Origin of the sequence: Actibacterium mucosum KCTC 23349, assembly GCF_000647975.1 — a bacterium.
GTDB lineage: Bacteria > Pseudomonadota > Alphaproteobacteria > Rhodobacterales > Rhodobacteraceae > Actibacterium > Actibacterium mucosum.
The window spans coordinates 450388-563794 of record NZ_JFKE01000001.1 but is presented as its reverse complement, the minus strand read 5'-3'; the positions used below and the strand labels follow the sequence as shown (position 1 = coordinate 563794).

Annotated in this window: 112 protein-coding genes and 1 tRNA gene (2 of these 113 running past the window's edge); 51 read left to right on the top strand and 62 right to left on the bottom strand. The window is 60.7% G+C overall.

Going from position 1 to position 113407, the window contains the following annotated elements:
• The 3 genes from ACMU_RS02735 to ACMU_RS02725 all read right to left on the bottom strand — a co-directional run.
• A protein-coding gene (locus ACMU_RS02735; RefSeq protein ID WP_035255787.1) for a site-specific DNA-methyltransferase crosses the window boundary here: on the bottom strand, window positions 1-17 show its beginning. 1090 nt of this gene lie to the left of the window's left edge; 17 of the gene's 1107 nt are visible here — the first part of the coding sequence; its start codon is at window positions 15-17; its stop codon lies beyond the left edge, outside the window.
• Window positions 18-104: 87 nt separating this feature from the next.
• Window positions 105-743 (bottom strand): ribonuclease HII, encoded by a 639-nt coding sequence (locus tag ACMU_RS02730; protein ID WP_035255785.1) that lies wholly within the window; start codon window positions 741-743, stop codon window positions 105-107.
• Window positions 744-874: 131 nt separating this feature from the next.
• Window positions 875-1357 carry a hypothetical protein gene (locus ACMU_RS02725; protein WP_035255783.1) on the bottom strand — a complete coding sequence of 161 codons (483 nt, stop codon included), beginning with the start codon at window positions 1355-1357 and terminating at the stop codon, window positions 875-877.
• 149 nt (window positions 1358-1506) lie between these two features.
• On the opposite strand from ACMU_RS02725, the gene ACMU_RS02720 reads away from it, so the two are divergent.
• The gene (locus ACMU_RS02720; RefSeq protein WP_035255781.1) at window positions 1507-1803 is read left to right on the top strand and encodes a hypothetical protein; all 297 of its coding nucleotides are present in this window, start codon (window positions 1507-1509) and stop codon (window positions 1801-1803) included.
• Complete coding sequence (locus ACMU_RS02715; RefSeq protein ID WP_152544481.1) at window positions 1775-2473, top strand: winged helix-turn-helix domain-containing protein; 699 nt, start codon at window positions 1775-1777, stop codon at window positions 2471-2473. Before ACMU_RS02720 ends, ACMU_RS02715 begins: the two co-directional genes overlap by 29 nt.
• Window positions 2474-2482: 9 nt before the next feature.
• Here the strand turns inward: ACMU_RS02715 and ACMU_RS02710 are convergent, their stop codons facing one another.
• The 5 genes from ACMU_RS02710 to ACMU_RS02690 form a co-directional block, all read right to left on the bottom strand.
• Window positions 2483-3082 carry a nucleoside deaminase gene (locus ACMU_RS02710; protein WP_035255779.1) on the bottom strand — a complete coding sequence of 200 codons (600 nt, stop codon included), beginning with the start codon at window positions 3080-3082 and terminating at the stop codon, window positions 2483-2485.
• 133 nt (window positions 3083-3215) lie between these two features.
• Window positions 3216-3292: transfer RNA gene (locus ACMU_RS02705), tRNA-Pro, on the bottom strand.
• A gap of 47 nt (window positions 3293-3339) precedes the next feature.
• Entirely contained in the window at window positions 3340-4296 is a 957-nt protein-coding gene (locus ACMU_RS02700) for a DMT family transporter (RefSeq protein WP_035256114.1), read from the bottom strand.
• A 72-nt stretch (window positions 4297-4368) separates the two neighbouring features.
• Complete coding sequence (leuB, locus tag ACMU_RS02695; protein WP_035255778.1) at window positions 4369-5472, bottom strand: 3-isopropylmalate dehydrogenase; 1104 nt, start codon at window positions 5470-5472, stop codon at window positions 4369-4371.
• Window positions 5473-5529: 57 nt separating this feature from the next.
• Window positions 5530-6426 (bottom strand): LysR family transcriptional regulator, encoded by an 897-nt coding sequence (locus ACMU_RS02690; protein WP_035255776.1) that lies wholly within the window; start codon window positions 6424-6426, stop codon window positions 5530-5532.
• Between the two features lie 96 nt (window positions 6427-6522).
• On the opposite strand from ACMU_RS02690, the gene ACMU_RS02685 reads away from it, so the two are divergent.
• Entirely contained in the window at window positions 6523-7407 is an 885-nt protein-coding gene (locus tag ACMU_RS02685; RefSeq protein ID WP_035256112.1) for a Rossmann-fold NAD(P)-binding domain-containing protein, read from the top strand.
• Here ACMU_RS02685 and ACMU_RS02680 read toward each other — a convergent pair.
• The 6 genes from ACMU_RS02680 to ACMU_RS19615 form a co-directional block, all read right to left on the bottom strand.
• Window positions 7363-8412, bottom strand: a complete 1050-nt coding sequence (locus tag ACMU_RS02680) for an endonuclease/exonuclease/phosphatase family protein (protein ID WP_169737927.1) — start codon at window positions 8410-8412, stop codon at window positions 7363-7365. The two genes, ACMU_RS02685 and ACMU_RS02680, sit on opposite strands and share 45 nt — an antisense overlap.
• Window positions 8413-8420: 8 nt before the next feature.
• Window positions 8421-9254, bottom strand: a complete 834-nt coding sequence (locus ACMU_RS02675) for a hypothetical protein (protein WP_035255774.1) — start codon at window positions 9252-9254, stop codon at window positions 8421-8423.
• 255 nt (window positions 9255-9509) lie between these two features.
• Window positions 9510-10115 carry a 3-isopropylmalate dehydratase small subunit gene (gene leuD / locus ACMU_RS02670; RefSeq protein WP_035255772.1) on the bottom strand — a complete coding sequence of 202 codons (606 nt, stop codon included), beginning with the start codon at window positions 10113-10115 and terminating at the stop codon, window positions 9510-9512.
• On the bottom strand, window positions 10115-10948 hold the full coding sequence (locus ACMU_RS02665; RefSeq protein ID WP_035255769.1) for a glycosyltransferase family 32 protein: 834 nt from the start codon (window positions 10946-10948) through the stop codon (window positions 10115-10117). The genes leuD and ACMU_RS02665 overlap by 1 nt, the downstream gene beginning before the upstream one ends.
• An 11-nt stretch (window positions 10949-10959) precedes the next feature.
• Window positions 10960-12366 (bottom strand): 3-isopropylmalate dehydratase large subunit, encoded by a 1407-nt coding sequence (leuC, locus tag ACMU_RS02660; RefSeq protein ID WP_035255766.1) that lies wholly within the window; start codon window positions 12364-12366, stop codon window positions 10960-10962.
• 54 nt (window positions 12367-12420) lie between these two features.
• Window positions 12421-12522: an isopropylmalate isomerase gene (locus ACMU_RS19615; protein WP_201769863.1), complete on the bottom strand. Its 102-nt coding sequence runs from the start codon at window positions 12520-12522 to the stop codon at window positions 12421-12423.
• A gap of 75 nt (window positions 12523-12597) precedes the next feature.
• On the opposite strand from ACMU_RS19615, the gene ACMU_RS02655 reads away from it, so the two are divergent.
• The gene (locus ACMU_RS02655; protein ID WP_035255755.1) at window positions 12598-13992 is read left to right on the top strand and encodes a mechanosensitive ion channel family protein; all 1395 of its coding nucleotides are present in this window, start codon (window positions 12598-12600) and stop codon (window positions 13990-13992) included.
• Here the strand turns inward: ACMU_RS02655 and ACMU_RS02650 are convergent.
• Both ACMU_RS02650 and ACMU_RS18580 read right to left on the bottom strand, forming a co-directional pair.
• Window positions 13959-14162, bottom strand: coding sequence for a helix-turn-helix domain-containing protein (locus ACMU_RS02650; RefSeq protein ID WP_035255754.1), 204 nt, complete (start codon window positions 14160-14162; stop codon window positions 13959-13961). The genes ACMU_RS02655 and ACMU_RS02650 overlap by 34 nt on opposite strands.
• On the bottom strand, window positions 14162-14692 hold the full coding sequence (locus ACMU_RS18580) for a DUF2975 domain-containing protein (protein ID WP_051587828.1): 531 nt from the start codon (window positions 14690-14692) through the stop codon (window positions 14162-14164). Before ACMU_RS18580 ends, ACMU_RS02650 begins: the two co-directional genes overlap by 1 nt.
• 111 nt (window positions 14693-14803) lie before the next feature.
• Here ACMU_RS18580 and ACMU_RS02640 point away from each other — a divergent pair, with 111 nt between their 5' ends.
• The 8 genes from ACMU_RS02640 to ACMU_RS02600 all read left to right on the top strand — a co-directional run bounded on the left by ACMU_RS02640 (window position 14804) and on the right by ACMU_RS02600 (window position 24326).
• A complete protein-coding gene (locus ACMU_RS02640; protein WP_152544480.1) occupies window positions 14804-15286 on the top strand; it encodes a hypothetical protein in 483 nt (160 codons plus the stop codon).
• Between the two features lie 143 nt (window positions 15287-15429).
• Window positions 15430-15792: a ribosome silencing factor gene (gene rsfS, locus ACMU_RS02635; protein WP_035255751.1), complete on the top strand. Its 363-nt coding sequence runs from the start codon at window positions 15430-15432 to the stop codon at window positions 15790-15792.
• A complete protein-coding gene (gene rlmH / locus ACMU_RS02630; protein WP_035255749.1) occupies window positions 15793-16263 on the top strand; it encodes a 23S rRNA (pseudouridine(1915)-N(3))-methyltransferase RlmH in 471 nt (156 codons plus the stop codon).
• A 161-nt stretch (window positions 16264-16424) separates the two neighbouring features.
• Complete coding sequence (gpmI, locus tag ACMU_RS02625; protein ID WP_035255748.1) at window positions 16425-17945, top strand: 2,3-bisphosphoglycerate-independent phosphoglycerate mutase; 1521 nt, start codon at window positions 16425-16427, stop codon at window positions 17943-17945.
• Window positions 17942-19078: a murein hydrolase activator EnvC family protein gene (locus ACMU_RS02620; RefSeq protein WP_035255746.1), complete on the top strand. Its 1137-nt coding sequence runs from the start codon at window positions 17942-17944 to the stop codon at window positions 19076-19078. Before gpmI ends, ACMU_RS02620 begins: the two co-directional genes overlap by 4 nt.
• Before the next feature lie 6 nt (window positions 19079-19084).
• On the top strand, window positions 19085-20419 hold the full coding sequence (locus ACMU_RS02615) for a S41 family peptidase (RefSeq protein WP_035255744.1): 1335 nt from the start codon (window positions 19085-19087) through the stop codon (window positions 20417-20419).
• Window positions 20416-20877, top strand: coding sequence for an RNA pyrophosphohydrolase (locus ACMU_RS02610; RefSeq protein WP_035255742.1), 462 nt, complete (start codon window positions 20416-20418; stop codon window positions 20875-20877). Before ACMU_RS02615 ends, ACMU_RS02610 begins: the two co-directional genes overlap by 4 nt.
• A 521-nt stretch (window positions 20878-21398) precedes the next feature.
• On the top strand, window positions 21399-24326 hold the full coding sequence (locus ACMU_RS02600) for an error-prone DNA polymerase (protein WP_051587826.1): 2928 nt from the start codon (window positions 21399-21401) through the stop codon (window positions 24324-24326).
• 139 nt (window positions 24327-24465) lie between these two features.
• Here the strand turns inward: ACMU_RS02600 and ACMU_RS02595 are convergent, their stop codons facing one another.
• From ACMU_RS02595 to dapE, 4 genes are all read right to left on the bottom strand, one after another.
• Window positions 24466-26343: an AAA family ATPase gene (locus ACMU_RS02595; protein WP_035255736.1), complete on the bottom strand. Its 1878-nt coding sequence runs from the start codon at window positions 26341-26343 to the stop codon at window positions 24466-24468.
• 262 nt (window positions 26344-26605) lie between these two features.
• On the bottom strand, window positions 26606-27883 hold the full coding sequence (locus ACMU_RS02590) for a lytic murein transglycosylase (protein ID WP_081805358.1): 1278 nt from the start codon (window positions 27881-27883) through the stop codon (window positions 26606-26608).
• A gap of 86 nt (window positions 27884-27969) precedes the next feature.
• Entirely contained in the window at window positions 27970-30225 is a 2256-nt protein-coding gene (gene rnr, locus ACMU_RS02585; RefSeq protein ID WP_035255733.1) for a ribonuclease R, read from the bottom strand.
• 31 nt (window positions 30226-30256) lie between these two features.
• Window positions 30257-31396 carry a succinyl-diaminopimelate desuccinylase gene (gene dapE / locus ACMU_RS02580; protein ID WP_035255731.1) on the bottom strand — a complete coding sequence of 380 codons (1140 nt, stop codon included), beginning with the start codon at window positions 31394-31396 and terminating at the stop codon, window positions 30257-30259.
• A 278-nt stretch (window positions 31397-31674) separates the two neighbouring features.
• On the opposite strand from dapE, the gene ACMU_RS02575 reads away from it, so the two are divergent.
• The 3 genes from ACMU_RS02575 to ACMU_RS02565 all read left to right on the top strand — a co-directional run bounded on the left by ACMU_RS02575 (window position 31675) and on the right by ACMU_RS02565 (window position 35461).
• Window positions 31675-33246: a choice-of-anchor L domain-containing protein gene (locus tag ACMU_RS02575; RefSeq protein WP_035255728.1), complete on the top strand. Its 1572-nt coding sequence runs from the start codon at window positions 31675-31677 to the stop codon at window positions 33244-33246.
• 79 nt (window positions 33247-33325) lie between these two features.
• A complete protein-coding gene (locus tag ACMU_RS18575; RefSeq protein WP_236626174.1) occupies window positions 33326-34357 on the top strand; it encodes a Hint domain-containing protein in 1032 nt (343 codons plus the stop codon).
• A gap of 9 nt (window positions 34358-34366) precedes the next feature.
• Window positions 34367-35461: a transporter substrate-binding domain-containing protein gene (locus ACMU_RS02565; protein ID WP_407636984.1), complete on the top strand. Its 1095-nt coding sequence runs from the start codon at window positions 34367-34369 to the stop codon at window positions 35459-35461.
• Window positions 35462-35476: 15 nt separating this feature from the next.
• Here the strand turns inward: ACMU_RS02565 and ACMU_RS02560 are convergent, their stop codons facing one another.
• Window positions 35477-35809 (bottom strand): hypothetical protein, encoded by a 333-nt coding sequence (locus ACMU_RS02560; protein WP_035255727.1) that lies wholly within the window; start codon window positions 35807-35809, stop codon window positions 35477-35479.
• A 265-nt stretch (window positions 35810-36074) separates the two neighbouring features.
• Between ACMU_RS02560 and ACMU_RS02555 the strand changes: the two genes are divergently transcribed.
• Window positions 36075-37664, top strand: coding sequence for a choice-of-anchor L domain-containing protein (locus ACMU_RS02555; protein ID WP_035255725.1), 1590 nt, complete (start codon window positions 36075-36077; stop codon window positions 37662-37664).
• A gap of 41 nt (window positions 37665-37705) precedes the next feature.
• Here ACMU_RS02555 and dapD read toward each other — a convergent pair whose 3' ends face one another.
• On the bottom strand, window positions 37706-38533 hold the full coding sequence (gene dapD / locus ACMU_RS02550) for a 2,3,4,5-tetrahydropyridine-2,6-dicarboxylate N-succinyltransferase (RefSeq protein ID WP_035255723.1): 828 nt from the start codon (window positions 38531-38533) through the stop codon (window positions 37706-37708).
• Window positions 38534-38622: 89 nt separating this feature from the next.
• Here dapD and ACMU_RS02545 point away from each other — a divergent pair, with 89 nt between their 5' ends.
• On the top strand, window positions 38623-39435 hold the full coding sequence (locus tag ACMU_RS02545; protein WP_035255722.1) for an LOG family protein: 813 nt from the start codon (window positions 38623-38625) through the stop codon (window positions 39433-39435).
• Here the strand turns inward: ACMU_RS02545 and ACMU_RS02540 are convergent.
• From ACMU_RS02540 to ACMU_RS02530, 3 genes are all read right to left on the bottom strand, one after another.
• Complete coding sequence (locus ACMU_RS02540) at window positions 39413-39850, bottom strand: hypothetical protein (protein WP_035255721.1); 438 nt, start codon at window positions 39848-39850, stop codon at window positions 39413-39415. The two genes, ACMU_RS02545 and ACMU_RS02540, sit on opposite strands and share 23 nt — an antisense overlap.
• 35 nt (window positions 39851-39885) lie before the next feature.
• Window positions 39886-41067: a 23S rRNA (adenine(2503)-C(2))-methyltransferase RlmN gene (gene rlmN, locus ACMU_RS02535; RefSeq protein ID WP_035255719.1), complete on the bottom strand. Its 1182-nt coding sequence runs from the start codon at window positions 41065-41067 to the stop codon at window positions 39886-39888.
• A gap of 70 nt (window positions 41068-41137) precedes the next feature.
• Window positions 41138-41668: an invasion associated locus B family protein gene (locus ACMU_RS02530; RefSeq protein ID WP_035255718.1), complete on the bottom strand. Its 531-nt coding sequence runs from the start codon at window positions 41666-41668 to the stop codon at window positions 41138-41140.
• A gap of 171 nt (window positions 41669-41839) precedes the next feature.
• Here ACMU_RS02530 and ACMU_RS02525 point away from each other — a divergent pair, with 171 nt between their 5' ends.
• Window positions 41840-42835: an asparaginase gene (locus ACMU_RS02525; RefSeq protein WP_035255716.1), complete on the top strand. Its 996-nt coding sequence runs from the start codon at window positions 41840-41842 to the stop codon at window positions 42833-42835.
• Here the strand turns inward: ACMU_RS02525 and ACMU_RS02520 are convergent.
• Genes ACMU_RS02520 through serB form a run of 4 tightly spaced genes read right to left on the bottom strand, consistent with a single transcriptional unit; the run spans window position 42832 to window position 44850 of the window.
• Window positions 42832-43149, bottom strand: coding sequence for a YciI family protein (locus tag ACMU_RS02520; protein WP_035255715.1), 318 nt, complete (start codon window positions 43147-43149; stop codon window positions 42832-42834). The two genes, ACMU_RS02525 and ACMU_RS02520, sit on opposite strands and share 4 nt — an antisense overlap.
• 24 nt (window positions 43150-43173) lie before the next feature.
• Window positions 43174-43608 (bottom strand): SRPBCC family protein, encoded by a 435-nt coding sequence (locus tag ACMU_RS02515; RefSeq protein ID WP_035255713.1) that lies wholly within the window; start codon window positions 43606-43608, stop codon window positions 43174-43176.
• Entirely contained in the window at window positions 43608-43931 is a 324-nt protein-coding gene (locus ACMU_RS02510; protein WP_035255710.1) for an ArsR/SmtB family transcription factor, read from the bottom strand. The genes ACMU_RS02515 and ACMU_RS02510 overlap by 1 nt, the downstream gene beginning before the upstream one ends.
• 43 nt (window positions 43932-43974) lie before the next feature.
• The gene (serB, locus tag ACMU_RS02505; protein WP_035255708.1) at window positions 43975-44850 is read right to left on the bottom strand and encodes a phosphoserine phosphatase SerB; all 876 of its coding nucleotides are present in this window, start codon (window positions 44848-44850) and stop codon (window positions 43975-43977) included.
• A gap of 205 nt (window positions 44851-45055) precedes the next feature.
• Between serB and ACMU_RS02500 the strand changes: the two genes are divergently transcribed.
• From ACMU_RS02500 to ACMU_RS02485, 4 genes are all read left to right on the top strand, one after another.
• Window positions 45056-46201 carry a phosphoserine transaminase gene (locus tag ACMU_RS02500; protein ID WP_035255707.1) on the top strand — a complete coding sequence of 382 codons (1146 nt, stop codon included), beginning with the start codon at window positions 45056-45058 and terminating at the stop codon, window positions 46199-46201.
• Between the two features lie 106 nt (window positions 46202-46307).
• Window positions 46308-47900, top strand: coding sequence for a phosphoglycerate dehydrogenase (serA, locus tag ACMU_RS02495; protein ID WP_035255705.1), 1593 nt, complete (start codon window positions 46308-46310; stop codon window positions 47898-47900).
• Between the two features lie 81 nt (window positions 47901-47981).
• Window positions 47982-48719, top strand: coding sequence for a metallophosphoesterase (locus tag ACMU_RS02490; RefSeq protein WP_035255703.1), 738 nt, complete (start codon window positions 47982-47984; stop codon window positions 48717-48719).
• 80 nt (window positions 48720-48799) lie between these two features.
• On the top strand, window positions 48800-49975 hold the full coding sequence (locus ACMU_RS02485) for an acetyl-CoA C-acyltransferase family protein (protein ID WP_035255702.1): 1176 nt from the start codon (window positions 48800-48802) through the stop codon (window positions 49973-49975).
• Here the strand turns inward: ACMU_RS02485 and pbpC are convergent.
• Both pbpC and ACMU_RS02475 read right to left on the bottom strand, forming a co-directional pair.
• Window positions 49972-51999 carry a penicillin-binding protein 1C gene (pbpC, locus tag ACMU_RS02480; protein ID WP_051587822.1) on the bottom strand — a complete coding sequence of 676 codons (2028 nt, stop codon included), beginning with the start codon at window positions 51997-51999 and terminating at the stop codon, window positions 49972-49974. The genes ACMU_RS02485 and pbpC overlap by 4 nt on opposite strands.
• The gene (locus tag ACMU_RS02475; RefSeq protein WP_035255700.1) at window positions 51996-57440 is read right to left on the bottom strand and encodes an alpha-2-macroglobulin family protein; all 5445 of its coding nucleotides are present in this window, start codon (window positions 57438-57440) and stop codon (window positions 51996-51998) included. Before ACMU_RS02475 ends, pbpC begins: the two co-directional genes overlap by 4 nt.
• Before the next feature lie 131 nt (window positions 57441-57571).
• On the opposite strand from ACMU_RS02475, the gene ACMU_RS02470 reads away from it, so the two are divergent.
• Entirely contained in the window at window positions 57572-60097 is a 2526-nt protein-coding gene (locus tag ACMU_RS02470) for a PAS-domain containing protein (protein WP_035255697.1), read from the top strand.
• Here ACMU_RS02470 and recQ read toward each other — a convergent pair.
• Both recQ and ACMU_RS02460 read right to left on the bottom strand, forming a co-directional pair.
• Window positions 60094-62142: a DNA helicase RecQ gene (gene recQ / locus ACMU_RS02465; protein ID WP_035255696.1), complete on the bottom strand. Its 2049-nt coding sequence runs from the start codon at window positions 62140-62142 to the stop codon at window positions 60094-60096. The two genes, ACMU_RS02470 and recQ, sit on opposite strands and share 4 nt — an antisense overlap.
• Before the next feature lie 72 nt (window positions 62143-62214).
• Window positions 62215-62502: a YggT family protein gene (locus ACMU_RS02460; protein WP_035255695.1), complete on the bottom strand. Its 288-nt coding sequence runs from the start codon at window positions 62500-62502 to the stop codon at window positions 62215-62217.
• Window positions 62503-62654: 152 nt separating this feature from the next.
• Between ACMU_RS02460 and ACMU_RS02455 the strand changes: the two genes are divergently transcribed.
• The 5 genes from ACMU_RS02455 (at window position 62655) to arfB (ending at window position 66933) form a co-directional block, all read left to right on the top strand.
• Window positions 62655-63182, top strand: a complete 528-nt coding sequence (locus tag ACMU_RS02455; RefSeq protein WP_035255694.1) for an acyl-CoA thioesterase — start codon at window positions 62655-62657, stop codon at window positions 63180-63182.
• Window positions 63183-63238: 56 nt separating this feature from the next.
• Window positions 63239-64624 carry an MFS transporter gene (locus ACMU_RS02450; RefSeq protein ID WP_035255693.1) on the top strand — a complete coding sequence of 462 codons (1386 nt, stop codon included), beginning with the start codon at window positions 63239-63241 and terminating at the stop codon, window positions 64622-64624.
• Complete coding sequence (mepA, locus tag ACMU_RS02445; protein WP_035255692.1) at window positions 64603-65508, top strand: penicillin-insensitive murein endopeptidase; 906 nt, start codon at window positions 64603-64605, stop codon at window positions 65506-65508. Before ACMU_RS02450 ends, mepA begins: the two co-directional genes overlap by 22 nt.
• Before the next feature lie 90 nt (window positions 65509-65598).
• The gene (locus tag ACMU_RS02440; RefSeq protein WP_035255691.1) at window positions 65599-66222 is read left to right on the top strand and encodes a queuosine precursor transporter; all 624 of its coding nucleotides are present in this window, start codon (window positions 65599-65601) and stop codon (window positions 66220-66222) included.
• A 291-nt stretch (window positions 66223-66513) separates the two neighbouring features.
• A complete protein-coding gene (gene arfB, locus ACMU_RS02435; RefSeq protein WP_035255689.1) occupies window positions 66514-66933 on the top strand; it encodes an alternative ribosome rescue aminoacyl-tRNA hydrolase ArfB in 420 nt (139 codons plus the stop codon).
• Here the strand turns inward: arfB and ACMU_RS02430 are convergent, their stop codons facing one another.
• Window positions 66934-68316, bottom strand: a complete 1383-nt coding sequence (locus ACMU_RS02430; protein WP_035255688.1) for a phosphomannomutase — start codon at window positions 68314-68316, stop codon at window positions 66934-66936. It abuts the gene before it with no gap.
• 85 nt (window positions 68317-68401) lie between these two features.
• On the bottom strand, window positions 68402-69694 hold the full coding sequence (gene pncB, locus ACMU_RS02425; protein WP_035255687.1) for a nicotinate phosphoribosyltransferase: 1293 nt from the start codon (window positions 69692-69694) through the stop codon (window positions 68402-68404).
• Between the two features lie 317 nt (window positions 69695-70011).
• Here pncB and ACMU_RS02420 point away from each other — a divergent pair, with 317 nt between their 5' ends.
• Window positions 70012-71460, top strand: coding sequence for a mannose-1-phosphate guanylyltransferase/mannose-6-phosphate isomerase (locus ACMU_RS02420; protein WP_035255686.1), 1449 nt, complete (start codon window positions 70012-70014; stop codon window positions 71458-71460).
• Window positions 71461-71463: 3 nt separating this feature from the next.
• Here the strand turns inward: ACMU_RS02420 and pncA are convergent, their stop codons facing one another.
• Complete coding sequence (gene pncA, locus ACMU_RS02415) at window positions 71464-72057, bottom strand: bifunctional nicotinamidase/pyrazinamidase (RefSeq protein WP_035255685.1); 594 nt, start codon at window positions 72055-72057, stop codon at window positions 71464-71466.
• 130 nt (window positions 72058-72187) lie between these two features.
• Here pncA and ACMU_RS02410 point away from each other — a divergent pair, with 130 nt between their 5' ends.
• The 3 genes from ACMU_RS02410 (at window position 72188) to ACMU_RS02400 (ending at window position 74445) form a co-directional block, all read left to right on the top strand.
• Complete coding sequence (locus ACMU_RS02410) at window positions 72188-73066, top strand: aminoglycoside phosphotransferase family protein (RefSeq protein WP_051587820.1); 879 nt, start codon at window positions 72188-72190, stop codon at window positions 73064-73066.
• A 51-nt stretch (window positions 73067-73117) separates the two neighbouring features.
• A complete protein-coding gene (gene trhO, locus ACMU_RS02405) occupies window positions 73118-74035 on the top strand; it encodes an oxygen-dependent tRNA uridine(34) hydroxylase TrhO (RefSeq protein WP_035255684.1) in 918 nt (305 codons plus the stop codon).
• Between the two features lie 194 nt (window positions 74036-74229).
• Window positions 74230-74445 (top strand): DUF1127 domain-containing protein, encoded by a 216-nt coding sequence (locus ACMU_RS02400; protein WP_035256090.1) that lies wholly within the window; start codon window positions 74230-74232, stop codon window positions 74443-74445.
• Window positions 74446-74621: 176 nt separating this feature from the next.
• Here ACMU_RS02400 and rfbA read toward each other — a convergent pair whose 3' ends face one another.
• The 6 genes from rfbA to ACMU_RS02365 all read right to left on the bottom strand — a co-directional run bounded on the left by rfbA (window position 74622) and on the right by ACMU_RS02365 (window position 81334).
• On the bottom strand, window positions 74622-75494 hold the full coding sequence (rfbA, locus tag ACMU_RS02395) for a glucose-1-phosphate thymidylyltransferase RfbA (RefSeq protein ID WP_035255683.1): 873 nt from the start codon (window positions 75492-75494) through the stop codon (window positions 74622-74624).
• Window positions 75491-76339: a dTDP-4-dehydrorhamnose reductase gene (gene rfbD, locus ACMU_RS02390; protein ID WP_035255682.1), complete on the bottom strand. Its 849-nt coding sequence runs from the start codon at window positions 76337-76339 to the stop codon at window positions 75491-75493. Before rfbD ends, rfbA begins: the two co-directional genes overlap by 4 nt.
• Window positions 76336-77385, bottom strand: coding sequence for a dTDP-glucose 4,6-dehydratase (gene rfbB / locus ACMU_RS02385; RefSeq protein WP_035255680.1), 1050 nt, complete (start codon window positions 77383-77385; stop codon window positions 76336-76338). Before rfbB ends, rfbD begins: the two co-directional genes overlap by 4 nt.
• A gap of 2 nt (window positions 77386-77387) precedes the next feature.
• Window positions 77388-77945 (bottom strand): dTDP-4-dehydrorhamnose 3,5-epimerase, encoded by a 558-nt coding sequence (gene rfbC, locus ACMU_RS02380; RefSeq protein WP_035255679.1) that lies wholly within the window; start codon window positions 77943-77945, stop codon window positions 77388-77390.
• A gap of 295 nt (window positions 77946-78240) precedes the next feature.
• Window positions 78241-80658 carry a DNA topoisomerase (ATP-hydrolyzing) subunit B gene (gyrB, locus tag ACMU_RS02370; protein ID WP_035255676.1) on the bottom strand — a complete coding sequence of 806 codons (2418 nt, stop codon included), beginning with the start codon at window positions 80656-80658 and terminating at the stop codon, window positions 78241-78243.
• Between the two features lie 85 nt (window positions 80659-80743).
• Complete coding sequence (locus ACMU_RS02365) at window positions 80744-81334, bottom strand: NAD(P)H-dependent oxidoreductase (protein ID WP_035255675.1); 591 nt, start codon at window positions 81332-81334, stop codon at window positions 80744-80746.
• Window positions 81335-81440: 106 nt separating this feature from the next.
• Here ACMU_RS02365 and ACMU_RS02360 point away from each other — a divergent pair, with 106 nt between their 5' ends.
• Entirely contained in the window at window positions 81441-82028 is a 588-nt protein-coding gene (locus ACMU_RS02360) for a TetR/AcrR family transcriptional regulator (RefSeq protein ID WP_035255674.1), read from the top strand.
• On the opposite strand, the gene ACMU_RS02355 is transcribed toward ACMU_RS02360, so the two are convergent.
• From ACMU_RS02355 to mutM, 9 genes are all read right to left on the bottom strand, one after another.
• Window positions 82021-82641 (bottom strand): LysE family translocator, encoded by a 621-nt coding sequence (locus ACMU_RS02355; RefSeq protein ID WP_035255673.1) that lies wholly within the window; start codon window positions 82639-82641, stop codon window positions 82021-82023. The genes ACMU_RS02360 and ACMU_RS02355 overlap by 8 nt on opposite strands.
• Window positions 82638-83447: a nucleotidyltransferase domain-containing protein gene (locus ACMU_RS02350; protein ID WP_152544479.1), complete on the bottom strand. Its 810-nt coding sequence runs from the start codon at window positions 83445-83447 to the stop codon at window positions 82638-82640. The genes ACMU_RS02355 and ACMU_RS02350 overlap by 4 nt, the downstream gene beginning before the upstream one ends.
• Window positions 83444-83863: a VOC family protein gene (locus ACMU_RS02345; RefSeq protein WP_035255671.1), complete on the bottom strand. Its 420-nt coding sequence runs from the start codon at window positions 83861-83863 to the stop codon at window positions 83444-83446. The genes ACMU_RS02350 and ACMU_RS02345 overlap by 4 nt, the downstream gene beginning before the upstream one ends.
• Window positions 83860-84975, bottom strand: a complete 1116-nt coding sequence (recF, locus tag ACMU_RS02340) for a DNA replication/repair protein RecF (protein WP_035255670.1) — start codon at window positions 84973-84975, stop codon at window positions 83860-83862. Before recF ends, ACMU_RS02345 begins: the two co-directional genes overlap by 4 nt.
• Before the next feature lie 48 nt (window positions 84976-85023).
• Window positions 85024-86142, bottom strand: a complete 1119-nt coding sequence (dnaN, locus tag ACMU_RS02335; RefSeq protein ID WP_035255669.1) for a DNA polymerase III subunit beta — start codon at window positions 86140-86142, stop codon at window positions 85024-85026.
• A 120-nt stretch (window positions 86143-86262) separates the two neighbouring features.
• A complete protein-coding gene (dnaA, locus tag ACMU_RS02330) occupies window positions 86263-87627 on the bottom strand; it encodes a chromosomal replication initiator protein DnaA (RefSeq protein ID WP_035255667.1) in 1365 nt (454 codons plus the stop codon).
• A 508-nt stretch (window positions 87628-88135) separates the two neighbouring features.
• A complete protein-coding gene (gene rpsT / locus ACMU_RS02325; RefSeq protein WP_035255665.1) occupies window positions 88136-88402 on the bottom strand; it encodes a 30S ribosomal protein S20 in 267 nt (88 codons plus the stop codon).
• Between the two features lie 148 nt (window positions 88403-88550).
• Window positions 88551-89327 (bottom strand): enoyl-CoA hydratase, encoded by a 777-nt coding sequence (locus ACMU_RS02320; RefSeq protein WP_035255664.1) that lies wholly within the window; start codon window positions 89325-89327, stop codon window positions 88551-88553.
• Window positions 89328-89392: 65 nt separating this feature from the next.
• Window positions 89393-90244: a bifunctional DNA-formamidopyrimidine glycosylase/DNA-(apurinic or apyrimidinic site) lyase gene (gene mutM / locus ACMU_RS02315; protein ID WP_035255663.1), complete on the bottom strand. Its 852-nt coding sequence runs from the start codon at window positions 90242-90244 to the stop codon at window positions 89393-89395.
• Between the two features lie 87 nt (window positions 90245-90331).
• On the opposite strand from mutM, the gene ubiE reads away from it, so the two are divergent.
• Both ubiE and ubiB read left to right on the top strand, forming a co-directional pair.
• Entirely contained in the window at window positions 90332-91084 is a 753-nt protein-coding gene (ubiE, locus tag ACMU_RS02310; RefSeq protein WP_035255662.1) for a bifunctional demethylmenaquinone methyltransferase/2-methoxy-6-polyprenyl-1,4-benzoquinol methylase UbiE, read from the top strand.
• Window position 91085: 1 nt separating this feature from the next.
• Window positions 91086-92606, top strand: coding sequence for a 2-polyprenylphenol 6-hydroxylase (ubiB, locus tag ACMU_RS02305; protein WP_035255661.1), 1521 nt, complete (start codon window positions 91086-91088; stop codon window positions 92604-92606).
• Here ubiB and ACMU_RS02300 read toward each other — a convergent pair.
• Entirely contained in the window at window positions 92603-93265 is a 663-nt protein-coding gene (locus ACMU_RS02300; protein WP_035255660.1) for a flagellar hook capping FlgD N-terminal domain-containing protein, read from the bottom strand. The genes ubiB and ACMU_RS02300 overlap by 4 nt on opposite strands.
• Before the next feature lie 15 nt (window positions 93266-93280).
• Window positions 93281-93844, bottom strand: a complete 564-nt coding sequence (gene fliK, locus ACMU_RS19400) for a flagellar hook-length control protein FliK (protein ID WP_161635611.1) — start codon at window positions 93842-93844, stop codon at window positions 93281-93283.
• A 1327-nt stretch (window positions 93845-95171) separates the two neighbouring features.
• Here fliK and ACMU_RS02290 point away from each other — a divergent pair.
• From ACMU_RS02290 to ACMU_RS02265, 6 genes are all read left to right on the top strand, one after another.
• A complete protein-coding gene (locus ACMU_RS02290; RefSeq protein WP_035256085.1) occupies window positions 95172-95450 on the top strand; it encodes a rod-binding protein in 279 nt (92 codons plus the stop codon).
• Window positions 95443-95778, top strand: a complete 336-nt coding sequence (locus tag ACMU_RS02285; RefSeq protein ID WP_035255658.1) for a hypothetical protein — start codon at window positions 95443-95445, stop codon at window positions 95776-95778. The genes ACMU_RS02290 and ACMU_RS02285 overlap by 8 nt, the downstream gene beginning before the upstream one ends.
• A gap of 197 nt (window positions 95779-95975) precedes the next feature.
• Window positions 95976-97457: a flagellin gene (locus tag ACMU_RS02280; RefSeq protein WP_035255654.1), complete on the top strand. Its 1482-nt coding sequence runs from the start codon at window positions 95976-95978 to the stop codon at window positions 97455-97457.
• Between the two features lie 92 nt (window positions 97458-97549).
• Entirely contained in the window at window positions 97550-97912 is a 363-nt protein-coding gene (gene flaF / locus ACMU_RS02275; RefSeq protein ID WP_081805355.1) for a flagellar biosynthesis regulator FlaF, read from the top strand.
• Complete coding sequence (flbT, locus tag ACMU_RS02270; protein WP_035255651.1) at window positions 97909-98310, top strand: flagellar biosynthesis repressor FlbT; 402 nt, start codon at window positions 97909-97911, stop codon at window positions 98308-98310. Before flaF ends, flbT begins: the two co-directional genes overlap by 4 nt.
• A complete protein-coding gene (locus ACMU_RS02265) occupies window positions 98310-99107 on the top strand; it encodes a DUF1217 domain-containing protein (protein WP_236626173.1) in 798 nt (265 codons plus the stop codon). Before flbT ends, ACMU_RS02265 begins: the two co-directional genes overlap by 1 nt.
• Here ACMU_RS02265 and ACMU_RS02260 read toward each other — a convergent pair.
• Entirely contained in the window at window positions 99104-100438 is a 1335-nt protein-coding gene (locus tag ACMU_RS02260; protein WP_051587816.1) for a FliI/YscN family ATPase, read from the bottom strand. The genes ACMU_RS02265 and ACMU_RS02260 overlap by 4 nt on opposite strands.
• An 81-nt stretch (window positions 100439-100519) precedes the next feature.
• Here ACMU_RS02260 and ACMU_RS02255 point away from each other — a divergent pair, with 81 nt between their 5' ends.
• Genes ACMU_RS02255 through ACMU_RS02215 form a run of 9 tightly spaced genes read left to right on the top strand, consistent with a single transcriptional unit; the run spans window position 100520 to window position 105040 of the window.
• Window positions 100520-100906 carry a FlgB family protein gene (locus tag ACMU_RS02255; RefSeq protein WP_035255649.1) on the top strand — a complete coding sequence of 129 codons (387 nt, stop codon included), beginning with the start codon at window positions 100520-100522 and terminating at the stop codon, window positions 100904-100906.
• Between the two features lie 11 nt (window positions 100907-100917).
• Complete coding sequence (gene flgC, locus ACMU_RS02250; protein ID WP_035255648.1) at window positions 100918-101310, top strand: flagellar basal body rod protein FlgC; 393 nt, start codon at window positions 100918-100920, stop codon at window positions 101308-101310.
• 13 nt (window positions 101311-101323) lie between these two features.
• Window positions 101324-101617 carry a flagellar hook-basal body complex protein FliE gene (fliE, locus tag ACMU_RS02245; protein WP_035255647.1) on the top strand — a complete coding sequence of 98 codons (294 nt, stop codon included), beginning with the start codon at window positions 101324-101326 and terminating at the stop codon, window positions 101615-101617.
• A gap of 3 nt (window positions 101618-101620) precedes the next feature.
• Window positions 101621-101887: a flagellar biosynthetic protein FliQ gene (locus ACMU_RS02240; RefSeq protein WP_035255645.1), complete on the top strand. Its 267-nt coding sequence runs from the start codon at window positions 101621-101623 to the stop codon at window positions 101885-101887.
• Window positions 101888-101890: 3 nt separating this feature from the next.
• The gene (locus tag ACMU_RS02235) at window positions 101891-102604 is read left to right on the top strand and encodes a flagellar hook-basal body complex protein (protein ID WP_035255644.1); all 714 of its coding nucleotides are present in this window, start codon (window positions 101891-101893) and stop codon (window positions 102602-102604) included.
• A gap of 18 nt (window positions 102605-102622) precedes the next feature.
• Window positions 102623-103408 (top strand): flagellar basal-body rod protein FlgG, encoded by a 786-nt coding sequence (gene flgG / locus ACMU_RS02230; RefSeq protein ID WP_035255643.1) that lies wholly within the window; start codon window positions 102623-102625, stop codon window positions 103406-103408.
• Window positions 103408-103830, top strand: coding sequence for a flagellar basal body P-ring formation chaperone FlgA (flgA, locus tag ACMU_RS02225; protein ID WP_035255641.1), 423 nt, complete (start codon window positions 103408-103410; stop codon window positions 103828-103830). The genes flgG and flgA overlap by 1 nt, the downstream gene beginning before the upstream one ends.
• Window positions 103831-103838: 8 nt before the next feature.
• The gene (gene flgH, locus ACMU_RS02220) at window positions 103839-104555 is read left to right on the top strand and encodes a flagellar basal body L-ring protein FlgH (RefSeq protein WP_035255640.1); all 717 of its coding nucleotides are present in this window, start codon (window positions 103839-103841) and stop codon (window positions 104553-104555) included.
• Window positions 104556-104563: 8 nt separating this feature from the next.
• Window positions 104564-105040, top strand: a complete 477-nt coding sequence (locus tag ACMU_RS02215; protein ID WP_035255639.1) for a flagellar basal body-associated FliL family protein — start codon at window positions 104564-104566, stop codon at window positions 105038-105040.
• On the opposite strand, the gene ACMU_RS02210 is transcribed toward ACMU_RS02215, so the two are convergent.
• The 5 genes from ACMU_RS02210 to ACMU_RS02190 are packed head-to-tail and all read right to left on the bottom strand — an operon-like array spanning window position 105029 to window position 109818.
• On the bottom strand, window positions 105029-105376 hold the full coding sequence (locus ACMU_RS02210) for a hypothetical protein (protein WP_035255638.1): 348 nt from the start codon (window positions 105374-105376) through the stop codon (window positions 105029-105031). The two genes, ACMU_RS02215 and ACMU_RS02210, sit on opposite strands and share 12 nt — an antisense overlap.
• Window positions 105373-106455 carry an EscU/YscU/HrcU family type III secretion system export apparatus switch protein gene (locus ACMU_RS02205; protein ID WP_035255637.1) on the bottom strand — a complete coding sequence of 361 codons (1083 nt, stop codon included), beginning with the start codon at window positions 106453-106455 and terminating at the stop codon, window positions 105373-105375. Before ACMU_RS02205 ends, ACMU_RS02210 begins: the two co-directional genes overlap by 4 nt.
• On the bottom strand, window positions 106452-107231 hold the full coding sequence (locus tag ACMU_RS02200; RefSeq protein ID WP_035255635.1) for a flagellar biosynthetic protein FliR: 780 nt from the start codon (window positions 107229-107231) through the stop codon (window positions 106452-106454). Before ACMU_RS02200 ends, ACMU_RS02205 begins: the two co-directional genes overlap by 4 nt.
• The gene (flhA, locus tag ACMU_RS02195; RefSeq protein WP_035255633.1) at window positions 107228-109318 is read right to left on the bottom strand and encodes a flagellar biosynthesis protein FlhA; all 2091 of its coding nucleotides are present in this window, start codon (window positions 109316-109318) and stop codon (window positions 107228-107230) included. Before flhA ends, ACMU_RS02200 begins: the two co-directional genes overlap by 4 nt.
• Window positions 109318-109818, bottom strand: a complete 501-nt coding sequence (locus ACMU_RS02190) for a lysozyme family protein (protein WP_236626172.1) — start codon at window positions 109816-109818, stop codon at window positions 109318-109320. Before ACMU_RS02190 ends, flhA begins: the two co-directional genes overlap by 1 nt.
• 70 nt (window positions 109819-109888) lie before the next feature.
• Between ACMU_RS02190 and ACMU_RS19670 the strand changes: the two genes are divergently transcribed.
• Window positions 109889-110089: a hypothetical protein gene (locus ACMU_RS19670; RefSeq protein ID WP_236626171.1), complete on the top strand. Its 201-nt coding sequence runs from the start codon at window positions 109889-109891 to the stop codon at window positions 110087-110089.
• Window positions 110090-110117: 28 nt separating this feature from the next.
• Here ACMU_RS19670 and ACMU_RS02185 read toward each other — a convergent pair whose 3' ends face one another.
• The 3 genes in view from ACMU_RS02185 to ACMU_RS02175 are tightly spaced (at most 60 nt apart) and all read right to left on the bottom strand, a layout consistent with a single transcriptional unit that may run on beyond the window.
• Window positions 110118-112349: a hypothetical protein gene (locus tag ACMU_RS02185; RefSeq protein ID WP_152544478.1), complete on the bottom strand. Its 2232-nt coding sequence runs from the start codon at window positions 112347-112349 to the stop codon at window positions 110118-110120.
• Complete coding sequence (motA, locus tag ACMU_RS02180) at window positions 112346-113212, bottom strand: flagellar motor stator protein MotA (protein WP_035255631.1); 867 nt, start codon at window positions 113210-113212, stop codon at window positions 112346-112348. The genes ACMU_RS02185 and motA overlap by 4 nt, the downstream gene beginning before the upstream one ends.
• A gap of 60 nt (window positions 113213-113272) precedes the next feature.
• Window positions 113273-113407 carry the end of a MotE family protein gene (locus ACMU_RS02175; RefSeq protein ID WP_035255629.1) on the bottom strand. The gene runs 474 nt beyond the window's last position, so 135 of the gene's 609 nt are visible here — the last part of the coding sequence; the start codon falls outside the window, past its right edge; its stop codon occupies window positions 113273-113275.

The window sequence follows — 113407 nt, the reverse complement described above, 5'->3', positions numbered from 1 at the left end:
TTGGTTTTGGTCGTCATATCTGCCTCTGTCCCGCGCCTTTTTGGCGTCGTGTGTTGTGGACAAAGATGATTCAAACGCGATTCGGCGTCAAATTCTTTTTTGAATCAGTCACTTACAGATTTGTCTTGATACAAGATATTGTGGACAGGTTTGAAGCTGCGTCTATGGTGTGGGGTCACACCAAGATTTATCAGCGCCGCGCGATGCGCCTTGGTGGGGTATCCGGCGTTTTGGTCCCAGCCATAGCCGGGGTATTGTTGCGCCAAATCCACCATGACCCGGTCGCGCTGGGTTTTCGCGATGATCGAGGCCGCGGCGATCGACAGGCTGCGCGCATCGCCCTTCACCACGCATTCGCCGGGGCATGGCAGGCCCTGCGGCATGGCGTTGCCATCGATCAGCACGTGGTCCACCGGCAGGTTCAGCGCCGCAACCGCACGGACCATGGCCACCAGACTGGCATTGCGGATGTTCAGCGCGTCAATTTCATCCACACCCACATGCACGCAGGCGACATTGGCATCGCGCATCAGCGCGTCGAAAAGGGCAAACCGCCGTTTCTCGCTGAGCTTTTTCGAATCGTTGAGCCCTGCTGGGATGTTACCGGGATCCAGCCATACCGCCGCGGCGGTGACGGGTCCGGCCAGGGGGCCACGCCCCGCCTCATCCACGCCGACAACGCAGCGGGCGCCTTGCGCCATTGCCTGGGTTTCAAACTCGAAATTGGGTTTTTCATGGGCCATGCCCCTCATTGCGCCGGGCACAGCCGGCGAGCAAGTGGAAAAAGATGGGCGGAGGGCGGCCCCTCCGCCCCAGTGGGCGCGGATCATCGGGAAAGGATGGCTGAACGTGACCCGCGCCTGCTCGAAAACGCTTAGGGCTTGCCACCAATCAGGAAACCGCGCGAGGTCAGGCAGCTGGCCGAATAGGCGGCGCGCGATTTCCCCTTTTTGGTGGTGTAGTAGGTTTCGCAGGACCGGGGCAGCAGCCCCCGATAGTTCACGTTGCTAAGACACTTGTCCGGAAGAACCATGTCATCCGGTTGTCCCTTGCCCAGACCGGTCGGCGCACGCAGGCAGGACAGCGGCAAGATGCCGTGGCCATACCGCACCAGTTGATACCGCCGGGCGTGATGCGATGTGAAGGTATGCGTGTGTGTAGCCACCACGGGCTCTGGCGTTGGCTCGGGCTTTTTCTTGTCTTTCTTTGAGGCTTGCGAAATGCCGTAAATCGCCAATGCACCCAACAACACTGCCGCAGCGGTGTCCGAGTTTTTGTCAGCCAACACCGGTCGCGCCCCAACGGGGGACAGAGCCAGTGTGGCGGCGATCAAAGTGGCACAGGTGGTTTTGAACATTGGCAAGCTCCTTGCACGGATAAATTGGTGATGCCCCAACCTGTGCCGGACACGTTCAGGCAAACAATATCGCCGCAATGCCATCCAATAACGCGCAGCAAATTGCGGTTGTTATTGAATTACGCACCTGCATTTCCCATTCTGTTCCCATGAAACGTGCAATCCTCTTTTCCGTGGCCATGGTCGCGGCTTTGTCAGCAGCAAACGCCGCACACGCGGCGTGCTATGCCGACTATAAGGCCAAACAGAACAGCCCGTTGCGCCTGCATTACGGGGTGATCGAGCTGCCCGATACCGCGTGCAACCAACGCGCCGCCGCGCGGGCCGAGATCGAACAACGCATTGCCAGCGACGGCTGGCAGTTGCTGAACGTCATGTCGATGTTCGGCGAAGATGGACTTGGGGAAAGGAAAGACAGTGCCGGGGCCTATTTCCTTCGTTACTGACAAACGGCTGAACACGGTTGTTCCCATCGGCATTGCCGCCATCGTCGCGATCCTTCTGATCACGGCGGTTTTGCTGTTCATCAACCTGCCCGACGCCAACGCGTTTAACGCACGGGTAGAGCGGATATTCGTTGAAAACGACGACCTACGCGCGGGGGCCGAGATCAAGCTGTTAGAGATTCTGGCCGAATCCGGTACGGCGTTTTCTGGCGTTCTGGCCAGTTACCGGGTGGTGATCTTTGTGCTGCTGGTTTTTGCCACCGCGTTGCTGATCGCCGCGCTGGTCTTTCTGGTCACCATCATCGCGCTGAACCGCCGCATGTCCGAGATCGAGCGGGCCGGGATTCAGGTCGCCTCGTTGTTGATCAGCCGGGACGAGAATACTGTTGTCTTGAACAATATGGAGTTCAAGTTGACACCTGCGGCCATCGAAACCCTGTCGGTTCTGGCCGAGGCGCGGATGGACGAGGATATCCTCAGCGGCTCGGAAATAGAGGCCGTCATCTCGGGCCGTAATGCTGCCGATTGCGACGAAGCCGCCGGCGCCACGCGGATCAAACGCCTGCGCGACGCGCTGGGCAACCAGATGATGAGCGAGCTGTTGATCAAGAACATCGCCCGCAAAGGATACATGCTGTCGATCGACAAGGATGTCATTCGGATGCTCTAGCCTGCCCGGTCAGGCCAGCGGGATATCGGCGGCACCTTTGCTGTCCTGATAGGTGCCCGACAGGCTTTCATAGGTCGCCTCGATCTCGGCGATCTGCGCCATCAGCTTTGCGCGGACATCAGGCGCGGCGTTCTGGGCTTCGCCACGAATGGACCAGCTTTGCCAATAGGCGTTCTGGGTCCGATAGCCACCCGGTTGCACATCGAACACCTCGCGCAGGATGTTCAGATCGTGCGGAATGGCAAAGCTGTCGCGGCTGTCTTGGTGGCTGAAAAGATAGAAGAAGTTGTCAAAACCCGCCCAGGTGATGGCTGACAGGCATAACGAGCAGGGTTCGTGCGTCGACAAAAAGATCAGATCGGACGTGGCCGGGCGGTCGGCGGCGGGCATTTCATAAAACGTCTTCAGGCACTGCATCTCGCCATGCCAAAGCGGGTTCGCGGTTTCGTTGTTGGTTTCGGCCAGAACCAGCGACAGATCCGATTTGCGCAACAGGGCCGCGCCAAATACCTTGTTGCCGGTTTGCACGCCTTCGCGCGTCAGCGGCACGATGTCGTTGGCGATCACGTCCAGCAACCGGCCCAACAAAACAGCATCAACCCCAATCATTCAGACCCTTTCCAAAAGGTTTTTGTCTGCGCACAAGCCTATGCCGATGACGCAGAACCTGCCAAGCGCCTTTTCCGGCGCTGCAATAATGGTGGGGTATTTGGTTACGAGTCGCCCTTATCTGGCGATAATTTGGTCGGAGTGAGAGGATTCGAACCTCCGACCCCTGCCTCCCGAAGACAGTGCTCTACCAGGCTGAGCTACACTCCGACCGTGCGGGGCGTCGTACGCCTTTCGGACTGCCTTGGCAAGAGGGATCAAGTGCCCTGATCGTCAGATTTTTTCCGTCGCAGCATGGAAGATACCCGGAAGGCGCCGGGGGAAAATAGGCGCGAGCGACTGCGCAGGACCGGTGTGTTTTCGGACCGTCCACCAATGGATTCGCGCACAAGGATGTAAAGGCCGCTGGCGATGATCACCCCCGCCCCGATTATCGTCGTCTTGTCCAGCGTCTCGCCGAAGAATGCATAGCCGAATATCGTGGCCCAGATGATTTGCGAATATTGCATCGGCGCGACAATCGTGGCCTCACCCATGCTGTAGGCGACCACAAGGCCCAGCGCGCCCATAAAGCCCAAAACAGCGATCATGCCAGTACCCGCAAGGTCGCGCAGCGGCATCGGCTCATAAACGAAGGCCAGCGCGATACCCATCACCACAAACGTGGCCGCGAAGGGGAACAGAAGCATAACAACGCGACGTTCCTCTCGTCCGATTTTGCGCGAGATGATCGATTGCAGGCTGGCCGCCAGAACCGTCGTCAAGGCCGCCAAATGGCCCAGCTGCATCGGTTCGGCACCCGGACGAATAACGATCAGGACGCCTGCAAGGCCAACCACAACCGCTGCGGCGCGGTGGATCCCCACCTTCTCTCCCAGCATCGGGATGGACAAGACAGTGATAAGCAGCGGCGTCGCGAAAATGATGGCATAGACTTGCGCCAACGGAAGCGTGGCAAAGGCATAAAACGCGCCAACGGCACCAAAGGGCATGGTGATCGACCGAATGGCAATCCACCCCGGATGCACGGGCCGCAGGTTGCCCGGTGTAGGGTCGCGCACCAGCATCATCGTGGTCAGCGGGAACGAGAACAGGCTGACAAAGAACAGCGTCTGAATAGGGGAGTAGCTGCCGCCAAGAAATTTCACCACCACGTCATGGGTGGAAAACAAGGCAAAGGCCAACAGCGCAATCGCGGCAGCTTTCAGGTTCATGGTGATCGTCCTCTCGGTGGCGATGGCGTACATGGCGCCATCGCAACATCTTTAGGACGACTTCAACGCCTGTTACAGGCTGGCGTCAAGCGCCGCGATCACCGCGTCGCCCATTTCAGCAGTCGATACCGGGGTGCCGCCATCGGCCTGCATCAGGTCGGCGGTGCGCACGCCATCGGCCAGCACCTGTTCAACCGCGGCCTCCAGACGATCCGCCTCGACCCCTTGATCAAACGAATACCGCAGCGCCATGGCAAAGCTCAGGATACAAGCCGACGGGTTGGCCTTGCCCTGCCCCGAGATGTCGGGGGCCGAGCCGTGCACCGGTTCGTACATCGCCTTGGGCCGGCCATTGGCCATCGGCGCGCCCAGCGACGCCGAGGGCAGCATGCCCAGCGACCCGGTCAGCATCGCGGCACAATCCGACAGGATGTCGCCAAACAGGTTGTCGGTATAGATCACGTCGAACTGCTTGGGCGCGCGCACCAGCTGCATGGCGCCATTGTCGGCATACATATGGCTCAGCTCGACCTCGGGGTAATCCTTGGCAACTTCGGTCACCACGTCACGCCACAGGATGCCCGATTCCATCACGTTGGCCTTTTCCATCGAGCACAGCTTTTTGTTGCGCCGCATGGCCAGTTCGAAGGCCGCGCGGGCGCCGCGTTCGATCTCGGATTCGGTATAGCGCTGGGTGTTGATGCCAACGCGCTCGTTGCCTTCCTCGAAAATGCCGCGGGGTTCGCCGAAATACACGCCGGCCGTCAGCTCGCGCACGATCATGATGTCCAGACCCGCCACCACATCGGTTTTCAGCGACGAGAAATCGGCCAGCGCGTCAAAGCATTGCGCGGGGCGCAGATTGGCGAACAGGTCCATTTCTTTGCGCAGGCGCAGCAGACCGCGTTCGGGCTTTACGCTGAAATCCAGGTTGTCATATGCCGGGCCACCCACGGCGCCCAGCAGCACCGCGTCAACTTCTTGCGCCTTGTCCATCGTGGCATCCGCCAAAGGCACCCCGTGCACGTCATAGGCCGCACCACCCACCAGATCTTCGGACACGTCGAACTGCAAGCCGCGCTTGGCGCCGAACCAATCGATGATCTTGCGCACTTCGGCCATCACTTCGGGGCCAATACCGTCGCCGGGCAGGATCAGGATAGAAGGGTTCGACATGAGCGTGTTCCTTGCGAAATTTGCGTTGCCTTCGCCTATCGCCAAGGCCCGGCAGGGTCAAGGCAGATGCGCCGCCATACCCTCGGCCAGCATGTCCCAGACGCGCCGGATACGCGGTGTCTGGCGCATGCTTTCATGGGCGGTCAGCCACACCGGCAGCACCGGCAGGTCCATTTCGGACAACACCTGCCGGACGGCGGGATCGTGCAATCCGATACGCAACTGGCCAAAGCCAATACCGCACCCGGCCCGGACCAGTTCCCAGTACACGGTATTCTGGTCGCAGCGGATGGCGAAGGCGTGCTTGTCCAGCGTCAGGCCAAACTGTGCGAAACCGTGGATGATATCCTCGTCCCGATCATAGCCGATCAGACGGTGTTTCAACATATCCTCGGGCGTTTGCGGCGCCGGATGCCGGGCCAGATAGCTTTCCGCGGCAAAGACACCCAGCTTGGCGTCGCCCAGGTGCTTGGTGACCACATCCAGTTGCGTGGGCCGGTACATGCGCAGGGCGATATCGGCCTCGCGGAACAAAAGGTTTTCGGACGTGTCCGAGGGCACAAGTTCCAGCTCGATCTCAGGGTGGCGATCCATGATCTGGGCCATAACAGGCGGCAGGATGTGATGGGCGACAAAGACACTGGCGGTCAGCCGCACCACACCGCGCAGTTCCTCGGACCGGCCGGCCGCCGTCAGGGCAATCTGGCCAGCGGCCTGTCGCATAGCCTGCGCGGCGGGCATCAGGGCCGCGCCCACATCCGTCAGGATAAGACCCTTGGGTTGACGGTGAAAAAGCTCCACCCCCAATGCGTCCTCTAACGCCTTGACCTGCCGGCCCAGCGTCGGCTGGCTGGCCCCCAGCAAGCGCGCAGCCGCCGACAGCGACCCGGTTTCGGCCACGGCAAGGAAAGACTGCACCAGCGCCCAGTCCATATTCATCAATGGGTTTGCCATACATTTATGAATAGCACAGCAACGGATTCAGGCAATTCCGAAACTCTGTTGAAGAGGTCATGTTAAGCTCAACGCAGCATGGAATGGAGCCAGAAGATGACACCAACTGTTCTTATCCTTGGCGGTAACGGCCGGTTTGGCCGCAATGCCACCGAAGCCTTCGAAACCGCCGGCTGGATCGTGCGCCAATTTGATCGCGCCACCGACAATCTGTGGGACGCCGCCTGGGGCGCACAGGTTATCGTGAATGCATGGAACGCGCCCTATGCCGACTGGGCCACCGTGCTGCCACTGCAAACCCGGCAGGTGATCGAAGTGGCCGAGGCCACAGGTGCCACGGTGATTGTTCCCGGCAATGTCTATGTCTTTGGCACCGAAGCGCCCGAGGCATTTGGCCCTCAAACACCCCACGCCGCGACCAATCCACTGGGCCGGTTGCGGGTTGAGATGGAGGCCGCGTATCGCAACTCTAATGTCCGCACGATCATCCTGCGCGGCGGCGATTTTCTGGATACCCAAGCCTCTGGTAACTGGTTTGACATGATCATGGCCAAGCCTTTGGCCAAGGGCAAACTCACCTATCCCGGCCCGACCGACCGCCCGCATGCCTGGGCCTATTTGCCCGACATGGCGCGTGCTGCTGTAAAACTGGCCGAAATGCGCGACGATCTGAACCGGTTCGAAGATGTGCCTTTTCCCGGCTATACGCTGACGGGTGAAGAGCTGACCAAGGCCGTTGCACAGGTGATGGGAACACCAATCAAGGCTAGCCCGATGTCCTGGACCCCACTCCAGATCGCCCGGCCCTTCTGGAAGATGGCCAAGCACTTGGTCGAGATGCGATACCTCTGGTCCAAACCGCACCATTTGGACGCCACGCGGTTCGACGCCTTGCTGCCAGATTTCAGGCACACGCCGCTGGAACACGCACTGGCTTCAGCGCTTCAGTTCCAGATCAACCCAGACAAGGCGGTGGCGTGAGGCCGCGGCCACCAGATCGGCGCCGTACTGATCCGCGGCGGGCCAAAAAACACCGCTGTTCAAAACCCGAAAACCGGTCGAGGGTAATATATAACTGACACGCAGATTGCCCGGGCCATCCTCGGGCCAATCTGCGGTATCCAATGCGGGGTCGCCGGTGTGATCAGGGTTGGCAGCAGCCACGCCCCCATCACTGCGCGGCACAGTATGTTGCAGGCGCGGGTGCTCCAGCAAAACACGCAACGTATCTCGCAGGCCGTCCCCGTCCGCCGGATCAAGGTTCGCGTCTCCCAGAACCACAACAGGGCCGGCAGGCGGCGAGACCGCCAGTTCACCGTTCAGATAGTGCGCCCAAAACCGCATTTCGTCCGCGTTGCGCCTGCCATTGCGATCCTCGGGGCCGTCAAAGACCGGGGGTGTCGCGTGCCAGGTCAGCAGGTTCAGTGGGCCGTCGGGGGCTTGAATGGTCACATCCCAATGCGCAACCGAAGACAGGCGCTGAACATCGAAAATCTCGGCGTTCGGGAAAAGTGCGCCGTCTAGACGGGGCAAATCGGCGTCGGGCAAGTCTTGCCACAGCATCGACGTGAAATCGCGCGCGCCCAAGATCGGAAATCGCGACATGACCGCCATGCCGCCTTCGCCGGTGAACCGCCCGAAACCCTGTGCGTCACGCCACGCGGTGTTCCGCCCGTCGCCGTCATGGTCAAGTCCCGTCCGTAGCCCTGAGTTGGGTTGTGATGCATATAGATGCGGCATCAGATGGCCTTGTTCTGCGACCCGTCGGCCCAGAGCCGCCAGGGCCGCATTCTGCGCGTCCCAGTCGATGCCCTGCAGCACAATGATATCGGGCGCGTTTAACGCAATGACCTCGACCACGGCTGTGACCTGCTCATCCTTTCCCGCAAGGATATCACCCAGAAGCTGACCGGGGCCACGACGCGACAATTCGGTGTTGTAGGTAGCGATGCGTATCGGTTCGGCCCACAAGGGCACTGCGAACACTACCGCGATCAGACCGGCTGCAAACCCTCTTCCCCGGGATCGGCGCGGCGGCGCTGCTCTTCGATTAACGTCGCAATCCGCTGGATTGCCACGCCGCGCATGAACAGGTTGGCTGGTAACAGGGCCCATGCGGTGATTGTCCATATCAGTGTCTGCGGCTGCTCAACCGATAGTGGCGCGAAATATGTCGAGGTCAACTTGAGAATGGCCGGAAACAGGAACGGCAGGACAAAGCCCACGGCGATGTTAAACTGCGCGATCCGTGTAAGACGCGTTACAACGCCACCGCCAGCTGTTGGATCAAAGGTTGGCAGGTTCACCCAAACATTGAACGAGCCATTCCCCAGCGGCCAACGTGTGAACCGAATAATCAAGGCCAGGGTCAACAAAGAAACAAGCGACATGAAATAGGCCAGACCGGCCGCCATGCGCACTTTGTCCACCTGCTCGACAGAGGCCGCGTCCGGCAAAGCCAACACCATCAATCGAACAGGACTGTAGGGAAAGTCCAGCACTTGCCCGACCAACCCGCCAAGTGCCTGAACCAATCCAATGGCCAGACCGCTTTCCTGCATGCCTCGGCACAACACCGATAACATCAAAATAGTCAGGAACATTGCGGCAAACCGAATGCGGTTGAACGGCGGGGCGTCGCGGAACTCGATCAACCCCGGATAGGTCGCGACATATTCAAAAAGGGTGAGCGCACCGGCAAAGATGGCAACAAACGCGACGATCTGCGACGCGTCCGAGGACACGTTCGGCAGAAACACCGACGGCGTTACGATCATCATCACCACGAGGAATGCTCGGGCGACGGCACCTGTTAGTTGAGCGATCACTGCTCATTTTCCCCAAACTGGTCGGTTCCGGTACGATGCCGGTCCCTTTTCCCAACTTGTTCCCGCGGATTTAGGCGGGCTGCCTCATTCTTGCCCAAATTTTGCCTACTTTCACTTTGTCCCGCAAGACTTTGTTAAGCTTAACGGAATCAATGTGGCAAATTCTGGGTAAAACTGTCGCTGGATTGCATCAATTGCAAAGCGCAAAAAGGCCGCCCCTGTGGGACGGCCCAATATCTTGTGGATCGGCGATGGTTAGACCCAAGGACGTGCTTGTGCCGCTGTTTCCTCAAACGCATCAATCGACGTGGATTTTTCCATGGTGAGGCCAATATCGTCCAGTCCGTTCAGCAGGCAATGCTTGCGAAAAGCGTCAACTTCAAAAGAAATCTCACCGCCATCGGGGCCGGTGATGGTCTGATTTTCGAGGTCGACCGTCACGGTTGCATTCGCGCCGCGATTGGCATCGTCCATCAGTTTGTCGACGTCTTCTTGCGGCAAAACGATGGGCAAGATGCCATTCTTAAAACAATTGTTATAAAAAATGTCGGCGAAACTGGTCGAAATTACACATTTGATGCCGAAATCTTTGATCGCCCAGGGCGCATGTTCGCGGCTTGAGCCGCACCCGAAGTTGTCGCCGGCCACAAGGATTTCGGCGTTGCGATAGGCCGGTTTGTTCAGCACGAAATCCTCGATCTCGTTGCCTTCGCGGTCATAGCGCATCTCGTCGAACAGGTTCACACCCAGACCTGAACGCTTGATCGTCTTCAGAAAGACCTTGGGAATGATCATGTCTGTGTCGATATTGACCAGCGGCATCGGCGCCGCGATCCCGGTGAGTTTGGTGAATTTGTCCATTATCGGTTTCCTCGGTTTTGCTGCTTCAGGCCGCTCAGGTCGAACCCGATCTTTCGGGCGGTGCGGGCTATGAAGCTGTTGTCTTCGGGTCTGTGGTTCTTGTGATAGGGGCGCACCAGCGAGGCATAGAGATGCACCGCTAGCGTGTCGTCGGTCAGCCAGGTGTCGTCGCCGCAATAGCCGCTGAAAAACACGTCAGTCATGACGCCCCGGATGGGATAGAACACATCCGGTTCCACCGCGTGGTGCAGCTCGCCGGACTTGCGCAACGTGTATTGCAGCGCGCGCGGGCCCAGCGAGGGGCGGTTCACCTGAATGGATTTCAGCAACCGCCGGCCGGGCGGGACGGCGGCGACCTCGGCCTGCTGGGGTTTGCCCAGCCATGGCGGAACCCATTCGGGATCGGCGAACCAGTCGAGCAGTTGGTTCAGGGTCTTGCTGTCCTGGGGCAGGCGCAGCACGGCCCCGTTGACGGAACCCGGCGGCTCGAACCCGACATGGTAGTCGGCCACCGGCAACGGGCGCACAGCCACCATGTCGGTGTCGATCCAGATCATATCGGTCTGTTTGAGCAGATGCAGCCGGAAGATATCCGACAACATCGCCGGAGTGCCATCGGCCAACCCGTTTTCCGCAGGGTCCCACACCTCGGCCGCCGGGATCGTCTCGACCCCTTCGGGCACAGCCGGTGCTTCGGGCCCGGTGTAGAACACCACGACCCGATGGCCATGCCACACGAAACTGGCCAGCGACAATTCATGCAGCCAGTTCAGCGATCCGCCAATCCAGAGAGAGGCGACCGCTGGCAACAAGGTATCAGGGCCCGACGACACAGCGCGCGCCGTTACATCAGCTCGCGCACATCGGTCAGCTTGCCGGTGATCGCGGCAGCTGCGGCCATGGCGGGCGACACAAGGTGGGTGCGGCCCTTATAGCCTTGGCGCCCCTCGAAATTGCGGTTCGAGGTTGAGGCACAGCGTTCGCCCTCGGACAGCTGATCGGGGTTCATGGCCAGGCACATCGAACAACCCGCAAGGCGCCATTCGAACCCGGCCTCTTTGAACACATCGGCAAGGCCTTCTTCCTCGGCCTGCAACCGCACCAAGCCCGAGCCGGGCACAACCATGGCACGCATGCCGTCCTTGATCTTTTTGCCTTTCACGATCTCGGCGGCGGCGCGCAGGTCTTCGATGCGGCCATTGGTGCACGAGCCGATAAAGACGGTGTCGATCGCGATATCCGACAGTTTCTGGCCCGGGGTCAGGCCCATATAGTCGATCGACCGGCGCGCGGCCTCGACCTTGCCGCCTTCGAAATCTTCGGGCGCGGGCACGGTGGCGGTAATCGGCAGCACGTCTTCGGGGCTGGTGCCCCAGGTTACAACCGGCTCGATCTCTTCACCTTTCAGGGTGATGACCTGATCGAAATGCGCGCCTTCGTCGGTGTAAAGGGTCTTCCACCAGTTCAGCGCGGCCTCCCATTGGGCACCTTTCGGCGCGTGGGGGCGGCCGTTCACGTATTCGAACGTCTTCTCATCCGGCGCGATCAGACCGGCGCGGGCGCCGCCTTCGATGGCCATGTTGCAGACGGTCATGCGGCCTTCCATCGACAGATCGCGGATGGCTTCGCCACAATATTCGATCACATAGCCGGTGCCGCCCGCCGTGCCGGTGGCGCCGATCACGGCAAGGGTGATGTCCTTGGCGGTGACACCGGGGCGCAGCTTGCCGGTGATCTCGACCTTCATGTTCTTGGATTTTTTCTGGATCAGCGTCTGGGTGGCCAGCACGTGTTCCACTTCCGAGGTGCCGATGCCGTGGGCCAGCGCGCCGAACGCGCCGTGGGTCGCCGTGTGGCTGTCGCCGCAGACCACGGTCATACCCGGCAGGGTCCAGCCCTGTTCGGGGCCAACGATGTGCACGATGCCCTGACGGATGTCGGTCACCGGGTAATAGTGGATGCCGAACTCTTTCGCGTTCTTGTCCAGAGCGGCCACCTGGATGGCGCTGTCTTCGGTCATGTTGGCAGGGTCTTCGCGGCCCGGCGTGGTGGGCACGTTGTGGTCCGGCACGGCGATAGTTTTTTCCGGCGCGCGCACCGGGCGACCGGCCATGCGCAGCCCTTCGAAGGCCTGCGGGCTGGTCACTTCGTGCACCAGATGGCGGTCGATATAAAGAAGGCAGGTGCCATCGTCGGCTTCATGCGCGACATGGGCATCCCAGATTTTGTCATAGAGTGTCTTGGGGGACATGAGGGACCTCTCCCGTAAAGTAAGCATCAATCAAAGGGGAACGGTGGCGCACCTTTATAGGCGGGCCAGCACCGTGTGGGTTGCCCCGTAAAACCGTTCGCGCAGGCGGGCACGGTCACCGATATCAAAGATGCGGGTCATGGGCGGGGGATACACGGCTTGGCCGAGTCTATCAAGGGTGGGGCTTGTCTGGGGCTTGCCCGTTGCCCCGCCCCCGCGCAGTATGGCGAAATGGAGCAGGACACCCAGATCGAAGAGGCCACGACCCAGGCCCCCGGCGACAACGCCCCGGCGGAAACCGCCGCCGAAGCCGCGCAAGAGGCGCTGGAACTGGGGCAGATCATCCTGACGCGTTTGGGTCGCTATGCCGATTCCGCGTTTTCCGAGATCGGCCTCTATCAGATTGCCGGTGCCATCGGCCTGTTCCTGATCGCGCATCTGCTTGCCGCAGCACTGCGCCGACCCTTCCACGAATGGCTGCGCCGCCGCGCGGGCTGGCCGAAATGGCGCATCCGTGTCGGGCTGGTGATCCATCGCCGGTTGCGGATGATCTTTTTCGTGGCCGTGATGTGGATCGCGCTGAGCATCCTGCGTGAGGTCACGTGGCCCAGCCGCAGTTACCTGTTCGGCATCCTCACCAACCTGGCCACTGCGTGGCTGGTGGTGATCCTGGCGACGCGGCTGATCCACTCGCCCCTGCTGCGCTGGGTCGTGCGTTATGGCGCGTGGGTCTATGTGACCCTGTCGATCCTTGGCATTGTCGGCGAGGCCGCCAGCCTGCTGGACACCGCCGCGTTGGAGTTTGGCGGCACGCGCATCTCGCTGCTTCTGATCGTGCAGGCGGTTGTGGCCCTGGGGGCGCTGTTTTATGCCGCGCGGTTCCTGTCGTCGACCACGGCAAGCCGGGTGCAAAAGGTTGACGACATGTCGCCATCCATGCAGGTGCTGGTGGTGAAATTTGTCCAGGTGCTGCTGTACGGCGCGGCGTTTTTCATTGGCCTGAAAACCGTCGGTGTCGACCTGACCGGCCTTGCGGTGCTGTCGGGCGCCATCGGCGTGGGACTGGGCTTTGGCCTGCAAAAGGTGGTGTCGAACCTGGTGTCGGGCATCATCATTCTGCTGGACAAGTCGATCAAACCCGGTGACGTGATCAGCCTGGGCGAGACCTTCGGCTGGATCAACGCGTTGGGCGCCCGCTACGTTTCGGTTGTCACGCGGGACGGTCGCGAATACCTGATCCCGAACGAGGATCTGATCACCAACCAGGTGGTCAACTGGTCGCACACCAACGACTTCGTCCGCCTCGATATCCATTTCGGCACCGCCTATGACGACGACCCGCACAAGGTGCGGGCCGTGGCGATCGAGGCCGCCAAATCCGTCGACCGTGTCCTGACCAGCCGCCCGCCGGTCTGCCACGTTGTGGGCTTTGGCGACAGTTCGGTTGATTACATCCTGCGGTTCTGGATCAACGACCCCACCGGCGGGCTGACCAATATTCGCGGCGCGGTTTATCTGGCGCTGTGGGATGCGTTCCAGGAACACGGTTTCTCGATCCCCTTCCCGCAGCGCGAGGTGCGGGTGCTGAGCGATCAGGCCTCGGCCTCCAGTATATCACCTGGCTGACAATCCAGAACCTCGCAGATCCGGGCCAGCGTTTCGAACCGGATGCCTTTGACCTTGCCGCTTTTGAGCAACGAGATGTTCTGTTCCGTGATGCCAACCTGCGCCGCCAATTCGCGCGACTTCATCTTGCGCCGCGCCAGCATCACGTCCAGCCGCACCACGATCTGCATCAGACGAACCCCCGGTTTTCGGCGGCAATATCCACTGCCTGCCGCATTACGACGCCCACGGTATAGATCAAGCCCGCCGCCAAAAGCAGGCCCAATTGCCCCATATCCAGCGACACGGTCAGCGACCGCGCGCCGGGCAACGCATCGATGCTGAGCACGAGGCTGGTATAGATCGGCGACAGGATCGCCAGCCCGGCCTTGGCCAGCAGGGCAAAGGCGATCAGCCGCAGCGTGTCCGCGGCCTCGACCGACAGCGGCTCGCCCTTGGCATAAATACCAAACAGGCGCGCGGTGTACCAAAGCGCTGCAATGGTGGCGGCGGCACCAATCAGGGCAAAGGCCGCCAACAGGGCGGTGGCCAGCACCCCGGTCTCGTCCCTGTGTTCCAACGCGACAAAGCCCAGCGCGGATTTCGTCACCAAGGCAAAAACCACCAGCAGTGCAAACAGGGCAAATCCCCCGACCGAGACCAGCGATAATACGCGAAACACGGCCGACAATTGCCGGGTGCGGGAAGGAAGTTGTGTCATATCTTGCCTCACTAACACGAAAAACTTATCGTTAAACAATAAGTGATTCGCGAGGTACATTCAATGCGCGCCTATTTGTTTTCTTCCGCCCTGCTGGCTGGATGCAGTTATGTGAACCCCCTGACTGTTGCCCAACTGGCCCAGGTTTCGCCGCTGGAGGCGGATCCCGCAGGCTTTGCCGCGCAGGCCGACCTGCCCGAAGGCCTGCATATCCGCGACGGCGGCGCGGTCTTGCAAATCACCGCGACCAACGGGGCAACGGGCGAAGATTTGCAAGGCGCGTTTACCCTCAGGCAACAGGGGCAAATCCATGTGCTGTCGGATATGGATGCGACCGCGTTGCGCGCCCTGCAGGCCACGATCCGCGCATGGAAGACCGCCAATCCGGACGATGTTCACGGGTCGCTGACCATCACCATAGAAGGCTGTACGTCCGGCAGGCTACCCGCGCCCGAGGACACCATCAATGTCGCGCTGCGCGTTGCGCCCGACGCCCCCTTGCGCCCGGTGCTGCGAAACCTGCCGGTTTCCGAACTGCTTGCCGAAACACCGGGCAATACATTTCCGCCATGCAACACCCCCGCACCGGGTTGAAACGGTGTCATTGAGATTTCATCTTTGCAATGATAGCCTGAAGGCATCCCGGCGCCGGGGATTATCGGCGCGTTTGATCGGAGGACCATGTTCTGTCCTTACATGCAGATGCAGTGCATGACACGCTTGGTGCGGATGTGCCGATGACCGGCCCCGCACATAAAAACGCCAGCGAAGAAACGCTCGCGCTCATCCTGAAATCTCTGGACGACGACAAGGCCGAAGACATCGTGTCGATCGACCTGCGCGGAAAATCCGCCATGGCCGACCACATGGTGGTGTGCTCGGGCCGTTCGTCGCGTCAGGTTTCGGCCATTTCCGAGAAACTCGGTGACCGGCTCAAATCCGACCTCGGCATTCTGTGCCGGACCGAGGGTCGCGATACCGGCGATTGGGTGTTGATTGACGCGGGCGATGTGATCGTCCACGTGTTCCGCCCCGAAGTGCGCGAATTCTATCAGCTTGAAAAGATGTGGCTGCCCGCCGGCAGCACAACATCGGGCTAAATGCGCGTCAAAATCTGTGCAGTGGGCCGGATGCGTTCCGGTCCGGAAAAGCTGCTGTTTGACGACTACGCCGATCGGTTCAGCAAAACCGGTCGCGCGTTGTCGCTGGGTCCCCTGACCGTCACCGAAGTGGAAGACAAAAAGAACCGCGGTCAGCAAGCCGAAGCGGACCTGCTGCGCAACGCCATTCCGAAAGGCGCGCTGATCTGCGCCATGGATGAACGTGGTAAAACCCGAACCTCACCGCAATTTGCCCAAGACCTCGCCCGCTGGCGCGACAACGGCACCGCCGATCTTGCATTGGTCATCGGCGGCGCCGACGGCCTGACACCCGGCTTCCGGGCCGAGGCCAACACGGCGCTGTCCTTTGGCACCATGGTCTGGCCGCATATGCTGGCCCGGGTGATGCTGGCCGAGCAACTGTATCGCGCCGCCTCGATCCTGGCCGGTGCCCCCTATCACCGGGAATAACGCCGGCCCCACACGCCAATCCCCGAGCGCGAAGCCGAAGGCGCCAAGCGAGACCAGAGGCATGCGCCGCAAGGCGCGCATTTGGGCAGCGACACGGTTGTCCTCGGCGCGCCCCACCCCTAGAAGTGTGGCAACCATTTATTCAGCTGGGTTCTCCTCTCATGACCACGCCTAAACCTGTTATTCTCTGCATTCTCGACGGCTGGGGCATTGGCCCGACACCAGAACACAACGCCCCCGCCCTTGCCGACACACCAAATTTCGACCGCATCCGCGCCACCTGCCCCAACGCCACGTTGACCACCTTTGGCCCCGATGCCGGCCTGCCCTCGGGCCAGATGGGCAATTCAGAGGTTGGCCATACCAATATCGGCGCCGGCCGCGTGGTGGCGATGGATCTGGGCCAGATCGACCTGTCGATCGAGGATGGCTCCTTCGCCACCCTGCCCGCCCTGACGGATTTCATTGACGCGCTCAAAACCTCGGGCGGCACCGCGCAGATCATGGGCCTGACCTCACCCGGTGGCGTGCACAGCCACCAATCCCACATCGCCGAGGCCGCGTGTGTCATCGCCGCCGCCGGCGTGCCGGTACAGATCCACGCGGTCACCGATGGCCGCGACGTCCCCCCCCGATCCGCCGCGCCTCAGCTGGCTGAACTGGAAGCCGCCTTGCCCCAAGGCGCCCATATCGGCAGCCTCGTCGGCCGCTACTATGCGCTGGACCGCGACAATCGCTGGGAACGCGTGCAGCAGGCCTATGACCTTGTCACCACAGGCAAAGGCCACACCGCCACCGACGCCGCCGACGCCATCGCCAAAGGCTATGCCCGCGACCAAAGCGACGAGTTTATCGAGGCCACGCGCCTGAACGCCTACACCGCCCCGCAAGATGGCGACGGGTTGCTGTTCATCAACTTCCGCGCCGACCGCGCCCGCGAAATCCTGACCGCGCTTGCCGATCCCGACTTCGCCGAATTCGCCACCGATGCCCGCCCCGGCTGGGCCAGCGTCACCGGCATGGTCGAATATTCCGACCGCCACAACGCTTATATGAAAACGATCTTTCCCAAGCGCGCCATCGTCAACACGCTGGGCGAATGGGTGGCCAAACAGGGCAAAACGCAGTTCCGCCTGGCCGAGACCGAGAAATACCCGCATGTCACCTTCTTTCTGAACGGCGGCAAGGAAACACCTGAACCGGGCGAGGATCGGTTCATGCCGAAATCGCCCAAGGTCGCCACATACGATCTGCAACCCGAGATGAGCGCACCCGAAGTGTCGGCAAAACTGGTCGAGGCCATCGAGGCGCAATACGATCTGATCGTCGTGAACTTCGCCAACCCCGACATGGTGGGCCATACCGGCGATCTGGAGGCCGCCAAAGCCGCCTGCGCCGCCGTGGATCAGGGCCTGGGCGCCGCGCTGGAGGCGTTGGACAAGGTGGGTGGCGCGATGATCGTGACCGCCGATCACGGCAATTGCGAGATGATGTGGGACCCGGAAACCAACGGCCCGCACACCGCGCATACGCTGAACCCCGTGCCGGTGATCCTGGTCAACGGCCCCGAAGGCGCCACCCTGCGCGAAGGGCGGCTGGCCGATCTGGCCCCCAGCGTTTTGGAACTGATGGGTCTGCCGCAGCCTGACGAGATGACGGGGAAAAGCCTGATCACCACATGACCAGAATTGCCGCTCTTTTCGCCGTTGCCCTGACGTGTCTGCCTTGCGTGCTTGCCGCGCAAACAGACCCCGTTCAGACCGCGCGGCGGGCGGCGGTGATGCTGGACCAGGCGGGGCTGGCGCTGCAAGACGCAAGCGGTGCGCGTGACCGCGTGGCCGCCCTGACACAGACGGTGCGCGCTTATGAAGAGGGTCTGACCGCCCTGCGCGAAGGGCTGCGCCGGGTGATCATCCGCGAACAGGTTCTGCGCGCCGAGCTGGATGCCAGACGCGAAGAAATCTCAGAGTTGCTGGCCGTTTTGGCAACTTTGCAACGGGACCCCGAAACGCTGCTGTTGCTGCATCCCTCGGGGCCTTTGGGCACTGCACAGTCGGGCATGTTGCTGCGCGAGGTCACGCCCGCGCTGCAATCTCGGGTGAACGACCTGCGTGCGCAACTGGACGAGGTCACGCTGTTGCGCGCCTTGCAAGAGAGCGCCGAATCGCAACTGGCGGATGGGTTGGACGGAATTCAAACCGCGCGAACCGCCTTGTCGCAGGCCGTGAGTGACCGCACCGATCTGCCGCAAAGACTGTCGGCGGACCCGGCCAGGCTGGACGCGTTATTGCAAAGTTCGGAAACCTTGGAAGGGTTTGCCACCGGGCTGCTGAGCCTTGATGACGCTGCCCCGTTGCCCCCGGTTTCGCAGTTCAAAGCCGCACGCGGCAACCTGCCGTTGCCGGCCCAGGGAACGGTCTTGCGCCGCTTTGGCGAGGCGGACGCAGCTGGCATCAAACGGCAGGGTCTGGTTCTGGCCACCGCCCCCTTGGCGCTGGTCACAACCCCATCGGCGGCGACCATTCGCTATCGCGGACCATTGCTGGACTACGGGAATGTGATGATCCTTGAGCCCGCCGGTGACGTATTGATTGTATTGGGCGGTCTGGCGCAGGTTTATGGTGAAACCGGGCAGGTTCTGCCCGCCGGGGCGCCGGTCGGCCTGATGGGCGGACAAGACCCCGCCGCCAGCGCGTTTTTGCGCGCCGGTGAAAAAGGCAGTGGCAACGGGCGGACGGAAACGCTTTATATAGAACTCAGGCAAAACGGTCAGCCCGAAGACCCGGCCCCGTGGTTCGCAGCGACAAAGGAATAGGTGTCGATGAAAAAATTCATGATGGCGGCGTTAGGCGGCACTTTGGCCGGTGCGGTATTCACAACCCAGTTTGCAGGGCCGATCCTGGCACAGCAGGTGGATCAACAGGGCTCGGTCTATGAACAGCTGGACCTGTTCGGTGACATCTTCGAACGCATCCGTGCGCAATATGTCGAAGAGGTCGACAGCGCCGACCTGATCGAGGCCGCGATCAACGGCATGCTGACCTCGCTGGACCCGCATTCCAGCTATCTGCCGCCTAAGGATTTCAGCGACATGCGCGTGCAGACCCGTGGCGAGTTCGGCGGGCTGGGCATCGAGGTCACGCAGGAAGAGGGCTTTGTCAAAGTTGTCTCGCCCATCGATGGCACCCCGGCTGAAGAGGCGGGCATCGAGGCCGGCGATTTTGTCACCCACGTGGATGGCGAAAGCGTTCTGGGCCTGACGCTGGATCAGGCGGTGGAACTGATGCGCGGCCCGGTGGGCAGCGATATCATCATCACCGTGGTGCGCGAAGGCATCGACGAGCCCTTCGACGTGACGATCACCCGCGACACGATCAAGCTGACGGCCGTGCGGTCGCGCCTTGTTGGCAATACCATTGTCCTGCGCGTAACCACGTTCAACGACCAGACTTATCCCAACCTGGAAGACAAGTTTAACAAGGCCGTCGAAGAGCTAGGCGGGCTGGAAAACGTCAACGGCGTGGTTTTGGACCTGCGCAACAACCCCGGCGGGCTGCTGACACAGGCGGTGCGGGTCTCGGACGCGTTCCTTGAGGCGGGCGAGATCGTTTCCACGCGCGGCCGCAACCCTGTCGACAGTGACCGGTTCAACGCCAACCCGGGCGACCTGACCGAGGGCAAGCCGGTGGTGGTGCTGATCAATGGCGGGTCGGCCTCGGCCTCCGAGATTGTGGCCGGTGCGCTGCAGGATCACCGCCGCGCCATCGTGGTGGGCACCAAGAGCTTCGGCAAAGGCTCGGTTCAGACGGTAATGCCGCTGGCGGGTAACGGTGCGATGCGTCTGACCACGGCGCGCTATTACACCCCGTCGGGCCGGTCGATCCAGGCGCTGGGCGTGTCGCCCGACATCGTTGTGGCGCAGCCCCCGCGCCGCCCGGATGCCGAGGAAGGCGACGAGGCAAACCCGCGCTTCCGCTCCGAGGCCGATCTGCGCGGCAGCCTGTCCAATGACAGCCTGACCGAGGACGAGCGCAAGCAAGCCGAAGAGGAACAGGCCAAGGCCGAAGAATCCGCCCAGCTGCGCGATGAGGATTACCAACTGGCCTATGCGGTCGATATCCTCAAAGGTCTGTCGGCGCTGGGCCCGTCGGAATGACCAACCTGCCCTATCGCCCCTGCGTGGGCGTGATGCTGGTGAATGCCGACGGACATGTGTTCGTCGGCCAACGGCGCGACAGCGACATTGCGGCATGGCAAATGCCCCAGGGCGGCATCGACGAGGGCGAGGAACCGCAGGCCGCCGCGCTGCGCGAGCTGTGGGAAGAAACCGGCGTCACGGCCGATCTGGTCGAGGTGGAGCGTGGCACAGGCAATTGGGTCTATTACGACCTGCCGCCCGAACTGGTCGGCAAGGTCTGGAAGGGCAAGTATCGCGGGCAAAAACAGCTGTGGTACCGGATGCGCTTTCTGGGCACCGATGATCAGATCAACATCGCCACCGAGCACCCCGAGTTTTCCGAATGGGCCTGGCTGGCGCCTGATCAACTGGTGGCCAATATCGTGCCATTTAAGCGCGATGTGTATGCGCAGGTGGTGGGTGAACTGGCGGGCTGAATTTTTTGTCTGGTGATCCGCATACACGCCTAAATGCGATTGCACGACGTGAACGGGTGGTGTCGCTTTTTTGGATCATAGTGTTCGTTGTCTGCGCCGGTGTTGCGTCAGCTGGGTTTGGTTTTCTTGCCTATAGGCCGTCGGCCTCGGAGGGTTTTCATTGGGTCGAGGTTGCCACAACCCACGCGCAAGCCTCCGATACATTCGGTGTCAGACTTTATGTCTGGTTTCACGCTGACGACGGTCAGTTGCTTGTTGCCAGCACGAAGAACGGGGCCCTTATGGCGCATGTTCAGGAAAATGCCTGTGTTGAGCTTCGGCGATACGTCAGGTCCGGGAAATTGATGGGACGCCTTGCTTTTCCTGCGCAGTGCAATCAGTAGATTGGTGGTGTTTGCTCGGCCTGGAACTGCAGTTCCCAACCGGGGGTCAGCCCCCAAAATCCCCGGGATATTAGTGCGAAATGAATGGCTGCATGGGGACTCCACATAAGAACAAAAGGTGAATATATTGGGAGCGCCATGTTCGCCGAATTGTCGATCACCTCGAATTTCACCTTCCTGGCCGGCGGGTCCCACCCCGAGGAGTATATCCGCCGGGCGGCGATCCTTGGGATCGGCGCAATTGCCGTGGCCGATGAGAACTCGGTCGCCGGCATCGTGCGCGCCCATACCGAAGCGCGCGAGCTGGCGCGGATCGTGGCGCTGCGCCGTGCGGCGGATGCCGACCCGATCGGCCCGCCCCGCCCCGATCACCTGCCCGCGCCGCCATCGGTGGATATCTACTGCGTGCCGCGGCTGATCCCGGCGGCGCGGATCGTGCTGCAGGACGGGTTCACCGCCACCGCGATCCCGCGCGACCGCAAAGGGTGGGGGAACCTCTGCCGCCTGATCTCGGCCGGGCGGCTCAGGGCGGACAAGGGCGCCTGCCACCTGCGCTTTGGCGACCTGCTGGAATGGGGCGACCGGCTGCACCTGCTCCTGACCCCGCCGCAACACACACCAACGGCCCAGCGCGGCGCGTATGATTGGGGGCAGCGGGCGGAACAGCTGACGCGCCGCTTCCCCGGCCATGTGGCCCTGCTGATGGCCCCGCAATATGACGGACACGACAGCCCACGCTTTGACGGCTGGGCGGCGTTGGCGCAGCGGCTGGGCATCCCCACCGTGGCCACCGCCGCACCCGTCATGCATCACGGATCGCGCCGCCGCCTGACCGACGTTCTGAACGCCATCCGCCTTGGCGTGAAGGTCGGCGCGCTGGGGCGCGAGGCACAGGCCAATGGCGAGCGCCGCCTGCGGTCGCAGACCCAGATGCGCCGCATTTTCGCCGGCCACGAGGGCGCCGTGGACCGCGCCGGGGATATCGCCGCCGCCTGCAGTTTTTCGCTGGATGAGTTGCGCTATGAATACCCGCTGGAACTCAGCCCCGGCGAAACCCCGCATGAACGGCTGGAACGCCTCACCCGCGACGGTCTGAAATGGCGTTACCCCGCGGGCGCCCCCGACAAGGTGCGCGCGCTGGTCAAGCACGAGCTGACGCTGATCGCCAAGCTGGGCTATGCCCCCTACTTTCTGACCGTGCATGACGTGGTGCAGTTTGCCCGCAGCCGGAACATCCTGTGCCAGGGCCGCGGATCGGCGGCCAATTCGGTGGTCTGCTATTGCCTGGGCGTTACCTCGGTCAGCCCCGAGGTCGGCACCATGGTCTTTGAACGCTTCGTCTCCGAGGCGCGCGACGAGCCCCCCGATATCGACGTGGATTTCGAACACGAACGCCGCGAAGAGGTGATCCAGCACATCTATGAACGCTATGGCCGCCATCGCGCCGGCCTCTGCGCCACCGTCGTGCATTACCGCGGCAAACGCGCCATCCGCGAGGTGGGCCGCGCCATGGGCCTGTCCGAGGATACGCTGGGCGCGATGTCATCGCAGATCTGGGGCTGGGGCTCGATGCAGGGGCAAGAGGACAAGCGCCTGCGCGAGATCGGGCTGGACCCCACCGACCCGCGCCTGCGCCAGACCCTGCAGCTGGTGGAGCAGATACAGGGTTTCCCCCGCCACCTCTCGCAACACGTGGGCGGCTTCGTGATGACCGAGGGGCGGCTGGACGAGCTGGTGCCGGTGGAAAACGCCACGATGGAGGATCGCACCGTCATCTGCTGGGACAAGGACGATATCGACAGCCTCGGCATCCTGAAGGTCGACGTGCTGGCGCTGGGTATGCTGACCTGCATCCGCAAGGCCTTTGACCTGATCACGCAGCACCACCAGACCAGCTTTACCCTGGCCACGCTGCCCCCCGAAGACCCTGACGTGTACGACATGCTGTGCGAGGCCGACAGTATCGGCGTCTTTCAGGTGGAAAGCCGGGCGCAGATGAACTTCCTCCCGCGCATGCGGCCGCGCAATTTCTACGATCTGGTGATCGAGGTAGCGATCATCCGCCCCGGCCCCATTCAGGGCGACATGGTGCACCCCTATATCCGGCGACGAAATGGCGAAGAGGAGGTCAGCTTCCCCTCCGACGCGCTGGGCGAGGTGCTGGGCCGCACCCTGGGCGTGCCGCTCTTTCAGGAACAGGCCATGCAGATCGCCATCATCGGCGCCGGTTTCACCCCCGACGAGGCCGACCGGCTGCGCCGCGCGCTGGCCACGTTCAAGAAACTGGGCACCGTCAGCGCGTTTTACGACCGGTTCATCCGCGGCATGCGCGCCAATGGCTATGATCAGGATTTCGCCGAACGCTGTTTCAGCCAGATCGAGGGGTTCGGCAGCTATGGCTTTCCCGAAAGCCACGCCGCCAGCTTTGCACTGCTGGTCTATGCCAGCGCCTGGATCAAGAAACACCACCCCGGCATCTTCGCCTGCGCGCTGCTGAATTCGCAGCCCATGGGGTTCTATGCCCCCGCCCAGATTGTGCGCGATGCCCGCGAACACGGGGTCGAGGTGCGCCCGGTCTGCATCAATGCCAGCTTCTGGGACAACGTGATGGAGCCTGACGGCAATGGCGGGCTGGCGCTGCGGCTGGGGTTCCGGCAGATCAAGGCGATGTCGGAAGAGGAGGCCACCTGGATCACCGCCGCCCGGTCAAACGGCTATCGCGCGGTGGATGACATCTGGCGCCGCGCCGGTGTGCCGCCCAAATTGTTGGCCAAACTGGCCGAGGCCGATGTCTTCGCCGCGCTGAAACTAACCCGCCGCGAGGCCCTGTGGCAGGCCCGCGCCATCACCGCGCCCAGCGAGATGCCGCTGTTCGCCGGCGATCTGGACGGCGAGGCGAGCAACGAGCCCACCGTAACCCTGCGCCCGATGTCCGAGGGTGAAGAGGTGGTTGAGGATTACGTGGCCATGCGCCTGACCCTGCGGTCCCACCCGATGGCCCTGCTGCGCCCGCGCCTGACCCCTTCATTTCCGCAGCAAATGCCCCAACCAAAGCCGGTTGAATAACCACCACTGCAAAAAAAAACCGCACCCGATTTTCGCACCAAGTATGTGCATTGAAAGGCTGGGGCTAGGGCATTGTCACATAAGTTATGAGTAATGCAACACAACACCTACCCGCTCGAGAATCGTAATTTTACAGTGGTTATCCAAATTTTTCGAATATTGACGTCCAAATTCCAAGCAACGTCTCATCCACATGCCTGTCCGAGTTCGATAGAAGTTTAGATTTCACGCCAAGTGCAAGTTGTACCTTCCAGTCTTCCTCTAAATCAAAGCCTTCGTCTTTGGCCCACGCTTTGATCTGCGGAACAATTGGTTTCCCTTCTTCATAGACATCTTCAAAGTCTCGATCTGCACGACGTTCAAGTCGGTCTAATACTTGAATCACAAGTTTTGCGGGGATGAGATCTTCGATCTCGCTATCTTTTAGATCTCCAGTGAAGACGTCAGTTGTCAAAACAGAGTCTTTCGCGCCCTGATATAGACCGTCTCTGAGTGACTTCGCAGCCTGCCTTCCTGCATTGTCGCCATCCAACAAGACAAATGGAAGCTTGTCATCTCTCCCCAGAAGTATTGCAGCGATAATTTTGGCGGTTTTCGCTCCGCCAGAAGGTGGAAAAACCAGCTCTGCAATCGGATTGATCTTACCTTTGGCGATTAAGATACTCTTTATGGCGGTTAAGTAGTGCTGATCAGAAGGCCCTTCGACAATGACTGGCATGCAACCAAGTAGTAAGCTTTCGGCAACGGTAAGGTTCAGCGCCGAATGCACAGCATATGTAGCTCCCGCACCCTGGTCAGAGCCTTTTCCCTTGCTTACGGCCAAGTTGCTCGATGCCACCGTGCCGCCATTTCCATCGACATATACCTTGCGAACTCGGTCAAGCCGGTCGGCGTCAATCATGAATGGAGAGTGCGTCGTGAAGATGATTTGATGTGTCATCGATAGGTTGTCGAAGAATGCCGACAGGTCGCGTTGAGCAAGCGGATGCAGAGAGTGGCCCGGTTCGTCTAGCAGCACGATGGCGTTGTCATGGGTATATTCACTTTCGTAGGTGAACACGAGGAAGAAACTCAGAAACCATTGAAGTCCTGTCGAACGGCTCTCTAATTCGATCTCTTCGGGCCGCCGATCATCGGCCACCCAGATACGAAAGTAGTTACCGTCCGCATGGAGACGGAAGCGGTAGTCGCCCTGTTTCCACCAGTCCTTGAAGGTCTTAGTGAGTTTGGTTGAGGCAGACTGTAGCAGCGCGGCTCTGGTGCGAAGCTGTTCATCATCAATCTGCATCTGCTCGTCAGTTTTTGGATCGGTGCTGACGCGCTGCCCTTGCTGATTGATCCGCTCGATCACGCCAGTCGCCCGGGCCAGTTCCAAAACTTCTTCGGGGCTGAGGTTCACTAGCTTGAAGAGAACCCGAAGCGTTCGCGCTTTTGCGGCCTCCTTTCCGCTAAGATCGCCACGCTTGAGGTTATCGACCACGTGGGGGAGAAAGATTTGCGCGTCGAGGTTACCGTAGTTTGAATAGTAGACGAACTTCGGCAGCAGCTCTTCAAGCTTGTCCGATAGGCACGAGGCATGTTCCGGTTCGCTCTCTTCATCTTCAGCATGCGCTTCGGTCGCTTCATGTGCATCGTAGAGGTCGAAATCTGGATCGTCTGGAAACTTCCAACCGTAGCGCCCGTCAAAATCCCGCACTACCTCTACCGTTTCGGTCTTCTTCCTGTCAGCACCATGCTTCGCAGCCAAGTTGCGTTCCGCATCGTTCAACTCAAAGATACAGGTGATGAAGTCATGATCTTCGGGCTTTGTCCGCATCTCGGCGTAGCGCGAGCGGGGCATGTCATCGAGCAGGTTGATTTCGCCGCTACCAGAGGGATTGAGCTTCCATAGCGGCAGCAGAAGGTTCGTCTTTCCTGCCTCATTCTCACCGATCAGGGCTGTCACATCCGACGCGTCGATCCAGCCGCTATCGGTGACCGAGCGAAACCCTGTTACGCGATATTTCTTAAGCTTCACCTCAGCACCTCAATCCGTTGTGTTTTGAACATGCTAACAGTTAGTTAGCCTACTTGCATTCGTAAAAGTTGCGCTATCCACAAGCGTGCAATCTGGGCTGATAAGCCCTTTTATGTATTTCCCTGAGTTGCATGTAAAGTCTGTGTCGGTGCTTAAACGGTTGTTGCCACCGTCGGGTTGAGCGGCAGCTCCCCCCACAAATCGCATCGGCGCCTGCGAAACATCGCCCTCCAGGCGCCGGTCTGCCCACAAACAGCTCTGTTCAGGATCTGGTTTTCAACAGTTTCAGCAACTCTTGCGAGGCATAGCCATCCGGCGTCACGCCGCGGCTTTGCTGATAGGCGCGGATGGCGTTGATGGTGTTGGGGCCGATGATCCCGTCGATCTTGTCATCCAGGAAACCGGCGCGTTTCAGGCGGCGTTGCATTTCCTTTTTCTGCTTGAACGACAATGGCTTATAGCCGCGCGGCCAGGTGGCCTTGATCTCGGGGCCGCCGCGCAGGCGGTCGGCAAGGTGGCCCACGCCGATGACATAGGCATCGGCCTTGTTGTAACGCTCGATCACCGCGAAATTGTCGAAGATCATGAAGGCCGCGCCGTTGGCACCGGCGGGCAGCAAGATCGAGGCACGGCCGTAATTCGGCACAACCCGGCCATTGATGTCCTTGATCCCCAACGCGCCCCATTCGGCTGGCGACTTCAGGATTTTGCGGTTGGCCTGGCTGAAGGTGAACCCGCGCGGCAGCACCACCTCAACCCCCCAGGGCTGGCCCTTGTTCCAGCCCGATCGCGCCAGGTAGGCAGCGGTCGAGCCCAGCGCGTCGGCCGGGTTCGACCCCCAGATATCGCGCTTGCCATCGCCGGTGAAATCCACCGCGAAGGCGTGATAGCTGGACGGGATGAACTGCGTGTGGCCCATGGCGCCGGCCCATGAACCCTTCATCTTGGCCGCAGTCACGTCGCCCGATTGCAGGATTTTCAGCGCGTCGATCAGCTGTGCCTCGAAAAACGCGCCGCGGCGGCCGTCAAAGGCCAGCGTGGCCAGCGCCTCGATTGTGGGGATGTCGCCCTTGAACTCGCCATAGGCGCTTTCCAGCCCCCAGATGGCGGCGACGATATGCCGGTCGACCCCGTATTTCGCCTCGACCGCTTTCAGAACGCGCGCGTGTTTCTTCAGCGCCGCCTGGCCGTTTTTCACCCGCGTGGGTGAGGCCGCGCTGTCGAGATAGTCCCAAATCTGTTTGGTGAATTCGCTTTGGTTGCGGTCCTTGGCGATCACGTCGGTGTTGTAGCGCACGTTGCGAAAGGCGCGGTCAAATACCTTGGCCTGAATGCCGCGGGCCAGCGCGCGGTCGCGGAACCCTTCGATCCAGCGTTCAAAGGCAAGGTTCGAGGTCGAGACTTGTACCAAAACGGCCCCTCCTGGCCTGTCGGGGCGTTCGGGTGGAATGGGCGAGCTGCGCAGCTCGGCCGAAACCGGGGCGTTGAAAACCGGAACGAGGATACCGGCAAGGATCATTTGCCTTGCGAAACGAAACATGAAACGGGCCCTGTGACTGCTTTTGTTTTTTGCAATTCTACTCCGGATCGGGCTTTGGTGAAAGCGGGCGGATGCGTTTCGGCGGTTCAACGCCGTTTGCGCGTGACCTTGCGTTTCACTTTGTCAGTCTTTGCTTTGCTGCGCGCAACCTTGCGGCGGACCGGGCGTTTGCTGCCGCGCGGGGTGCCTTTGGGCAGGGATTTCCCCTCAAGCTCGATCATCTCCAGCAGCAGCCCGCCGGTCACCGGCACAGCCTCGGCCAGCCGCACGGTGGCGCGCTGGCCCATGCGAATCTCCAGCCCGCTATCGGCCCCCATCAGGGTTTGCGCCTCGCGGTCGTGGTGGAAATACTCGTTGCCCAGCTCGCGCATCGGCACCAGCCCATCCGCCCCGCTGTCATCCAGTTTCACGAAGACCCCGAACCGGGCAATGCCCGAGATGCGGCCGGTGAACTCGTTGCCCACCCGTTCGGACAGATAGCTGGCCAAATAGCGGTCGGTTGTGTCGCGCTCGGCCGACATCGAGCGGCGTTCGGTGTCCGAGATATGCTGTGCCGTCGCCTCAAGCTGTTCGATATCCTCGGGCGACAGGCCATCCTTGCCCCAGCCATGCGCCGAGATCAGCGCGCGGTGCACGATCAGGTCGGCATAGCGGCGGATGGGCGAGGTGAAATGCGCATAGCTGCGCAAGGCCAGGCCGAAATGCCCGAAATTTTCGGGAAAGTAATAGGCCTGCGTCATAGACCGCAGGGTGGTCAGATTGATCAGTTCCGAAAACTCGGTGCCCATTGCGGCGTCCAGCAACCGGTTCAGATGCTGCGTTTGCAGCACCTGCCCCTTGGCCAGCGTGAACCCCGAGGCCTGTGCCACGTCGCGCAGCGCGTCCAGCTTGTCCGCCGCCGGTTCCTCGTGCACGCGGAACAAAAGCGGGCGGCGTTTGGAAATCAATGTCTCGGCCGCTGCGACATTGGCCAGGATCATGAATTCTTCGATCAGCTTATGCGCATCGAACCGGTCGCGGAAATTGACCGAGGCGACCTTGCCTTCGTCGGTCAGCTCGATCCGCCGTTCGGGCAGGTCCAGATCCAGTGGCTGGCGGTCGGCGCGTGCCTTTTTGGCGGCGTCATAGGCGGCGTAGAGCGGGTGCAGGACGTCGGCCAACAGGGGCTCGGTGCGGTCGTTGGGCTGGCCATCAATGGCCGCCTGCACCTCTTCGTAATTCAGCGACGCGGCCGAGCGCATCAGACCCCGCACAAAGCGGTGGCTAATCTTTTCGCCGGCGGCGTTCAGCACCATGCGCACCGCCATGCAGGGGCGCGGCACGCCCTCGTGCAGTGAGCACAGATCGCCCGACAGACGGTCCGGCAGCATTGGCACCACACGGTCGGGGAAATAGGTGGAATTGCCGCGCTTGCGCGCCTCGGTATCCAGCGCCGAGCCAGGGGTGACGTAGTGGGCCACATCGGCGATGGCGACCCAGACCACGTGGCCCCCGTCGTTCTTGGGGTCGTCATCGGGATGCGCGTAAACGGCGTCGTCATGGTCGCGCGCATCGGCCGGGTCGATGGTGATCAGCGGCATCTCGCGCAGGTCTTCGCGGCCCGACAGCCCGGCGGGTTTGGCGCGGTCCGCCTCGGCGATCACCGCATCGGAGAACGCGTCGGGAATGCCGTGCTGATGGATCGCGATCAGCGACACGGCACGCGGCGCGCCGGGGTCACCCAGCCGCGTGACAATGCGCGCGCGCGGCAGGCCCATGCGGCCACGGGGGCCGGATTGCTCGGCCTCGATCAACTCGCCATCCTTGGCGCCGCCGGTGGCCCCGTCGGGTACCAGCCACTCCTTGTCTTGCCCCTTGTCGATGGGCACGATTCGTCCACCTTCGGCGCTTTTGCGGAACACGCCCAGAATGCGCTGCGGGTTAGTGCCGATGCGGCGGATCAGGCGCGCCTCGTAATTGTACGAGGCATCTTTTACCTCGGTCAGTTTGCCAAGGATGCGGTCACCCGCACCCAGCGCCGGATCAGAACTGCGCAGAACCATCAGAACCACCGGTTCCGCCCCTTCGCCATGCCATTCCAGCGGCCGGGCGAACAGGTCACCATCAAGCGTGGGTTCCTGCACTTGCAACACCGAAACCGGCGGCAGCTTGTCGGGGTCGCGATAGGTTTTGCGCCGCTTTTCCAGATGCCCCTCGGCCTCAAGCTCTTTCAACAATCGCTTCAGCTCGATCCGGTCGGCGCCCTTGATCCCGAACGCTTTGGAGATATCGCGCTTGGATGTCAGCTTGGGGTTATCGGTGATCCATTGCAGGATTTCGGCTTTGGTGGGGATACGGCTCATACGCCTCGGGTAACACGCCCGCGCGGGCGCGTCATTCGAAATAGCGCGTCAGGATCCTTGTATAGATCGCTTTGAGCTGCGTGATCTGCTCGACCGGTACGCGTTCATCCACCTGATGCATGGTTTTGCCAACCAGGCCGAACTCGACCACCGGGCAATGATTTTTGACGAACCGCGCATCCGACGTACCGCCCGAAGTGGACAATTCGGGGCGGCGGCCGGTTTCCGCCTGCACAGAGTCGGCCACCAGATCCGACAGCGGGCCAGGCGGGGTCAGAAAGCTTTCGCCCGACACGGTGACCCGCATGTCAACCGTTACGCCGGTTTCCCGGGCGATCTGATCCGCCTGGGCTTGCAGCCATTCGGTCAAGCTGGTCGAGCTGTGGGCGTCGTTGAACCGGATGTTCACCGTGGCGCGCGTTTCGGCGGGGATTACGTTGTTGGCCGGGTTGCCCGTGTCGATGGTGGTCACCGCCAGGGTCGAGGCATCAAAATGGTCGGTTCCTTCGTCCAGCGTGTGACTGGCCAGCCGGTCCATCAACCGCGCCATAGCTGGCAGCGGGTTCAACGCGCGATGTGGATAGGCCGAATGCCCCTGCACCCCGCGCAGGGTGAAATAGGCCGTCATGGAGCCTCGGCGACCGATCTTCATCATCTCGCCCATCTCGTTCGGGCAGGTGGGTTCACCCACCAGGCAGGCGCTCATCGCCTCGCCCTGATCGGCCATCCAGTCCAAAAGCGCCGTGGTGCCATGCAGCGCGTCACCCTCCTCGTCGCCGGTGATGGCCAGGATGATGGCCCCGTCGGGCGGGGTTTCGGTGACAAACCTGATCGCCGCCGCGGCAAAGGCGGCCACGCCGGTTTTCATATCCGTCGCGCCGCGCCCCCACAGGACGCCGTCGGCGATCTCGCCGCTGAACGGCGCGCGGGTCCAGGTGGCGGCGTCACCCACCGGCACCACGTCGGTATGGCCGTTGAACCCGAAACTGCGCGCGTGCCCCTTGGCGCCCCAACGGGCAAAGAGGTTCGCAATCCCGCCGCGATCCACACGATGGCATTCAAAACCTGCGCCCCCCAGAACGCTGGCCAACAGCTGCAGCGCGCCACCCTCTTCGGGGGTGACAGAGGGGCAGCGGATCAAATCAGCGCTCAGCGAAACGGGGTCGGTCATGTCGGGCTCCTGCAATTGGGCAAGCGATACAGGGGCGAAACAGGGCGTGCAATGTTGCAAGCGCACAACTTTTCCGCAGTCCCACAAAAGAAATTGGTTAAGTTCTTGTTCCCAATTTGTTGAATTTATGGCAAGTTTTAACAAAATAAACCCGCGAGGCAGGGGTTTCGGGCAGAACAAAACAAACGCCCGATTGAGCAGATTACGACAAAACGCGCTGGTGTTACCCGCCGCGCTTGTCTGCTGTCCCATGTCCGCGCCCGAGGCAGGAGCATGGGATGACCGAAATCCCAATAGACAATAGCGCGACGGCAACGGAAATGGCCGAGGCCATTTTCGGCGAAGGTGTCGAAGTCATCGATGCAACTTATACCGGCGACAACCGGTCGTCGGGCATCTACAGCGACGGCGACAACATTTCGGATACGGTTACCCCCGGTGACACCGGTGTGATCTTGTCAACGGGTCGCACGTCGGCCTTTACCAACAACTCGTCCACAAACACCAACCAAAGCGGATCGACCACCACCGGATCGCGCGGGCCAAACAATGATGCCGATTTCAATGCGCTGGCCGGGACCAGCACGTTTGACGCGTCGTTCCTGGAAATCGATTTCCGGCCTGATGGCGATGTGATGTCGCTGCAATTTGTCTTTTCGTCCGAGGAATACCCCGAGTTTGTGGGGTCCATCTACAACGACGTTGTGGGCGTGTGGCTGGATGGGCAACCGGTCGATCTGGCGGTGGGCACCGGCAACACGAACGTTGGAAACGTGAACCCCACGAACAACGAGAACCTGTTCGTCGACAACTCCAATGACCAGCACAACACCGAGATGGACGGGTTCACCGTCACGCTGACGCTGAAAATGGACGTGGTGCCCGGCGATGTGCACACGCTGAAGATCGGCATCGCCGATGTGGGCGACAACCGGTACGACTCGAACCTGCTGATTGCAGGCGACTCGGCGCAGACGGCGATGATTGCCGAAGACGACACGATTACAATCGCACCCGACGGCACAAGAACGTTCAACGTTTTGGACAATGACAATGGCCCGACCGGCAGTACGTTGTTCATCACGCATGTGAATGGTGCCGAGGTCTCGGCGGGTGACACCATTATCCTGTCCACCGGTCAGGAAATCCAGGTCAACGGCGATGGTACCTTCACGATCCTTGCCGATGCAGACGAAGAGACGGTCAATTTCTCGTACACGATCGGGGATGGAACCGGGCTGAGCGACTCGGCGTTCGTGACGATCGAACAGGTGCCCTGCTTTGCCGCGGGTACGGGGATTAAAACCGACCGCGGGCGCATCCCCGTTGAACAGCTGCTGCCCGGGGACATGGTGATGACCGCAGATGACGGGTTTCAGCCCGTGCGCTGGGTCGGCCGACGGCAGGTTCAGGCCATTGGCAAAATGGCACCGATCGAGATCGCGGAGAACACCTTTGGCCGCCATGACACGCTGCGTGTTTCCCCCCTGCACCGGATACTTGTGCGCGACAGCCTGACCGAGCTTTTGTTTGGCGAACGTGAGGTTCTGGTTGCCGCGCGTGACCTTGTAAACGGGCGATCCGTGCGTGTGCTGGAAGGGGGAACGGTCGAGTATGTGCATATCCTCTTTGACCGCCACCAGATCGTGTATTCCGAGGGGCTTGCGACCGAAAGCTTCTTGCCCGGGCCGCAGACGTCATCCAGTTTCGAGGCGGAAATCATCGAAGAAATCTGTGCAATTTTCCCGGAACTGAATCCATTGACAGGCGAAGGTTATTCGCAGTCCGCGCGCAGAACGCTGAAGAAATACGAAGCCGAAGTGTTGAACAAAGGGGTGTTTGCAGCCTAGCGGCGGCAAACGGGTATCGACGGGTATGGGTTGGATTAGTGTTACGCCAATGACAGGCGCCGCCCCCGTGGGCAGTGCAATGCCCGTTGCCGGAACCAACATTCCGCTGGCGACCGAGCACCTTGTTGGCAGCCTGCTGTTAGAGGCCGACTTTGGCCGCGCGCGGCCGACGGAACACACCCTTTTAACGCTTCAGATGTCCGACCCGATGCGCAGCCACATGTCGTTTCACCTTAGCGTGGACGGTGCGCTGACATTTGCGCGCCGCATCGGCTCGGACCATCGGCAAGTGACCATGAAAACCGGGACGTCCGGTCTCGAAGGGCCTGTACGGATCACCTGTCATTGGGACGTTCCCGCCAACAGGGGCCTGCTGACGATGGAAGCCATCAGCGATGGCGTGATGGTGCAAAAGCCATTTGCCTCGCCGCTGCCGATCCTGGCTGGCGAGGCGCGGGCGCTTTCCCGGGCCGAAGGTGGTGTAACCGTCAGTTCAGCCATCCGATCCATCAGTTTGTCTGATTGCCGCGAGCCCGTCGGTCTGGCGCCATGTCTTGGGCCGAATGCGCCGGTTTTGACACCCGGTGGCTATCGCCCGGTGCAGGAGCTGCGCGCAGGTGACAAAATCACAAACTATGCCGGCGAAACGCAGCGTATTGCCTGGATTGGTTCTGTCGATGCGCCGGCGGGCGGGCAATTCCAACCGGTTCGGCTGAACACCCCCTATTTTGGTCTGATCACCGATATCCTGGTGGGTCCAGAGGCGCGCGTCATGGTGTCCGGGCCAGAGGTCGAGTACCTGTTCGGCGATGAATCTGTCCTGGTTGAAGCGCGCGCCTTGCTGCAAACGGGCTTTGCCAAACGGGAACGTGCCGGCCTGACCATGCGCTATTACCAGATCCTTCTGGAAGATCACGACATTCTGGACGTGGCGGGCGCGCCGGTCGAAAGCCTGTTCATCGGGAACCTTGCCGCGATGCCCGATGTGCTGGCCACGACCATCCTCGAAGACCAACCTGCGGCGCTTCTGCCGAAACACAAACGTCTCGCTTTTCGAGCCCTCCGCGACTACGAAGCGTTTACACTACGCGCAGCGCTTTTGAGCCGTTAAGGTGGGGACATGACGAACCAACTGACGACTGCTTTTCGCCGCCTGATGGGCATCTTCGCCGTCGCGATTGCGGTGCTGTTTGCGAACGCTATTGCAGCACTTGCGCAATCCGTGACCGTTGCAACGGTCGACCGCCCGCCCTTTTCTTTCGAACAGGAAGGCCAACGCACGGGCTTCAGTATTGAGCTGTGGCAAGCCGTGGCGAGGGATCTCGGACTGACTGTCACATTCGAGAACAAAGGCGGGTTCGCGTCCATGTTGGGTTCTGTTGAAGCCAACGAGGTTGATGCGGCAGCTGCAAATATCTCGATCACCGCGACGCGCGAAGAGGTGCTGGATTTCAGCCACACAATCTTTGAAAGCGGCCTTCAGATCATGGTGCCCAAAGACAGCCTGTCGGACACAAGTGGCCTGTTGCTGTCGGCCCTGTTGTCGCGCGACCTGCTGATTTCGATCGGCATCGCCTTCCTTCTGCTGTTTGGCGGCGGGATGCTGATGTGGGTATTTGAACGCAACAAACAGCCCTATTTCGACCGTGGCGCAAGCGAGGCAATGTTCCCGTCATTCTGGTGGGCGTTAAACTTGGTGGTGAACGGTGGCTTCGAAGAACGCGTGCCGCGCAGTTTCTTCGGCCGGATCTTTGCCGTGATCCTTGTATTGTCCAGCCTGTTCATCGTGTCGGTGTTCGTGGCCAAGATCACCGCGGTTATCACCGTTGACGCGATTCAGGGGTCGGTGAACTCGGTCAACGACCTGCATGGCAAACGCGTCGCAACGATCGAAAGCTCTACCACCGCGCGGTTCCTTGATGACCGCAATATCGAATACGCATCCTATCCGTCGCTGGATACGCTGATCGAAGCGTTTGAAAGCGACACTTTGGACGCTGTTGTCTTTGATGCGCCGATCCTGGCGTATTACGTCAATACACGTGGCAACGAAGGCGCCGCCTTGGCGGGGGCAACATTCCGGCGCGAATCCTATGGCTTTGCACTGCCGGCAGGCAGCCCGCTTTTGGAAAGCATCAACCAGTCGTTGCTGCGCCAACGTGAGAACGGCACTTACGAACGGCTTTATCGCAAGTATTTCGGCGCGATAGACTAGGGGCGCTCGGGTGACTTATTCGTCGTCGTAGAACGGCGTCATCTGCGCGACGATCACGGCGTTTTCTCGCTTGGCCCGGTCCATGAGCTCGGCCTCGTCCGGCTCAATCTCTTGTCCTTCGGCTTTGCGATCTTCGGCAGAGCCATAGCCGGTCACGTCCAGCGGAGCCAATCCGGCTTGCTTCAGGATCGCAACGGTTTCGCGTACGGCTTCGGCCTCGTCCACTCCGGCGGCATAGCACACCAGCGCAGCGCTGGTTGCGCCTTCAGGCAGCCCGTCATCCTCTTTCCGGCCCACTTGCACCACAAGCGTATAAACCTGCGAGGTTTTCTTTTTCTTCTCAGTCATGCGGCGCGCATATCGGGCGCTTGGCAAAGGGTCAAGCGCCCTGTGTGTAATTCATCTCGTCACATGGCTTGCTGGTATCCCCGGCATTTGCCATGGCACCGAAAGCGATCAAAACACTCAACGTCACGATCCGAAACATGGGACTCTCCATCTGTTGTTTCGGGTGATACGCATCAGACCCCAATTTCCGTCAAATTTTTCCTGTTAACGACGTGGTTGTGACTGGCTGTTACTACCGACTCCAAGGCTGCTTTGGGGGTTTACGATGGTTTCCGCGTCAGAATTGTCGATCAACACGAATGTGACAGCCTCTGACCTTGCCGACGCCATTTTCGGCGACGGGATCGAGATCAAAGAGGCCACATATACAGGCGACGACCGGTCATCGGGCATTTTTTCAGATGGCCTGTCCACGTCCGAGGGTGTTGTGCCGTCTGACAGTGGCGTCATTCTGTCGACGGGCAAGGCGACGGATTTTACCAACTCCAGTGGCCAATCGAACCAATCCGCCAGTACATCAACCAACACGTCCGGGCAAAACAACCTGGCCGACCTGAACGCCATCGCGGGCGCACGCACCTATGACGCCTCGGTTTTCGAGGCGAAATTCGTACCCGACGGCAACATTCTGACGATGCAATTCGTGTTCTCGTCCGAGGAATACCCCGAATATGTCGGCAGCGGTTTCAATGATGCGGTGGGCATCTGGGTCAATGGACAGCAGGCAGAACTGACGGCTGGCGACAGCGAAGTGTCGATCAACGCCATCAGCCCAACGACCAATTCTGATTGGTACATCGATAACACGCAAGATCAGTTCAATACCGAGATGGACGGGTTCACAGTGACCCTTTCGGTCAAAGCGCCGGTGAAACACGGCGAAGAGAATACAATTCGCATCGCCATCGCCGATGGGGGCGACAGCAGTTACGACTCGAACCTGCTGATTGCCGGGGATTCGGTCCAGACGGTGGTCATTGCCAACAATGACGAGTTGAATCTTGGCATCGAAGAGTCCGGCACACTTGATGTTCTCGCGAACGACATTCTTCCCGAAGGCGGCACACTGACCATTACGCATATCAACGGTCAGGAAGTCACGGTTGGCGAAACCATAACCCTATCTTCGGGCGTTGAGTTGACCCTGACCGAAGACGGCACAATCGCGGTTGTTGGTGATGACGAGGGAAGCACGTCAGAGTTCACCTACACGGTGTCGGATGGGTTGGGAAACTCCGATATCGGGTATGGAACCATCAACACTGTCCCTTGCTTTCTGGCAGGAACAGTAATCGACACGGCACTGGGTCCGAAAATGGTCGAGAAACTGTCGGTGGGTGATCTGGTTCGTACGCGTGACAACGCGTTTCAGGCGGTGCGTTGGGTGGGCCTGACGATGGTTCGCGGCTTTGGCCGGTTTGCCCCTGTTCACATCGACCAAGGCACGTTCGGCAATCACGGCAGGCTTACGGTTTCACCCCAGCACCGACTGCTTCTAAGCGGTGTAAGCCCGCGGTTGATGTTCTCGGCCGACGAGGTGCTGGTTCCGGCTTGTCATCTGGTCAATGGCCGAACCATACGCCAGCTTGAGACCGAGCGTGTGTGGTACGTGCACCTGCTGTTCGATCAGCACGAGGTCGTGCAAAGCAATGGATTGTGGAGCGAAAGCTATTTGCCGGGGCCACAAAGCCTGCCGGGATTCGACGCCGACGCCCAAGCCGAGATCGGGGCGTTGTTTCCGAATATTGATGCCGCGGGCAAAGGTTATGGCCCCGCCGCCCGGCGCTGTCTTCGGCGGTTCGAAACGCGCGCCATGCTTGGCGCCGGCGCGCGCTTGGGTGCCCTTACGGCTTAGGCTGAGAGCCGAAGGCACAGCGCCCACGGCCCAAAGTTGCATCAGTCGCGCAGCAATTCGTTGATGCCAGTTTTGGAACGGGTCTGTTCGTCCACACGTTTCACGATCACGGCGCAATACAGGTGCACGCCATTTTTCGACGGCATCGACCCGGCAACCACCACCGAATAGGGCGGCACTTCGCCATACATGACCTCGCCGGTTTCTCGGTCAACGATCTTGGTCGATTTACCGATGAACACGCCCATACCCAGAACCGAGCCTTCGCGCACGATGCAGCCTTCGACAACCTCGGACCGGGCACCGATAAAGCAGTTATCCTCGATGATGGTCGGACCCGCCTGCATCGGCTCCAACACGCCGCCAATGCCCACGCCGCCCGACAGGTGCACATTCTTGCCGATCTGGGCGCAGCTGCCAACGGTGGCCCAGGTATCAACCATGGTGCCCTCGTCCACATAGGCGCCAAGGTTCACAAAGGAGGGCATCAAAACAACACCCGGCGCGATGAAGGCCGACTTGCGGACCACCGCGTTGGGCACGGCGCGAAAGCCTGCGGCGCGCCACTGGTTGTCCCCCCAGTCTTTGAACTTGCTGTCGACCTTGTCCCACCAGCCGCTGCCTTGCGGGCCGCCGGATTGCTCTTCCATATCCTTGATGCGGAAGCCCAGCAAAACGGCCTTTTTGGCCCATTGGTTCACGTGCCAATCGCCGCTCTCCAGCTTCTCGGCCACACGCAGGGCGCCACTGTCCAGCGCGGCCAGCGTATCTTCGATGGCCTCGCGGGTTTCGCCGGTGGTGGCGGGGGTAATGGTGTCGCGCGCCTCCCAGGCGGCTTCGATTGCGGTTTCCAGCTGGGCGTTCGACATGTGTCCTCCGACAGGTGTGACTGGCGTTCAAGTTGCCAGAGCCTATAAACGGGTGGGCGTACAGGTGCAATGCAAGGGAGGCGCAGCCAATGAAAGACGACATCACTCGGGTATTTCCCGATGCCCGGCAGGATATCGACACATGCCGCAAAACCCCGCAAACCCCACAGACCGAGGCACCGGCCTATCGGCTGGCCTTCGCCGATGACGAATTTCTGTGCCGCGACGAGTTGCGACCCGTGCGGTTGCAGTTGGAACTGCTGAAACCTGAAATGGGTATGACGGAGGCGGGCGTGGACAGCACGGTGGTGCTGTTCGGCGGTGCCCGCATTCCCGAACCGGCCAAGAAGGACAGCGCGCGGACCGAAACGCTGGCTGGTCTGTCCAAATACTATGCCGAGGCGCAGGAATTTGCGCGGCTCATGACGTTGAAAAGCATGGAGACCGGCGGGCGTGAGAACGTGATTGTCACCGGCGGCGGGCCAGGCGTGATGGAGGCCGGCAACCGCGGCGCGGCCGAGGCCGGCGGGCGGTCAGTGGGCCTGAACATCGTTTTGCCGTTTGAACAGGCACCCAATGCCTATGTGACGCCCGAGCTGTGCTTCAACTTCCACTATTTCGCGATCCGGAAGATGCATTTCCTGCTGCGCGCCTCGGCAATCACGGCGTTTCCGGGCGGGTTTGGCACGTTGGACGAGCTGTTTGAGGCGTTGACCCTGATCCAGACCCACCGGATGAAACCGGTGCCGTTCCTGCTGTTTGGCCGGGCTTTCTGGGAAAGCATCATCAACTGGGACGTACTGGCCGACGCGGGCACCATTTCCGCAGATGATTTGAACCTGTTTCAGTTTGTTGAAACCGCGCAAGAGGCGGTAGAGATCATCGAGAACTGGCAAGGCTGACGCCCATGCGCGGGGCCAGATAGGTGTGGCTGTGGCCCGGCATGGTGCAGCCAAAGCGCTGCATCAACCGGCCGTAGCTGTTGCCAAGGTCGGAGGCCTTGCACACACGTTGCCCGTTCTGGGCGTCACACAGGGCCAACCCGGCGCCGGCTTCGACCAAAGTGTATCCTTTGGCGCGCAGCCGCTGGTGCAGATCTTCCCAGGTTTCGGCCTTGGCAAAATCCGAGGCGAGAAGCGCCCGCAAGGGTGCGACGAGCCGCTCATCAGCCCTGACGGCCTTCTTCGCGCGGGTCCGGCGAAACAGATCGCGACGGATCGCTTCGGCAATCACGGTATCGACCGGCACGTTTTCAAGTGTCGCGATTTGCGTCAAAGCCTGCCATGTGGCTGGCGCGAGGGTGAGGGTGCGTTCCATACCCCCAAGATTGCGCAATCTTAGTAAACCTGAGGTTAAAGCCCAGCCTCGGCCTGGATCTGGGCGCGCGACTTTCGCGCGCGCTCGGTCGCCGACTTCAGCTGCCCGCAGGCGGCCATGATGTCTTCGCCCCGCGGCGTGCGGATAGGACTGGCGTAACCGGCCTTGTAGACGATGTCGGCAAAGGCCTCGATCCGCTCCCAATCCGACCGTTCATAGGGGGCGTCGGGCCATTCGTTGAACGGGATCAGGTTGATCTTGGCCGGGATGCCTGCAATCAGTTTCACCAACCGGCGTGCGTCGTCATCGCTGTCATTCACGCCTTTCAGCATCACGTATTCAAACGTGATCCGTTCCGAGTTCGACAGTTTTGGGTAGGCGCGCAAGGCGTCCAGCAACTCAACAATGTTCCAGCGTTTGTTGATCGGCACCAGCTTGTCGCGCACCTCATCGGTCGTGGCGTGGAAAGACACGGCCAGCATACAGCCGATCTCTTCCGCCGTACGCGCAATTTCGGGCACAACGCCCGAGGTCGACAAGGTGATGCGCCGGCGCGAGATCGAGATCCCCTCGCCATCCATCGCTATCTGCATCGCGTCGCGGACGTTTTCAAAATTATACAGCGGCTCGCCCATTCCCATCAGCACGATATTGCTGACCAGGCGCGGCCGCTCGCCAGAGCCTTCGCCTGGTTCCGGCCACTCATCCAAATCGTCGCGCGCCAGCATCACCTGCCCGATGATCTCGCCCGCGGTCAGGTTGCGCACCAGTTTCTGCGTGCCGGTGTGGCAGAACGAGCAGGTCAGCGTGCAGCCCACCTGGCTGCTGATACACAGGGTGCCGCGATCGGTTTCAGGGATATAGACCACCTCGACCTCGTGCCCGCCGGCGATCCGCACCAGATACTTGCGCGTCCCGTCCGCGCTGACGTTTTTTGACACGATCTCGGGCACGGCCACCACGAAATGCGCATCCAGCTTGGCGCGATAGTCCTTGGACAGATTGGTCATATCCGCAAAGTTGCGCACGCCTTTCTGATAGACCCACTGCCACAGCTGGTTGGCGCGCATCTTGGCCTGTTTTTCGGGCGTGCCCATACCAATCAGCGCCTCGCGCAATGCGGGGCGAGTCAAGCCAACAAGGTTGGTCTTGCCGCCTTCGGGCAGCTTACGTGGAATGGTCAAAACGTCCTGCGTTACGGGCGCGCTGGCGGTCATCGGTCAGATCCTTCGGGAATTCGAACCGATGCGATACACGAAAACGCTGCATTTGCAAAGCGCAGCGCGATCAGCCCTTACAGAAATTCTCGGCCGAATCTGCAGCGGCGGTAAATCCAAACAACGAGAACGTGTCTTTGGTGACCGTACCACGCGACGACCGACCTGTCAGAACAGCGTTGGCGCCGCGCTTCATCGCAGCCAGAATTTTGCTGTCATCGCCGGACGAGGCGGGCCATGCCCACTCGCCTTCCGTGAACAGGTCGAACTTGGTGTCGCCGATCGTCAGCGAAACGAACGAGTTTTCAGCAAAGGGATAACCGCCGGTGAATGACACTTCGCCCGCGGTTCCGTCGGCACGATAGGTCACAAACAACAGAATCTCGCCGCGTTTCACCGATTTGATGCGGCCATCACTGTCGGTGTTTACCGTTTCTTTCGGAATGGCAACGCCCCAGCATTCAGTGGGCTTCGCCGGTGGTTCGGCGAAAACGTTCCAGTCGGTTTTGACATCCACGCGGTTGGTCGATTCCTGCGCGCCCGCCATGGTTGCCAGCATGATTGCTGTTGCGGCGATACCGCCTTTGAACAAAGCCGTCATTTTACTGAGCCTCCAACTGCTCTTGCCTCGGTCCCGAGCGCCTCTCCTTGATCAGAGTTTCCATCTGGCGCTATCGGTTTCAACTCGTTATCCACAAGATAACGCAAGCACGCGCGAATTTGGAACCCCTTCTGGGCGGAAATTCGCGCAGCAACGGGTGCGAGGACGTGAATGATGCAAGCCGCAGCATTGGCCGAGATCTGGCGAGGCGATTTTCTGGAATCCGAGCATTTGGGCCATGCGGTGATCTGTGGCCCCGATGGCAATGTCATTGACGGCTGGGGAGACCCGGATCGGGTGATCTTGCCCCGCTCGTCCGTGAAGATGATCCAAGCATTGCCGCTGATCGAAAGCGGAGCCGCTGACGCGGCCGATCTGGGTGTTGAACACTTGGCGCTGTCCTGTGCCTCGCACCAAGGGCAGGCTGTTCATACGGACCTTGTAGATGCTTGGCTGCACAACATTGGGCGCGGCGAAGATGACCTGATCTGCGGCCCGCAGGCTCCGCGTATCTCGGCCGACCGGCGGGCAATGATCCGTGCCGGGGAAAACCCATGCCGTGTGCATAACAATTGCTCGGGCAAACATACCGGTTTTCTGACTCTGGCGCGGCATCTTGGCGCCGGACCTGATTACGTGGCCGCCGACCATCCCGTTCAACTGGCTGTTCGCGAAGCGTTCGAGGATGTGACCGATCAGACATCCCCCGGTTTCGGGATCGACGGCTGCTCGGCCCCAAATTTCGCCGCCACCCTGCATGGTGTTGGACGGGCAATGGCCTTCTTTGCCAATGCTCAGGACAGCTCTGGGCGTGGTCGTGCGGCCCGCCGATTGGTCGAGGCGATGATGACGCGCCCGGATCTGGTTGCCGGGCAAGACCGCGCCTGTACCGAGCTTATGCTGGCCGCGCCGGGCAGGCTGGCCGTGAAAACGGGGGCCGAAGGGGTGTTCGTGGCCATCTTGCCTGATCAAGGCATTGGCATTGCACTAAAAGCCGCCGATGGAGCCACCCGCGCAAGCGAATGTGCGATTGCGGCGTTGTTGGTCCGATTGGGTGTTCTGCCCGCCGATCACCCGGCGGTGCAGAGGCGCATGAACCCGCCCATCAAGAATTGGGACGGGTTAGAGGTGGGCGCAATACGCCCAGCCCCCGGCCTGCTGGCCTAGCCCATATCGACAAGCTGCGCGACTTCGACGGAACCGCTGCCGTCCTGCACCATGGGGCAACCCTTGGCCATCTCGCAGGCGGCCGCATAATCATCGGCCGAAACGATCGTATAGCCCGACACGGGGTTCGCACCGCCATTTTCAACGACACCATCGGCAGAGACCGTATGCGACTGGGCCACGGGCGCGCCGCCATCCACAAGGCTCTCGCCCATGTTGCCATACCACGCAGTCCAGGCGGCCATGACTTTGGCACCTTCTTCGGGGGTCTCGGGCATGCCGCCACCGTGATAGACAAAAGCAAATTTAGGCATTGGAAATATCTCCATCTGTTGAGGTTAAGGAATTGAGACAGCGGCTTGCAGCCGGTTGAGGGTCGATGTCCAACCGCGCACATGACCGTCAGCCGAGGCCTGATCCGGCAGGTCGCGGTGGTCCACGATCAGTCGGCTGCCGTTTTGGGTCGCTTCGACGGTGAAGGTCACATGGCTTTCTTCACCCCGGATGTCTTCGGGGTCGTGCCAGGCCCAGGTAAAGCCCAGCGAAACGGGTGGACTTACATGTGTCACTTGGCCCGAAATTTTGAGCGCCGTACCTTCAGCGTTTCGCATCGACACGGTCCAGGCGCCCAGCTTGGTAAAATCCAGTTCGGCATGGGTAACGGAATACCCTTCGGGCCCCCACCATTGTGCTGTGCCTTCTGGCGTTGTCAGAAACGCGAATAACGTATCGACCGGCACAGGAAACTCTCGGCTGAGATTAAGATCGGCCATCAGGCGTCCCCTCGATTTAGCAGGGCCTTTTCCAGGCGGTCCATGCTCCCTTCCCAGAAGGCGCGGCGGCTGATGATCCAGTCAGAGATCGCCTGCATCGTCTCAGGCTGCACCGCGTATATGCGGCGTTGCTTGTCGATGGTCTGGGTAACCAGGCCGGCCTCGCGCAATACTTTCAGATGGCGCGAAAAGGCCGGGGGTGAAATGGGGGCGATATCGGCAAGATCACCCGCTGATTGCGCGCCTTGTTGCAACAACCGCTCGACAATCGCAAAGCGGGTTTCGTCTGCAAGGGCGGCAAATGTGCGTGGCAAGTTCGTCATGGCACACAATGTGCCGCGATTCTTTGATTAACGCAATCGTTAATTAACCGATGAATTCAGCTTTGCCATAGCCTTGCAGATACAACAGCGCCGTAAGGTCACCGTGATTGATGCGGATGTCACATTCGGCAGCAACAGCCGGCTTGGCATGCAGCGCGACCCCAGACCCTGCCAGCCCAAGCATGCCCAGATCATTGGCCCCGTCCCCGACGGCGATCACATCATCGGTCGAGATTCCAAGCCGCGTGGTAATCTCGTGCAGCGCTTCAACCTTAGCCTGACGTCCTAAGATCGGCATCCCCACCGCGCCGGTCAGCTTGCCGCCTTCGATCTGCATGGTGTTGGCGCGGTTTTCGTCAAAGCCCAGCTCGGCCGCGACCTTCGCGGTAAAGGCGGTGAACCCGCCCGACACCAATGCGGCATAACCATCATGCGCTTTCATCGTGGCCAGCAGAGTGTGCCCGCCCGGCATGAAGGTGATGCGCTCGGCCAATACCTTGTCGATCACAGCGGCATCCAAACCAGCCATCAGGCCCACGCGTTCGATCAGGGCACCTTCGAAATCCAGCTCGCCATTCATCGCCCGCGCGGTGATCTCTTTGACGCGCCCGCCCACACCGGCCTCGTCTGCAAGTTCATCGATGCATTCCTGCTGAATCATGGTGCTGTCCATATCGGCCAGCAGCATCTTCTTGCGCCGCCCCTCGGCCGGCTGCACCACCAAATCAACACCTTGTTTCTGCAGATCGGCCCAGACGTCCCACTTGTTCTCGGGATAAGCTTGCAAGTCGAACTCGGCCGCCTCATCCGGCGCCAGCCAGTCTACGTGCCCACCGCCCCATGCATTGCGCAGCGCCTCGCAAAGAGCAGGATCCAGATGGCCATCGGCCGGATTGGTCAACAGGGTAGCAATGAACATGGGGCGCCTCCGGTTTGTCGCAGACGCCCATAGCGCAGGATTATGACAGTTACCAGTTGGCACATGCCCGCATGCGGTCCGCCCTGCGACCAAATTTCAGGCAATTCGCAAAATTCACCTGTTGCGCCATGCGCGATTCCGCACTATCTCCGGCTGCGGGACACCCTTCCCCAACGAAGGGCACATATCTGGAAGGATACCAGTCATGGCGATCGAAGCTCCGGCCACGCGGCCGGTTAACCCGCGTTTTTCTTCTGGCCCCTGCGCCAAACCCCCCGTTTTCACGCTTGAGAAACTGTCGGACGCCGCCCTTGGCCGTTCGCACCGTGCCGCCGTTGGCAAGGAAAAGCTGAAAGCAGCCATCGAAACCACCCGCGACGTGCTGGGCATTCCGGCCGATTACAAGATCGGCATCGTACCCGCCTCGGACACCGGCGCGATGGAAATGGCGATGTGGAGCCTGCTGGGTGCCCGCAAGGTCGAGATGCTGGCCTGGGAAAGCTTTGGCTCGGGCTGGGTCACCGATGTGGTGAAACAGCTGAAACTGGATGCCGAGGTCAAGCTGGCCGATTACGGCGAGATCGTCGACCTGGCGACCGTTGATACCAAGAACAACGATGTTGTGTTCACCTGGAACGGCACCACCTCGGGCGTGCGCGTACCCAATGGCGACTGGATCGCCGAAGATCGCGAGGGGCTGACCCTGTGTGATGCCACCTCGGCCGCTTTCGCAATGGACCTGCCGTGGGACAAGCTGGATGTGACAACCTTTAGCTGGCAAAAAGTGCTGGGCGGCGAAGCGGCCCACGGCATGCTGATCCTCAGCCCACGGGCGGTGGAACGGCTGGAAAGCTATACCCCTGCATGGCCCCTGCCCAAGATTTTCCGCCTGACCAAAGGTGGCAAACTGATCGATGGCATATTCTCGGGCGCCACGATCAACACACCGTCGATGCTGGCGGTAGAGGACTATCTCGTCGCATTGGACTGGGCGCAGTCGGTTGGCGGCCTGGTGGGCCTGAAAGCGCGTGCCGATGCCAACACCGCCGTGATTGCAGATTTCGTTGACGCACATGACTGGATCGACTTCCTGGCTGTTGACCCGGCCACCCGGTCGAACACCAGCGTCTGCCTGAAGTTCAGCGATGACCGCATCGCCGAAGGTGCGGCATTTGCCAAAGCCGTTGCCAAGCGGCTGGAAGCCGAAGGCGTGGCGTTGGATATCGGCGCCTATCGTGACGCTCCGTCCGGCCTGCGCATCTGGTGCGGCGGCACGGTCGAAACCGCCGATCTCGAGGCTATGATGCCCTGGCTGAACTGGGCTTTCGAAGCCGAGATCGCCGCGCAGTAACCCAACCGCTCATCGGTCCTTGCGGCCCTCTTCGCTGCCATCAGCGAAGAAAGCCGTAAGGCTTGATGAGCGCCCCGAACACGACATTTCCGAAAAGGAGCTCACCATGGCCCCCAAAGTTCTCGTATCCGACAAATTGTCTGAAACCGCCGTCCAGATCTTCCGTGATCGCGGCATCGACGTTGATTTTGAACCTGCCCTCGGCAAAGACAAAGACGCATTGCTGGCCAAGATCGGCGAATATGATGGCCTTGCCATCCGCTCGGCCACCAAGGTTACCGAAAAGCTGTTGGAGGCTGCGGGCAACCTGAAGGTTGTCGGCCGCGCCGGCATCGGCACCGACAATGTCGACAAGGTTGCCGCGTCCAAAAAAGGTGTGATCGTAATGAACACACCTTTCGGCAACATGATCACCACCGCCGAGCACGCCATCGCAATGATGTTCGCCGTCGCGCGCCAGATCCCCGAGGCCAGCGCCTCGACCCATGCCGGCAAGTGGGAAAAGTCGAAGTTCATGGGGGTCGAACTGACTGGCAAGACCCTTGGCGTCATCGGCGCTGGCAACATTGGCGGGATTGTCTGCGACCGTGCCCGTGGTCTGAAAATGAAAGTTGCGGCTTATGACCCCTTCCTGTCGGAAGAGAAGGCCGAGCAGATGCAGGTTGAAAAGGTTGAACTGGACGACCTGTTGGCCCGCGCCGATTTCATCACCCTGCACGTACCGCTGATCGACGCGACCCGCAACATTCTCAGCCGCGAGAACCTGGCCAAGACCAAAAAAGGCGTGCGCATCATCAACTGTGCCCGCGGCGGTCTGGTCGACGAAGAAGCGTTGGCCGAACTGTTGAAATCCGGCCACGTGGCCGGCGCCGCTTTCGACGTTTTTGCCGAAGAACCCGCCACCGAGAACCCTTTGTTCAACCTGCCCAACGTGGTCTGCACCCCGCATCTGGGCGCCGCCACGACCGAGGCTCAGGAAAACGTGGCCTTGCAGGTGGCCGAGCAGATGTCGAACTATCTGCTGGACGGTGCGGTTGAAAACGCACTGAACATGCCGTCGATGACCGCCGAAGAAGCCAAGGTCATGGGCCCGTGGGTCAACCTTGCCGAAAACCTCGGTGCTTTCATTGGTCAGGTGACCGACGAGGCAATCGAAACCGTCAACATCACCTTTGACGGTGTCGCCAGCGAGATGAACCTGAACGCGCTTGAGGCCGCCGTGATCGCGGGAATCATGCGGTCGGTCAACCCTGACGTGAACATGGTTTCCGCCCCGGTCATTGCCAAGGATCGCGGCATCCAGATCTCGCGCACCACGCAGGATGCATCGGGCGTGTTTGACGGTTTTATCAAGCTCGACATCCAGACTGTTGAGAAGTATCGCACCCTGGCGGGCACTGTATTCTCGGACGGTCAACCGCGGTTCATCCAGATCAAGGGCATCCGGATCAATTCGGATATTGGCGAGCATATGCTCTACACCACGAACAGGGACGTACCGGGCATCATTGGCAAGCTGGGTACATTGCTGGCCGAGCACGAAGAAAACATCGCCAACTTTACCCTGGGCCGGGCCGAATCCGGGGGCGACGCCATTGCGATGACATTCCTCGACAGCCCGCTGAAAGACAGCACCAAACAGGCATTGCTGGACAGCGGATTGTTCCAACAGGTGCGCCCGCTGCGGTTCGACGTGTAACCGCCATATATTGGTGGTAACGACAGGCCCGGCGCATTCCTCCTGCGCCGGGCCTTTTCTTTGAACGGACGGAGACCTCTCATGCGCGCCTATGCCATTGGCGATATCCACGGACATCTGGACAAGCTGGTCGAAATTCACCGGCGCATCGCGGACGACCGAGTGCAAACGGGCGACCACGAGGCTCCGGTTGTGCATCTGGGCGATTACGCCGACCGTGGGCCCGACGTACCGGGGGTTCTGGATTTTCTGGGCGATGGTTTGTCCAAGGGTAAGCCTTGGATTCTGATCCGCGGAAACCACGACCGGATGATGGCCGCCTACCTTCGGGATCCGTCTGAACGCGACCCGCTGCGCGACGATCTGTTTTGGCTGCAGGACACTATCGGCGGGCGGAAAACACTGGAAGGCTATGGCGTGGACGTCGCACTGGACCGCGATGTCGATGCAATCCACGCGGATGCCATTGCGGCCGTGTCCGACCGCCACCTTAAGCTGCTGGACGGGCTGCAGAACAGTTTTGCCGTGGAGGGAGTGTTCTTCTGCCATGCCGGCATACGCCCCGGCGTGCCCCTGGATGATCAGAGCGAAGATGACCTCGTCTGGATCCGCCATGACTTCCTGCGCGACACCCGCGACCATGGCGCGCTGATCGTGCATGGCCACACGCCCGTGCCGCAGATCGAACATGCCGGCAATCACCTGAACATCGACACCGGCGCGGCCTATGGCGGTCCGTTGACTTGCGTCGTGATCGAGGACGGTGCGGTTTTTGAACTGACACTGCACGGTCGGGTGCCGGTCGCGGCAGATTTCTGAACGCAGCGACGCAGGGTTACCGTAGGTCTGACCTCGCGACTCCTCTAATCTGAGCCCAACGGTTTGAGGAGGATTCAGACATGACCGATATCGTCATCCTAAGTGGCGCGCGAACGGCCATTGGTACCTTTGGCGGGTCGCTGGCCGGGACGACACCCATCGACCTTGGCACCGCAGTTGCCCAAGCCGCGTTGGACCGCGCGGGCGTTGATGGGCCGCAGATCGGCCATGTCGTTTATGGCCATGTCATCAACACCGAACCGCGCGACATGTACCTATCACGCGTTGCCGCAATGCAGGTTGGTATCCCCGAAACAACGCCCGCGATGAACGTGAACCGGCTGTGTGGCTCGGGCGCGCAGGCGGTGGTGTCGGTGATCCAGTCGCTGATGCTGGGGGATGCCGATTTCGGCCTGGCCGGCGGGGCCGAGAATATGAGCCGTTCGCCCTATATCCTGCCCGCCGCGCGCTGGGGTCAGAAGATGGGCGATCTGGGCACCCAAGACATGATGCTGGGGGCGCTGAACTGCCCGTTTGGCACCGGCCATATGGGTGTGACGGCCGAAAACGTCGCCGCCGAACACGGGATCAGCCGCGAGGATCAGGACGCCTTTGCGCTGGAAAGCCAGACCCGCGCCGCCAAGGCCATTGCCGAGGGCCGGTTTGCCGACCAGATCGTGCCGGTTGAGGTCAAGTTGAAGCGGCAGGTTGTCAGCTTTGACACCGACGAACACCCCAAGGCAACCTCGGCCGAGGCGCTGGCCGGTCTGCGCACGGTGTTCCAGAAAGACGGCACCGTGACGGCGGGCAACGCCTCGGGCATCAATGACGGCGCCGCGGCGCTGGTACTGGCCCGCGCCGAGGCGGCCGAGGCCGCGGGCCTGATGCCGCGTGCCCGCATCCTGGGCTATGCCCATGCCGGTGTGCGGCCCGAGGTGATGGGCATCGGTCCCGTGCCTGCGGTGCAGAACCTGCTGGCCAAGACCGGGCTGTCGGCCGACGATTTCGACCTGATCGAAAGCAACGAGGCGTTTGCGGCGCAAGCCCTGGCGGTGAACAAGGGGCTGGGTCTGGACCCGGCCAAGGTGAACCCCAATGGCGGCGCCATCGCGCTGGGCCATCCGGTGGGCGCCACGGGCGCAATCCTGTGCGTCAAGGCGATTTATGAGTTAGAGCGGACCGGCGGCAAACGCGCCATCGTGACGATGTGCATCGGTGGCGGTCAGGGCATCGCCTTGGCGCTGGAGCGTCTCTAACGCAGCTCAACCTGCGCGCGGGCCGACCGGCCCGCCGCATCCACAACGCTCAGATCCCAGAACCCCGCGCCCGACAGTGGCAAAAGGGTTTCGCGCCGTGTCAACTTTGTGACCACAGGCGCGCCGTTGGCCAGAACGGTAAAGGGCGGCACCCCGTCACGCAAACGGATGGGCAAGGCGTCGCCCGCCTCCAATACCGCGCCATCGGGCGGAAATGCCAGCTTGGGCGCATCGACTGGTGCGCTGAACGCGGATTCGCGGCTTGCGAATTGGCGCAAAGGCGGCGGCAACTGCGCATTGGCCACCAGCAATGCATTTTCCGGCGGCGGCGGCAGTGCTGTTCGGCGCGGAGCAACGCGGGCAAATACCTCGAACATCAGCGGCGCAGCAAGGTCGGCGCCAAAGACACCTGGTACCGGTGTTCCGTCGGCCCGCCCCATCCAGACCGCCACCACATGCGCCCCGTCATAGCCCACGGCCCAACTGTCGCGGTGGCCATAAGACGTACCGGTTTTGAACGCGACCGCGCCGCCCTTGGTCGCTCCGGGCGCTGGCGTGTCTTTCAGAATGTCCGTCAGATACCATGCAGCCAAAGGTGACAGAACGCGCGGCCCGGGCGCGCCGGGCGCCCCTCCACGCCGCCAATGCAATTGTACGGGGCGTCCTTGCTGACCCAGTGCGGCATAAAGCGCGGCAAGATCGGTCAGCCGCACACCGACCCCGCCCAATGCGACGGCAAGGCCGGGATCGGCCCCCATGCCCGCCGGCTGCATCCCTGCGCGGCGCATGTGGCCAACCAAACGAGACGGGCCCAAAGCATCTGTCAGACGTACTACGGGCACATTCAGCGACATTTGCAGCGCTTGCCGCACTCGCACCGGCCCGCGAAAAGCGCCGTCAAAGTTGACCGGTGCGTAGGTTCCAAACTGCACCGGGTTGTCGTTTATCAAGGTCTCGGGATGCGCAAGGCCCTGATCGAAGGCCAGCCCGTAGACCAGTGGCTTCAGTGTTGATCCGGGCGAGCGCAAAGCGCTGGTCATGTCGACAAATCCACGCTGTTTCTCGTCGCCGAAACCCGCCGAACCGACCGAAGCCAAAATCTCGCCACTGCGGTGATCTGCCACGATAATCGCCGCGGTCAATCCGCTTGCATGGCCTCGCACCGCCTCGCTTGCCAATTGCTGCAAACGCCCCTGCAGTCCGGCATCCAGCGTGGTAAAATGAACGTCGTTCGGCTCCAATGTCGCCCGGCGCGCCAGATGCGGTGCAAGGGCCGGGAACGGACGGCGGTTACGCGGAACGGGTTCCAAATCGGCCACCGCAACGGTATCGGTGTCATAGACCTGCCCGGCCCGCGCCAGCACCCGCGCCCTGGCATCGCGTGCATTGCCCGGGTGGCGATCGGGACGTCGCGTTTCGGGGGATTGTGGCAGCGCCACCAAAAAGGCCGCCTCTGCCGGGGTCAACCGGCGCGGGGGCTTACCGAACCATGTCAGGCTGGCTGCCCGCACACCTTCGACATTGGCCCCAAACGGCGCACGGTTCAGGTACAGCGTCAGGATCTGGTCCTTGGTCAAACGCCGTTCCAACGCCAGCGCCACCCGCAACTGCCGCAACTTACCGCGCGGATCCCCGGTGGGGCCATCCTCCAGCAACCGCGCTACCTGCATCGTCAGGGTGGACGCACCCGACACCACCCGGCCATTGCGCAGCGCTTGCCAACCCGCCCGCAGAACTGCGCGTGGGTCTACCCCGGCGTGGCGATAGAACCGTTTGTCTTCATAAGCGACCAAAAGGCGGACATAGTCCGGGTCCACCCCGTCCAGCGACACGTTCAATCGCCAGCGCCCATCGACAACTGTAAAAGCACGCAAAAGCTGCCCATTGCGGTCCAGCACTTCGACAGAGGTCTCTGCAACCAGCGGCGGCAGTACCGTCGCGTCCACCCAGTCATCCACCATGTCCCGGCCCAGCGCCGCAGCCCAAAGGATCAGCGCCAGGCAAAGGGGCCAGATAAGCCTCATTGGCTAACGGTTACCCGCCCCGCATCCGTCCACGCGCGATAGTCGGGACGGTACATATCCTCGACGCTCGCAGCAGGGTGGCGGAAGCTGCCGGGAGTTGTGGCGCGCACGATATACGCAAGGCGAAAGGGCTCGGCCCCGAACCGATCGACGGCGGCCAGGAACCGATCTTGCCTGAACTCCGCATTCTCAATATCTGACACGGCCTCTAACCAGTCGAGCGATCGCACATCGCCCGCGCGCAAAAGGTTGGGGTTGTCGATCTCGAACCCTGCAGGCAACGGGTCATTGACCATCAGGCGTGCCTCGGACCTTTCAAACGGCGTGACATGCAGCACCACAACCAGCCGGGTGCCTTGGGTAACCTGTGATGGGTCCACCAGCTCGCCGTCCAACGAGTAGTAGCTGCGTGTCAGGCGATAGCCATTGCCGCCTGCCGGGACCGGCTCGGACGGCACGCCATACGTGGTCAGCGTCAGAGTGGTCTGCCGATCGGACCCGTTTGCGATTGCCAGCGGCGACATGGCCTGATCTTCCAGCACCCGCACCATCGGGCCATCCACCTGATTACCATTCATGGTGATGCCGGATGTTGGTGCACGGTCGATCAGCGCATGCGCGGCCAAAAGCGTCCACGCGTTTTCCTGGGTCGAACGGCGCGCATTGCCGCCATTGATCACTTGGGCAAAGGCCTCGGCATCAATCACGTTGCTGCCAGCCTCGGCCGCCAGCGCAAGAACCGCCGCTGCGTCGCGCCGATCGGTACCATAGTCGACGCGCCACAACGGGCCCTCGGTCCACGATTGCCGCCCTCCGACTTCGGCTGCGGCACGGGCAAACATGGCGTCGGCACGGGTTTGATCACCATACGCCGCCAGGGCCGCACCCAGCTGCGCCTGCGCCAAGGGCGTTGCCAATCCATCGGCCTTAACGTCGGCGTAGTATCGCAGATCGCCAATCGCCGCCGCACCTTCGCGCGCCAGAACCATCAGGGCATAGGCGATATCCTCGCCCCCAATGTCGAAGTCGGGCGCATAGTTCACCTGATTGCGCAGGTTATCCAGCGCCGCGCGATAGGCGTTTTGCGGTACGTCGAACCCTTGCGAACGTGCCCGCCCCAGGAAATCGGTGACATAGGCATCCAGCCACATGTCACCGTTGCTGGGGCGCCACAGGCCAAACGCACCGGACGCGGACTGGTTTGTCAGCACTTCGGCGATTGCCTGATTGATCCGCTCTTCGGTCTGGTCGCGGCTTGCCAACTGCATCGCCTCGGCAACCGAGTTCAGATACAACAAGGGCAGTGCGCGCGAGGTGATCTGTTCGGTACAGCCATACGGGTATCGATCCAGCGCCTGCAGCAAACCGGCCGTATCGAACCGCGCCAGCGGGCCAACCGACACCGTCGCCTGCCCTGTTCCAGGCATCAGCCCGGCAAAGACGTTGGCATCAAAGGTAAAGCTCTGCCCCGCAGCAAGGGCAAAGCGGCTGGTCCGCGTAACCTCGGGGTCGTTGACCTGCACCGGCAGCTTCAGCGTTTTGGTCAATTGCTTACCGTCCGGCGTGGTCAGCGCCACGTCGATGGTTTGGTTGCCAACATGCGTCGCCGTCACCGGAATGGAGAGTACGGCCTTGCCCAAGGGATCGAGTGTCAGGCCCGATGGAACGGCGGTGGTGTCCAACAGCAAACCGTTGCCTACAACGCCGAGTCCCACGCGGCCCGCCGGGCCGGTGGCATGCACGATCTCCAGAAGCAGCCGGGATTCGTCGCCCGGCGCCAGAAAGCGTGGCAAGCTGGCGGTTACAACCACCGGGTCGCGTACTAGGATGTCAGCTTGCGCCTGTCCCACCCCGGTAGGCGACCACGCGACGGCCATTACACGCACGGTACCGTTGAACGAGGGCAGGTCGAACTGCGCACGCGCAAGCCCGTCCGCTCCTACGGTCACCGGGCCGCTGAAATAGGCGACAAGTTCTTCCGTTGGCGGAGGCGCCTGCAGACCGGCCGATGCACCGGCGTCACCGCCCGAACGCACCTGTCCCATCGCACCGTTCAGACCGTCGATCAGCCGGCCATAGATGTCGCGCATCTCGACCCCCAGCCTGCGCTGACCGAAATAGTGGTCGTGTAGATCGGGGCTTTGAAACCCGGTCAGGTTCAGGATACCCACATCAACGGCCGCAATGGTGGCATAGGCAGTCTCGCCCGGCTGAATACCGTTCACACGCAAAGCAACCTCCAACGGCGCGCGGGGCGCTGCCTCGTTCGGCGCAACAAACTCAGCGGTCAGTTTTGCAGGACCCGGGTCCACCGTAGCATAGGCCAGCCCCAGCGCACGGTGCGGGTTGCGATCCGCATCCACATCGGCCGGACGCAGCAACGTGGCAGTGACATAAGCCCCCGCGCCCCAGTCATCGGTGACCGGGACGTCGACAACATTCTCACCTTGCGTCAGTTCAACCGTTTGCATTGCAATCAAACGGTCCGCCATGACCTGCACCAGGGCCGTGCCCGCAAACCGGGGCACCACGCGCAATTTGGCGACCTCGCCCGGCAGATAGGCAGGCTTGTCCAGCGAAAGCTCCAGCGTATCGGGCGTTTTGGACGTGTCAGCAGGGGCATACCAGCCGGCATAGAAGGTCTGAGAAACCGCCGCTTTGCCGCCGCCGGTCTGCTCCACCACCAATTCATGTTCGCCCCAGTCCACCGGCAGGCTCAGCGACAACCGGCCATCCGTCATCACCGCCGCGCCAGTCGCCAGCTTTTCGCGCCTGGTAAAGGGCTCCCAGTTCCAATTGCCGTCCAGCTGATACCATTGATACCGTGTATGAACGCGGTTCAAAGTCCATTGAACCTGTGCCTCGGTTGCTGCACCGTCAGGGCCCAGCGCGATCAGGTCAAACCCGGCTTCGGTCCCTTGTTTGACGACATCTTCAAACTGCGGCTTCAGGCCCAGCAGCAAACCTTCACTGGCGAGCGGTCGGGTGATTTTGCGTTCAACCGGGCGCCCAGACCCTTCGGAGACACGCAGCGCAAGGATCGCCTCGACCGGCTTTGTCCCCTCGGCCATCCGTGGAAGCTCTACCGGCAGCGAGGCAAATCCCGCCGCGTTGGTTTCCACTTCACCACCCAGATAATTCACCTCGACATAGCTGTCCTCGTCGTGTCGGCCAAAGACAAAGCCGGGCCAATCAGGCATCGACCGTGTGGCACGCAGCGCAACCTCGCCCTCGACCGGCAGACCACCGGCGGGTGCCCCAAAAAGGTATCGCGCCTCAAGACCGGCAAGAACCGTATCCCCAGGGCGCAAGGCGCCGTCGGGCAAGGTGATGTCGAAATCAATTCGCTCAGGCAGAAAATCCTCGACCAGGAAATTCGCTGTGGTGACCGAAGGGGCATCAGGATCGGTAAAAAGGGAAAGCGTCCAGCGTCCGCGCGGGGCGGTGCCACCAATTGGCAAGGCAAAAACGTGGCCTCCAGCCTTTGCGCCATCAGAAAAGTGGCGACTGTATTCCACGCCATCGGGGCGATTCAGAACCGCCGTCAGCGGAACGTCGGACAATGCACGCACCTGCGCATCGCGAGCCAGCGCGGTTGCAAACACGGTTTCACCCGCGCGATAGGCACCACGGTCGGTAGACACAAAAACATCGACAGGGCCTGCCGGGGCACGGCCTTCGACCCCACGGTCAGACAGGTCAAAACCGGGATCCGTGAGCGACAGGAAGACCAGGTCCTCTTCCCCCTGCTGTGCCACGATCATGGCAGGGGCCGCCCCGCCCCGCCCACGCAACAGGCCGGGGTCAAAGCGGGCGTAACCATCTGCATCCGTTGCAGTTTCGGCGAGAACCCGGTTGCCGCGTGACAAAAGCGACACTTGCACATCCGCGCTGGCCTCGGCCGTGGCGAGGGACCGCACAAAGACATGAAGACCATCATTACCCGCAACCGATGACAGACCTAGGTCCGAGATTACGAACCACTGGGTGGCCGGTGGAAATTCGTAAGGATCGGTGCCGGGAATTGCTGCGGTCAGCGTGTAGATACCGGCAGGCAGATCGCCGATAACATCGCCCATCGGCAAGCGCGTGGTCACATCGCGGTTCAGCGTGTTTTGTAGCACTGCAGTGCCTTCCCACACCTCCTCGGCCACGTCATTCGCAAACTGGTTTTCGCGCCATTCCGACAGTTGTTCGCCAAAATACCCTTCTTGCAGAGCGCGAAGGATGTTGCGATCAGACACGCGACGCAGGCGAAGGTCGGCCTCGGCCACATTGACCGAAGTGATCGGCAAAGCGGCATCCCCCAATTTCGGCAGCACATAGGACCGCCCGGCGAAACGCAATTGCTGCGGACGGTCAGGCACGTAGAAGGTGATCTCGACATCCTTATCCGTCACTTCGCCCCGCGCCGAGGGCAGGCCTGCGCGGAATGTCACGCGGTACCGCTCCCCATGAGTCAGGCCGGTGACGCAGACCTGGGTGTCGTTGTGGTTCACCGACATGCCGCTTTCGGGCAGGCGCACAAAGGCACCGTAATCAACCCCGGCCGGCACGAGGTCCTGCGAGAAATCGGCACACATCTGCGGTTCCGGCCCACGCACATTGACGTTGTGCGACGACACACGGAACCCAAACAATCCGATCGCCCGGTCCAGCGCGCGCAAAACGTCATCACGCGGGGCGTTGGCCTCGGCCAGACGAAGGGCCGGCAAGCTTGTACGGCCGCGCCCAAGTTCCTCAAGCGCTTCGGCCATGGTCAACAAGGCACTGGCGCGGGTCTGCGGGTTTGCGCCACGCAGATATGCGTTGACAGAGGCAGACAGCGCGTCATTGCGCAAACTGCGCTTATTGCTGTTCTGCGCCTCGGCCATTTTCAGCGACATCGCGGCATAGTCCACCCATAGGTCGGCGGAATCCAGAAAGGTCAGGGCCGAGCCATAAAACCGGCGCGCATTCTCAAAGTTTTCGGCTGCTTGCGCGTTTCGCCCGCCCTGCACCAGATCGGGGGCCGTCCAGTCATTAACATAGTGGCGTCGCGACAGCCCCGAGGCGAAATCGAACGCCGCCTTCAGGTCGCGCGGTTGCAAAAAATCCAACTCGGCCGCACGGGCACTCGCCTGTCCAATCACCGCGTCAGATGTGGGGGTCACGATGGCAGACAGCGCACCAACATAGGATTCGCGCCCGCCTACCGCGCTTTTGGGGAAACAACTGTTAGAGCGGGTGTTATAGGTGAATGCGACACAGGAACTGTCGGACAAACACGCCCGTTGGCAGGCCTCCAGCGTGGTGTCGAACAGGGATCGAATGTCTGCCCCGGGGAAGTCGACGTCCCGAGAGATGGCAATGTGTCGTTCAGGTACAAACCCGTTGTCTTGCGCTTGAACCGGCGCTGCCATAGCAGCCAGAATCGTAAAAATGCTGAAATATTTGCGCATTAATCACCTCCCTCAAACAATACACAAATGCTGGCACGTCAAAGCCGGTTTCGGCAAGGATTCTTAGGGGGAATTAACGATCGCTTCACTCTGTTGCGCTTGGATACTGCCAACGCTCAGGAGAATGGCGGATGTCACTGGAATCAAAGCTCGCGGAAGAACGACGTGCGCGGCTGGCGGCTGAAAAACTGTTGGAACAAAAAAGCCGTGAGTTGGTTGAGGCGAACCGCAAACTTGCTGTGCATGCACGGAACCTGACCGACGAAATCGAAGAAACGCGTCAGAAAGCCGAAGAGTTACGGGGCGAAAATTCCAAGGTTTTGTCGAAGCTTGAGGATGTTTCGTCTGCATTTGCCATTGCCGAACAACGTCTCTGGGATTCCCTGGAAACCATCCCCGACGGGTTTGCAGTGTTTGATTCAAACTCGCGCCTTGCTGCGGCCAACAGAGCTTATCTGCACTTTTTCGAAGGGCTGCACGCCGCAACCCTTGGTGCGTCTTACCGGGATTTGGTCGCCATCGCGGCCGACGAAGGGCTGATTGACCCCGAAGGGCAATCGCCCGAACAGTGGAAGGCCGAAATGCTGGCGCGTTGGGAAATGGAGGAAATCCCCAACAAAAACGTTCGGATGTGGAACGGCAGCTATTTGAAACTGATCGACCGGAGAACACCAAATGGCGACGTGGTGTCGCTGAATCTCGACATCACGGAAATGATGCGGATGTGGGCCGCGATCGAGGCCGTGCCCGACGGCTTTGTTCTCTATGATCGTGATGACAGGCTTGTCATGTGTAACGAACGTTACCGCGAAATTTACGCCACCAGCGCCGCAGCCATGACGCCGGGCACGACGTTCGAAGAAATCTTGCGCTATGGGGCTGAACGTGGTCAGTACCGCGATGCTGTTGGGCGGGTCGAGGAATGGCTGGTCGAACGCCTTGCCAACCACCGCCGAACGGACGTCCCGGTTGAGCAAGCGTTGTCAGACGGGCGGTGGCTTCGCATCCTTGAAAAGGAAACGCCGGATGGCGGCCGTGTTGGCCTGCGCGTGGACATCACCGCGCAGAAGGAACAACAAGTCGCGCTGGAAGAGGCGCGTGTAGTCGCCGAAAGCGGCAACCGCGCCAAGACCGCCTTTTTCGCCAACATGAGCCACGAACTGCGCACACCGATGAATGGGGTCATCGGCATGGCTGAACTGCTTTGTGATACCGAACTGTCAGAAGAGCAGGCGCTTTATGCCGAAACCATCCGAAACTCGGGCGAATCTCTGCTGGCACTGCTCAATGACGTCCTCGACTTCTCGAAAATGGAAGTTGGCAAGCTGTCGCTGCAATCCGAACCCTTCGATCTTGAACAGACCATCCATGAAGTTGTGATGCTGTTGCAGACAACGGCCAGTCACAAGGAATTGGATCTGGTTGTCGACTATGACTTGTTTCAACCCACCATGTTCGAAGGGGATCGCGGGCGTGTTCGCCAAATCCTGACCAACCTCATTGGCAATGCTGTCAAGTTCACCGAACAAGGGCACGTCTTGGTGCGCGTTGTCGGGTTCGAAGCGGAACGTGAGGACTATCAGCGCCTGCATATCACGGTCGAGGACACTGGCATTGGCATTGCGCAGGAGATGCAAAGCCACATCTTTGGCGAGTTCAATCAGGTCGAAGACCAACAGAACCGCAAGTTCGAAGGTACCGGACTGGGCTTGGCGATTTCAAAACAGCTGGTCAACCTGATGGGTGGCGAGATGTGGCTGGAAAGTGAAATTGGGCGCGGCTCGTGCTTTGGGTTTCACATCGAACTGCCAATTGTCGAAAAACCCGACCTTGCCAACCTTGCCAGTTTTTCGGCCCCTGGCCCGGTATTGATCGTCGACGACCAAGAGGTCAATCGCACGATTCTGGACCGTCAATTGACCCAACTGGGTTTGGAAACCGTGCTGCATCGCAGTGCGACCGACGCCCTGGGTGCAAGGGACGTGGACCCCACGCCGGCATTGATCGTGTCTGATGACAACATGCCCAGCGTCAAGGGTGCGGATTATGCAAAGGCGCTTCGCAAATCCGGCGACGACACACCCTTCTTGCTGCTCAGTTCAACACCTGGTGCGCAAAAGGGTGCTGACGTGGATCTGGTCCTGTCGAAGCCGGTGCTGCGCCGGTCGCTGCAAGATGCGCTGACCCATCTGATTTCCAACACCGAACACGACACAGAACCTGAAGAATCTGGACCTCGTCGCATGCGCATTCTTACGGCGGAAGACAACCGGACGAACCGTCTGGTATTTGCAAAGATGGTTGGCAAGCTGAATGTCGATTTGACCTTTGCCGAAAACGGGGTGAAAGCAGTGGAAGCGTTCCGCGCACAGCGTCCCGACCTTGTCTTCATGGACATTTCCATGCCCGAAATGGACGGCAAAGAAGCAACGGCAACTATTCGTCAGATCGAAGCGGAAACAGATGCCGCGCCCGTGCCGATTGTGGCTTTGACGGCCCACGCTCTTTCCGGCGATCGCGAAGAGATACTGAAACACGGGCTTGACGAATACCTGACAAAACCATTGAAGAAAGACATCCTTCACACCGTCATTCGCGACCATTGTCCGCCAGATATTTGTTCGCCATTCAATGTCGATGAAGGCGCTGTTGCCTAAGCTTCGCGCAGGACATCCAGAAATGCTTCGCCAAAACGCTCGGCCTTTTGCGGGCCCATTCCGGGAAGTTGCGCCATCGCATCAAGGCTTTGCGGGCGGCGCTCGGCAACGTGGCGCAACGTGGAATGGGTGCAGGACAAATACTTGTCACGGCCTTCGGGACCACGACACAATTGCAACTGAATCTCTTGCAACTGGTCAAACAGGCTTGCGGCTTCGCGTCCGGCCAAGGCGCGTCTTGCCGGGTGTTGCTCGGGCGTAGCAGCGCCGGTGATCACCTCCAGAAACGCCGCGCCGTACTTGTCCAGTTTCTTGGCACCGACCCCCCCGACATGGGCAAGCGCGTCCAGCGTGCCGGGCCGCGTTTCGGCCATTTCGATCAACGTTCGGTCGTTGAACACCATATAGGCCGGCAAACCCGCTTCTTCTGCAAAGGCCCGACGCCGCGCCTTCAAAGCCGAGAGAAGTGGCGCGTCCTCCTCGGAAACCAATGCCTTGGCAACCGGCCGCGCCGATTTCGCCGCGCGGATCGCGTCGCGGCGCAGGGTGATGCTTTCCTCGCCCCGAAGGATGGCGCGCGCAGCATGCGTCATGCGCAACGCGCCATGGCGTTCCGGATCGGGGCGCACCAGATCATGCCCCATCATTTGCCGAAAGATTGCCTGCCACTGACGCTTGTCGAACTCTTTGCCGACACCAAAGGTCGGCAGGCCTTCGTGTCCTCGGGCACGAACTTTGTCCGTTGCATTGCCCAGCAGAATATCGATCAGATGGCCGGTGCCGAAATACTCGCCTGTCCGCAGAATTGCTGACAGACCTTTGCGTACAGCTTCGGTGCCGTCAAACAGCTCGGGCGGTCGGTCACACAGATCGCAATGGCCGCAAGGTTCACTGTCTTCTCCGAAATACGACAACAAGGTCTGCCGTCGACAGACCTGTGCTTCGGCCAGACCCAGCAGCGCGTTCAGCCGTGCGTGGTCAGCCATCTTGCGCTCGGGCGGGGCCAGCCCTTCGTCGATCTGCGACCGGCGCAGGCGGATGTCTTCGGGCCCAAAAAGCGTCAGCGTTTCGGCTGGTGCCCCGTCACGGCCGGCGCGGCCAATCTCTTGATAGTAGGCCTCGATCGACTTGGGCAGATCGGCATGCGCAACCCAGCGGATGTCGGGCTTGTCGACACCCATGCCAAAGGCCACCGTGGCGACAACGATCAGGCCATCGTCGCGTTGAAACCGCGCCTCGACCTCGCGGCGGGGGTCAGGCTCCATCCCGCCATGATAGTGGCAGGCGGGGTGCCCGGCCTCGCGCAGAGCTTGCGCCAAGGTCTCGGTCTTGGCGCGCGTGCCGCAATAGACGATGCCGGATTGCCCCTTTCGGGCGGCTGCGAAATCCAGAATTTGCCGGCGCGGGCTGTTCTTAGGCTCAAACGCGAGGTGAATATTGGGCCGGTCAAAGCCGCGCAGGAACGTTTCCGGCGCGTGACCGTCAAACAGGCGGGTGACAATTTCGGCCCGGGTTTCGGCGTCGGCGGTGGCGGTGAAGGCGGCAAGGGGCACGTCGAGGGCGCGCCGCAACTCGCCAATGCGCAGGTAATCCGGGCGGAAGTCGTGGCCCCACTGGCTGACACAATGTGCCTCGTCCACCGCGATCAGGCTGATCGGGGCACGAGATAACAATTGCTGCGCCCCTGATGAGGCCAACCGTTCCGGCGCCATATAAAGCAGCTTCAGTTCGCCCGCATGCAAAGCGTCAAACACAGCGTTGGTTTCTTCTTCGGTATTGCCCGACGTCAGCGCGCCGGCGGCCACTCCGGCCTCACTCAATGCACGCACCTGGTCGCGCATCAGCGCGATCAGTGGCGAGATCACTACCGTCACGCCCGAACGGCAGAGTGCCGGCAACTGAAAACACAGCGATTTACCGCCGCCGGTGGGCATAATGGCCAGCGTATTGCGGCCGGCGGTCACGGCCTCGACAATCTCGGCCTGACCGGGCCGGAACTCGGTGAATCCAAAAACAGAGCTAAGAAGCTCGGATGCCTGCTGCATGTGGGACGATTTCTTGTGTGCTCGAATTTGAGCCAAAGGTTTCACGAAATCATCTGCCCGGCAAGGCAAGTTCTACTGGAAGAAACCGATGTTGTTTTGCAGAACAATGCGAATAACGATCAACCCGATGAAAGCAACCAGCGGCGCAAGGTCCAGTGGGCGGGTATCGGGAAGGATGCGGCGGATCGGCGTATAAATCGGCTCTAGCAACCGGTTCAGACCATACCAAATCTGCGAAACCACCGGTTGATGCAGGTTCAGCACCTGAAACGAAATCAGCCATGACATGATGATATGCGCGATCATGATGAACCAAACTACGTCCAGGATCAGCATGATAATCTGGTAAATCGATTGCATCTACATTGCCTCCGTTTCTTGCCCTTTCACACACCTAGTGTGCGCCCTGCGCTATCGCAACCGATTTACGTCGCGTCGGGCCTTGCAATCCTCAGTCCAATTGTCATACCTAGCTTGGTCTGAATATCAGACTCAGATCGACAGGAGCACCCATGTACCCGTTTTTTCGTGCCATCAAGGAAGTCATCCTGCACCGCAACGATCCGGTTTTAGTCCCCGGCGAGGCGCATATTTCGCACCATGTTTGCATGCCATGGGATCTGGACGGGTTCATGGAGATGAACCACGGCCGTATCCTGACCCTGCTGGACCTTGGCCGGTTTGTCGGCGGCATCCGGTCGGGTCTTTACGCCGCGCAAAAGGCCAATGGCTGGGGCATGACGATGGCGGGGGTCTGCGTGCGGTACCGCCGCCGGGTGCGGATGTTTCACCGGTACGAGGTGCGCACGCGGTTCATCGGGTTCGACGACAAGTTCATGTATCTCGACCAGACCATGTGGCGCAAAGGCGAATGCCTGGTCCAGGCCGTGTACCGCGCCGCGGCAACCGACAAGAACGGCCTTGTCCGGTCTGAGAGGGTGGCCGCCGCAATGGGTGTCGATGTTGACATCATGCCCCTGCCCGATTGGGTGAAAGCCTGGCTGGCGGCGGAAGAGATGCGCCCCTGGCCGCCCAAGTAACGCTTGCGTGTGGCCCACTGGTTGCGTCAAATGCAACGGGGCAAACGAGGCAAGCAATGACAACCAAACGCAAACGCATCTGGGGCTGGTACGCCTTTGACTGGGCCAGCCAGCCGTATCACACGCTGATTGTCACTTTTGTCTTCGGCCCGTTCTTCGCCGAAATTGCCACTGCGCATTTCTTGGGTACGGGCCTTGGGGAAGAAGCCGCGAAAACACAAGCACAGGCAATCTGGGCCAGATGCCTGACCTATGTCGGGCTGCTTATTGGCTTTACCGCTCCGGTGATGGGGGCGATGGCCGACACGACCGGGCGGCGCATTCCGTGGATAGCTATGTTTTCGATCATCTACGTCACCGCGGCATGGTGCCTGTGGGGCGTGAATCCGGATGGCAGCAACCTGACCTATGCGCTGGCGATGTTCGGGATCGGCTTCGTCGCCGCCGAATGGGCCTATATCTTTACAAACTCGCAACTGCCGTCGCTTGGCAACGACGCCGAAGTTGGCCAGATTTCGGGCACAGGGGCCGCCTTGGGTTATGCCGGAGGGGTGGTGTCACTGATCCTTGTTTTGCCATTCTTGGTGGAATCGGCGGCCGGTGTCACCTTGATCGGGATCGAACCTGCCTTTGGCCTGTTGGATGGTACCGCGCGTGAGGGCACGCGGGCCATCGGGCCGTTTACCGCGCTTTGGTTTATCGTTTTCATTGTCCCCTACTTCATGTGGATGCGTGACACGCCGATCCCGGGCAGCAAGCTGCAGGTTAGCAAAGCGCTTCGGTCTTTTGGGCAATCGATTGCAGGTCTTCGCAGCCGACCCAGTTTGGCGGCCTATCTGGTCTCGTCGATGTTCTTTCGCGACGCAATGGCCGGGCTTTATACGTTTGGTGGCATATACGCCAATCTCGTGCTGGACTGGCCGGTTGTCTATGTGGGCATTTTCGGGATTGTTGCCGCAATTTCGGCTTCGATCATTACCAGCATCGGTGGTGGGTACGACCGCAGGTTTGGACCGAAGCCGGTGCTTGTCGTGTCGATTGCCGGTTTGATGCTTGTCTGCGGTGTTGTGGTCAGCATGTCGCGGGAAGGCCTGTTTGGTATGCCTTTGCCCGAAGGCTCGTTTATCCCCGACGCCATTTTCTTTGGCTGCGGAATTGTGATTGGCGGTCTGGGTGGCACATTGCAGGCCGCCAGCCGATCGATGATGAACCGACACACAACCGAAGAGGACGCAACCAAGTCCTTCGGGTTGTTCGGGTTTTTTGGGCGCGCCACCTCGTTCCTTGCACCGGCTTTGATCGGAGCTGTGACGCTTTGGACCGAAAGCCCGCGATTGGGCATATCCCCGTTGATCGTGCTTTTCGCGATCGGGCTTGTTCTGCTATTCTGGGTGAAACCAAATGGCGAACGGGCACAGACATGGGGCACTTCCGACACCTGATTGCCGCCGCGTTGCTGGTGCTGACACCCACCGGCGCAACGGCCGAGACCAAGGCGAACCAGCTTTTTGGCGCAAAATCCAGCGCGTCGCGGCAATCTCCGGCGGCAATTGGCAGTTACGCAAAAGGCTGCGCGGCGGGCCTGCAGGAATTGCCTGAAACCGGTCCCACGTGGCAAGCGATGCGGTTGAGCCGCAATCGCAACTGGGGCCACCCCGATGCCCTTGAATTTATTTACAGATTATCTGAATTCGCGGCGTCGCAACCGGGTTGGAGCGGGCTCTATATTGGCGATATCTCGCAACCTCGCGGCGGGCCGATGACCTCGGGCCATTCCAGCCATCAGATCGGGTTGGACATCGACATTTGGATGCTGCCGCCCAAACGTCTGAACCTAAACCGCAGAGATCGCGAATTGATCAGTTCGCTGAACGTGCGGTCGGCGGACCAGACATCGGTCAATGGCAATTTCACCCGTACGCATATGGAGATCCTGAAGGCTGCGGCACAGGATCCAGCCGTGGACCGGATATTCGTCACCGCCCCGGTCAAGATCGAGTTCTGCAAGGTCGCGACCCGTAAAGACCGGAAATGGTTGCAGAAAATCCGACCGCTTTATGGCCACAACACCCATTTCCACGTGCGCTTAAAATGCCCCGCAGGCTCGCCCAATTGCGTGACGCAAACGCCAACTGTCAGCCAGCTGTCGAATGGCAAAGACGGCTGCGACGAGACCTTGGAATGGTGGGTGACCGACTATCTGAACCCACCCAAGCCGGTGAAGCCGACAAAACCGGCCAAGCCCAAACCCAAAAAACGCGGCGCGCGTGACTACGTTATGGCCGACCTACCCCGGCAATGCGCCAAGGTGCTTTCGTCGAAATAACGCTTGAAAACACTGGTTTCGGGCGTTAAACGCGCCCATCTGCCCGGTTTCCGGGCCAAGTCTCCGCTACCTTGTCAAAACGGATCTGACATGAACAAAGCATTGCTTCCTGGCATCATTGCCATGACCGCCATCGTTGTGGCCTCGAATATCCTTGTACAATTCCTGTTTGGGAATTGGCTGACTTACGGCGCCTTCACCTATCCGCTGGCCTTTCTGGTCACCGACGTGATGAACCGCGTCTATGGCGTGGCGACGGCGCGGCGCGTGGTGCTGGCCGGGTTTGTCACGGGCGTCATCTGCTCGTTGATCGGCACGCAGATCATGGGCGAGTTCGGCCCGCTGGTCACGTTGCGAATCGCCATCGGTTCCGGGCTGGCTTTCCTGACCGCACAACTGCTGGATGTCTTTATTTTCAATCGCTTGCGCGAAGGCACATGGTGGCGTGCACCGCTGGCCAGCACGCTGATCGGGTCGTCGGTCGATACGGCATTGTTCTTTACCATTGCTTTCTCGGGCGCGCTGAGCTTCATCGAGCCGGCCAATGACGTCAGCTGGGCCGGGGAAATCCTGCCACTGTTGGGCGCCGGACCGTTGGCGCCGCTGTGGGTTTCGCTGGCTGTGGCCGACTGGGGTGTCAAACTTGCCCTTGCCTTGATCGCGCTGGTGCCGTTCCGCCTGATTGTTGGGCGATTGACCGCACAATTTGCGTAATTTGTTTTGACAAACACCACATCTGTGGCACGCTACCCCTATCGGCAACAGCAGAAAGGAGGTGGTCCAGTGTCTAGAGTGATGTTGGAGAGAGGTGTCAAAACAGTCAGGGGGGCCGAGGTTTCTGGTTAAGTCGGGAAACCGAACATCCTTGATTGGGCGGATGCTCTAATTGGCCCATCTCCCAAAATGCTCGAAGGGCGGCTTATCTGGCCGCCCTTTTCGTTTGTCGCAAAGTTTAAGCCAGTGTTTAAACTTTGACGGCGTCCGGGAACCGAAAGTTTGAACTTCATGCTGCGTATCAACGACGAAATTGCAATCGCGGATTGGGAACTGACCGAGAGCTTTGTGCGCGCCTCGGGGCCGGGCGGGCAGAATGTGAACAAAGTCTCAACGGCGGTGGAATTGCGGTTCGAGGCCGAGCGGTCACCCAACCTGCCCGGCCCGGTGAAGGCGCGGCTGAAACGGCTGGCCGGGCGGCGCTGGACCAAGGACGGGGCGCTGATCCTGTTCTGTGACGAAACCCGCCATCAGGCCCGCAACCGCGAAATTGTGCGCGAGCGTCTGGCCGAACTGGTCCGCAAAGCGCTGATCGTTCCGAAACGCCGCCGCCCCACGCGCCCCACCAAGGGCAGCGTCGAACGACGGATCAAGGCCAAGAAAATCCGGTCCGAGGTGAAGGCGATGCGCGGCAAAGCCGGTCCGGAATAGTCAGCTCAATACGCCAGCCACAGCCGCCCTCGCATTTTGCATGACCTCTTGCGCCCGTGCGGCGCTGCCGGCCTGGGCATAGATGCGAAATTCGGGCGCGTTGCCCGAGGGGCGCAGATGCACAACCTCGCCCGTGGAGAAATCAACGCGCAACCCGTCGGTCAGGTCGGTGCCCGCGATGGGGCCGAAACCGGCAAAGAACGCAGCGCGACGATCGGGGTCATCGATCAGGCCCGACAGAAAGTGGGCGGCCTTGTCGCGGTCAATCTCTTGCAGGCGGTCCGCGGCGGTAAAACATGGGGGCAGGCCGGCAACCAGATCCGCCAGTGTCAGACCCGCCTGTTTCGCGGCGACCAACGGCGCCAGGATCGGCAGCATGCAGTCGCGTGTGGGCAGCGGGGCCAGCGGTCCGGTCAACTGTGCTGTAAAGCCCAGAAGAAAGCCGCCATTGGCCTCGAACCCCACAACGTCGACATTGCCTGCCTCTTGCATCCCGGCGATCACGAAGGGAGAGCCGATGCGGGTCAACGTGACTGCGCCAAACTCTGGCAGGCGACGAACCATGTCGTTGGACGACACCGGCGTCACCACGTGACGTGCCTTGAGCAATCGCGCGGTCAGCACGCCCAGAACGTCACCCGGAACGACCTGGCCATTGGCATCGGTCAACATGGGGCGGTCGGCATCCCCATCGGTCGAGGCAACCGCGTCTAACCCGTGATCGGCGCACCATTGCGCCAGTTGGCCGCGCGTATGCGGGTCCACGGCCTCGGTATCGACAGGGATGAAGGTTTCAGAATGCGCCAGAGGCACCGTGTCTGCACCCAACGCGGCAAAGATGTTCTGCATTGTGTCGCGCGCAACCGAGGAATGGCGGTAGACGCCCAACCGCAGACCCTTCAGCGCGCCGGGGCCAAAGGCATCGACATAGCGCGCGACATACGTCGCCTCGGCCCCCGGTGCTTTGCCGGACTTCCCCGGCACGGGGGGCGTGCGTCGCGCGCGGGTGGCAAAAGCGGCGTTGATCGCGGCCTCGTCGGTCTTGGAAACCTCGCCGCCCGGCAGATAGAATTTCAACCCGTTGCGATCGGCGGGGATATGACTGCCAGTGACCATAATCGCGGCCCCGCCCGCACCCATCGACGTCAGCGCCAGCGCCGGTGTGCCCAGCGCACCGCAATCCACGACATCCACCCCGGCCTGCAAAGCCGCATCCGTGACCGAGGCAGCAATATCGGGTGACGACGGCCGCAGGTCGCGCCCCACAAACAGCGTGTCGCAGTCAACGATGGTCAGAAACGCATGCACATAGTCGGCCACCAGATCGGGGGTCAGTTCTGTGACCAGTCCGCGCAATCCGCTGGTGCCAAATTTCGGGGCCATTGGGCGATACCTTTACGCTGCTTACGGGGCCTATCATGTCTTGCCTAACCTCAAGTCGTAAAGCCCCGGTAACTGCAGCAAGGGGTTAAACAACCACCGCAACCGGTTGCTGTTCACCCACGCCGAAGACGCGTTTGTAGCGGTCGATCTGATCGGGGGGGCCCATGGCTTTTTCGGGATTATCGCTGAGCTTGACCGTCGGTCGGCCATTGGCCGAGATCGCCTTGCAGACCAACGAGAACGGTGCCAGCGCGTCCCCCGGAACCAGCCCGCGGAAGTCGTTTGTCAGCAGCGTGCCCCAGCCAAAGCTGACGCGGGTGCGGTGGGCGAACTGGGCGTGCAGTTGCAGGATCTTTTCTTCGTCCAGCCCGTCGGAGAAAATGACCAGCTTTTTAGTGGGGTCCTCGCCCCGCTCCTGCCACCAACGGATGGCGGTTTCGGCCCCGGTGGCCGGGTCACCACTGTCAATGCGGATGCCGGTCCAGCCTGCCAACCAATCGGGGGCGTTCTTCAGGAAGCCTTCGGTGCCATAGGTATCTGGCAGGATGATGCGCAGGTTGCCATCGTGTTCGGCGTGCCAGTCGGACAAAACGTCGTAAGGCGCGCGGGCAAGGGCGTTGTCATCCTCGGCCAAGGCGGCATAGACCATGGGCAGTTCGTGGGCGTTGGTGCCAATGGCCTCGATATCGCGGCGCATGGCGATGTGGCAGTTGGACGTGCCGACAAAGGCGTCGCCCAGCCCTTCCTGCATGGCCTGCACGCACCAGTCCTGCCACAGGAAGGAGTGCCGCCGTCGCGTGCCGAAATCGGCGATGCGCAGGTTGGGTGTAGGGCGCAGGCGCTCCACCTTTTCCCACAGCTTGGTCATGGCGCGGGCATACAGCACCTGCAGTTCAAACTTGCCCATCTGCGACAGCACCGCGCGGCTGCGCAGTTCCATCAGCACAGAAAGGGCCGGGATCTCCCACAGCATGACCTCGGGCCAGCTGCCTTCGAAGGTCAGCTCGTACTGGCCATCGCGCTTTTCGAGCTGATAGGCGGGCAATTGCAGCCCTTCGAACCATTCCATGAAATCAGGGCGGAACATGGCGCGTTTGCCGTAGAACATGTTGCCGCGCAGCCATGTGCTTTCACCGCGTGTCAGGCGCAGGGTGCGGATATGGTCCAGCTGCTCACGCAGTTCGCCCTCGTCAATCAGGTCAGCAAGGCGGATGCGATGGGTGCGGTTGATCAGCGAAAACGTCACCTGTGTGTCACGACGATGGGTGAACACCGATTGGCACATCAGCAGCTTGTAGAAATCGGTGTCGATCAGGGAACGGACGATCGGGTCGATCTTCCATTGGTGATCATGCACGCGTGTTGCGATGTCGACCAATCTGCAATTCCTTTCCCAAATGAAGGCAAGACTTAGTTATGGCCGAGCCGATGCGGGTTTCAACCATATTCATTCCCGGTTCCGCGATCTTGTGGCAATGACGCGCCGCCCAATGTCCGGGCGGCCGCCCAGAAAACAACCTTATGGAGAATTGCATTCTCGATAAAATTGATTCTTTCCACCATTTGCATAGACGCACAGATACTTTCGTATAGCATGGCCTACATAATCCCTGGTTGTATAGAGGCCGGCGCGATGCCAGCCTGACTTGCAACGGAAATAGACCAGAAATTTGTTTCAGTGGAAGGGTTTGACGCGTGACAGAGCAACAAGTAGCAGAGATTACGCCGGTAACTTTATGCGGCGGTTCGGGCACCCGGCTGTGGCCGCTTTCCCGTAAAAGTTTTCCCAAACAATTTGTTCCATTGGTAGGGGAAGAGACCCTGTTTCAGGCCTCGGCCCGACGGTTGACCGGCAAGGGGTTTCGCCCACCGGTTGTGATCACCGGCGCGGCCTTTCGGTTCACCGTGGCCGAGCAGTTGCTGGCCATTGGCATTGACCCCGAAACCATCATGATCGAACCCGAAGGTCGCAACACCGCACCGGCCGTTCTGGCGGCCGCGTTGCACCTTTTTGACAAAGACCCCGCGGCCATCATGCTGGTCACGCCGTCCGACCATGTGATGCCTGACCGCGACGCGTTCCAGGCGGCCGTTTGGCGCGGGGTCGACGCGGTGCAAAAGGGCCAGGTCGTGACATTTGGTTTGGTGCCAAACGCGCCACATACGGGTTACGGATACCTGGAGCTGACCACCTGCCCCGATGGCAGCGGCGCGGCGGTGGCATTGAAAGGGTTTGTCGAAAAACCCGCCCTGCAACGCGCGCAGGAGATGGTTGCATCCGGTAATTTCCTTTGGAACTCGGGCATATTTCTTGCGCGGGCACGCGACATGATCGACCTGTTCAAGGCGCATGCGCCGCAGATGTGTGCCCCGGTTGGTCAGGCCGTGGCGCAGGCCGCGCCCGATCTGGGGTTCCTGCGGCTTGCGCCTGAGCCTTGGGCGAAGGTCGAGGATATCTCGGTCGATTTCGCCGTGATGGAGCATGCCGATAACCTGGCTGCGGTGCCCTATACCGAACGCTGGTCCGATCTGGGCGGGTGGGACAGCGTGTGGTCAGAAAGCACCCCGGACAAGAACGGTGTCGTGGCCAGCGGCGGCGCCACGGCGATTGAATGCACGAACTCGTTGCTGCGGTCCGAGACCGAGGGGCTGGAAATTGTTGGCGTAGGGCTGAACAATATCGTGGCGGTGGCCATGAGCGACGCGGTGCTGGTTGCAGATATGAACCGGGCGCAGGACGTACGCCGTGTGGTCAAGGCGCTGAAGGCAAAGAATGCGCCACAGGCGGTGCAGTTTCCGATGGATCACCGCCCGTGGGGGTGGTTCGAAAGCCTTGTTGTCGGCGACCGGTTCCAGGTGAAACGCATCCACGTCAAGGCCGGTGCGTCGCTGAGCCTGCAGAGCCATTTTCACCGGGCCGAGCATTGGATCGTTGTTGAAGGCACCGCGAAGGTCACCGTGGGTGATGCGGTGAAGCTGGTCAGCGAAAACGAGTCGATCTATGTGCCACTTGGGTCCAAACACCGGCTAGAGAACCCCGGCAAAGTGCCCATGGTTCTGATCGAGGTGCAAACCGGCGCGTATCTGGGGGAAGACGACATCGTGCGGCACGAAGACGTCTATGCCCGCTGTCCGGGCGAATAGCCGCTAGATCAGCGTCACGCCAGCGTCGCGCATTCCTTGCGTGGCTGCCGCAAGCGATCCGTCCAGGTCGATGGCGCGGCACAGTTGCGTCTGCACCGTCACCTCAAAGCCCAGCTTTGCGGCATCCACCGCCGAAAAGTTCACGCAGAAATCGGTGGCCAGCCCGACCATGGTCAGGTCATTGATGGCACGCGTGCGCAGGTACCCCTCCAGCCCTGTTGGTGTGGAGTGGTCGTTTTCGAAGAACGCGGAATAGCTGTCGATGCCGGGCCGGAACCCTTTGCGGATGATCAGGTCACCATCGGTTCGCAAACCGGCGTGAAAGGCGGCGCCATCGGTGCCTTGAACACAGTGGTCGGGCCACAGGACCTGTGTTCCATAGGGCATCTCGGTGGTTTGAAACGCCTCGACGCCGGCATGCTGCGAGGCAAAACTGCTGTGATGGGCCGGGTGCCAGTCCTGGGTCAGGATCACGGCATCAAAACTGTTCATCAGCGCGTTGATGCCGCTAACAATCTGATCCCCCTCTTGCACGGCTAATGCGCCGCCGGGGCAAAAATCATTCTGGACGTCAATCACGATCAGGGCACGGGTCATGGCGGAACCTCCTGCATCCTGCCTAGGGCGCGCGCGGGAACCGGTCAAGCCGCGATCAGCCATGCAAGTGCAACAAAACTGTACATAAAACCCGTACATAGCTGACACATTTCCACCCTAGGGTGCGCGCATGCACGCGTCCGAGATCGTCATACCGCCCGAGGCCGCCGCGGGATTGGTGGCTGCGCAGTTTCCGCAATTCGCGGATCTGCCCCTGGCCCCTGTGGCCGAGCATGGCAGCGACAATGTGCTGTTTCGGCTGGGCGACGAACTGAGCCTGCGGTTTCCGCGGCGGGCCGAGGCGGTGGCGCAGGTCGCGCGTGACCATCGGTGGCTGCGCGTGATGACCGACCTGCCGCTGAATGTGCCGCAACCGGTGGCCATTGGCGCGCCGGGTCAGGGGTTTCCCTGGCCATGGGCGGTGCATCGCTGGATCGATGGCTCGCGCGCAATGCCCGGTGCGTTTTCGGCGACACCTGTGGCCGCGCAACTGGCCGAGTTCCTGCGCGCCTTGCAGGCCGTGCCGACGGAAGACGCACCGCGGGCCGGCGCCGAGAACCATTTCCGCGGCGTGGCGCTGAAACAGCGCGACGCCGCAACGCGCGGCGCAATTGCGGGCATTGCCGACCTGTTTAACCCCGCGCAGCTGACGCGCATGTGGCAGGACGGTTTGTCGGCCCCGTGCTGGGATCATCCGCCCGTCTGGATTCATGGCGACCTGCAACCGGGAAACCTGCTGATCCGCGACGGACGGTTGGTGGCGGTGATCGATTGGGGCCTGTCCGCCGTTGGTGACCCGGCGGCGGACCTGACCGTGGCGTGGTCGTTGCTGGATGGCGAAGGGCGCGCGGCGTTTCTTGATACGCTAAGGCCCGACCCTGACACCTTCCTTCGCGGAAGGGCCTGGGCGGTTTATGCCGGGGCGATCGCTCTGAGCTATTACCGCGATCGCGACGCGGGGCTGACAGCATACGCAACGCGGATCCTCACCGAGCTGACCGAGCACTGACCCACCATTGGGCCCTTGCCCCGCTGGCCCGATAGGATTATCTGGGCGGCCATGTTCACCGTCGCCGCCTTGTATCACTTCACCCGTTTCGACGATCCGGCCGCATTGCAGGGTCCTTTGCAGGCCCTGTGCGATGCGCGTGGGGTCACGGGCTCGCTGTTGCTGGCGGGCGAAGGGATCAACGGCACCATCGCCGGCAGCCGCGCCGGTATCGACGCCGTGCTGGCGCATATCCGCGCCCTGCCCGGCTGTGCCGATCTGGAGTGGAAAGAAAGCCACGCCAGTGCCGAACCCTTTGGCCGCATGAAGGTGAAGCTGAAGCGCGAGATCGTGACGATGGGCCAACCCGACGTCGACCCGCGCGCCCGCGTGGGGAATTATGTCGCGCCCGAAGACTGGAACGATCTGATCCGCCAGGACGACGTTGTGGTGATTGACACGCGCAACGATTACGAGGTTTCGATCGGCACGTTTGACGGGGCCGTTGACCCTGAAACACCCACTTTCCGGGATTTCCCCGCGTGGTGGGAGGCCAACAAGGACCGGTTCCACAACAAACGCGTGGCCATGTTCTGCACCGGTGGTATCCGTTGCGAAAAGTCGACGAACTATCTGCTGGGTCAGGGGGTCGAGGACGTGTTCCACCTTAAAGGTGGTATCCTGAAATACCTCGAAGACGTGCCTAAGGAAGACAGCATGTGGCAGGGCGAATGCTTTGTATTCGACGAGCGGGTCTCGGTTGGGCACGGGCTTTCGGAAGGCCCGCACGAGCTGTGCCGCGCATGCCGTCGCCCGATTCTGCCGTCGGACCGACTGCGCCCGGAATTCGAAGAAGGTGTCACCTGCCACCACTGCGTTGACGAGCATTCCGAAGAGCGCAAAGCCCGTTTCCGCGAGCGTCAAAAGCAGATTTCTTTGGCCCGAAAGCGGGGCGAGGCCCATCTGGGCGTACAAAAGAAGCCCGCCTGACGCTGCGATGCAGCCTTTTGGGCGACTGGCATAACCCTGTGTAAAAGCAGGTATTCCCGAAACGCAACCGTTGCAAATGCTGCATAGCGGCATTGGTGAACTATGCATTGTGCAAATGCAGCATCGGTTTATTTTGAGTGCAGAAGAAAACAACGGGCACCGAGGCTGCCCACCCGACGATAAGGACCGATGAAATGGCAAACGTAACCGAGAACCTGGGCCACGATTTTGGCATCGCCCGCGCATTCAACAACCTGCGCGCCAACATTGCCGCCGCTGCTGCCCGCCGCGCAATCTATAACCAAACCGTTCGCGAGCTGAGCGCTCTGTCGGGCCGTGAACTGGCCGACCTGGGCATTTCGCGCTCGGAAATCCGCTTTCTGGCTAAACAAGCAGCTGAACAGCACTAAGCGCCTCCTCCCTTTCGCTTAGTGATGTTTGCAAGAACCCCGATGCGCTCCTCCTCCCTGCGCGTCGGGGTTTTTTTGTGCCTGCTGCCCGCGTTACGGGTCAACCGCCCTCCTGTCATACCGCGCAGGTGCAGCCCGACGTGCAAGGTTGGCAAAGGATCGGGATCCGGGGCCTGTCACTGCAAAAGCCCCGACAGGTAACGGCCATACTCGGTTTTTTTGAATGTCTCGGCATGTTCGGCCAGTTTTTCCGCGTCGATCCAGCCATTGGCAAAGGCGATCTCTTCGGGGCAACCTGACTGCATGCCTTGCCGTGTGACCAGGGTGCGTACGAAGTTACCGGCATCCAACAACGACGCATGCGTGCCGGTGTCCAACCATGCAAAGCCGCGGCCCATGCGTTCAACCGAGAGGTTTCCTTCGGTCAGGTAAGTGTCCAGCAGGGTCACGATCTCTAGCTCGCCGCGTTCTGAAGGCCGCACAGTTTTTGCGCGCTCGGGTGCCTCGCCATCGAGGAAATAGAGGCCCGTTACCGCGTAGTTCGACGGAGGAACCTCTGGTTTTTCGATGATCTCAGCCGCCGCACCCCCCTCGTCGAACCGCACAACACCATACCGTTCCGGGTCGGCCACGTGATAGCCAAAGACGGTGCCGCCGGTGGTCTGCGCGTTGGCCGATTGCAGGATCTCGGGCAGCCCGTGACCAAAAAAGATGTTGTCGCCCAGAACCATGGCCGACGGCGCTCCATCCAGAAAATCCTCGGCCAGCAGATAAGCCTGCGCCAGCCCGTCGGGCGCGGGTTGCGCGATATAGGTGAAAGACAGCCCCCATTGGCTGCCATCGCCCAAAAGACGCTGAAACTGTGACTGATCCTGCGGTGTGGTGATGATGGCAATCTCGCGAATACCGGTTAGCATCAGCACCGTGAGGGGGAAATAGATCATCGGCTTGTCATAGATCGGCATCAGTTGTTTCGACACCGCCATCGTCAGCGGATAGAGCCGCGTGCCCGAGCCGCCGGCCAGGATAATCCCCTTGCGGTTGGTCATTTTAATGCTCCCAGGTCGTTCAGTATCTGGCTCAGCCCGGCGCGCCAGTTTGGCCGGGCAAGGCCGAACATGTCGGCAGTGGTGGAATTGTCCAGCCGCGAGTTCAGCGGCCGCGCCGCGGGTGTCGGGTAATCGGTGGTGGGAATGTCCACCACCGCGCATTCCGTGCCGCTTTGGGCAAAAATCTCGCGGGCGAAATCGGCCCAACTGACATCGGGCGCGCCGCTGAAATGATATGTGCCGGATTTGGCCGGGTCGCGGATCAAGGCGCGAGCCATTGCAACGCAGGCAGCGGCGATATCGCGCGCCGGGGTGGGGCCGCCCACCTGATCGGCGACGATGGTCAGCCGGTCACGCTCGGCCCCCAGCCGCAGCATCGTCTTGACGAAATTGTTGCCATGGGCCGAGACAACCCAGCTGGTGCGCAGGATCGCGTGCGGGCCACCGGCGGCACGAATTGCCGCCTCACCCGCAAGTTTGCTGTGGCCATACGCGCCCAGCGGGCCGGTGGGGTGATCGGGCGCAAAGGGCGCGTCGCCCGCGCCGTCAAACACGTAATCGGTAGAGATATGGACCAGCGGCAGGCCCCGCGCCGCGCAGGCCCGCGCGATGGCGCCCGGCGCGGTGGCGTTGACGGCCATTGCGGTGTCTTCGTCGGTTTCGGCCTTGTCCACGGCGGTATAGGCTGCGGCGATGATCACCGCGCTGGCTTTGGTCGTTTCCACCAAGCCCGCCAGCGCCGCGGGGTCGCCAAAATCGGCACTATCCCGGCCCAAACAGGCCACTTCGTCCAGCATCGACAGCTCGCGCCCAACCTGCCCGGTGGCGCCAAAAACCAGGATCATGCCTTGACCCCCAGCCGCTGCCCCACGCCCGAACGGCCCTGCAGCGCGCGCCACCAGTCCTCGTTGTCCAGATACCATTGCACCGTGCGTTCCAGCCCTTGCTCAACCGTGACCGAGGGCCGCCAGCCCAGCTCGTCGCGGATGCGCGCCGGATCGATGGCATAGCGCGCGTCATGGCCCGGACGGTCGGCGACAAAGGTGATCTGATCGGCATACGACCCCTGCGCCTTGGGCCGTTTCTGGTCCAGGATCGCGCAGAGGGTTTTTACCAACTCCAGATTGGTCCGCTCATTCTCGCCACCGATATTGTAGCTGCGCCCAACTTCGCCCTTGGCCACCACCAGCAACAGCGCATCGGCGTGGTCTTCGACATAAAGCCAGTCGCGAATGTTCGACCCGTCGCCATAAATCGGCAGCGGCTTGCCGGCCAGCGCGTTCAGGATCACCACCGGGATCAGCTTTTCGGGAAAGTGATAAGGCCCGTAATTGTTCGAACAATTGGTCAGCACCACCGGCAGGCCATAAGTCTCGAACCAGGCGCGCACCAGGTGGTCGCTGGACGCTTTCGACGCGGAATAGGGCGACCTTGGATCATATCCGGTATCTTCGGTAAACAGAACCTCGGGGTCGCTTGGCAGTGAGCCATAAACCTCGTCGGTCGAGATATGGTGAAACCGGAACCCGTCGGGTCGTCCGGCGCCCACCCAATACCCGCGCGCGGCTTCCAGCATATTGTAGGTGCCGGTGATATTGGTCTCGATAAAATCGCCCGGCCCGTCGATGGACCGGTCCACATGGCTTTCGGCGGCCAGATGCATCACCGCGTCGGGTTTGTGGGTGGCAAAGATGTGGTCCAGCGCCGCGCGGTCGCGGATGTCGGCATGTTCAAAGCTGTAAAGCGGGTCGTCGGCCACCGTGGCCACATTGTCCAGACAGGCGGCATAGGTCAGCGCGTCGAGGTTCACAACCTGATGCCCGCGTGCCACCGCCAGCCGCACCACCGCCGAGCCGATGAACCCGGCCCCGCCGGTGACAAGCAGTTTCATCCCTAACCCTCCATCGTGAAGGGCGAAGCGAAATCGCCCAGCGCCGGCGCGGCGGTGTCTTTGTCAGACAGTACCGCGTCGCCGGACAAAGGCCAGGCAATGCCGCAGCTGTCCCACCGCACCGCGCCTTCGGCGTCCGGCGCGTAATAATCGGTGCATTTGTAAACGACCTCGGTGTCGGGCTCTAACGTCTGGAACCCGTGCAAAAACCCCGCCGGCACCCACAGCTGCGCGCCATTCTCAAAGCTCAGCTCGGTGCCGTACCATTCGCCGAATGTCGGGCTGCCAACGCGGATATCAACGGCCACGTCAAACAGGCGACCCCGGCCGCACCGCACCAGCTTGCCCTGGGCATGCGGCGGAGATTGAAAGTGCAATCCGCGCACTGTACCGGCTTCGCTGCTGAGCGAGTGGTTGTCCTGTACGAATTCCGGCAGATCGAGGCCCGCTTCGGCGAGGCGCTTCTTGTTCCAGCTTTCAGAGAAAAACCCACGGTGATCGCCGAACCGCGGCGGCGTGATCACTTTGACGTCCGGAAGATTGGGAGCAGCTGTAATCATTAGGAAATCGTCTTTCTCTAAGTGCCGTCAAATGCCACGGATCAGCAGCTGCCACGCCCTGTACTGCCACGTGGCTCTATAAAAATTCGCAGCCTTTTTCGCGCACGCCCTGGCAAATCCAAAAGTCAGCACCCTGATGGTACTGAAGCGTGCCATATTTACAGAAAACATCAACGTCAAGGCGACCGGCCGCCCGACAATGTGGCAGACGCTCCCAAATGGGTGCCCCCCGTGCCCTGCGGCGGTCAACCGTTGGGGTGGATCTTATGCAAAGCGCAATCCGAGCAGAATTGGATCAGAAGTCGAGGTTCGCCACGCTCAGCGCATTGGTCTGAATGAAGTCACGGCGCGGCTCTACGACGTCCCCCATCAGCTTGGTGAACACATCGTCGGCTTCGGCCACGTCATCCACGGTAACCTGCAGCAGCGTGCGCGCCTCGGGGTCCAGCGTGGTTTCCCACAGCTGTTCGGGGTTCATCTCGCCCAGACCCTTGTAGCGTTGCAGGGTCAGGCCGCGCGCGCCCTCTTCCAAAATGGCGTCCAGCAATTCGGTTGGCCCGTGCACGGCCTGTGACCGGTCGCGACGGGACAGAACGCTGGGTTCGGCAAAGCTGGCGCGGTTGGCTTGCGAAACCTCGGACAGGCGGCGCGCCTCGCCCGAACGCAAAACAGCACCGTCCAGCGTTCGCAGCTCTTCCACACCACGCAACACGCGGCTGAGGCGGATGCCATGATCCTGCGTGATCCGGCCCTGCCAGCCACGTTCGTATTCGGCCGCGACCATGTCCAGCCGCGCGGCCACATTGTCGGCAACACGCTGCAGGTCGGCGTCGGCCTGACCGGGGTCAAAGGCGCCGGCCAACGCGGCATGTTCCAGAATGTGGCGGGGGTAGTGCGTGGGGAACGCCTCCAACACCTTGCGGAAGGCGCGTGCACCGTCCACCACGCGGGCCAGATCGGCGCCGGCCAGTTCCTCGCCCGAGGCAAGGCGCAATACCGCACCATCAACGCCCTGCTCTACCAGATAGTCATCCAGCGCGGGTTGGTCTTTCAGATACACCTCGGACTTGCCGCGTGCCACTTTGTACAAAGGCGGCTGCGCAATGTAGAGGTACCCGCCCTCGATCAGTTCCGGCATCTGGCGGAAGAAAAATGTCAGCAGCAGCGTGCGGATATGCGCACCATCAACGTCCGCATCCGTCATGATGACAACCTTGTGGTAGCGCAGCTTTTCGATGTTGAACTCGTCCCGTCCAATGCCGGTACCCAGCGCCATAACCAGGTTGCCGATCTCTTGGCTGCTGAGCATGCGGTCGAACCGGGCGCGCTCTACGTTCAGGATCTTGCCGCGCAGGGGCAGGATGGCCTGATTGCGGCGGTCGCGGCCCGTTTGGGCAGACCCCCCGGCGCTGTCACCCTCGACCAGGAACAGTTCGGTTTTGGAGGCGTCTTTCTCGGAACAATCCTTGAGCTTACCCGCCAGATAGTTCACATCCAGCGCGGTTTTGCGCCGCGTCAGCTCGCGCGCCTTGCGCGCTGCTTCGCGGGCCTGTGCGGCCTCGACAATCTTGCCAACGATCTGCTTGGCAACGGCCGGGTTTTCTTCGAACCATTCGCTGAGCTTTTCGTTTACCAGACCTTCAACCGCGGGGCGTACCTCGGAACTGACCAGCTTGTCCTTGGTTTGGCTGCTGAACTTGGGATCCGGCACCTTGACCGACAGTACGCAGGTCAGCCCTTCGCGCGCGTCGTCGCCGGTAAAGTTGACCTTCTCTTTCTTCGCGATCCCGCTGTCCTGCGCGTATCGCGTGATCGTACGGGTCAGCGCACCACGGAAACCGGCCAGGTGAGTACCGCCATCGCGCTGCGGAATGTTGTTGGTGAAGGGCAGAACGTTCTCGTGATAGCTGTCATTCCACCACATCGCGACCTCTACCCCAATGTCGTCGCGTTCGCCGGACATAAAGATCGGCTCGGGCATCAGGGCGGTTTTGGAACGGTCGACAAAGCGCACGAACTCGCGCACGCCCCCGTCATAGAACATCTCGGTCCGAAGGGGTTCGGCGGGGCGTTCATCTTCGAGAATGATCCGCACGCCCGAGTTCAGGAACGCCAGCTCGCGCAGGCGGTGTTCCAGCGTTTTGTACACGTAATCGAGGTTGGAGAACGTACCGGTCGAAGCCAGGAACCGCACCTCGGTTCCGGTGCGGCCATTGGCATCACCAACGATTTCAAGATGCTTGACAGTGTCGCCGCCTTCGAAACGGGCGCTGTGTTCCTTGCCATCGCGCCAGATGCGCAGTTCCAGCCAATCGGACAAGGCGTTTACAACGGAAACGCCAACCCCGTGCAGGCCACCGGACACCTTGTAGGAATTGCTGTCGAACTTACCGCCGGCATGCAGCTGGGTCATGATGACCTCGGCCGCTGAAACGCCCTCTTCGGGGTGAATATCCACCGGGATACCCCGGCCGTTGTCGCCCACGGAAACGGAGTTGTCGGCGTGAATTTTCACCGTCACATGGTCGGCATGCCCTGCCAGCGCTTCGTCGATGCCATTGTCAACAACTTCGTACACCATATGGTGCAGGCCCGAGCCGTCATCGGTGTCACCGATATACATGCCGGGGCGTTTGCGCACGGCCTCCAACCCTTTGAGAACTTTGATAGAATCGGCGCCGTATTCTTCGGGTGCCTGTGCGTCGTCGGACATTGGTGCCCTTCCTTCGTATTTTTGTCATTTTATACGAAGTTTTGCGGGGGATGTCACGCGCATCCCCCACATTTTGGGCCTGCCATCACGCTGCGCGGGCGCCCAGGTCAGCAACCTGTTTCAGCCAGCCTTGTACCTTCTTGTCCTTCGGGTGCGTGGCGGGTGCAAATTGCGAATACTTCGTCGGCTTGATGCCGACAAAACCGAGGATCTGGCGGCTGATGATTTTCTTGATTGCGTTGGAATAGAACAACCGCAGCAGCAGCGGCGGCGTGTCGGATGTCAGCAGAACGCGGGCGGTTTTGCCTTTCAGCATCGGCGCCGGCAGGCCCATGAAGTTCGGGTTGCGCGTGTCGAAGGTGCGGCCGGGGATCAGGGCGCGGTCGAACAACCCCTTCAGTTTCGCCGGGATTGCGCCCCACCACAGCGGCGTCGACATCACGATGTGATCGGCCCATTCAAGGTCGGTCAGGAACGTGTCCAGCACAGGCTCCAGAGGCTTGGTGGCCTTATAGCCGCCCTGGCCATAGTCCATGTCAAACTCCATTTCGCTGATGTCATGCTGGCGCACGTCGTGGCCGGCCTTGGTTGCGGCAACGGCATAGGCTTTGGTCAGCGATTTCGACAGCGAAGTTTGGCCGGGATGGCCGTTCAGTACGAGGATCTTCTTGGTCATTGCGGGTCTCCGAAAGAATAATTGACTACGGTCAAAATAGGAAGGAATTGACCGCGGTCAATAGATGAATTTGACCCTGGTCACTTTTCTTCCTATATTTCGCCGCATGAACAAGCCGATCCAACAACGCACCCTGAAAACCCGCGCCAAGCTGCTGGAGGCGACACGCGCCATCGTGGCCGAAGTCGGCTATGACGGGTTGCGCACCGAACAGGTGGTCAAACGCGCCGGCGTGGCCAAGGGCACCTTTTTTGCGCATTTCCGCGACAAGGATGCGCTTTTGGACATTCTGATCGGGGGGGACATGCTGGCGGCGCTGGACGATATGGCCGCGCAGCCCGCGCCGCGCGATCTGAACCAGATCATGGATCGCCTGAACCCGCTGATGGCCTTGATGACCAGCAACCGCACCGTGTTCGACGTGATCCTGCGCCATTCCGGTGCAGCCGCCATCGAAACCATCGGCCCCATCGCCGAAAGCTTTGGCCGCATGATCGAGGTGTTTGCCGCCTGGTTCACGCCAGATGGCGATCATCCGTTCCGAACGGATGTCACGCCGGAGCTATTGGCCGAAGGGGTGCAGGCCTTCATGCTGCAGGCACTGGGGTTGCAATTCTGTGCCCTGCACAATGCCCTGTCGGTCGACGAGCGGCTGGGCCCCTATCTGCAGGCCTGGCTGCTGCCAGTCAGGTAAACGGGATCACAAGGCCCACGCCGATCATCAGCACGCCGGCCGAAATGTTCATGCGACGCAGGGCCTTGGCCGAGGTCAGCAACCGCCGCGCCCCCTCCAGCGAACCGGCAAGGATCAGGTTACCCACCAACGGCACAATGGCCGACAGGGTGGCGATCATCACCACGTCCCACGCGGTCAGCGCGCTGAGGTCAAAAAACCCCGGCAGCATGCCCATGTAGAACAGGATGGCCTTGGGGTTGCCCAGGATCACCGCCAGCCCCGCCAAAAACCCCGCCACCATGCCGGGCCGCGTCAGGCGGCTGTTTTCCGCAATGGTGTGATCGGCGTTCTTGATGATCAGCACACCCATCACCAGAAACATCCCCGCCGCCACGTATTTCAGCGCCACAAGGAACCCGCCATAAACGCTCAGGATCCAGCTGATGCCGAAAATGGCCAGCACGCTCCACAACACATCGCCGATTACCACGCCCAGTGCCAAAGGCCAGGCCGCATTAAACCCGCCCGACAGCGCCCGCGCAATCAGCGCCACCCAGACCGGGCCGGGCGTCAAAAACAGCACCAGCAACGCACCAGCGTAAAGTGCCAGATCGCCATAGCCGAGGGTCATCGACCTGCCTGTCGCGAAAGTTGTGCGTGAATGTCGTGCGCTCGGTTCCAAAGTTGGTCGGTCGACCTCGCGCCGGAATGGGCCTTCAACCACGCTTCGGCCAACTGCAATTCAGAGGCAACCAGTTGGTCCAACACGGGAACGCTCTGGGCGGCGGTGGCGCGTTCCCCTACCTTTTTCTTTTGCACCACAAGCCTGTCCAGCGCTTCTGTCTGCTCCGCCCCAAGCGCGCAGCCATCAACAAGGCCGTAAAGGTTCATGGGTGGCATAGCCGCGTCGTTCAACCGCATCCATCGCAGGGCCAGGGCCGGGCGGAGTACGTAGAAATACCGTTTGATGCGAATGCCACCATCCGGGTGGGCCAGCCGCCCGTTTTGGCGCAGCAAAAGCGCCCGGTAGTGCCACGTGACCGATTTGCGGTCCAAGGCGGCACGCGCAAAACTGGTTAGCACCTGTACCGCGTCCGGGTCGCTTTGGTACACGATCGGTGACTGCAACCATTCCGCCACGACAGCGTTTGATCCGATGGCCAGCTTCAACGCTTTGCCCAGTTCCCACCCGGAAATGTCCAATTCGTCGTCGATTGGGTATTCGATGACGTCGCGACGCTTGTCCAGCCGCAGATGCCAATCAACCGGGCGGGCATAGAGAAATCGCACGTCATAGTCGCTGTCAGGTGAATGGAAACCCCACGCGCGCGAGCCGGATTCGACGGCGAACAGAATTCGCGCGCCTTCTTTTTGCGATATCTGCTCAAGACGGGCGCAGATCACTTCGCGCATCGCCCCATCAACAGGTTCACTCACGAAGTGATCCTTCCTTCGGCGTCCAGCGTCCAGTACGGGTTCCAGGCGTATTCCCAGACATGGCCTTCGGGGTCGGCCCAGCTGCCGGTGTAGCCACCCCAGAAGATGTCGTCGGGGCGTTTCAAAGCGGTGCCACCAGCGGCCAGAGCGGCGTCATAGGCGGCATCGACGTCCCCTTTCGAGGCGAAGTTCACCGTCAGCGTCTGCGCACCGGTTCCCATCTGGTCGGGCGTTTTGTTCAGGTCGTTGGCCAGCATGTCGATGACATAGAGACCAAATTTCTGGCCGCCAAGGTCATAGAACACCACATGTTCCGACTGAAATTCCTGGCGCCAGCCCAATGCTGCATAAAAATCTGCCTGCGCCTGCAGGTTTTTGACGGCAAGGGTGATCAGAGAGATGCGGTTGGTGTTCATGGCTGTGTGCCCTCGGTAATCTGGCTGACGCCAGCGGTTTCGGTAACCTCGAAATGCTGCGCGCGGTCGCCCAGTTCAGCGAACAGTTCCGGCCCGGTTCCGGTCAGAAACGCCTGGGCGCCCAAGGCGCATATCTCGTCATAAAGCGCCGCGCGGCGACCGGCGTCAAGGTGGGCCGAGACCTCGTCCAGCAACAGGATCGGCGCCGCACCAAACTCTGCCGACAAGGCCCTGCCATTGGCCAGGATCAGCGAGATCAGCAGCGCCTTTTGCTCACCCGTCGAACACTGTTTGGCCGCCACGCCCTTGGCCGCATACACCGCCCCCAGATCGGCCCGGTGCGGCCCAACCAGCGTGCGCCCGGCGGCCATGTCGCGGGGGCGGCTTTCGGCGAACGCGGTGGCCAGATCGCCCTGGGTCTGGGGCATGTCCTCGCCCTCGGGGGCAAGCAGTGTCAGATCGGCGGTGGGAAAGGCGGTTTCGGCCCCGTCCTGCGCCGCGGAGATCCGCGCCAGAGCCTCGACCCGGGCCGCATGCACCAACGCGCCCGCGCTGGCCATCTGCGCCTCGAGCGCGCCGTACCAATGGGCATCGCGCACCTGGTCCTTCAGCAGCCGGTTCCGCTCGCGCATGGCTTTTTCATAGGTCAGCGCAGCCTCGGCATGGCCGGGATCAAAGCTCAGCACCATGCGGTCCAGAAACCGCCGCCGCCCTTCGGCCCCTTCGATCCACAGCCGGTCCATCGCGGGGATCAGCCACAGCATCCGCGCAATCCGGCCCAGCGCCACCTGACCGGCGGTTTTGCCGTCAATCCGAACGCTGCGCGGCGCGGCGTTTTCCGACCATGTTTCAACCTCGTGATCCTGATGCAGGCTGTGCAGATCGGCACGCACTTTCCAGCCCAGCGCCTCGGGCCGGCGCGCAATCTCGTCGGCGGTGGCGCGGCGCAGCCCGCGACCGGGCGACAGCATCGACACGGCCTCCAGCACATTGGTTTTGCCTGCGCCGTTGGGGCCATGGATCGCCACCGGGCGCCCATCCAGTGACAGCCGCGCGGTTTTATGCGACCGGAAATGCGACAGGACCAGCGATGTCAGATACAGGCCCGTCATCCCCGCCCCTTCAAATTCTTGGAACCATCCCTGCCAGAGGCAAGCGGGTTAGACGCGCATCGGCATCACGACGTAGACCGCCGAGGTATCCGTGCCTTCGCGCATCAAGGTTGGGTCACCGGACGAGTTGAACAGGAACACGGCGTTTTCACGATCCACCTGGCCGGCAATCTCCAGCAGGTATTTGGCGTTAAACCCGATCTCAAGCCGTTCATCGCCATAGGCCACGGCCAGCTCTTCATCGGCCGCGCCGGCATCGGGCGCGTTGACCGACAGTACCAGCCGGTCTTCGTCCAGCGAAAGCTTCACGGCGCGCGAGCGTTCCGAGCTGACGGTGGCAACCCGGTCAACGGCCTTTGCGAACTCGGCCGCGTCCACTTCCAGTTTGCGCGTGTTGCCCTGCGGGATGACGCGCGTGTAGTCGGGGAAGGTGCCGTCGATCACTTTCGAGGTCAGCGTGATTTCCGGCGTGGCGAACCGCACCTTGGTTTCGCTGACCGATACGGCGATCTTGGCCTCGTCATCGTCCAGCAGTTTGCGCAGCTCGCCCACGGTTTTGCGCGGCACGATCACACCGGGCATCGTCTCGGCGCCTTCGGGCAGATCGCTGTCAATTCGGGCCAGCCGGTGGCCGTCGGTGGCCACGCAACGCAGCACCTGGCCGTCTTCGCCGGTGGCCACGTGCATATAGACACCGTTCAGATAGTACCGCGTTTCTTCGGTGGAAATGGCGAATTTCGACTTGTCGAACAGGCGGCGCAGTTCCACCGCCGAGGCGGAGAAGTTTGCGCCATATTCCGAGCTGGCCATAACCGGGAAGTCTTCTTTGGGCAGTGTCGCCAGCGAGAAGTTCGACCGCCCCGCCTGCACCGTCAGCCGCCCCGAGGCACCGTCATCCGTCAGCTCAACCAGCGCGCCGTCGGGCAGTTTGCGGACGATCTCGTGCAGGGTCACCGCCGAAACGGTGGTCGCGCCAGAGCGTTCCACCTGCGCCACGGTCTTGTCGACCACCTCGATATCCAGATCGGTTGCGCGGAAGGAAACGCTTTCTCCCTCAGCCTCGATCAGGACGTTTGCAAGGATCGGGATCGTATTGCGACGCTCCACAACCGATTGCGCCTGGCCTACCGCCTTCAGTAGCGTGCCGCGTTCGATGCTGAATTTCATTCCGTCGCTCCTCGTCCCACCGGGAGGGTGAACGTACCCGTTTCCCCTCTCGGCTCAAGTCTTTTCTCGACATTCGGACGGTTTTTGGGGGGCGTCAAGGGCGCGCAGGCCCCCAAGCGCCTAAGCTTCGAGCATGCGGCGCAAAATCTCCAGATCTTCAGCGATCTGGTTATCGCGCGCGCTCAGCTCCTCGATCCGTTTCACCGCGTGCATCACGGTGGTGTGGTCGCGCCCGCCAAAGCGGCGCCCGATCTCGGGCAGCGACCGCGAGGTCAGCTGTTTGGCCAGATACATCGCCATCTGCCGAGGCCGAGCGATGGTACGCGTGCGCTTGGGGCCGATCAGGTCGGACAGGCGCACGTTGAAATGTTCGCCAACGCGGCGCTGAATCTCTTCGACGGTCACCTTGCGGTCGCTGGCGCGCAGAATGTCCGACAGACAGTCCTGCGCGAGGTCCAGCGTGATCTCCTTGCCTACCAGCGAGGCGAAGGCAAACAGCCGCGTCAGCGCGCCTTCCAGCACCCGCACATTGGTCGAGATGCGATGGGCCAGGTATTCCAGCACCCCGTCGGCGATCACCAGTTCGGGGTATTGCTTGCGGTATTGTTCCACCTTGGTCTGCAACACGCCAAGGCGCAGTTCGTAATCGGTGGGGTGCAGGTCCACCACCAGCCCACATTGCAGGCGCGACTTGATCCGGTCCTCCAGATCCTTGATCTCGCCCGGCGCGCGATCGGCCGAGATGATGATCTGCTTGTTCTGGTCCACCAGCGCGTTGAAGGTGTGAAAGAATTCCTCCTGCGTGCTGTCCTTTCCGGCGATGAACTGCACGTCATCAACCATCAGAACATCCACGGACCGGAACAGTTCCTTGAAGCCCATCGTGTCGCGTTCGCGCAAGGCCTGCACAAAGCGGTACATGAACTGTTCCGCCGACAGATACACCACCCGCAGTTCGGGCGAGCGGGTGCGCAGCTCCCACGCGATGGCGTGCATCAGGTGAGTTTTGCCCAGCCCCACGCCGCCATAAAGAAACAGCGGGTTAAACGTGACGGGCCCACCTTCGGCAACGCGGCGGGCGGCGGCATGCGCCAGTTCGTTCGGTTTGCCCACAACGAAGGAGTCAAAGTTGAAGCGCGCGTCGATCGGGGCGCCCAGAAGCTCGGCATCGGGCTTGGCAGGGGCTGCGGCCACGGGACGTGCGGCAGGGGCCTCGACCTCCGGTTCGGAGCGGGGTTCAGTGCGGCCCGAGACTCGGAATTCCAGACGACGCGCTTCCAGCCCACGGCGGGCGAGCTGCGTCTTGATCACTTCGGCAAAGTTGCGATCAACCCAATCGGCGACAAAGCTGGTTGAGGCATCAAAATGCGCAACACCATTGTCGAGGCCCTGAAAATCCAGCGGACGAATCCAATTGGCATAGTTGCTTTCGCCAATGGCTTGTTGAATGTCCTTGCTCGCCAGTACCCATGCGTCGCTGCTCATCTTTGTCTGCCCGCTCCTTTTTGTCCCATCCCGACAAGGCATTTTTGCACCTTGCCGCGATTCAAAAACGACTTCAGGGCCCCTTGCCGAAACCAAGCAAAGGAAAAAAGGCAGACGACAGGACCCAAGGGCCCAGTTGACTACTGTCCGCTATTCGCGGCTTTGGACATGATGGCGTTTGCCAAAGGCAAACGATCCGCAGCACCCTCGCTGGTCCCACCCAGCTAAGATCACGTTTCCCGGCCCTCACTCCACAAACGAATGGAATTCAGATTGTGGACCCGGTCACGTCATGTCCCCCCAAGACGATGTGAATCGCATAGCTAAGCTAGCGTGCCTTCAGGAAGCTGAGCAACAGAACTTCGCTCTTGACCAACGAATTGGAGAAACGAATCTTTGATGGATCAATCGAGGCTTTTTGAAAGCGCTTGGATTCAAAGGATTTCCGCCCAAACGACAAGAGCGCGCCAACTTGGCGCGCCCTTTACAAAACCGTTGCAAAGCTGCCTCAGTTGGACAGAGCTTTGACCCGCGAAGACAGCCGCGACATCTTCCGCGACGCTGTATTCTTGTGAAGGATGCCCTTGGTGACACCGCGCATCAGCTCGGGCTGAGCAGCGCGCAGAGCGGCCGCAGCAGCAGCCTGATCGCCCGAGGCGATCGCTTCTTCGACTTTACGCAGGTAAGTACGGATACGCGAACGGCGCGCTTTGTTTACGTCGGCACGGCGCAGGTTCTGACGTGCGCGTTTCTTGGACTGAGGCGTATTTGCCATGTGTTTCCCAACTCCGGGTCTTTGTTCATTTCGAATACGCAAAGGTCCCCGGGGCCGATATTCGGCAATCCGACTGATTCCAGCCTGAGCGGGCCACACGCGCATGTATTCGGCGGCCTATACGTGGTTCAGGCCGCCGGTGCAAGTCCTACTTGTCGCGGAACTTGGGCTCGCGCTTTTCAACAAAGGCGGCCATGCCCTCTTTCTGGTCCTCGGTCGCGAACATCGCGTGGAACAGCCGGCGTTCAAACAGAACACCTTCGGTCAGCGTGGTCTCGTAGCTGCGATTGACCGCCTCTTTCACCGCCATCGACGTCAGCAGCGACTTCTCGGCGATCTTCTGCGCCGCACCCATCGCCTCGTCCATCAGCTTCTTGGCGGGCACAACGCGGCTCACCAGCCCGCTGCGCTCGGCCTCGTCGGCATCCATGAAGCGGCCCGTCAGGTGCATGTCCATCGCCTTGGACTTGCCCACGAACCGCGTCAGCCGTTGAGTGCCACCGATCCCGGCAAGAACGCCCAGGTTGATCTCGGGCTGGCCGAACTTGGCGGTATCCGCGGCGATGATGAAATCGCACATCATCGCCAGTTCACACCCACCGCCCAGCGCATATCCGGCAACCGCGGCGATGATCGGCTTGCGACACCGCAGCAAGCTTTCGGTTTCATCGGTGAAGTGATCGGTGCCGAACATGTCGACAAAGCTTTTGTCGCTCATCTCGGAAATGTCGGCGCCGGCGGCGAACGCCTTGTCCGAGCCGGTGATCACGATGCAGCGCACCTTGTCGTTGGAATTGGCACCGGCCACAGCATCGGCAAGCTCTCCCAGAAGCGCGCTGTTAAGCGCGTTCAGTGCGTTGGGCCGGTTAAGTTTGATCAGGCAGACATGTTCTTCGATCTCGACGATCAGTGTCTTGTAAGCCATGCGTAAATGACGTCCTTGTTTTCCCCTGATCACGACTCATTACCAACCTGAAACACCAGTTCAAGCTATCTTTGGCATTGCGCACAGTAGAAAGTTGAGCGTCCGGACTGCACGATTCGGGCAATTGTGCCGCCACAATCCGGCGTTGGACAGAGCTGCCCCTCGCGTCCGTAGGCCTTGAAATCATGTTGAAAATAGCCCAGTTCGCCGTCCGCCTGCCGGTGATCGCGCAAGCTGGAGCCACCGGCCGCGATGGCGGCCTGCAAGACGTCACGTAAGATCGGCACAAGCGCGGAAATCCGCGCCTTCGAGACCGTGCCTGCCCGTCTTTTGGGCGAAATACCGGCGCGGTGCAGGGCCTCGCACACATAGATATTGCCCAACCCGGCCACGATTTTCTGGTCCAGAAGCGCCGACTTCATCGGCATGTTGCGGCCCTTTAGCGCCCCGGCCAGATAGGTGTCGTTGAAGTCATTTCCCAACGGCTCGGGGCCCAGACCAGCCAGCAGCTTATGTGCGGCAACCGCATCGGTCGGGGCCAGATCCATCGCGCCAAACCGCCGTGCATCGTTGAAGGTCACTCGCGCGCCGTTTTCCATGTTGAAAACCACGTGATCGTGTTTCTCGGCCGCAGGATGGTTGTGCACGAACTGCCCCAGCGGGTCACCCGAAACGGTCATACGGCCCGACATGCCAAGGTGGATGATCAATGTCTCATCTGTATCCAGATCGGCCAGGATATACTTGGACCGCCGCCCCAGCCGCAGCACCCGCGCCCCGGTCAGCCGGTCGGCCATGCGGTCGGGAAACGGCCAGCGCAGATCGGGCCGGTTCACGGTGGCACGCGCGATCACCGCGCCTTCCATCGACGGCTGCAGGCCGCGACGCACCGTCTCAACCTCTGGCAATTCCGGCATGATACCCTTCCCCCTTGCCGCACTTCGGTGTAACGCCTGTATCGGCCCCCTATATGGGGAGACAGATGCAGTAATGGGCAAGCCCCGATGACCGATCAAAACGAAAAAACGACCCATTTCGGTTTTCAGACCGTGGCCGAGGATCAAAAGGCCGGCATGGTGCATGGCGTGTTTTCCAGCGTCGCCAACAAATACGACGTCATGAATGACGTGATGTCGGTAGGCATTCACCGCGTGTGGAAAGACGCGATGATGGATTGGCTGGCGCCGCGTGATCATCAGCGGTTACTGGATGTGGCGGGCGGCACCGGCGATATCTCGTTCCGGTTCCTCAAACGCGCGCCGGGGGCCACCGCCGTGGTCTGCGACCTGACCGAACCGATGCTGATCGAGGGTCGGCAGCGGGCCGAGGCCGCCGCAAAGGCAGATCAGCTGGATTGGGTTGTGGGTGACGCGATGGCGCTGCCGTTCGAAGACAACAGCTTCGACGTCTACACAATCAGCTTTGGCATCCGTAACGTCACCCGCCCCGCAGACGCACTGGCCGAGGCGTACCGCGTGCTGCGCCCCGGGGGCCGGTTGATGGTGCTGGAGTTCAGCCAGTTGCCCAATGACGGGCTGCAGAAACTCTATGACCTCTATTCCTTCAACGTGATCCCGCGCATGGGTCAGATGATCGCCGGTGATGCCGACAGCTATCAGTATCTGGTGGAATCGATCCGCAAGTTCCCTGATCAGGACACGTTTGCCGGCATGATCCGCGATGCGGGGTTTGACAATGTGAAATACCGCAACCTGTCGATGGGTATTGCCGCGCTGCATTCGGGGTGGAAGATCTAGGATGCGCGGCCCGCACAATGTCTGGCGCTTGATCCGAACAGGCGCGACGTTTCAGCGCTCGGGCGCGATGGGCGTGGTGTTGCAGGCCATGGACGCGCCGCGCCCGGTGCGGGTTTTGGCGCGCACCATGGGCTGGACCTTTGCGTGGCTGGGCCATCGCGGCGACCCGGACCTGCCACCGGTCACCCGCGCGCTGACGGCCCTTGGCCCGGCTTATATCAAGTTCGGTCAGATCCTTTCGACCCGCCCCGACCTTGTGGGCAGCGACCTTGCCACGCAATTGCGGGTGTTGCAGGACCAGCTGCCACCCTTTGCCACGGACATTGCCAAGCAGACGGTAGAGACCGAATTGGAACGCCCCCTTGGGGATATCTTGGCCAGTTTCGACGACCCGGTTGCCGCGGCCTCGATCGCGCAGGTGCACAAGGCCACGCTGGCCGAAACCGGCGAAGAGGTGGCGGTGAAGGTGCTGCGCCCCGGTATCGAACGCGCGTTCCGCAAGGATATCGACGCGTTCTATCTGGCGGCTTCGACCATCGAGCTGTTGTCGCCCGCCTCGCGCCGCTTGCGGCCGATGGACGTGGTGGACCATTTCGATGGCGTGGTGCGGGGCGAGCTGGACTTGCGGATGGAAAGCGCCTCGGCCTCGGAATTCGCGGCCAATACCTCGGACGACGCTGGATTTGCCGTGCCCAACACCAATTGGGGTCTGTCGGGCCGCCGGGTCATGGTGCAAAGCTGGGCCGAGGGTGTGCCACTGGGCGACAATGACGCCATCGACGCCGCCGGGCATAACCGCCGCGATCTGGGCGAGCGGGTGCTGCAACTGTTCCTGAACCACGCGCTGCGCGACGGGTTCTTTCATGGCGACATGCATCAGGGCAACATGAAGGTCGCGGCGAATGGCGACATCATCGCCTATGATTTCGGCATCATGGGGCGGATCGACGAATACACCCGCCGGGTTTATGCCGAGATCCTGTTCGGCTTTATCCGCCGCGACTATCAGCGCGTCGCCGAGGTGCATTTCGAGGCCGGATACGTGCCCGCCGATCAGGACGTGGCCGAGTTTGCCCGCGCCCTGCGGTCGGTGGGCGACCCGATCTTTGGCATGGATGCCAGCCATATCTCGATGGGCCGCCTGCTGAGCCACCTTTTCGACGTGACCGAACAGTTTGGCATGCAGACACGGACCGAGCTGATCCTGCTGCAGCGCACCATGGTGGTGGTCGAAGGCGTGGCCCGGTCGCTGGACCCGCATCTGAATATCTGGGAAGTCGCCAAACCGATTGTCGAGGGTTATATCAAAACCCATATCGGTCCGCGCGCGATGCTGCGCGATCTGGGCAAAACCGCGCTGGTTCTGTCTCGCTTCGGGCCGAAATTGCCGGAACTGGCCGAGGCGATGTTGGTTCGACAGATGGCACAGCCCGAGCCACCAAAACGCACCCGAATATGGCCTGCCATCGCTTGGATGGCCGTGGGTGCCGCCGCGGCAACCACCATAATCTGGCTGACCTAGCCCGGATCGCGTAGCGCGCTCACATCCTCGACCGCGACCTTGCCCCCACCCGACAGGATCAGCGTGACTTGGTCGCCGTTCACCTGCGCCTCGGTGACGGTGCCATAAACCTCGGCCTGTGTGCGTCCCAGCGGCTCGCCATTGGCAAGGCTGTCGACATGGAAGGTATAAGTGCCGTCGGGCAACGGGAAACCATCGGTGCCAACGCCGGTCCAGACATAGGCCTCATCACCCGGGGTGATATCCAGGCGTTGAACTTGATTACCTTGACGATCCACCACCACCAACTGCGCGGCGTCTGCAAGCGGATTGACCTTGGGCACAACGGTGACCGGCGACCCGGTAAACTCAACCCCCGTTGGCGCCCGTACCTCTTTGCCTACCCAATTGGCCACCTGCCCAACCGAACCTGCGCCCAGTTGCGCGGCCAGTGACTTCAACAGGTCATTTGTTTGCACCTGCTGCTCTACCCCTGAAAAAGTCGCCAGCTGCACCGCAAAGTCAGCCGATTCCACCGGGTTCAGCGGATCCTGGTTTTCAAGCTGCGTGGTGAGCATCACAAGGAAGGTTTCAAAGTCAGAATTGACCAGCGGATCATTGCCCGGCCGGTCTGTATTCGTCGCCTGCACGGCGGCGGATGAAGCTGCGGCAATGTCCATATCAGTTCTCCTGTGTCAAAGCCGAATATCCACACCGGTACTGACCCCGATGTTGAGGTGGACTTGGGCCGATTGCGGCACTGTTTCTGCGTAAATCGGCTCTGACGGCTGTTCTTGAGTGTCCTGAAACTGCGGGTTCGGCGGGGACTGCGGGTGGTCTTGCATGTTTTGGCCAAATTCGAACCGCACGTCGCGATACCCCTGTTGCCGCAGGTCCTGGCTAAGCTGATCGAGGTGGCGGCGGATCAAATCAAGGGTCTCAGCGCGTTCCGCTGTTACGGCCACCGAAATGCCCGCATCGGAGGGGTTCAGCGACAACCGAACTCGGCCCAGTTCCTCTGGCTGCAGGGTCAGTTCAATAACATCGCTTGCACTGCTGGACAGGGCCGATGACACCTGCGCCGCGACCGGCATTGGCGAGGCCGAGGCGGTGGGCACAGCCGATTGCAGGGCCAGCGCTCGCGGCTCCATCGCTGCGGATGTGAGCGGCGGCGCGTCCACCGATGTGGCGGTGGGTCGTGCGCCCAAACCCTCGGTGACGTCTACCTTGGGCTGCGGCGCCAGAGGGTCCGCGATCATTACCTTCGGTTCAACCGGGGCAGCGGAACCAACTGTTTGCGTCGGCCCATCCGCGGCGGCTTTTGCTACGCGCGTTGGCTCGGTTGAAAGTTCTGTTGGCAATTCAACAGCCACGTCAGCGCCTGGCGGCGAACTTGCGTCCGCGGGCGATGCCCCCACCGGCACCGCAAAGGTCACGGGCGCGGACAACACGGCGACATGTGACGCGGGCGCAATCGCATTAGGCAACGGAGAAGGTGGCGGCGGCGGGTTCGTCGGTGAAACTTCTATCGGGCGTGGCGCGCCCGGCGCTGCGTTCAGAAAGGCCGGCGGGGATTCTGAAGATTGCGGGGCATGGACCGGTTGAACGGCCCGCACATGAACCGCCACCGGGGCGGGCGGCTGCTCTTGCATGGCTGAGCGCGGCACAAGGGACGGAAGCGGCGCGGGTTCCTTTTCGGCAAGGCGATTTTCAGGATGTGCCTTGGGTTGTGGCGACCCACGGTCTGTTTGGAGTTGTAGGGCAGCAACCTCGGTCGCAGGAACGGTAGGTGTGTCAACGGTAGGAACCGCTGCCGCATTGGCCAACGGCTGCCTTGATGCGGGCGGAGGCAGCAACTGATCCTGATGACCGGTTTCGGGGGTCTGTATCGGCGTTGGCATGGAAGGCCCGGAGCCAAGGGTCACAGGTACAAGTTCCGGTATTGGCCCCGCCTTCGGTTGCTGACCGGCAGCCTCCGCAGGTCCAGGCAGACCCTTTGAGTCGGGAAGAGGCGTGAAACCGCGGGGCGCCGACAACTTGATGCCATCAGCGTTTTCCTTGGGCAGTTTTGCAGTGACAGGCGAGGTGTCGGAAAGCTCCGGCGGTTTCGTCAAGGCAATCTCGCTGCCAAAAGACGGGATAGGGATGTCCGGAACAGGGGCTTCGGCACGGGTTTCAGGCGCGGGCTGATGCGTATTTTGGACGTTTTCCGGTGCAACAGGCTCTGATTCTACAAGACGTTCAGAATTCTGCGCGGGCACTTCGATCAGCACCTTTGGCAGTTCCGGCAAAGTCGCGGATTTAGGTAGCGGCCCGTCGGACAACGGAACCGCCGGTGCCTTGGCCTGTTGCATATCCTGTGTATCGAACAGTGTTGCGAATTCTGGCTCTGTGCCATGTTCGCCAACGTCTTCTGTCGGTTTCACGCCTAAAAGCTGTAACAACAGCCCTTCGGAAAACTGGATCGATGTCATTTCCAAGCCCTTCTGGCCTACACCGGGCCAAAATGGCGTGAACCTCGTTACTACTTCTTTACCGCGATGCCGGAGTATCCCCGAAAACCACCGCAATTTTATGGAGTTTTTGATGACCGAAATTGCCCCAATCATTGCACCTGCGCCGTCGGCGCATGACTCGCGGCTGCGCCAAATCGCTGAAGAGCTGGAGGCGACTTTTCTGGCGGAAATGCTGAAATCGGCGGGTCTGGGTGAAGCCCGCGAGAGCTTTGGCGGTGGCGCCGGAGAAGAGCAGTTCGGTTCTTTTCTGCGCGACGCACAAGCCAAGGAAATGGTGCAACGCGGCGGGATTGGCCTGGCGGAACACATCTTTAATGCGCTGAAATCACACGAGGTGGAAAATGGGTGATTCCGTCGCCAAGCTCGCCGACATTTTGCACCGCGAACGGGACGCGTTGCGACAGGGAATGCTTGGCGAGCTTGAGGGGTTGGCACGCGAGAAAGAGGTGGCGATTGCGGGAATCGGTGGCTTGAACGACGCCGCAAAACTGCAGCCTTTGCGCGACCTTGCGCGGCGCAATGCCGAGATGCTTGAGGCTGCGCGTCGCGGTGTCGCTGCGGCGCGCGCGCGCGTTTTACAGCTGACAAATGCTACGGCCGATCTTCGGACGTATACGCGCGCGGGACAGATGACCAACCTGTCGGGTGCCACGCGACGGATCGAGCGAAAAGCTTGAAAATTTTACCAAAATTCCCGGAGCTTTCCGTTTCCGTTTAGGGCCTTCTTAGGACTTGGCGCTGAATTTGGCAGGGCACTTCGATCAAGGAGTGGCGCGGCCCGGCAAAAGCCAAGGCCGCATGGGTGGAACACCTTTCATGCCGCAACACGCGGCTTTTCAGGGGCGCAAAAGCGCCCATCAGGAAAGGAAGATACATGTCCAGCATTCTGACAAACAACAGCGCAATGGTTGCGCTGCAGACGCTGAAATCGATCAACAGCAACCTGACCCAGACGCAAAACGAAATCTCGACGGGCAAGTCGGTGGCCTCGGCCAAAGACAACTCGGCCGTCTGGGCGATTTCCAAGGTGATGGAGGCTGATGTGAACGGGTTCAAAGCCATTTCCGAAAGCCTGTCTCTTGGGGAATCCACGGTGGCCGTTGCACGTCAGGCATCGGAGACGGTGTCGGACCTGCTGACCGAGATCAAGGGCAAGGTCGTTTCGGCACAAGAAGCCAATGTTGACCGCGAAAAGGTACAGGCCGACATCGACGCGCTGCGCGATCAGATCACCTCGGTTGTGGGTGCGGCGCAGTTCAACGGGTTGAACCTTGTTCAGGGCACCGAGAGTGTCGATATCCTGTCGTCGCTTGACCGCGCTTCGGACGGGACGGTCACCGCGTCGAACATCACGCTGAACCGGCAGGACCTGTCGACATCGGCAGGCAGCTATGGGTCGGGCACCAGCTTGTCGGCCAACGCGACCGCGTCCGCTGCGGCTGTGGTCAACACCGCGAATACCGCCACGCTGACAATCGCCACAGATGCCGACGTTTCCGCAGACGCCTTCTCGTTGTCGGTCGCAGGCAGCACGATCAGTTTCGCAGCCGGCGATATCACCGGAGACCAGGACGCCGCGGCCGCGGCGATCAACAACGCCATCAATGCTCTGGGCCTGTCCGGCGTGTCGGCCTCGGTCTCGACGAACGTCGTTACCATCTCATCGACGCGTGCGTTTGAAGATGTCGACCTGACCGCGCAGAAAAACGGCGGCGCCACGGGTGTCACACTTTCCGCGGCCTCGATCGGTGAGCGGGCCGAAAACGTGACATTCTCGTCCACCGCAACTGTGAACGAGGGGGACGGCTATCAGGTCACCGTGGGGTCCACGGCCTACACCTATGTCGCCGGAAACAACGAAACCATGGAAGATGTCGCGCGGGGCCTGAAGGCGGCCGTGGACACTGCCGGTCTGGCGGACATCACCACCGCGGTTGCACAGGACAGCAACGGGGCCTGGCAACTGAAGGTCGACAATGACAGCTCGTCGCTTGCGTTCAGTGTCGTGGGCGCGGCCGGTGGTACGGCCTCGGGCGGGCTGTTTGGCCTGGGCGGGATCGATGTGACCACAGACGGTGGGGCAGATGCCGCGTTGGGCAATATCGAAACGCTGATCGACACCGCAATCGATTCGGCGGCGGCCTTCGGTTCGGCACAAGGCCGCATTGAAACCCAAAGCGAGTTCATCGGGAAACTGACTGACGCCCTAAAATCAGGGATCGGTTCGTTGGTGGACGCGGATATGGAGGCCGCGTCGGCGCGCCTGCAAGCATTGCAGGTGCAACAGCAGCTGGGCACGCAAGCGTTGTCTATCGCCAACCAGGCACCGCAGAACGTTCTGTCCCTGTTCCGGTAACAGGTTCGGTCGGGGCGCGGCAAAGCGCCCCGGCCTTCACCACCTGACCCACTGCACCACCACCGGAGGGATCCCCCTTGACCGCGCACCAAATGGCAAAAACCGCCTACGCCAACGCTCGCAACGGCGCTGTGCGGACGCCGCGAACCACCGAATACGAACTCTTTTCCCGCGTAACGTCACAATTGAAAGTCGCAGCAGAAGACAAGGCCAACTTTCCCGCACTTGCCGCCGCGCTGCACGCAAACCGGCGGCTTTGGACAACGCTGGCCGCCGACGTCGCCGAACCCGGCAACCAACTGCCTGAACAATTGCGGGCGCAGTTGTTTTACCTTGCCCAGTTCACACAGCACCACACGTCGCAAGTGTTAAGCGGCGCAGAATCGCCTGAACCGCTGATCGAAGTGAACACCGCCGTCATGCGCGGGCTTTCCGCAGGGCGGACCGTGTCATGAGCGGGCTGGTTCTGAAACTCGCCCCGAAAGAGCGCGTGTTGATCAACGGTGCCGTCATCGAGAACGGCGACCGGCGCTCGCGCCTGACGATTGTAACCCCTGGCGCTAATATCCTGCGTCTGCGCGACGCGATCCATCCCGAGGAGGTGAACACCCCCGTGCGTCGGGTGTGCTATATCGCGCAACTTGTTTTGTCCGGCGACGCGGACCCGGACGAGGCAACAATGCAACTGCTGCGCGGCATCGAACAGCTGAGCCAAGTTCTGAGTGATCCGGACAGCCGAACACAATTGGCAACAGCCAGCAAAGCGGTGATGGAGGCGCAGTTCTACGCCGCACTCAAAGCATTGCGGGCCCTGTTACCACGCGAGGAACGACTGTTGGCGGCGGCGCGCTGATGTTTCAGCCGGTTGTCCCATTTGGTGGCTTTGCGGGTTGGAAGTTTCTTGAACGCACCCGCGAAGCCCAACAAACCGCTCACGACAATTCTGCCGAAATCCGCAGGAACAGTGACTATTTCCGCGAAAATATCGGCAAGGTGACGTCGGTTGACGGGTTGATCGGGGATTTCCGCCTGATGACCGTCGCGCTTGGCGCGTTCGGATTGGAAGACGACATCAACAATCGCTATTTCATCCGCACCGTCCTGTCCGAAGGCACCCTGGACCCCGAAGCGCTGGCCAACCGGATCGCCAACAAGAGCTATGCCAAAATGTCCGAAGCATTTGGCTTCGGCGATTTTGCCACGCCGAATACGCAATTGTCAGATTTCCCAGAAAAGATCATCGAGGCATACAAAACCCGCCAGTTCGAAGTGGCCGTCGGCGAAGTGGACAATTCCATGCGCCTGACCCTGAACCTTGAACGGGAGCTGCCGGATATTATCAATGACACGACATCGGAAGAGACCAAGTGGTTTTCGGTCATGGGATCCGAGCCTTTGCGGCGGGTGTTCGAAAACGCGTTGGGATTGCCAACCAGCTTTGCCGCACTGGATATCGACAAACAGTTGGAGGTGTTTCAGGACCGGGCGGCAAGCACCTTTGGCGACGCCTCTGTCAGCCAGTTTTCCGATCCTGAAAACATGGAGAAACTGGTGCGGCTGCACTTGGTTCGATCTCAGATCGCGGCAGACGGCTTTGGGTTTTCATCGGCTTCTACTGCGCTGACCTTGCTGTCATCGGCGGTTCGTTAAGCGGCAGCGGTCTTGCGAGGCGCAATGGATTTCGGCGACAGGCATTCGGCCAATCTGGCAAAGCTGTGAGTGGTCGATTCAGTTTCTGTTTCACCCAAAAACCGGTCTAACGCCGGCCAAACACGGATCGCGGCATCAATCGCAGGATCGGTTCCGGCGGTGTACAATCCGGCCTGGATCATCATTTCCGCCCGATCATAGGCGCCCAAAAGGCGGCGCGCTTCGGCGATCAGTTGGTTTTCGTCAAACGACGCGGCCGCGGGCAAACTGCGCGACACGGATCGCAAAAGGTCAATGGCAGGGTAACGGCCCCGCTCGGCAATCTCGCGGTCCAGGATGATATGACCGTCCAGAACGCCGCGCAGGATGTCGGCAACAGGCTCCTCCATATCGGACCCGGCGACAAGAACGCTGAACACCGCGGTAATGTCCCCCTGTCCGCTGGCGCCCGGCCCGGCGCGTTCGGCAAGGGACATGATGGTTTGCGTGGTCGAGGGGGGGAAACCGCGCAAGGCCGCGCTTTCGCCACCAGACAAGGCGACCTCGCGATGCGCCTCGGCAAAACGTGTCACCGAATCGGCCAGATACAGCACATGTTTGCCCTGGTCTCGGAAATGCTCGGCCACGGCCATCGACGCCCAGGCGGCACGTCGACGTTCCAGCGCCGATTTGTCCGAGGTCGCGGCAACAACCACGGATCGGGCCATGCCGTCTGCGCCCAAGACCTCGTCCACGAAATGCTTCACTTCACGCCCGCGTTCGCCAATCAGCGCAATGACGGTCATGTCCGCAGACACCCCGCGCGCCAGATTGGCAAGAAGCGTGGATTTCCCCACGCCAGAGCCGGCAAAAAGGCCGATCCGTTGCCCGCGAACCAGCGGTAACATCGTGTTCAGGGCCGCCATTCCGGTTTCAAGACGAGGCCCCAAGGGCCGTCTTGATGTTGCCAAGGGAGGCGCGGATCGCAGGCGGCGTTCAACCGGGCCCGCAGCAAGAGCGCGCCCGTCCAGCGGCTTGCCAAAAGCGTCGACAACGCGGCCAAGCCAGGTGTCATCAGGCGAGATTCCAACCCGCCCTAAAAACCGCACAACCTGACCAAGGGCCAAGCCGTCCGGCACGCCATCAGGTAGCACCAAAATGCCGTCGGGCGCCAAACCCAAAACCTCGCCGCCAATCCCTGAACCCAGTTCAACCCGATCACCAACGGCGACGTCAACTTGACCTGAAACAGTGACTATTCCACCAGAAATCGACCCTATCCTGCCGATTTTCTGCGACTTATTAAGGCAGTTCAACCGCGCTGACAGCTGTGCAATCGGGTCATTTGGCATCGCGCTCTCCGTTCTGGATCTGACAACGGTTTCTAAACGAATCGAGGTTAAGCCTTGATTGAAACCGAGGGAGAAGCCCGGATGTTCAACAGCATAGAAGTCCTCAGGATGGCGCATGGAATGGCGTCACATGCGGCCGAACGACAGACCCTGATTGCACGCAACATCGCGAATGCAGACACGCCCGAATACCGCGCGTTGGACATGACATCATTTGCGGACGGATACCAAGCCGCGGCAAATGCAGGGCTTCACAACACCAGTGGTCGTCACCTGCGGGCGTTGAACGATGCCCCCATCACCAAGACCGAGGTTTTTGCCATCGAAGGCGGTGCATCCCCCAACGGAAACACCGTTTCGTTGGAGTTTGAAATGATGAAGTCGGCCGAGACGATGGCGCAGCACCAAATGGCGCAGGCGGTCTATAAATCGGCGCTGAATATCCTTCGCCAGTCGATCAGCGGCTGAAGGAGAATAAGATGGCAGACCTCACCAAAATTCTCGGGCTGGCCGCCAGTGGCATGCAAACGCAAGGCACACGTCTGCGGCATGTTTCAGAAAACCTCGCAAATGCTGACACCCCCGGATACCGCCGCAAAGCCATGACGTTTGAGCAGGTGGTGGTCGCCGGACAGAATACAGGGCAGGTAAAACCGGGCCCTGTAACGCTCGACCAGACGGAACTGAAACGGATCTATGATCCGGCGCACCCTATGGCCGACGACACCGGTCACTATGACGGCTCGAATGTCGATCTGGTGGTCGAAATTGCGGACGCGCGCGAAGCGCAGCGCAGCTATGAGGCGAACCTCAAAGTGTTTGATCAGGCCCGGCAGATGACATCCGGCCTGTTGGACCTGCTGCGTCGATAAGAGGAGATCCAGAATGGACATCAGATCCTCGGCGGCCGCGGTTCAGGGTTATACCAATGCCCGTTCCGCCGCCCGCCCCGAACCCACCGGCGCATCACCCGAAAGCGGTTTTGCCCGAATGGCCCGCGAGTTCACGGACACGCTGAAGGCAGGTGAAGAAACCACCAAGCAGGCCATGGTCGGCAAAGCCGATCCGCATGCCTTGGTGCAGGCCCTTGCGCAGACCGAATTGGCAGTCGAAACCGCCGTAACGGTGCGCAACAAGGTGGTCGAGGCTTACCAGGAAATCCTGCGGATGCCGGTGTGACGGATGGACGAAATTCTGTTCTTCGACACGCTGCGCGCCGGCCTTTGGATTTCGGTACAGATCTCTACCCCCATCCTTGCCGTGGCGCTGATCGTTGGCTTGGCGATCGGTCTCTTTCAGGCCCTGACCTCGGTACAGGAGATGACGCTGACCTTTGTACCGAAACTTGGCGCCATATTGGCTGTGTTCTGGGTGTCCATGGGTTTTATGACCGAAACCCTGCGCGGGTATTTCACCAATCAGCTCGTCCCGCTGATGATCGGGGGCTGACGCATGGATAACACCGGCTATACAACCCTGAATCGTCAATCCGGTCTGATACAGGAACTGCAGACCGTTGCGCACAACATCGCGAACCTCTCGACCACGGGCTACAAGGCCGAGGGTGTGGTATTTGCCGAAGTTGTGCACGAAACAGGTGACGATCGGTCGCTTTCCATGGCCGGTGCAACCGTGCGTCGCACCGACCTCAGCCAGGGGACGCTGACCGCCACGGGCAGCGACTTTGACATGGCGATCGAGGGGGCTGGCTTCTTTCACATCCAAACGCCCGAGGGCAATCACCTGACACGAGCCGGCGCGTTCAGCCCTGACGCAGCCGGCCTGCTGAGCACGCCGGACGGGCATCAGCTTTTGGATATTGGCGGCGCGGCTATTTTTGTACCGCCCGACGCACAGGACATCCACATCGCCCCTGATGGCACAATGAGTGTTGGCGGCCGTCCGTTGGCGCAAATCGCGTTGGTGGAACCTGCCGACCCCAACGACCTGACCCGCAGGGCGAACGCCGGCTTCAATTATGAAGGTGCCCTTGTCGCGGTTCCCCAGGCACAGGTGATCCAGGGGTTTGTCGAGGGGTCCAATGTTAACGCCGTGTCCGAAGTGGCCCGGATGATCGAAGTGCAACATGCCTATCAAATGGGACAGAGCTTTCTGGAGCGCGAAGACGAGCGCATCCGGGCCGTCCTGCAGACATTGGGGCAATAACCCGGAAGGAGCCGCAGAATGCGCGCCTTGAAAATTGCGGCCACTGGTATGTCCGCCCAACAAATGCGAGTCGAGGTGATTTCGAACAACCTCGCGAATATGAACACCACCGGCTACAACGCGCGCCGGGCCGAATTCGCCGACCTGCATTACCAACAGGTTGCACGCGCTGGGACTGTCAGCGCAGCAGATGGCTCGGTTCTCCCCACGGGTGTGCAATTGGGTCTGGGCGTGCGCCCGACGGCGGTGTCCGTTTCCCTGTCACAAGGGGCGCTCAGCCAGACAGGCGGCGATCTGGATCTGGCAATCGAAGGCCAGGGATACCTTGAGGTGACGTTGCCATCCGGGCTGTCCGCCTATACGCGCGATGGCGGGTTGAAGCGATCTGCCGACGGCCAGATTGTCACCTCGGACGGCTACCCGGTGGTGCCGGATATCACGATCCCAAGCGACACCCGGTCGATCTCTGTCAATGCAGACGGCGAGGTGTATGGCTACTTTGCAGATCAGGTTGCGCCGCAACTTTTGGGCACATTTTCATTGGCAGGTTTCGCCAACCCCAAGGGGCTGGAGGCGATGGGATCGAACCTGTTCCTCGAAACTGCGGGTTCAGGTCCGGCCCTTGTCGGTGCCCCAGGTGAAGACGGCCTGGGCACGGTGCGACAGGGATATCTGGAGGACAGTTCGGTCGACGCGGTGCGCGAGGTTACAGAACTGATCGAGGCACAGCGTGGCTATGAGTTGAATGCCAAGGTGATCACTGCCGCGGATCAAATGCTCAGTGCAACGACACAGGTGCGTTGATGCGGATCCTTTTGGTTTTCCTGCTTCTGCCGACATCCATTCTGGCAGACACGCTTGTGGCGGCCCGAACGATCCGCGCGCAATCCGTCATCATGCCCGAGGATCTGAGCCTTGTGGGGCACGACGTTCCCGGCACGTTGGCGGACCCAGATGCGGCCATCGGTATGGAGGCGCGCGTGATGCTTTATGCAGGCCGCCCGATCCGGCCCGGTGACCTGACGCCCCCTGCATTGGTCGATCGCAACCAGATCGTCACACTTTGGTATGTCCGTGGTGGCCTCGCCATCTCGGCCGAAGGGCGCGCACTTGGACGCGCGGCCATGGGCGACCGCCTGCGTGTCATGAACCTGGCCTCGCGGTCCACCGTAACCGGCACTGTCACTGAAACCGGCGAAATCATCGTCGGCCCACCCACCCGATAGGAACCACCATGCGTTTGATTTGCCTCGTTTTGATTTTGCCTTTGCTGGCCGCCTGCGCGCGTGTCGAAAACGTGGGCAAGGCGCCCACATTTACTTCGTCCGAGCAGGGCAACCCGTTCCTTGCCATGGCCTCGGCCGAGTTTCCGCGCAGCACCCAAGCCAATTCCGCAGCCAGCTTATGGCGGGGCGGGCGAGGCTCGCTGCTTGGCGACCGCCGCGCCGAACAGCGTGGCGATATCCTGACGGTGGTGATTGAAATCGACGACAGGGCCGAGATTTCGAATGCAACGGAAAGAAGCCGATCCGGCTCGGAAACATTGCAGATCCCTCAACTGCTTGGCATTCCCCAGCGTGCGGATGGCCCGTTGCCCGACGGCGCGACGCTGGCGGATGCGGTGTCAACGAATTCCACCAGCGGCTCGTCAGGTGACGGATCGGTTCGACGGAACGAGAAACTGACCCTCCGCGTCGCCGCGACAATCACGGACGTGTTACCCAATGGCGCTGTTCGGATCGAGGGCAGTCAGGAAGTGCGCGTAAACTTCGAAATGCGCGAACTGCTGGTGACCGGGTACGTGCGCCCCGCCGACATTTCACGCCAGAATGAAATCACCTATGACAAGATCGCCTCGGCGCGGATATCGTATGGCGGGCGGGGCCAGATCACTGATGTGCAGCAGCCCCGCTATGGTCAGCAGATCGCCGATATCGTTCTTCCGTTCTGAGGCCACGCATGGGCAAGATCATCCCTATCGTTCTGGCACTTTTGGGGCTTGGCGGCGGTGTTGCCACCGGCAAGCTGCTAAAACCCGAACCGGATCCGACCGAGATCGCAGCAGACGAAACGAAGGAAAGCAAACCCGCCAAAGAAGCGCCGGCAGATGTTGAGTTCGTGAAGCTGAACAACCAGTTCGTTGTTCCTGTGGTCGACGGTTCCCGCGTTTCAGCGCTTGTCGTCATGTCCGTGAGCCTCGAAGTCGGCTCTGGCCAGCGCGAGAATGTCTACCTGGTAGAGCCAAAACTACGGGACGCGTTTTTGCAGGTGCTGTTCGACCACGCGAATGCCGGCGGTTTCAACGGAAACTTCACCGACACTGCCCCAATGAACACGTTGCGAAGCGCATTGAGGGAAGTGGCCGCCAAAGTTGTTGGCCCCGACGCGCATGACGTTCTGATTGTCGATATCGTGCGGCAGGATTCAGCGTCTTAACCGCTTTTCCACCACCAATTGCATGGCCTGATGGCGACCGAAGGCTTTTGCAGCGGCTGTTTTTGCCCGCGCCTCGGCCACGCGCGCACGGGCAAGCGCCGCATTCAAATGCCGACGCTCTTGTTCTGCCCAAACCAGCCACCGTTGATCGGCACCGGACAGGATCGCCTCTGAAACAGGATCAGACAGGATGGACAGCCGCATCTGATCCAACTCGGCGATGTGTTCATCTATCGCACCCCTGGCGTCAACAGCCGCCCGAAGATCCAACAATGCGGCATTCATTCCGGTCTCTGTCACCATGGTCAGCCGTTTCAGATTCCGCGCTTTGGTCATCGGGTTTTTGTCTTTTGGCGAAGCGACTCGGCAAAGCGAATGGCGGCGGCCACTGCTTTGTAATGCTCGCGGTGGATTTGGTGGCCAATTTCCACGGTGGCGTGAATGGCCCGGGCGGTTGGCGGATCCGAATGCAGCGGCACCCCTGCCTCGGCTGCGGTTTCGCGAATACGGGCGGCAATCTCGTCTACACCCTTAGCAACGCAAACCGGTGCACTTTCGGAATCTCGATCCCATTTCAGTGCGACGGCGAAATGCGTCGGGTTAACGATCACCACATCGGCCGAAGCGACATCCGCCAGCATCCGGTTCGCTGCGATCGCCATACCCTTCTGGCGTCTTTGCTGTTTGAGATACGGGTCGCCCTCAGACTGTTTCACTTCATCGCGCAGCTCTTTCGTGGACATGCGGTTTTTCCGCAGATGCTCGAAATACTGCCAAACATAGTCAATCGCCCCGATCACCAGGGCAAGGATCGCGGCAACAACCAGAAAATCAACCGCCATACGCAGCATCACCGCCGTTCCCATGCCGGGCGACAGATGCAGCGTATCCAACATCGCAGGCATACGCCCAAACAGAAACACCGACAAAACGATGCAATATGCAGCCAATTTGACAGCGCTTTTGGCGAATTCGAACAGCCCGCCCCGCCCAAACTTGTTCTTGGCGTTTGAAATGGGCGAAATTCGCGACAATTTCGGTTTCAGTTTCGACGCGCTGAAGACAAGGCTGCGTTGGCCGAGAATGGAAAGAAACGCAAGAAAAGCCGGGCCAAGGAACCAAGGCAGCAGCGCAACCAACGCCGTGCCCAGCAAGCCCAAAAGTAGGGTACCACCACCCGGCGCAAGCGCAATGGCGGACAAGCTGTCGGCCTGGTCGAGGAGTTTGGCCGTGGTGTCGCCAAACGCGGAAAGTGATCCAACACCGACACCAAAAGCAGCAAGGCACAACCCGCCATAGCTGGCTGCGACATTCAGGTCCTGCGACCGCGCAAGCTCGCCACGTCTCCGTGCGTCGTCCAGCTTTTTCTGGGTTGGCTCATGTTGCTTGTCGTCGTCCTCCTGACCGTCGCTCATGGCGGATCACCGAAAGGATTTTCCAGAACCCGAAGCATCCAGCCTGACCAGACGTCCAACAAAAGCGGCGCCGAGATTGCCAACAGGATTAACCCGCCGGCAGTAATAGCCGGCGCACCGACAAAGGCCACCATAAGCTGCGGCATGGCGCGATTGATGACGCCCAGGGCCAAGTTATACACGAGGGATGCGATCACAAATGGCATCGACAATGTCAACGCCAGACCAAACCCACGGGCAATGTGGACAATGCCCCATTGGCTGATCGTGGCGGCGTCCGGCAACCCACCGGGCGGCAGCATCTGGTACGAGAAAATCATGGCTTGCGCGGCCCGAACGTGCAGACCTGTCATGACAGCCAATGCCAACCCGGCCACCACCAGCACGTGCGACGTGGCGGGCTGCGGATCAACTGATGGGCCGCCAAATATCTGCGACAACGACGTTGCTTGCGCCGCCAACTGCCCGGCCATTTGCAAGACGATAACCAATAACCGCAATATTATGCCCAGCGCCAATCCCGCCGCAACTTCGCCAAGGATTGCCATGCCAATGGGGGCCTGACCGGTTGTGACAACGGATAGAGGCCCGGAGGCAGCAGGCGCCACCACGAGTGTAAAAGCAATCGTCAAAACCAAACGCACACGCTGCGGCACGGATTGTTCACCAAATGCGGGCAGCAGCGCCATCACAGCACCGACCCGCAGGAACGCAAAAAACGCAGTCAACAGCATTTGCTGGCCTATTGGCACCAAGGCCGCCAACTCGGCGATCATGCAGGCACCATGCCCACCAGGGCAGGTTTGGCATCGGTTCCAATTTCTTCGAACGACAGAACTGGGGCCGAGACACCTTTGGCCGAAAGAACCATCCGCAGAAAACGCCGGCGGCGGGTTGAAGTTACAATCGCGGGGAAGACCCCCAGTTCACCGTTTGCCGCGACCTTTTCGCCAACCGCCTGCGCCAGTTTGTTGAATTCATCGGGCGGCAGTGCAACGTCCTGCGCGCCGTTTTCGCCTTCAATCTGATAGGTTTGGAACCGTTCTTCCCATTCCGGGGCAAGCTGAATCAACGGTATGGTGCCATCCATTCGTTTGTGTTCCGCAACCAGCTGAAATCCCAGACGGTGCCGAACATGCTCGCAAATGCCTTCTGCCGATGGGTGCCCATGCCGGGCTTCGGCGATTGCTTCGAGGATCAGGGGAATGTTGCGGATCGAAACCCGCTCTTCCAAAAGCAGTTTCAGCACAGCCAACAGCAGATCGGTCGGCACCTTATCGGGAATGATATCATCCAGCATACGGCGGTTGGCCTCGGCCCGGGCCGGGTCGGAAAGGTTGGTCAACTCGTCCAACAGACGGCGCAGCGCCTTCAGCGTCAAAAGGCGTGACAGGTTCCGGCGCAGTACCTCCAGCATATGAGTTGCAAGAACTTCAGACGGCGTGACGGCTGTTGCGCCGGCAAGGGCAAGATCCTCGCGATGTGCAACCGAAACCCAACGGGCAGGCGCGCCATAGACAGGTTCGCTGACGTCGTCACCGGGTGGCAAGGGCGGCCCGCCATCCAATTGCAAAGCCAAAAGGTGATCGCCACGCAACCGGTCGCGGGCTTGCTCGACACCTTGAATTCGCACGACATAGGTCCCGGGATCCAACGCGCCATTATCGGTCAGGCGCATTTCGGGCAGGATCAGGCCATAAGTTTCGGCCACGTGTTTGCGCATATTGCCGATGCGCGTATCCAGCCCCGTTGCCGGATCCAGAATCTCGGTCACCAGATCGGGCGCAAAATCCACATGGATGTCGTCAAGGTCCAGAAGGTCACCCAGAGGCGGCGGCCCTTTGGGCGCTGCGGGCTGGTTGGCCTCGGACGCCTCGCGATCTGCACGCGCTGCGTTGGTTCGGCTGACGGCTATTGCCGCCACGCCCAGCGCGAGAGAACCCGCCAGGAAAGGCAAGAACGGCAAACCGGGCACCAAAGCGAACATCCCCATCAAAACGGCCACCGTCCCCAGCGCAGGAGCGTGTCGGCCAAGCTGTGAAAACAAGGCGATATCTGCCGCACCGGTTGCACCCCCACGCGCAAGCAACAGGGCAGAAGCAATAGAGATAATCACGGCCGGAATCTGTGTGACCAAGCCATCGCCAACGGTCAGAATTGCATAGGTTTCGAAGGCGCGCCCCAAGGGCATGCCATGCAGGGTGACCCCGATAATCAACCCAACAACAAGGTTCAGTACCGTGATCAAAAGCCCCGCAACGGCATCACCCTTCACGAATTTTGAGGCACCATCAAGAGAACCAAAAAAGGTAGTTTCGGCCTGTTCCAGTTCGCGCCGCGCCTTCGCCTCGGCGTGGTCGATGGCGCCGGCGGACATGTCGCTGTCAATCGCCAGCTGTTTACCCGGCATCCCGTCCAGCGCGAACCGGGCGCCAACCTCCGCCATGCGGGCGGCACCCTTTGTGATCACAATGAAATTGACGATCAGCAGCACCCCGAACACCACGAGACCAATCAACACGCTGCCACCCATAATAAAGTTGGCAAACCCCTCGATGACGTTGCCCGCCGCGCCGGTGCCCGTATGGCCCAGGCCGATGATCAATTTTGTCGATGACACGTTAAGCGAAAGGCGCAGCATAAGCGCCGCAAGCAAAACCGTTGGGAAGGCAGAGAAATCAAGTGGGCGCGCCACAAACAACGTGACGGTGAATATCAAAATCGCCAAGGCAAAGGACGCAGCCAACCCGATGTCCAGGATAAAGGCCGGCACAGGCAAGATCATCATGACGATCACTGTCATCAGAGCCAAGGCCAGCAGAATCGTCGGGTTAAAAAGTGTTTTCGCCGAAATCTCGGGCATCAGCTGCCACCTTGTCCGAACAATCCCGGTCCTGCGGACGTCATAGGCACCAGAGATCCAAGACCGCGATTGCCGGTTCCCGACTGCAGCAACGGGAAAGCATTCACACGGGGCCTGGGTTTATCCTGCGGGATTCCGGCCAGGGCAAAGCTTCCCTGTGTCTCAAGGGGGCGATTGTCCTCGGCCAGAAAGATTGCCCGAAACGTGTCGAAGCGCGCTTTGTATTTATTGGCGTATTTTGGGGTGCGCGAATGATACGCACCTGCCGCATCTGTCCAATTCCCTTTCTCACGGTACAATTCCAGCAGGAATCGTGCCGCATACAGTGCGTTCGCGTCGGGTTGGATCATTTGTTCGATCGACGAGAAGTTGTGGCCGTGCCATTTGAAATTCAGCTGAAAACACCCAACGTCATAGGATCGTGCGCCCCGCGCATGGTGCGTCTGCGCATAATCCAATAGCTCTGCGTGGCTATCAAACCATACGCCCTTGCCTTCCATGTTGACCGTCCAGGGCCAAGGCCGCATCTTGCCCCCCCTTTTGCGTCCGGTTTCTGTCAGACTAATGGCTTTGAGCACCGAAATCGGCACGCCGGTTGCCGCCGCAGCATTGCGCGCAACAATGTCGCAAATCTCCGATGGGTCTGACACGGCCCATGCCGGTTGTGCCGAAGAAACAGCAAACAAGATGCCCGACAACGCCCACTTTAGGCGCTTGAAAAAACCCGCCATTCTGGCCAGCCTCACTTTGAATTCCTTGCAATCAGACTAGGCAACCGTGGTTACCAATTCGGAAATTTCTAACCGCCCGCCGGGGTGCTCAGCATTTTCTTCAACAGTTTGCGTGCCTGCTCCGCATCGGATGCAAGATCGCCCAGTTCTGCAAGATTAGGGACTGTTCCTGCTACAAAGACGCGATCAACGGTGACCTGTGTGTTTGCCTGAAACTGCACAAACCGCTTTTGAAGATCGGTGCCGATCTGTTCCACAACCGCCCAGTCGCCCGTTTGCCACGCGGCGGCAGAGGCTTTGTCGTCAATATCGCCATTTCGATAGGCCGATATTGCCTGTTCCAGATTCCCGAGGGTCGCTTGGGCATTCCCGCGCACGGCCGCGGCCTTGGTCCCCGTCAGCCCGGCAACATGGCGCATGGCCAACTGTGCATCTTTCTGCGCTATGGCAATCTGGGCACGGACAAGCCGCATGTCATCCGTTTCATCCACTGAAACCGGCCCCAAAATTTGGGATGCTTCGTCCGCAAAGCCCAAATTGTTCAATCGATCCGCAAGCGCCAAGCGCCCTTCGGGCGAAATGCCGGTTGCAAGCCCCGATCTGTGCAAATAGAGCGCATGCCCCAGGAATGTGGAATCATCCGACAGCCGCGTCAGCGGATCCCACAGAGCCTCGGCCAGACCCTGTTTCTGCGCGTCCGGCGCGACCGCCATTTGCGCAAATGCGGCACTGAATCGCCCTGAAAATGCGTTCGAGATGGTCCAGTCGCGCAGCAGGCGCGCACCAATTTCGGTGCCGCCATACTCAAATGCCAAAGCTTCTGCGTTGCCCAATTCATGCGCCGATGCGGGTTCCCCACGCGCGTTTCTTTGCTCGAGCAAAAGAGCCAGCGCTTCTGGCGACACTGGGACATCGGCAGAGACAATGCTTTCCAGATTTGCGCTTGCAGCGTCAGTTCGACCCTCGGCAAGATCGACGCGTGCCTTCATCAGGTCGACATGCGGGCCATGCGGGCCGGGCGCGCGGTCAACAGCGGCATGAATGCGCGCAACAACCTCGGTATTACCAACGGCCAGAAACCGTTCCGCCAACGGGTCAGCCAGATGACGACGCATGTCTATCGGCAACGCAGAAAACGCGGCCCCTACGGCAACGGTGTTAACGAATTCACCACGCGGCAACTGCTCGCGTGCCAAAACGGCCCAAAGTGCAACATCCGAGTCACAAGCCAGATGGCCAGCCAAGGCGTTGCCGACAGGCGGCAGATCATGATCGACGATATGGGCCATCGCCTTGGCAACCTGATATTTGGCGCCGTCCCTTGGAAACTCCTCAAGCAGGGTGAGGACTTCGAGGCCGAAGCCAAGCGCCAAATAGGTTTGTATCAAACCGTCAAGCTGAGCGTGGTCGATACGATCAAATTCCCCAATCAACCCATTCCTGAAGCGTACAATCAATTCTGCAGGCGAACCGGTGCCGCGCCAGGCCGTGAGGTCAAAAAACGCGTCCGGGTGGCACGAACTGCCCTGTGCGGTTTGCAGTGCTGAAATGTCAGGTAGATCGCGATCAACAACCGTTTCGATGCGAATGCCCGGCGCTTGCGGGGGGCGCGGAGGTTTCGCAGAGATCGGTGCAGGCGCTGTCGGGGGTTCCTCGCCCGCCGCCTGCGCATTGTTTGCAATGTCGATATCCGCCTCGACAAGACCCTGCATCGCCGCGCGTCCAAGCTCCTGCACCAGAATTGAGCGGAACTCGGCTTCGGAAGATGCAACCGGCGTATCCTCTGAATTACTTGGTTTCATAGGCTCTTCAACAGCCATTTCCGCGCCGAGGACAGGCAGCGGTTGGCGCACCGCCAACCCGCCAAGACCTGCAAGGTTAGCGAGCTCCTGCGGACGGACATCCGCCGCCTGGGCTGTTTTCACTGCCAGCTGCGGCGCGGTCTCTCCTTCGGTACCATCCTTGATGTCGATCACGACTTTGCCCGGCGAAATCTCGAAGCTTTCCGAATGGCACGCACAATCCATTTCGATCCGGAAGCCGTTGGATCCAAGGGCGCTGACGTCTTTAATCCGGTTACGGGGAATGCGGGTGAAAATGGCGGACAGATCAAGCGTTACGTCCGCCCGCGCAGCCTGAAACTCGTACCCTGTGGCGTCGCGCCCGAAACTCCATTCGGTGGGTTCGGCGAAAGTAATGACCAACCGCGAAAAACTGGCGTGTTCACCCGATCGCACACGGATTTCTTCGGCCAATGCCGGCCAGGGCAAAAGCAGGGCGAGTGCTGCAAGACACCTCATGCGGCTTCCCGCGTTGATTTCAGCGCTTCTTCCAAGGCGTTGAAACTGGGTCGGAAATGGCTGGGTGTGTTCTGTCGTCCGACCTCAATGCAAATATTGGGCGCGTGATTATGCAGGTTTGCAACCAACACTTCGCGGATCAACTGGTAAAAATGAGCGTCTTCCTCGGCGATGGTTTTCATTTTGGTGGCAAAAGGCCCAACCAGCCCGTAGGCAAGAAAAACACCCAAGAACGTACCGACCAAAGCGCCTCCGATCAGTTTTCCCAAGATCTCGGGCGGCTGGTCGATAGAGCCCATTGTTTTGATAACACCCAGTACCGCGGCGACAATCCCAAGCGCTGGCAGACCATCGGCGATGGTTTGCATCGCGTGCGACGAGTGCAGGGAATGGTGCAGGTTCGCCTCCATGCGCTTTTCAAGCACTTCTTCCACCTGGTGTGGGTCGTCGAAATTCATGCTGGCCGAACGCAGCGTGTCACAAATCAGCTCGACCGCCTCGCGGTCGCCCAAGACTTTGGGGTAACGAGAGAAAATCGACGATTCTTCGGGATTCTCGATATGCTCTTCCAGTTCGACCGGGTTGGCGCGGGCAAGCCGGATTAACTCAAACAAAAGGCACAGCAGATCCCGGTAGTCTTCCGGTTTCCATTTTGCACCTTTGAACACACCGCCCATCGATTTGAGCGTGTGCTTGATCCCCCCCATATCGGACGAGATGACAAAAGCACCCACCGCCGCGCCACCAATCATGGTCATTTCGTAGGGCAGTGACTTGAGGATGATCCCCATTTTGCCACCCGCAGCCAGATAGCCGCCAAAAACCATGACAAAGATTACGGCCATGCCGATGAAAACGATCATGCCCTTGTCCTTTCGCTAAGCACTGGCACAGGATGGCAGCGGGAATTTAACAAAGATTGTTCATTCGGTCGGAACATCGGCGTTGCGACCCGCAAGAATTGCACTGATTTGATAGGCTGCACCGGGGCTCATGCCCGCCAGTACCGCGGCGGCAGCATCGGGGCGCATTCGGCCAAGAAAACCGGCTGCAAAACC

Bases quoted from the DNA above. Each gene is read 5' to 3' on its own strand.
- ACMU_RS02515 (WP_035255713.1), bottom strand. From the start codon at position 43,608: ATGGCCGATCTTAATCTCAGCCGAGAGTTTCCTGTGCCGGTCGATACG.
- ACMU_RS02685 (WP_035256112.1), top strand. From the start codon at position 6,523: ATGACACCAACTGTTCTTATCCTTGGCGGTAACGGCCGGTTTGGCCGC.
- ACMU_RS02725 (WP_035255783.1), bottom strand. From the start codon at position 1,357: ATGTTCAAAACCACCTGTGCCACTTTGATCGCCGCCACACTGGCTCTG.
- ACMU_RS18580 (WP_051587828.1), bottom strand. From the start codon at position 14,692: ATGACACAACTTCCTTCCCGCACCCGGCAATTGTCGGCCGTGTTTCGC.
- ACMU_RS02730 (WP_035255785.1), bottom strand. From the start codon at position 743: ATGGCCCATGAAAAACCCAATTTCGAGTTTGAAACCCAGGCAATGGCG.
- leuD (WP_035255772.1), bottom strand. From the start codon at position 10,115: ATGGACAAATTCACCAAACTCACCGGGATCGCGGCGCCGATGCCGCTG.
- ACMU_RS02615 (WP_035255744.1), top strand. From the start codon at position 19,085: ATGAAAAAATTCATGATGGCGGCGTTAGGCGGCACTTTGGCCGGTGCG.
- ACMU_RS02475 (WP_035255700.1), bottom strand. From the start codon at position 57,440: ATGCGCAAATATTTCAGCATTTTTACGATTCTGGCTGCTATGGCAGCG.
- ACMU_RS02320 (WP_035255664.1), bottom strand. From the start codon at position 89,327: ATGGCTTACAAGACACTGATCGTCGAGATCGAAGAACATGTCTGCCTG.
- rpsT (WP_035255665.1), bottom strand. From the start codon at position 88,402: ATGGCAAATACGCCTCAGTCCAAGAAACGCGCACGTCAGAACCTGCGC.
- ACMU_RS02185 (WP_152544478.1), bottom strand. From the start codon at position 112,349: ATGAGGTGTCTTGCAGCACTCGCCCTGCTTTTGCCCTGGCCGGCATTG.
- ACMU_RS02235 (WP_035255644.1), top strand. From the start codon at position 101,891: ATGGATAACACCGGCTATACAACCCTGAATCGTCAATCCGGTCTGATA.
- ACMU_RS02540 (WP_035255721.1), bottom strand. From the start codon at position 39,850: ATGGAACGCACCCTCACCCTCGCGCCAGCCACATGGCAGGCTTTGACG.
- flgC (WP_035255648.1), top strand. From the start codon at position 100,918: ATGGCAGACCTCACCAAAATTCTCGGGCTGGCCGCCAGTGGCATGCAA.
- ACMU_RS02410 (WP_051587820.1), top strand. From the start codon at position 72,188: ATGCACGCGTCCGAGATCGTCATACCGCCCGAGGCCGCCGCGGGATTG.
- motA (WP_035255631.1), bottom strand. From the start codon at position 113,212: ATGATCGTTTTCATCGGCATGGCCGTAATCTTTGTCATGGTTTTTGGC.
- rfbA (WP_035255683.1), bottom strand. From the start codon at position 75,494: ATGACCAACCGCAAGGGGATTATCCTGGCCGGCGGCTCGGGCACGCGG.
- dnaN (WP_035255669.1), bottom strand. From the start codon at position 86,142: ATGAAATTCAGCATCGAACGCGGCACGCTACTGAAGGCGGTAGGCCAG.
- ACMU_RS02290 (WP_035256085.1), top strand. From the start codon at position 95,172: ATGACCGAAATTGCCCCAATCATTGCACCTGCGCCGTCGGCGCATGAC.
- ACMU_RS02555 (WP_035255725.1), top strand. From the start codon at position 36,075: ATGGTTTCCGCGTCAGAATTGTCGATCAACACGAATGTGACAGCCTCT.
- ACMU_RS02285 (WP_035255658.1), top strand. From the start codon at position 95,443: ATGGGTGATTCCGTCGCCAAGCTCGCCGACATTTTGCACCGCGAACGG.
- ACMU_RS02545 (WP_035255722.1), top strand. From the start codon at position 38,623: ATGAAAGACGACATCACTCGGGTATTTCCCGATGCCCGGCAGGATATC.
- arfB (WP_035255689.1), top strand. From the start codon at position 66,514: ATGCTGCGTATCAACGACGAAATTGCAATCGCGGATTGGGAACTGACC.
- ACMU_RS02490 (WP_035255703.1), top strand. From the start codon at position 47,982: ATGCGCGCCTATGCCATTGGCGATATCCACGGACATCTGGACAAGCTG.
- ACMU_RS02485 (WP_035255702.1), top strand. From the start codon at position 48,800: ATGACCGATATCGTCATCCTAAGTGGCGCGCGAACGGCCATTGGTACC.
- ACMU_RS02200 (WP_035255635.1), bottom strand. From the start codon at position 107,231: ATGATCGCCGAGTTGGCGGCCTTGGTGCCAATAGGCCAGCAAATGCTG.
- fliE (WP_035255647.1), top strand. From the start codon at position 101,324: ATGGACATCAGATCCTCGGCGGCCGCGGTTCAGGGTTATACCAATGCC.
- rlmH (WP_035255749.1), top strand. From the start codon at position 15,793: ATGCGCGTCAAAATCTGTGCAGTGGGCCGGATGCGTTCCGGTCCGGAA.
- ACMU_RS02470 (WP_035255697.1), top strand. From the start codon at position 57,572: ATGTCACTGGAATCAAAGCTCGCGGAAGAACGACGTGCGCGGCTGGCG.
- ACMU_RS02240 (WP_035255645.1), top strand. From the start codon at position 101,621: ATGGACGAAATTCTGTTCTTCGACACGCTGCGCGCCGGCCTTTGGATT.
- rfbB (WP_035255680.1), bottom strand. From the start codon at position 77,385: ATGAAACTGCTTGTCACCGGCGGGGCCGGGTTCATCGGCTCGGCGGTG.
- ACMU_RS02215 (WP_035255639.1), top strand. From the start codon at position 104,564: ATGGGCAAGATCATCCCTATCGTTCTGGCACTTTTGGGGCTTGGCGGC.
- ubiE (WP_035255662.1), top strand. From the start codon at position 90,332: ATGACCGATCAAAACGAAAAAACGACCCATTTCGGTTTTCAGACCGTG.
- ACMU_RS02690 (WP_035255776.1), bottom strand. From the start codon at position 6,426: ATGGCAAACCCATTGATGAATATGGACTGGGCGCTGGTGCAGTCTTTC.
- ACMU_RS02590 (WP_081805358.1), bottom strand. From the start codon at position 27,883: ATGTTTCGTTTCGCAAGGCAAATGATCCTTGCCGGTATCCTCGTTCCG.
- gyrB (WP_035255676.1), bottom strand. From the start codon at position 80,658: ATGTCCGACGACGCACAGGCACCCGAAGAATACGGCGCCGATTCTATC.
- ACMU_RS02655 (WP_035255755.1), top strand. From the start codon at position 12,598: ATGGAGCAGGACACCCAGATCGAAGAGGCCACGACCCAGGCCCCCGGC.
- rlmN (WP_035255719.1), bottom strand. From the start codon at position 41,067: ATGACCGCCAGCGCGCCCGTAACGCAGGACGTTTTGACCATTCCACGT.
- ACMU_RS02190 (WP_236626172.1), bottom strand. From the start codon at position 109,818: ATGGAAGGCAAGGGCGTATGGTTTGATAGCCACGCAGAGCTATTGGAT.
- trhO (WP_035255684.1), top strand. From the start codon at position 73,118: ATGTTCACCGTCGCCGCCTTGTATCACTTCACCCGTTTCGACGATCCG.
- flgA (WP_035255641.1), top strand. From the start codon at position 103,408: ATGCGGATCCTTTTGGTTTTCCTGCTTCTGCCGACATCCATTCTGGCA.
- ACMU_RS02205 (WP_035255637.1), bottom strand. From the start codon at position 106,455: ATGAGCGACGGTCAGGAGGACGACGACAAGCAACATGAGCCAACCCAG.
- ACMU_RS02260 (WP_051587816.1), bottom strand. From the start codon at position 100,438: ATGCCAAATGACCCGATTGCACAGCTGTCAGCGCGGTTGAACTGCCTT.
- recQ (WP_035255696.1), bottom strand. From the start codon at position 62,142: ATGCAGCAGGCATCCGAGCTTCTTAGCTCTGTTTTTGGATTCACCGAG.
- ACMU_RS02365 (WP_035255675.1), bottom strand. From the start codon at position 81,334: ATGACCAAGAAGATCCTCGTACTGAACGGCCATCCCGGCCAAACTTCG.
- dapE (WP_035255731.1), bottom strand. From the start codon at position 31,396: ATGACCGACCCCGTTTCGCTGAGCGCTGATTTGATCCGCTGCCCCTCT.
- ACMU_RS02525 (WP_035255716.1), top strand. From the start codon at position 41,840: ATGATGCAAGCCGCAGCATTGGCCGAGATCTGGCGAGGCGATTTTCTG.
- mutM (WP_035255663.1), bottom strand. From the start codon at position 90,244: ATGCCGGAATTGCCAGAGGTTGAGACGGTGCGTCGCGGCCTGCAGCCG.
- ACMU_RS02530 (WP_035255718.1), bottom strand. From the start codon at position 41,668: ATGACGGCTTTGTTCAAAGGCGGTATCGCCGCAACAGCAATCATGCTG.
- gpmI (WP_035255748.1), top strand. From the start codon at position 16,425: ATGACCACGCCTAAACCTGTTATTCTCTGCATTCTCGACGGCTGGGGC.
- ACMU_RS02565 (WP_407636984.1), top strand. From the start codon at position 34,367: ATGACGAACCAACTGACGACTGCTTTTCGCCGCCTGATGGGCATCTTC.
- dapD (WP_035255723.1), bottom strand. From the start codon at position 38,533: ATGTCGAACGCCCAGCTGGAAACCGCAATCGAAGCCGCCTGGGAGGCG.
- ubiB (WP_035255661.1), top strand. From the start codon at position 91,086: ATGCGCGGCCCGCACAATGTCTGGCGCTTGATCCGAACAGGCGCGACG.
- ACMU_RS02510 (WP_035255710.1), bottom strand. From the start codon at position 43,931: ATGACGAACTTGCCACGCACATTTGCCGCCCTTGCAGACGAAACCCGC.
- rsfS (WP_035255751.1), top strand. From the start codon at position 15,430: ATGACCGGCCCCGCACATAAAAACGCCAGCGAAGAAACGCTCGCGCTC.
- ACMU_RS18575 (WP_236626174.1), top strand. From the start codon at position 33,326: ATGCCCGTTGCCGGAACCAACATTCCGCTGGCGACCGAGCACCTTGTT.
- rfbD (WP_035255682.1), bottom strand. From the start codon at position 76,339: ATGATCCTGGTTTTTGGCGCCACCGGGCAGGTTGGGCGCGAGCTGTCG.
- pncA (WP_035255685.1), bottom strand. From the start codon at position 72,057: ATGACCCGTGCCCTGATCGTGATTGACGTCCAGAATGATTTTTGCCCC.
- ACMU_RS02710 (WP_035255779.1), bottom strand. From the start codon at position 3,082: ATGATTGGGGTTGATGCTGTTTTGTTGGGCCGGTTGCTGGACGTGATC.
- ACMU_RS02430 (WP_035255688.1), bottom strand. From the start codon at position 68,316: ATGGCCCCGAAATTTGGCACCAGCGGATTGCGCGGACTGGTCACAGAA.
- flbT (WP_035255651.1), top strand. From the start codon at position 97,909: ATGAGCGGGCTGGTTCTGAAACTCGCCCCGAAAGAGCGCGTGTTGATC.
- flhA (WP_035255633.1), bottom strand. From the start codon at position 109,318: ATGCCCGAGATTTCGGCGAAAACACTTTTTAACCCGACGATTCTGCTG.
- leuB (WP_035255778.1), bottom strand. From the start codon at position 5,472: ATGTCGAACCCTTCTATCCTGATCCTGCCCGGCGACGGTATTGGCCCC.
- ACMU_RS02700 (WP_035256114.1), bottom strand. From the start codon at position 4,296: ATGAACCTGAAAGCTGCCGCGATTGCGCTGTTGGCCTTTGCCTTGTTT.
- ACMU_RS02610 (WP_035255742.1), top strand. From the start codon at position 20,416: ATGACCAACCTGCCCTATCGCCCCTGCGTGGGCGTGATGCTGGTGAAT.
- ACMU_RS02460 (WP_035255695.1), bottom strand. From the start codon at position 62,502: ATGCAATCGATTTACCAGATTATCATGCTGATCCTGGACGTAGTTTGG.
- ACMU_RS02355 (WP_035255673.1), bottom strand. From the start codon at position 82,641: ATGACCCTCGGCTATGGCGATCTGGCACTTTACGCTGGTGCGTTGCTG.
- leuC (WP_035255766.1), bottom strand. From the start codon at position 12,366: ATGTCCCCCAAGACACTCTATGACAAAATCTGGGATGCCCATGTCGCG.
- rnr (WP_035255733.1), bottom strand. From the start codon at position 30,225: ATGAGCCGTATCCCCACCAAAGCCGAAATCCTGCAATGGATCACCGAT.
- serA (WP_035255705.1), top strand. From the start codon at position 46,308: ATGGCCCCCAAAGTTCTCGTATCCGACAAATTGTCTGAAACCGCCGTC.
- flgG (WP_035255643.1), top strand. From the start codon at position 102,623: ATGCGCGCCTTGAAAATTGCGGCCACTGGTATGTCCGCCCAACAAATG.
- ACMU_RS02255 (WP_035255649.1), top strand. From the start codon at position 100,520: ATGTTCAACAGCATAGAAGTCCTCAGGATGGCGCATGGAATGGCGTCA.
- ACMU_RS02500 (WP_035255707.1), top strand. From the start codon at position 45,056: ATGGCGATCGAAGCTCCGGCCACGCGGCCGGTTAACCCGCGTTTTTCT.
- ACMU_RS02575 (WP_035255728.1), top strand. From the start codon at position 31,675: ATGACCGAAATCCCAATAGACAATAGCGCGACGGCAACGGAAATGGCC.
- ACMU_RS02300 (WP_035255660.1), bottom strand. From the start codon at position 93,265: ATGGACATTGCCGCAGCTTCATCCGCCGCCGTGCAGGCGACGAATACA.
- ACMU_RS02650 (WP_035255754.1), bottom strand. From the start codon at position 14,162: ATGCAGATCGTGGTGCGGCTGGACGTGATGCTGGCGCGGCGCAAGATG.
- ACMU_RS02280 (WP_035255654.1), top strand. From the start codon at position 95,976: ATGTCCAGCATTCTGACAAACAACAGCGCAATGGTTGCGCTGCAGACG.
- ACMU_RS02455 (WP_035255694.1), top strand. From the start codon at position 62,655: ATGTACCCGTTTTTTCGTGCCATCAAGGAAGTCATCCTGCACCGCAAC.
- ACMU_RS02210 (WP_035255638.1), bottom strand. From the start codon at position 105,376: ATGACCAAAGCGCGGAATCTGAAACGGCTGACCATGGTGACAGAGACC.
- flaF (WP_081805355.1), top strand. From the start codon at position 97,550: ATGGCAAAAACCGCCTACGCCAACGCTCGCAACGGCGCTGTGCGGACG.
- mepA (WP_035255692.1), top strand. From the start codon at position 64,603: ATGGGGCACTTCCGACACCTGATTGCCGCCGCGTTGCTGGTGCTGACA.
- dnaA (WP_035255667.1), bottom strand. From the start codon at position 87,627: ATGAGCAGCGACGCATGGGTACTGGCGAGCAAGGACATTCAACAAGCC.
- ACMU_RS02345 (WP_035255671.1), bottom strand. From the start codon at position 83,863: ATGAACACCAACCGCATCTCTCTGATCACCCTTGCCGTCAAAAACCTG.
- ACMU_RS02520 (WP_035255715.1), bottom strand. From the start codon at position 43,149: ATGCCTAAATTTGCTTTTGTCTATCACGGTGGCGGCATGCCCGAGACC.
- pbpC (WP_051587822.1), bottom strand. From the start codon at position 51,999: ATGAGGCTTATCTGGCCCCTTTGCCTGGCGCTGATCCTTTGGGCTGCG.
- fliK (WP_161635611.1), bottom strand. From the start codon at position 93,844: ATGATCGCGGACCCTCTGGCGCCGCAGCCCAAGGTAGACGTCACCGAG.
- ACMU_RS02600 (WP_051587826.1), top strand. From the start codon at position 21,399: ATGTTCGCCGAATTGTCGATCACCTCGAATTTCACCTTCCTGGCCGGC.
- ACMU_RS02560 (WP_035255727.1), bottom strand. From the start codon at position 35,809: ATGACTGAGAAGAAAAAGAAAACCTCGCAGGTTTATACGCTTGTGGTG.
- rfbC (WP_035255679.1), bottom strand. From the start codon at position 77,945: ATGATTACAGCTGCTCCCAATCTTCCGGACGTCAAAGTGATCACGCCG.
- ACMU_RS02620 (WP_035255746.1), top strand. From the start codon at position 17,942: ATGACCAGAATTGCCGCTCTTTTCGCCGTTGCCCTGACGTGTCTGCCT.
- ACMU_RS02450 (WP_035255693.1), top strand. From the start codon at position 63,239: ATGACAACCAAACGCAAACGCATCTGGGGCTGGTACGCCTTTGACTGG.
- ACMU_RS02720 (WP_035255781.1), top strand. From the start codon at position 1,507: ATGAAACGTGCAATCCTCTTTTCCGTGGCCATGGTCGCGGCTTTGTCA.
- flgH (WP_035255640.1), top strand. From the start codon at position 103,839: ATGCGTTTGATTTGCCTCGTTTTGATTTTGCCTTTGCTGGCCGCCTGC.
- recF (WP_035255670.1), bottom strand. From the start codon at position 84,975: ATGACGGGCCTGTATCTGACATCGCTGGTCCTGTCGCATTTCCGGTCG.
- serB (WP_035255708.1), bottom strand. From the start codon at position 44,850: ATGTTCATTGCTACCCTGTTGACCAATCCGGCCGATGGCCATCTGGAT.
- ACMU_RS02400 (WP_035256090.1), top strand. From the start codon at position 74,230: ATGGCAAACGTAACCGAGAACCTGGGCCACGATTTTGGCATCGCCCGC.
- ACMU_RS02265 (WP_236626173.1), top strand. From the start codon at position 98,310: ATGTTTCAGCCGGTTGTCCCATTTGGTGGCTTTGCGGGTTGGAAGTTT.
- ACMU_RS02440 (WP_035255691.1), top strand. From the start codon at position 65,599: ATGAACAAAGCATTGCTTCCTGGCATCATTGCCATGACCGCCATCGTT.
- ACMU_RS02360 (WP_035255674.1), top strand. From the start codon at position 81,441: ATGAACAAGCCGATCCAACAACGCACCCTGAAAACCCGCGCCAAGCTG.